The following is an 88575-nucleotide window of genomic DNA, read 5'->3' on the forward strand; positions in this document are numbered from 1 at the left end:
AATTGAAAAAGTCAAAATCCATTCCTCCATCCTTGTTTTGTTAATATCCTAAAAAATATAAGTGAAAAAAACAAATTCCTAGTAGCGCTATTCTCTCCCCTACAAAAGCTATTTTCACTGAAAAAGCTTTCGAAAGCATCTTTGAGAAAAAGAGCCTCCTATAATAAAACCCGCAGCCATTTGAAGGCTGCGGGCTTCTACCCACTGATTATCATTTAATCAGATTGTTAACTGTTATTATTATTGAGCTTCAATTAAGCCATAGCGACCATCTTTACGCTTGTACACAACGTTCGTATTGTTGGTATCAGCATTATGGAAAACATAGAAGCTATGTCCAAGAAGGTTCATTTGAAGAATCGCTTCCTCACTATCCATTGGTTTTAAATCAAAACGCTTTGTACGAACCAACTCTAAATCGTCTTCATCTACGTTTGATTCAATTTCATTGAAAATAGGAGCAACATCTTTAATGCTGTCTTGTCCACGGAATTTACGGTTTACTTTTGTTTTATGCTTTCGGATTTGTCGTTCCAATTTATCAGTAATCAGGTCAATCGCAGCGTACATATCCTCATGAAGTTCCTCTGCACGAAGGACGAGGTTTTTCATTGGAATAGTAATTTCCACTTTTGATTTTTTGTCCTGATACACTTTTAGGTTCACGCTTACGCTGGCATTTGGTGTCTCATTGAAATAACGCTCCAATTTGCTGACTTTCTTTTCAATATACTCTCTAATTGCTGGAGTTACCTCGATGTTTTCACCACGAATGTTATAGTTCATAAGCGATACTCCTCCTTTAAAATGACTATGTATCTATACTTCTATTTTACCCCAAAGAACTCCTGCATTAACAGGGAAAAGATTGACGAAATGATGACGTTTTCTTCGTCATCATAGTAAAAACAATGAAAAAAACGCAATAATTTCATTCGGAGTCTGTTGCAATTTCTCGATAACTGTCGGTTAGCTACCGGGCGAGAGTAAAGGAACTCACACTTTTAGCTCCATGCTCTAGTAACACTTTAGCAGCATGTCTTAAGGTTGATCCTGTTGTATAAATATCATCCACAAGCAGGATTGTCTTTTCTTCTAGAGAAAACGCGGACTCACCATCCACTTGAAAAACTTGTGGCAGATGAATACGGTCCGAGCGTGATTTCTTGGACTGCTTTTCTGTATGAATTCTGGTTAGCAGATGAGTCGGACGAAAACCCGCCTCGGTTATCAGTGCCTCTGCTTGGTTAAAGCCCCTCTCGTACAACCTTTCCTGACTTAATGGGATGGGGGTAAGTGCGTCAAAAGACAGGGAGGTTAGTTCTTCTTTTATCCTGCTAGTAAAAGCACGCACAAGAGTATAGTCACCACGATACTTATATTTGGCGATTACCTCTTTTAGAAAATCATTATACTCATACAAAGATTTGTTTTGAGTAAGAGTCCCACTCCATGTAGAGTCCTGTCCCCAACGGATACAATCATAACAAAGCTCTTCCTTTCTATAATCAACCTCTAAAACGCGGCTACAAATGCCGCACCTCTCTCCTGAAAGGGATTTGAACTTATTTTGACATTCTTCACAAACCAATTGTTCTTCAGTCCCTAGCAACAGACTAGTCCAAGAGATAACAGGGGTTCTAATTCCATGACATATTAGGCAATATTCATCTGAGAAAAGCTTCATTCATCCAGCAACCCCTTTTTATACCCTTCCTTGTTCATGCTCACAATTTGCTTTTGCGCTAGAACCATCGCCTCGGTCTTTCCATAATGAAAGAAGGTTACCTCCCCGTTAGGAAATTGAGCGCTTCTCCCTGCACGGCCTGCAATCTGTACAAGCGCACTCTCCGTAAAAATTGAGTCTTCCGCCCCTAACACAGCGACATCAATATTGGGGAACGTGACGCCTCTTTCTAGAATGGTTGTTGTTAGTAAAATCAGGATTTCTTTGTTTCGCATGGAGTTCACTTTTTCTTTCCGATGTGGGTCTTCTGCATGAACAGCTTCAATATTCGGATGGTAGTTGCGGAGTAGCGGTAGGATGAGCTCCATTGAGGCAATTTTAGGAGCAAAAATGAGTGCTTGCTTGTTCTTTTCTATTCTCTTCTTAACCCAATGAACAAAGTTATCCGGTAGGGCTTTGTTGGCTAATTTCTTTCCCCAATTGCCACACCAAACAAACTTCGGAACAGGTAGCGGTTTGCGATGGTATCGAGCTGGAATTGTGACAAATTCTCTTTTTCCCTGACGACATTCTCGCTGCCAGGTAGAACTTGGAGTTGCTGTTAAATAAATCATGGTAGAACCCGTTTTCCTTGCTTGCTGGACCGCAAACTGAAGGGTAGAATCAACGGAATAAGGAAAGGCATCCACCTCATCCACGATTACCGTATCAAACGCCTGGTAAAATCGCAGAAGCTGATGTGTGGTCGCAATGGTCAACCTGGAATATTTGTGACGATCTTCACTGCCGCCATATAACGAGGCAACTTCTATGTCTGGGAAAACAGCCTTTATGCGAGGTGTTAGCTCAAGAACAACATCGGTCCGAGGTGTCGCAATACAAACACGTCCGCCCTGATGAAGTGCTTGTTCAATTCCTTTGAACAATACTTCGGTTTTTCCAGCACCACAAACCGCCCAAACAAGGAGCTCTGTCTGCTGTCGGGTGGCATGGACAACTGCGTTTGATGCGTGCTGTTGGCCTGCTGACAAGGTCCCTGTCCATTGTAAAAGCTCCTGGTCCTTCACACTTCCCTCTATCTCTGGAAGCGGTCCTACCCAGCTAATAAGCGGCGTACAGCTACTTACACGGCCCATCATCAGACATTGACGGCAGTAGACACAGTTTTCTCCACAGCGTGCACAAGGAAAGGTTGAAAACCAGCGATGGTCCTTCGTCCCACAGCGAAGACACTCTTTTTGCCTACCATTTTGAATAAGTGCCTTACGATAAATGAGATAGCCATTTTGATAATGTTCTTGAATTTCTTTTAGAGGAAAAGGGAGCTCTTCAAGTAACAACTGTTTTCCGGAAAGATAGCGTTGAAGTTCATGGTTAAAAGAAAACGAAGGTTGAAGTGGAATGTGAGGCAGTGAATCAATTTGAGAGATGGTTTTTGTTTCTGGCCTGGTCTTAAGCAGCGGCGACGGAATTAATTGATAAGTATCTATAGCAAACCTCATAGAACATAAACATCCGATTGTACTAGAGTATCCATAATATCCTCCTCATTTTTATATAAAGAAAACGCCACTTCCAAGCTTTTTTATTATCAACCTAGAAATGACGTTTACTTAAGTATACTTTTGAGACAGAAGACACAATTACTTCTTGTACCAGCCCATCCCAAGCGCTCCTTCACCTAGATGTGTTCCAATGACAGGACCGAAATAACCAATAGAGAACTCTACATTGGGGTATTTTGCCTCAAGCTCAGCCTTCCACTCGTTCGCTTCTTCCTCACGATTGGCGTGGATGATTGAAGCTCGATAGTTTCCACCGTTAGCTGCATCTTCTCCTAAAAGGTCTGAAACACGGTTAAGGGCTCTTTTCTTCGTGCGCACTTTTTCGTACGGCTCAATTTTTTTATCGACAAAATGAAGAAGTGGTTTAACCTGCAACAAACTTCCAATAAACGCCTGAGCATTGGAGAGCCGTCCTCCACGCTGTAAATGGCTTAAGTCATCGACCATAAAATATGCGCGCATGGATTCCTTCATTTCATTTAAACGCGGAATAATTTCGTCAGCACTCAAGCCTTGTCCTGCTAGTTCAGCCGCCTCTAACGCATAAAAGCCTTGAATCATACAGGCTGTTTCCGAATCAAAAGGATACACTTGAATTCCTTCTACCATTGATCCAGCAGATACAGCTCCTTGAAAGGTTCCACTGATTCCACTAGAAAGATGAACGGAAATAACCGCATCATATTCCTTTGCTAGGGTTTCAAACAACTCCACAAACTGTCCAATTGGAGGTTGCGAAGTTGTTGGCAACTCACTGTCTTTTACTTTTTTATAAAATTCTCCTGCGGTTACATCTATTTCTTCACGAAGAGATTCATTCCCAAAAATAACACTTAAGGGAATCATATGGATATTTAACTTTTCACGTAATTCCTTCGGGATGTACGCGGTACTATCCGTGACAACAGCCGTTTTCATGTATAGAATTACCTACCTTTTTTATCGCTAATTAACGAGTAGTTTCTCCCTGGCGAGACTTCGCGTGACGAAATGGGTATGTAAAGGGAGCAACAACCCGAAATGCTATATTCGTTCCACTTCCCAATATGAGAGGATTTCTCTTTTAGAAAGAATCACTAATATCTAGCATTGTGTCTATTTTCCATTTTATATGAATTCAATTTAAAATGCATTATTTTATGATAAAAGATAAAGACATACTTACCAAACAGGTAAGTATGTCTTATAAGTGTTGGATACAATCCCCATTATCCATTTTCATGCGTTAAGTTTACTTAACCTCAACCCATCCGTTTTTTATTGCAACCACAACAGCTTGCGTACGGTCATTTACATTCATCTTTTGCAAAATATTGCTCACATGGTTTTTCACTGTTTTTTCACTAATATAAAGAGCATCGCCAATCGCACGGTTGCTTTTACCGTCAGCCAACAACTGAAGGACTTCACACTCACGTCTTGTTAGCAAATGAAGCGGTCGGCGGATTTCTACTCGAGAAATTGTTTGGACACTAGATTCGCCTTCTTGAATCGAAAGTCTTCTAAATTCCTTTACAAGATTATGAGTAACCTTTGGATGTAGGTAAGATCCACCATCTGCTACCACTTTAACTGCGTTAATCAAAGCGTCGGCATCCATTTCTTTTAAAAGATACCCTGTTGCTCCTGTTTTCAGCGCATGTGTCACATAATTTTCATCATCATGAATCGAAAGAATGATCACCTTCGCTTGCGGGTGCTTGGCAATAAGTTGCTGAGTCGCTTCAATACCATTAATATTTGGCATGTTAATGTCCATAATGATGACATCTGGCTGATGAAGTTCAAATAAGTTCACAACCTCACTGCCGTCGTCCCCTTCTGCCACGACCTCAAATGAATGTTCAAAATCGAGAATACGCTTAACACCTTCTCTAAATAGCTGATGATCATCAATAATAATAATTTTTGTTCCCATCTGTTTCGCCCTCCCTGTCTACTCATGCTTTCTGTCTTTTGTATCAATTGCAGGCGAAATTTCCTCATACCCGCTAGTACTTTCGCTTCTTTTCCTACCTAACACGGAAAGCCTTGTCCTCTTAAAAGAAAACTATTTTTTGGCCAACTTTAATTTTGACTCTCTAACGGCACGTGTATGACAACTTTGGTCCCACTGCCAATGGTTGAATCGATGTAGATTTCTCCATCTAGCAAATCGACTCGCTCTTTCATGCCAAGAATACCAAAAGACTGCATCTTCGTTTGGTTCAAATCAAAACCTTGACCATCGTCTTTTATCGTTGCCTTAGCCATTGCTTTTGTAATGGTAAGTTCTACCTTTATCATTGAGGCTTTTGCATGCTTTAAAGCATTCTGAACCGATTCCTGGATCAGTCTAAACAGCGCAACTTCATATTTCGCCGGCAGCCTGTTTAGCTCACAGCTATGACTAAATTGAATTTTTACAGTCTTATGATACTCTTCGGTTGTAACTAGATATTTTTTGAGGGTAGGCACTAACCCTAAATCGTCAAGAGCCATTGGACGCAAATCATAAATAATTCTTCTAACCTCGTACAAAGCTGAGCGGACAATCACTTTCAAATCACGAATTTCTGCCATCGCTTCCTCGCCGCTTCGCTCTTTGTAAATTTTTTCAATGAGGTCAGAGCGCATCATCACATTCGCAAGCATTTGCGCCGGACCATCATGAATTTCTCGGGATAGTCGCTTTCGTTCTTCTTCTTGCGCTTCTATAATTTTCAGTCCAAAGTCCTGCTTTTGTTTCGCTGTTTCTAACGCCTCTCCCATTTGACGGATGTCGCTCATCATATAATTCTTGACAACTGAAATTTGCGAGGAAAGATCTCCCGCCCGTTCAATCGTATTGGTAAGCCCTTCCAGTCGATGTTCGAGGTCGTTTCGTCTTTCTTTTAACTGCTTTTCAAGTTGTCGCTTCATTGTTAATTCCATTTGCAGACCATGGGCCACTTCGTAAGCCTCTTTGACTTCAGCTTCAGAAAAGTCTTTGAAATGCTTACTTACATCAGATAACTTTTTCCTTGCAGAACGAACCTGAAGCTCAAGCTTATCCCCTTCTTCGACAATCTTCGAAGAAAGCTGTTTAACTTCCTTTAATTCGTTTACGATCGATTCATAGTCTTGTCGGCATTGTTCGCCAATGCTGAATACTTCATTTTTACTATTTGTAACGGTGTCAATCATTGTATCAAGAATATGATCAAGGGTTTTTGTTTCAATTTTTTTTAATACCATCGCAATTCCTCCAGCGATTTCTTTATCTTAGGATAAACGAATTACACATTGCTTATTAGAAGACGATGGATTACAGCGGTTTCCTAAATTTGAAATCACCTTTAAAAGATATCACCCTATAATAATCCATCATACCGTGAATTGGTAAAAAACATCTACAAATAGATTCCGTCAAATAACGGGACCTTTTGATAATAAGTACTATTATACCATCCTATCATTTTACGAACATTAAAGTTTATTTACATTCTTGACTCAATTTGTCGCATTCGCTTTGTCGATTTATAATAGAGGGAAGAGATCAACAGTGAAAGGAGCAATATACCATGCTGCCCCGCTATAAAACAGTAAAAGGCTACGGTGAACACGAAATCAACATTCAAAGATCAAGATTTATTGCCTACGTCGAGCGTGCTGAAACAGAGGAACAGGCTCAAGAATTCATTCAATCCATAAAAAAGAAAAACTGGGACGCCACACATAATTGTTCCGCCTATCTAATCGGCGAGCAAGACCATATCCAAAAAGCCAATGATGACGGTGAACCTAGTGGAACTGCAGGAGTTCCCATATTAGAAGTGCTTAAAAAGAAAAACCTAAAAGATACCGTCGTCGTTGTCACCCGCTACTTTGGTGGAATTAAGCTCGGTGCCGGTGGTTTAATTCGTGCTTACGGAAAAGCAACCTCCGAGGGTCTAAATGCCACAGGAATCGTGGAAAGAAAGCTTATGCGGGTCATGCATACAACGATTGATTATACGCTTTTAGGGAAAGTCGAGAATGAATTAAGGTCTTCGGTTTATACACTTAAAAACATTCATTACTTAGAAAAGGTCGAGATTGAAACATTTGTCGAAGAAGGAGAGAAAGAGAACTTTTCTGCTTGGATGGTGGAGTTGACGAATGGGCAGGGAGAACTAGTTGAAGGGGAATTGATTTATTTAGAGGAAGCGTTAAACGGATAAACTTTAACAAAATTCGCTAAAAAATGGCTATCGGCAGACAAATCGTAAGCTTACTAAATTATGCGAAAATATTTATAGACTAAAGTCCTAAATTTATTCGTTTTTACCAAAATATACGATTTACGAAAAACCAAATAAATTGTAAAATGGAAGATAGGTTAAAAAGGATTACAAACTCTATCGTTCTTATACATTCATAATTATAATTATAAATAGAAAAGGAGATTTATATGTCAGGTACTAGACGCACTGATCTTCATTATAAACCCAAGAAAAAAAGAAAAAAAATAGTCCGCTGGATTATGTTGCCTCTTCTCCTTGTTCTTGTTAGCGTGGTTGCCTATGGTGCACACCTATATAGTAAAGCTGAAACCGTGATGAAGGACTCTTATCAACCGGTTGACCGCGATAGCAAGCGAGCAAGTGTCAACCCATTTGAAGAAAACATTTCTGTATTATTCATCGGAGTTGATGATAGTGAGAAACGTAAATTTGACTCCAACTCACGTACCGACGCTTTAATGCTTGCTACTTTTAACAAGGATGAGAAATCAGTGAAATTATTAAGTATTCCACGTGATTCTTATGTATACATTCCTGACGAGGGGTACTCTGATAAAATCAACCATGCTCATGCCTATGGCGGTGTCGAGTATACACTCGAAACAGTGGAATATCTTCTCGATATCCCTGTCGATTATTATGTAAAAATGAACTTTAATGCTTTCATTGATGTTATTGACGCCCTTGATGGCATTAAAGTCGATGTTCCTTATACCTTTACTGAACAAGATTCAAAGGATAGAGCTGGTGCAATTACCCTTGAAGAAGGATTGCAAACCTTAAATGGGGAAGAAGCCTTGGCACTGGCAAGAACCCGTAAGCTAGATAGTGACATTGAACGAGGAAAACGTCAGCAAGAAATTATAAAAGCTGTAATTAAAAAAGCAGCAAGTGTTAAATCTCTAAGTAATCATACAGACGTTATTGAAGCAATTGGCGATAATATGAAAACAGACTTAAGATTTGAAGAAATGACGTCCTTTATTAATTATGCCGTTGCAGGAACTAGCTTAAATGCAGAAACACTAAACTTAGCTGGTGGCGACTCTAGAATAAATGGTATTTACTACTACCAACTAGACGAAACAGCATTAGCTGAAACAAAGACGACCCTAAAAAGACATCTCGGCTTAATTCCAGAAACGGACTTAGTAAGTGATACAGAAGAAAGCACAGAAGAAACAGTAGAGATGAGTACGGACACAACGGCAGCCCCTTCTTACTAGAGGGGTTTTATTTTATTCTTTAAGTACCCTGTTTAGGAAAATGTTATTTCCCGTTTCACTAACGAAAAGACCCAGTCATTTGACTGGATCTCTTATCTGTTCTTTACATATTTACGTCCCTGTAACATGTTTAACAACGGACGATAATTTTTATCCACTAATCCAACGCTTTCAACGATCAATTCAATGGAAAGCAAGATGATGGTAATCAGCAATAAAGATCCCCACATTGTTGTTAACGAGAAGATAAACGCCGCTAAGCCAAACAGGGCACTAATGGCATAAATCAGAATAACCGTTTGTTTATGAGTAAAACCAAGGTTCAGAAAGCAATGATGCAAATGCGATTTGTCTGGTGCAGATAACGGTGTTTTTTTGACAAGTCGACGTACGATTGCAAAGATGGTATCCGTCATCGGAACACCTAAAATAATGATTGGAATGATAAAGGATATGAACGTGACACCCTTAAACCCGAGTAAGGAAAGCACGGAGATCATATACCCTAGAAATAACGCTCCAGTATCACCCATAAAAATCTTTGCGGGATAAAAGTTGTATTTAAGGAATCCCAATGTACTTACCAATAACAGAAAACCTACTGTTATAACGTAGACATCTCCCATAATGATGGCCATTCCGGAAATCGAAATTAAGGCAATGGATGAAACCCCTGCAGCCAAACCATCCAGACCGTCGATTAAGTTAATCGCATTCGTCACTCCAACAATCCAGAGAAGGGTAATCATGATACTAAATCCTCCGAATTCAAGCATTCCACCAAAAGGTAAATTGATGAAATTAACCTGAACGCCGCCCCAAACTACTACAATAAGCGCAGCAATGATTTGAGAAACTAACTTTACTCGTGCTGAAAGCTCGTAAATATCATCGAAGATTCCAGTAAGAACGATGACAAGACCACCTGCCATAATTCCAAGATGATGGGGACTATCAGGCCTCATAATAAAAAGACCTATCATAAAGCTAATATAAATGACTAAACCGCCCAAACGCGGCATAATTTTCTCATGAACTTTTCGATCATTCGGTCGATCCGTGGCTCCTAATCGAAACGCCAACTTCTTTACAATTGGTGTGATAAGGATGGAGCACATAAAGCATAATATTAAGGTCATGTAAAAAAACATGGTGACCCTCCTTGTGATTAGGATGCCCCTATAAATAAGAATAAAACAGGCATTTTTGATTTTCTTTATTGCCGATGATAATTATAGCACAATCCCAAAAGAAGTGAATCGTTTTTCATAGTTTAGTAATGTTTTAGTAATATATAGTAAGGTACCCAATTCGTCACGCATAGCACTTTATCGCAGTTGCATTATAATAAAAAAGGACTGTAATTAATATCCAATGAATAATAATTATTGCACTCTTATAATTGGACGAATAAATCCTTAAAAAGTTTCAGAGGAATAAGTTTTATTTCCCTTTAGGAGTAAACTTAACTTTAAACACTTCAAGAACAAACTCCGGGAGCGCCAGCATTCTTCTCCAACGAGAAGGTTGTTTAACTAACCTATACAGCCATTCCACCCTTAAGGTCTGCCAGATTTTAGGCGCACGTTTAACTGTACCAGCTAAGACATCAATACTGCCACCTACCCCCATGAAAATTCCATGCGAAAAAGAGTCTAGATGGCGTACAGTCCACAACTCCTGCCTAGGAACACCAAGTGCAACAAGGACAATATCAGGCTGAAGCCTTTTTATATCAGCGGGGATTGTCTCTTCCTCCAGGTCAAAAAAGCCATGGTGTCTACCGACAAGCCTCAGCATAGGATATCGTTTCTCAATATTCGTAGCCGCCGCACTATTTACCTCTTCTTTGCCACCTAAAAGATACACCTTCCACCTGTTTTGATTAGCCAGTTCCAGTAAACGAATAGTCAGATCGTAGCCAGTCACCCGCTCGGGAATAGGGGTGTTTAATATTCTAGAGGCAAGAATAATCCCATAACCATCTGGGACGATATAATTAGCATCTTTTAATGCCTCTTTATATTCTCCGTGTTTCTTAGCGTGCATGACAATTTCAGGATTGGCTGTGACAACAAAGGTCTTTTCCCTATTATTTATTCTTTTAATGAATAGATTCACCATTTCTTCAAAAGTATTGGTAATGAAGGGGGTATCTAATATTTTTACGTACTTGTTGATTGTCATATCTTATATGCTCATTTCTTTATTAGAGTATAAGTGTAAAGTCTAAATTAAAGGTAAAGGCCTATTTCCTCAGAAACAGACCCCCTAAATTCAAATCATTTTCCTTCTAAAACAACAGGTCCACTCTGCTTCTTTGTCACTTCTTCACGGAATTTTTTCTGTTCCTCTTTACTCATGGATTTGTACCACTTCAAGAACTTTTCATACTCTGGAATCACTTCTTTAACTGGACCATAGTCTTTAATTTCTCCATACTCTAGCCAAAGAGCCTGGTCACAAAATTCTTTAATTTGGCCCATTGAGTGGCTAACAAAAAAGATGGTTTTCCCTTGTTCTTTAAATTCAAACATTCTATTTTTGGATTTTTGAGCGAACGCTTGGTCACCGACTGACAAAGCCTCGTCAACGACGAGAATATCCGGATTAACCGTAACAGATATCGCAAAGCCAAGGCGAGACTTCATTCCACTCGAATATTTTTTTACAGGTTGATCAATGAATTTGCCTATATCTGCAAAGTCAATAATTTCTGGTTCCATTTCTTTAATTTGCTTTTTATTAAAGCCTAGCATCAAGCACTTCAATTCAATATTTTCACGGCCTGTCAGTTGATTTCTTAAGCCAGAAGAAATAGCAATTAAGGATGTCTGACCAATCGTTTCCACCGTACCAGATGTAGGCGGGATTACGCCAGCAATAATATTCGATAATGTTGATTTCCCTGAACCATTTACACCAACTAAACCGATAACATCTCCTTCTTTAGCAGTAAAAGAGACATTCTGCAAAGCATAGAAGTCTTCTCCATATCCTCCTGGCAAAATCACATCCAGTAATTTTTCAGAGGTTTTTTTATACATTTTAAACTTTTTATAGACATTTTTTACAATTACCGTTTCAGTCACTAGGGTACCTCCATCTTACATATAATCAACAAAATGATTTCTAAATTTCAAGTGTAGTGCTGAACCAATCATTAACATCACCAAGACAAGTCCCCAGAAATATAGCGTGTATTGCGGGTCTTCAAACGCATACCAGGAAACACCTAGCAGCGAGGCCCGATAACCTTCAACCAAATAGTATAGTGGGTTTAATTTTAACAGTCCCGCTAAATCTACTCCATTAATGACAAGCTCGTCCACCTTCCATAAAAGTGGTGTTAAGTAAAGTAGCATCTTCGTTACTGATTGAATCATTTGTTGTACATCCCGAACAATGGTAGCAAGTGTCGAAGTAATCAAAGCTAATGAAAACAAGAACATCAAAGTCGCAAACATAAAGTACGGCAATTGGATATAGTACAGAGATAGCTTATATTCTGTGAACTGAAGAATAACAGTTACTACACCTAATAACATTAAGTGCTGATAAAAATTGGCCATGATAACATAAGAAGGGATGGCACTCATCGGAAAACTCATCTTGGAAATCAATTGAATTCTTGAGTAAATCGATTTGGAGGAAGCTGTAATGGATGGATTAACAAAAAACCAAACAAGCATCCCGGTTAACAGCCACATGAAGAAAGGAACCTCAACTCCATGTCCCATATCTACACTGCTCCCCTTACGGATACCAATCCCGAATACAAACCAGTATATCCCAAGTTGAATCATTGGATTTATAATTTCCCACAAAGCCCCTAAATAATTATTTGCATTTTCACTTTTCATTTCAAATGCTGAAAGTCTTAAAATAAGATAAAAAGAATTAATTTGTTCCTTTATGACCGTAATCATTGACTTCATAAAATATGTCCTTCCTAAAACAAGTAATAATCCTGTCCATTATACCTTATTCTTTCCGTTTCATACATAATAAAAACATAAGCATTGAGTAAGAATAAACTCAATACTTATGTTTTTATTGGCCTAATTTCCTATTTACATCGCTTGATTGTCCATACATATAGTGAACTAAGTTAGAACTCGACTGACCAGTTGAGTATTTGTTCCACTTTTCGGCATAGCTATCGATTAAGCTATAGTCAACATAGTCCTTTTTTATCAATTCAATAATGGATTCAGTATCCATAACCATTGGTCCTGGAAGGTTTTCTTCAAAACCCTCCCATATACCACGCTTACTTTTATACTGTTCCAAATCGTAAGTGAAAAATATCATCGGTTTTCTAAGAAGGCAGTATTCATAGGAAATCGAAGAGTAATCCGTTATTAAGTAATCAGAAATCAACAGCAAATCATTGATATCGTATAGTTCTGATGAATAATCAAAGAGAAAATCAGGGTATTTCCTAGTGTAATCCTCAGTCACTTTTATTGCAGGATGTAGACGGAGAATTACAATATAACCCTCTCCAAGTTCATTCTTCATTTTTTCTAGATTTAGTTGCAAATTAAATTGAGTCAATTCATTATCCCTATAGGTTGGAGCGTATAAAATAACCTTTTTTTCTTGTAGTAACTTATTTTCATTCGTTAATGTTTGAACAGCTCTTTGTTTTTGGGGCTCATCATAAAAGAAATCCGTTCTGGGAATGCCTGTCCTAAGAATATTTTCATCCCCTAAGGAAAATGCCTCTTTAAATATTCTTGCCATTGTATCAGATCCCACCACGACTTTATCAAATCGATGATAAACCTTGAGAAATCTCTGCACAGCTTTTTCACTTCTATCTTTAATAGATAGATCCTGGAGGCCAAACTTCTTAATGGCACCTGTAGCATGCCATAATTGTATACATTCAACGTCTTCCTTAAAATTAGTAACCGCAAGAAAACCAAAGTAATTATCCACTAAAATATGTTTGGATGTTGCTAAATGATAAACAGATTTAAACCATCCTAAAATATCCGTTGATTCAAAAGCAATGAGTGTAACATCTTTATATCCTTTAAAATGGGTGATGCTTTTCCCTTTGCATAAAAAAACGACGTCGTCCTGGGCTTCCTGACGACGCATTTCTTCATATACATATTTGCTGTTATCCCCAAAAGAAACCACAAAGGTGGTTTTATCTTTAAGCGAGAAAAGATTAAATAAAGTAAAAAAACACTTAAAGATAAACAAATAAAGGGAAATCGCAATTTCCCTAACCATTTTTAACCTTGCTGTTTAAATCATCTTTAATCTTTGTTGTTGAAATACCAATTGTTCTTGGCAAATAAATCACTTCACAATATTCTTTTAGGAAGTCAAACTTACCTTCCCAATCATCGCCCATAACAAAGACATCAATGTTATTATCAACGACATCTTTAATTTTTTGATCCCAAGTTGTCTCAGGAATCACTTGATCAACAAAGCGAATGGATTCAAGGATAAACTTGCGGTTTTCATAGCTATGATAAGCCTTTTTATTTTTTCCTGCATTAAATTCATCAGTTGAAAGGCCCACTGTTAAATGGTCACCTAAATCTTTAGCGCGCTGTAGGATGTTTATATGTCCAATATGGAGTAAATCAAATGTGCCGTATGTTAGTACTTTTTTCAAATTTATTTCCTCCTTATTATTCAGGAATCATCATAATCAATATAATTTTTTTATAAATTTACCCATACCTCACATTATAAGACTATGAATATTAAAATTCAATCCACCGTACTGCATTTTCCATATTAAACACTAAATTGGGTAATAAATCTAATATTTATTTATCGTTAAGGAATATTTCACTCCTTTGAGTATTCAAAAGTTTAAGATTAACGAAAAAGAGTATTGTGTCTAGTGAATACGCAAAAAAAGGCACATTGAGTACAGATTAATAAATCTGCTCAATGTGCTTTTCTCCAACTTCACCTACTTGTAAACAGGGATATCAAGAACTAAGAAATAGTCATCTAGTAGACTATATATATTATACATGTTAGAAGTCTGCTTATATGCCCAACCAATGTCTGACGCATACTGGTGTGAAGCATAATTATTACTTGCAGCAAAATATGGGTTCCAACGCATTTTGTATAAGGTGTTTTGTCCTTTATTTACATAGCCATCACCAATGAACGCTGCTCCCCCTTTAATAGCTGCTTCTGGGGTAAACCAGTTGGCTTCATAAGCATATTTAGCCCCACACTCTAACGGACACGCATCTTTGGCATTAATTCCATACATATTGTAAACTGTTTTAATTTCTTTTAGGCTACTTCGATTATCATTAGAAACTAATACTAAACTACCCTGACTGTTTTTTCCTACTTGAATACCCGTTGCCAGTGGGGAGCCTTTCCCGTGTCCAGTCTCGAGTAAAGCATGAGAGATAAGGTAAATTTCATTTACTCCATGTAGTTTACCTGCATCCACAAATGCTTGTGCTTTACCTTCTAAGGTACCTTTGCCCCTTAAGACTTTTTCATTAACTTCATTTACATTAATGTTTGCACTTTCGGAAAGGATTAAGAACTGAAGTGAATCAGCAAGGTTCCCAGTGAAATTTGAGTAGTCTAAATAGTATTTTACATCTGTACTTTCAGCTGTTACCCAGCCTGATGTGTTCCTTACATGGTACCAAATGTAACCATCGCTGCCTTTTGTACTAGAATATAGGGTTAAAACCGTACCTTTATTTACTTGACCATCTGTCCTATAGTTTGTACCAGGTCCACGCCTTAAATTCCAATTATCACCAACAACAGTTCCTTTACCCTCGTTTACTTTTAGGGCATCTTCTCTTAACCAAAGATTGTATCTTTTGTCTGTCTGGGGATTAACTGCCAATTGAATCTCAAGCATTCTATTTAAACTTAAGTCATAATGAGTATTTAGACCGACGACATCCTTAGGCTTAATCAGATACGATTCATGTACCCATACTACTGTCTTTCCATCTAGAGTACCTCGATACCATAAACTATTACCTACTTTTTCTGTTAGGTGCACTTGAAATTTTTGGTGTTTATACGTAGATAGATCTGAGTAAGCAAAATCCTTTTTACCCCCCCAAGCCTTTGTATAAGCACTTCCGGTTCCTTTTATATAAAAAGTCATCGCTGTACTATTTACATATTTATGTGGTTGAATACTTAAATCAGATTCTTTTACCCAGCCAACAACCCCTCGTTCACTACTTGGCTGCGTGCTCAACAAATAGTAGGTGTGTCCATTTATCACTGTTTGTTTTTTAATGTAATATACTGCATTTGTATACGTAGATCCTGCTGCAAACGCAGTAGAATCATCCGCTATGTTCTCATAGATTAATGAACTACCATTTCGAAAATGACCTAACAGGCTAGTTATCGAATCTTCTCCAACGGATAAATGCTTTGGCTGAATCCATACTGTCTTTCCTTCTAAAGTTCCTCGATACCAAGTAACATTTCCTACTTTTTCAGTAAGGTGGACTTTAAATTCTTGATCTTGAAATCTAGATAAATCCTCAAGTACAAAGTCCTTTTTGCCACCCCATGCCTTGCTATAGGCACTGCCTGTTCCCCTGATATAAAAGGTTTTAGCATCCTTATCAATGGTCACATGGGGATGTGTGGATAAATCTTTTGCTTTTACCCAGCCTAAAACTCCTCGTTCACTACTTGGTTGAGTACTTAGTAAATAATAGATATGTCCATTCACTACTTTTTGTAATTTGATGTAATAAACAGCATTGGTATATGTTGCCCCTGCTGAAATAGCAGTAGATTCCTCTCCAACAGTCTTATAAATTAGTGCACTCCCATTTCTAAAATGGCCAAGTCGACTGGTTGTAGTCTCTTCACTAGTAGTTAAATGGTTGGGATGAATCCATACTGTCTTTCCATCCAAGGTTCCACGATACCAAATATCATTTCCTACTTTTTCTGTAAGGTGGACTAGAAATTGTTGATTTTGGAATTCAGTTAGGTCCTCTTGAACCCAATCCTTTTTCCCGCCCCAAGCTTTGCTATAAGAACTACCTGTTCCTTTAATATAGAACGTTTTGGCACCTTTATCGATAGCCAAATGTGCTTCGGTGGTCAAATCGGATGCCTTTACCCAACCTAAGACTCCTCTCTCACTACTTGGTTCAGTGCTTAAAAGGTAGTAATGTTGTCCACTTATTCTTGCTTGTTTTTTTATATAATAGACAGCATTCGTGTAAGTAGAACCCGCAGTAAATGAAGAGGATTCGTTTCCGATAATTCCATAGATTTTCACACTGCCATTGCGAAAATGACCTAATCTGCTGGTACTACTCGTTTCGCCTATTGGAACACGGTTTGTAACTAGGTCACTTGAATGAATCCATACCGTCTTATCACCCAGTTTTCCCCGGTACCAAATATCGTTACCTACTTTTTCAGTCAAATTTACTTGGAAATATTGGTTCACGTATTCAGAAAGGTTTTCAAATACGAAGTCTTTCTTTCCACCCCAAGCCTTGCTATAACCGCTTCCTGTACCTTTAACAATAAAAGTTTTCGCTTCTTTATCAATCTCCACATGCGGATGAGTTGTTAAGTCCGTTGCCTTCACCCAACCTAAGACTCCTCTTTCACTACTAGGTTGAGTGCTTAATAGGTAATATATTTCCCCCTCAACATCTGCCTGTTTTTTTATATAGTAAACAGCATTTGTGTATGTTGCACCTGCAGTGAATGATGTGGAATGGTTACCTATGTTTTTGTAAATTTTTACATTGCCATTGCGAAAATGACCTAACCTGCTTGTTGTTACTTCCTCATAGACAGGCAGGTCGGCGATTAGAGTCTGTACTTCTTCCTCTATCTCAGTGTTATTTTGTTTATCATCCACACTTAGAGTTGAGTTTATTTCTTTAGGAGTTAATTCGACTGCTGACCTTTTTCCTACAGTAGATGTATCCTGAGGATCACTATTCAAGTTGACCTCTGGTATAATGGTTGATTGCGGCTCATCAAGTGACTCTGGTACACGAACAGTATTATCATCGTTCTCACTTGTTTTTTGAATTACATTTTCTTTTTCTTGACTATTAGTTTGCTCAACTAATTGATCTTCTTCATTAAGATTATCATTTGTAGTAATTTCTTGATCACCACTTGAAACTATAGTGGTTTCTAATTCCTCTTGCTCACCCATAAAATCCACAATGGTATTATCTGTAAAATTTGCTGATGCATAATATGGTACTAGCAAGCTAAAAATCATAAAAAATATAAATAATTTAGAAATGCTCTTCATTATAACCTCCATTTGCGAATGCTTGTCATTTTTCAAAGCAATTACATGAGGCTATATTCTTTTTCAGTATTCCTAATCCCATAGATTTCTATAGTCGCTTTTTCCTTAATACTAAAAAATAACCTCACTTCATGTAATGTAGATACGCTATGAAAATAGCTTAACAGGAACATCAATTATCAACTAAGCGTCAATTAATCTATTAAAACATCCAAACACGTTTAGTCTTTTTTCGACAGTAACAAATTTTTGAAAGTGAACACTCCCCCACCTTTTCTAGCATTCTTAAAGTTACAAAGACTATTATCCTTCACAAATATGATTTTGTGAACAGCTTTTCGGCAACTTTTTCAATTTATCTAATGGTAAGTACTGTTACTCTTTATTACAAATTTTCACATCAAACGACATAAAGCAAGTTATCTACTATATTATCCTTTACATATGAAAACCACCAACATCATATGAGTTGGTGGTTTTTCATTTTTTTTAGTTACTTAAGATGACTTCATTAACAACTCTCTTAGTTGAGTGACCATCTTCCAAGTAACAAAATTTGTTATAAAAATTAAAATATCGATCGGTGGTATCCACTTTTTGCAACGCTTGTTTAATCTCAGTAATTACCTCCGTTGTTGTGCGAACTAACGGCCCTGGAGCGTCTTTCTCCAGGTCAAAATAAAAACCTCTTATATCATTTCGGTATTCATCAATGTCATAAACATAGAAAATCATCGGTCGATTTAAGTTAGCATAGTCAAAAAATACAGAGGAATAATCCGTTACTAAAACATCACTAATCAGATATAACTCTTGTATATCTTCATGCTTAGAAAAATCAAATGCGAATCCTTCATACGAATCAAGGTCAAAATTTTCCGCTACTAAATAATGCATACGAAGAATAACGATATATTCATTTCCTAATTCTTCTCTCAGTGTTGCTAAGTCCAAGTGTAAATCAAACTTGTAGCGTCCTACTTGATAGTATTGATTATCTCTCCAAGTAGGAGCATAGAGAATCACTTTTTTATCTTTTGGAATATTATGCTTTTTTTTAAATGCCATAGCATGGTTGGCAATATCATTTTTGTAAAAAACATCATTTCTTGGATAACCTGTTTCAATTATGGTCTTATCAAAACGGAATGCCCTTTTAAAGATTTCTGTTGAATATCGATTAGGAGAAACCAGGTAATCCCAATTCCTCGATTCTTTATAAAAGTTTTCCTTATACTTTTCAGTTGAAGTTCCTGGCATCAATACTTCTTCCATATCATGGGCAAGCTTCTTTAAGGGAGTTCCATGCCAGGTTTGTAAATAGATTGTTTTCTTTGGTTTCGGAATCCAAATTGGCATACGACTATTCGTCACCCAGAAAGCTGCCCTCCCCATTAGAAATAACCATTTTATTGAAAATCTCTTTATATATGGGAGGTTTTTTTCGATAAAAGCCTTTTCAAACTGGGGATCCACGCTCCAGTACATTTCATATTCAGGGTGATTTTCCTTAAGGTACTCATAGATTGCCCTAGGATTGCAGCTATATTGTTTTCCTAAAAAACTCTCGAACATAATAAGTTTCTTTTTCCGAGGAAGAATAGAAATAAGTTTAAACAGTATTTTATAAGCTAATTTTGTTATAGACAGTTTTTTTATATATGCAAACAACTCGTATGATCACCTCATGTTTAAAATAAATGTGTCTCTTTTAAGGGGGATGATTTTTATTAAATAAAATTACCCTTCAGCTTTCGCTCCTTCTCTAATACTTTGTCCTTTTCTTTCTTTATACTATAATACAATTGCTACCACTCGCAACAACTGGATCTACTTTCATCAAAATACATATAATAAGTTAACCTAGGGGGTCGAATCACATGAAAATTTCTATTATTATTCCTGTATTTAATGCAGGACCATATATAAGTAAAGCTGTCGATAGTATTATCACTCAATCTTTAGATTTTAGGAAGCACGTTGAGATTGTCTTGGTTGACGATGGGAGTACAGATCACTCAAAAAATATTTGCCTAAAATACGTTAGTCAGTGGCCGGAAAACATTAAATTTATTGAATGTAACAATTCGGGGCCAGCTCACGCGAGGAATATTGGATTAGACCATGTCTCTACTCGCACTGATTATATTGGATTTTTAGATGCGGATGATTATTTATCAGAGATTACTCTTGAAAAGGTAAATTCATTTTTCTTAAAGAACCAAGATATTGACTTGGCTGTTATTCCACTTTATCACTTTGAAAGAATCGATACCCCTCACCGTCTAAACTACCGGTTTGATGAAGGCGATCGCGTTATCGACATTACGAAGGAATACCAAGCGATTCACTTCCATATAGGTGGTTGCTTTTTTAAAGCTACTCATTTTACCAATGAGAACAAATTGCGGTTCAATACTGAATTGAACTTTTGGGAAGACGCTCTTTTAATCAATACCTTTTTATTAAAACATAACCAATACGGTGTTGTAGCTGATGCAAAGTATTATTATCGAAAACGAGCACAAGAAGATTCCTTGGTAAGTAATTCATGGTATAACAAATCTCGCTATACAGAAATGATAAAAAAATGCTACATAAGCGTAATTAATGAATCAAAACGTATATATGGTACAGTGCTTCCTTACGTTCAATTTTTGGTTATTTATCATATGAGGTTATATCTCTTCCCCAAAAATAACGAAATCATTTATAAAGTGCTTGACGAAGAAGAACTTAAGGAATTTTTCACAGCATTCGTTAGCCTCCTGCAAGAGTTCGAGGAAGAATATATAAAGAAACAAGATATGCCCTTTTATTATAAAAAATACATGTTAAATTTGAGAAAGAATGGCTGGCCTTATTTACCGGACCAAGGGAAATTAAAAAGGCAAAATGTAACTATAACTAGCTGTAATCTTAATGGGTTTACCTGGTCAGTTGAAGGCCATTTTATGAATAAAGAATATATGATGAAACCTGCAGATCGTTTGTTTATTCAAAGCAAAAATAAAATTACTTATTTAACAAGAAAACCGTTACCTAGCAAATTGAGAACAATTTGGGGGACAATTGTACGGAACTATGAACATACAGGTTTTAAAGCTTCCCTTCCTTTTTATCGAATTAAATTCCAGTTTGGTCTAGAAATGGAAAATGGAGAGAGAATTCTTCTAAATAAAGTGAATTTATGGAATGTAAAAAAATGATAACAAACAAAGAGCAGAATCTCTATTTTAATAGGAAATTTTAGGTAACATTTTCGAAAGGTTATCATCCCAACAGTTGTCGTAGGAACAAGGTTTATTATCTGTGTCTTTAGATTAATACGAATAGCAATAGACAAGCCTATTATGCACTACATAATGTAAAGAATTCTTATGGTCTAGAAATGAGGATTTATTAAACAACATTTCATTTAAGGAGACTGGGCTATGGAGGAAATTAAAAAAAGATATAGTAATTTTGAATTATTAAAAGTTATATCAATTATTATGGTTTTAATACTCCATTACTTTAATGGTAATATGGGTGGGGCTTTACGTCATGTACCAATATACTCTTATAACTATTACGTAATGCACTTCCTAGAAAGCATGAGTATTATAGCGGTCAACTGCTTCGTTTTGGTGTCAGGTTATTTCATGATTGGAAAAAATCAAGTAAAACTTATCAAAGCATTAAACTTAGCAACTATAGCTATTTTTTATGGGGGTGTATTTTATCTGTTCACCTCTTTACTTGGCATAAATGGCTTAACCTTTAGTATTAAAGAGTTCTTACTAGCTTTAGTTCCCTTCTATGGTGCAAAGTGGTTTGTTGCATCATATATTGTTTTATTTGCTTTATCTCCATTTTTAAACAAATTATTAACACAATTAACAAAACGGCAGTTTCAACAATTCTTAATAGTTTTGATTGTGACACTATCAATTATGCCGACACTGCTTAGAGATCTTTCCTATAACGACAATGGATACGGTGTATTAAGCTTTGTTCTTCTCTACTGCATAGCTGCATATTTTAAGCTACATTATAGTAATTCATTGAGTAAATGGTTCTATTTGGGACTGTACTTATTGTCAGTAACAGTAACTTTTGGATTAGCAATAACAGGATTCCAAAATTATGATTATAATTCTTTTTTTAATTTACTGAGTGCAGTTTCCATATTCTTATTTTTCTCAAAACTGAATATTGAATTTAAAGCAATTAATTATTTAGCTACATTTACATTTCCGATTTATTTGATTCACACTGAACCACCCTTAAGAGAAATAATTTTCCGAGACATATTAAGGACAAATCTCTTTTGGAATAGCAATTGGTTCTTTTTACACTTAGTAATATCCGTTACAATTATCTTCTTTGGATGTGTGCTAATTGAACTCAGTAGAAAGCTTTTTTTAAATTTATTTTGGAAGAGGGAAAAATTAAAGTATCTCAAGAAAGTTTCAATTGGTTAGAGCCATATTCTCATGAGAGGATATAAAAGAAATATTAAAACACTTTGTTTTCTAGTAAGTACGAATTAGAGTTAACTTAAACTCATTTCTCAGTATTATTTAGGACAATTAGGTTATTAGAGCTTACTTTTTAGAATGCTCAATAAAAGTCAATGTGTTTGCTATAAAATTTTCTTAGCAGCTTTGAACTATAATTGTACACCTTTATCCCGGTTAAGCAATTTATACAATAGCTTTATTAAATCTTCAGTAAGAAAAAACTGTATCCCAATTGTTTAACAGCAGTACAATTAGGGTACAGTTTTTTCTAATTTTCTTTACTTCATTTTTCTGAACTAATCATTTATAGTATCCCAAATACCTTAAAAATCATTTATTGTAAATTAAGGATTTCCTCATATACCCGTTTTCGATTATCAGTGTCAAATTTATAATAAAAGTTCGAAACTCGTTTTATATACTTGTCCTCCATAATACAACCTTTTTCGATTAGGTTAATGATACCATTGAGGGTTGATTCATAGTCATAATATACTGGTCCGAAACCATCTCTTTCATAGCTGAAGTAACCCTCTTGGTATAAGTGGCTTTGGTAGAATTCTTGTTCATCAAAATGGTTATAAATTATTGGCTTTTTTAAATATGCAAAGTCAAAAAAGACACTAGAATAATCAGTAACCATCATTGAATTCTTTTTAAACTCTTCTTGGTAATCTACTGGCTTCCTTTCAAGCTTAATCCACTCGTTATCTTGAAAGTCATCAATCTGAATGGATATAGCTGGATGCAAACAAAACTTTCCTTTATAGTTGTACTTTTCCATTACCTTCAATAACTTTGGATCATTAATGAGTGAATTATAAAACTTAAAGTATTCACTTTCCTTAAATTGACTGCTATAGGTCCTTTGTTTTTTCTCATCTAAAGGGCCAGCAAGATATTTTCGCCATGTCGGAATAATAAGGATTGTTTTATTCTGTCCAGAACTTTCACTTAATAAATTATCATATCTAGGGAATCCTGTAAGTTTGACAACATCCTCATTATAGAAAAAGTCATAATTCAATATTGATTTATATTCCTCTTTACCAGCAGTAACGAAAAGTTTTATATCTTTACTGTATTTATTTAACCAACCTGAAATATCCTCTTTAGTGATTCCATGCTGTAGGAAGACAAATTTATATTTATATAGGTCCTTAACATACTTCTTTTTATTGCCAAAAGCGTTTATCACAAACTCATCAGCATGTGAAGAAATTAATTTTGAACACAATAAAAAGTAGAGCTTATATTTAAATGAATCATAATCAATAACATCACCAAACTTTTTCATTCGTTTAAAATCAGGGCTATCTTTAGAAATAACAAAATACGCTTTAATATTGTTATTTTTTTGACTTGCAATATATTTAAACATGTGCTCTGCATTGTCATTAGCCACTGTAATTCTATCTGACAACAGCCAAATTTCTTTTTTATTACCAAATAGATTTTGGAAGTACTTGACTAACATATACATCAATCTATAGAACATAATATTATATTCTTTTTTTTCAAATAAGATTTTTTGAAATTTGAGTTCATTTTTCAAATGAGACTTCATCGTTCTCTTTTGTATAACTAAACGATTTTTGTGATGTTTAATTAATATATTCCCCTTTGTATAATAAGCATTTGCTAATTTACTTATCTTGGAGAACTTACCAAAATCCAACCTTATTGCTTTATCGTGTTGCCTATATTTAATCATTACTTTAACGTTTTTAACCTTTTTAAGTGGGATTTCAACCCTAAAGCCATTAATATTATAAAATGCTTCGTTAAATGCAATTGATGTTTTGTTTCTTTTAACTTTTTCGACATTAATTACATCGCCATTATTTGTTTCAAAGTAAATTTGATAATCATCCTCAGGAAGTAGGAAATTTGAATACCCTTCAATAAGTAACATATTCTTATTAACCTCAAGAATCTCAATGACCAATTTATTCTTATTCGTTATCTTATCAATTTCGATATTATTAAAGGAAAAAATCCCCTTTTTATATTGAAATTCTTTTCTAATATCTCTCCCATATTTTAAACACAGCGCCCAAACTTTATGTTCTCTCCACAGATGTCTTTGTTCCATTATGATATCATCATCAATGTATTTTAATAATTCAACGATAGTATTTTTATATTTCTTTACCTCTTCTTCTGTTAATTGGTTAGACACTTGCCCCTTAATTCGCCACTGCAAATCATACATAATATAAAATTGTACGTATGGGATAACTCGACCGAATTTCTCTATTGAATATTCCAAAGCATACTTCAAAGCGTACTCAGGAGTGTCGAAGTACCACCTCTTTGATTCCCCACTAATTTGTAAAGCTGATGAATTATCTTCCCGTTTTCGATAAAGGTACGTAACAGAACCCATCACCCCATATTTTTGTTTATCTAAAATAATTGGTGTGAGGAACTTAGAATCCTCTGCAAACTTTAATCGGGTATCGAATTCAGAATTTCTTAGTGCTTCTTCTTTAATAAAAGTTGTCGGACAGCTTAACTGAATAAAATCGTAGTCCTCAAATATGTCAACTACTCGATCCTTTTTAAATTTATAGTCAAGCATATGATAACCATTTTGGGCACCGAAAAGTTTTATTCTTGCCGCAATGACATCTACCTTATCATTCCACTTTTCAAATTTGTCATAGACTTTTGTAAATGTATCGACTGGCCATAAGTCATCAGGGTCAAGGAAGTTAACATACTTACCCTTAATGTATTTCATCCCAAAGTTACGTGCTGCACTTACCCCTGAATTCTTCTGTTTTAGATATGTAATATTCTCAGGGTATTTTTCTGAGTATTTTAAACAAATGTCTTCAGACGAATCAGCACTACCATCGTTTACCAGGATTAGTTGGATATCACTGAAGCCGATATCCTGATTTATGACTGATAATATTGATTCCTCTAAGTATTCATCAACATTATAAATTGGCATTATTACAGTGAACTTAAATTTATATTCCATTTTATGTCCTCACTTTGATTGAAGTCTTATTCTAATTGCCTCTATTTTTTATGTACAGAAAGCCGTATCAATATTATCTATTATAATTAACCTTTACACAGTATTAAATTTTTATACTTTTAATGAACCAGTGTATATTCACATGGAAAAGCCCTCACCTAGGAAAGTTTGGGCTTAATACTAAATGTGGTTACGCAGTGTTTATAAACAGGCTAATCATTCACTCATAAAAACTCGTTTTACAATTTTCTCCGTTGACTTACCATCATGCCAACTACAAAACTTCTCATAAAACTCCTCATATGTTTTTTCGTAGGTCTTCTCTATAAGCTCAATATTCTGGATTGTCTCGATAACCTCACCGCTTGTCTTCAACAAAGGTCCTGGAGCCTCATTCTCAAAGTCAATATAAAATCCACGTAATTGATCTCTATATTTCTCTAGGTCATAAGTATAAAACAATATCGGCCTTTTAAGATTTGCATAATCGAAAAATACAGAAGAATAATCAGTAATTAGGATATCAGAAATTAAGTAGAGCTCAGCTATATCATCATACTTTGAAAGATTATAGGCGAAACCTTCTAACCCTTCAATATTTAAGTTATCTGCAATGAAATAGTGCATCCTTAACGCCACCACATACTGCTCACCTAATTTATCTTTCATCTTCTTTAAATCCAGTTTTAGATCAAACTTGTATTTACCCGGTTCATAAAAGTCATCGTCTCTCCATGTTGGAGCATAAAGGACAACTTTCTTCTCTTCAGGAATACCTAGGGCCTTCTTTATTTGACTCGCTCGTACCATTCGGTCAGGTGCATATAAAAGGTCATTTCTCGGATACCCGTACTCCAACATCTCTTTTTCAAACTTAAATGCACTTCGAAAAATGTCAGAAGAATACCGATTTGGGGATAAAAGATAATCCCAAGCACGCGATTGCAAAAAAAAGTCTCGTTTATATCGAGGGTTCGCAGAATAAACATCCTTCATATCAAACACAAGCTTTTTTAGGGGGGTCCCATGCCAAGTCTCAAGGAAGATATTATCTTTACGCTTAACTAGGTGTAATGGTTGCCGCATATTATTTACCCAATACTTTGATACAGCTAAATAATAATAATAAGCAAGGCTAAACCTCTTTACTACTTTTGCATCACCAGGAATTTTTCTGTTTTTATCATTAAAAACCCACACACACTTGAATTTTAAATTATTTTCCGTAATATACTCATATATATTTCTAGGGCTGTCCGAATAATTTTTTCCCAAGAAACTTTCAAATACAATATAATTCTCCTTCATAGGCAATTTCAAAAACGCCTTCTTATAAATATAACGCTTGAGACTTTTATTCCCTACAATAACCCCTTTTAATTCTAGCGCTTCTATATGGAGTTTGAGGACCCTTTTGAATTTAGCTTTATTTCCTTTTTTAAGATGATTTAATTCACTCTTAATGTGCCTAGGTTGAAATTGGATCATTGATGAATCCATCATTTTTACAGCCTTACCGAAGACAGCAAATAGTTCATCGAATTTCTCTTCTACATTAAAGGTTCTCGTTACATTTCTTCGATAAAAATTAATTAGTTGCTGATCTAAATAGATTTTCACATTTTCTGAAGTCGGAAGCTCTTTCAGAGTAGTGTAGACAGTAATAAAATCCTTTGCAACCTCTTCTATAGGTCTTTGTGCAAGACTAGGGTTTGTTATTGGATCATTTCTGACCCGCTTATAATATGTAATTCTATTTACCTTAGGCAGCGTCCCTTTCGCATCTATAAAAGGAATTATCCCAGTAATATCCGTGGAGCCTTTCGTATCCTCTAAGAAGTGAATAGCTTTGTCTATTATGAAGTCCCGTTTAATTAATACGTTTAGGATACTTCCACCATTAAATAAACTGCTACTCTTTTCCAGGTTAACCAGTACCTCTGCCATATCGCTTGGCGAGTCTAAATCAGAAGGTCTAAGCAATTTTTTCGTAGTTCCAAAAATTGCTGGGTATTCATGAATATTTTTAATTAATAACTCAATGGTGTCATTGACTAATATGTCGTCGCTATCAAGGAAATAAATCATTTCCCCGGTTGCAAATTTCAATCCGCTATTTCTGGCAAAAGCGACACCTTTATTAGTTTCATTCTTTCTATAGATAATTCTATCGTCCACCAAAAGGGATTCTAGATATTCTGTTTCTTCGGTATTTGAACCATCATTAATAATAACCAATTCTAAGTTTCTATATGTTTGTGACAAAACTGAACTTAGACTATCTCTTACAAATTCACTTGTATTGTAGTAAGGCATGATGATGGATACCTTTTGTTCCTGATGAGTATTCATACTATTACTTTCACACTCCTAATATTGAGCAATACTCTTTTTAGATTCTATCAATTATTCTTCAACATGTATACTGTGGTCCCTTTTGATATTGGGAATATTGTGTCTCAATCTTAACCATAAACATTGGCTACGTGTTTAAATCTTAACACGCTACTTGATACTTCTTAATCAAATACTAATGAACTTAAAGTACCATTTTAATTAATCCATGTACTTATTATCATATCCCGAAGTAATATAGTTTACGATAAATTCAAAGTAAGCATAGAACCTATGAGTTTAACAACTGAAAAAGGTGACGTCCCAGATGGACAATCACCCTTTTACTGTAAAGTCACTAATCATTTTAATAAGAAATAGCTCGCTTACTTTGATTTTTCCAAATTTTATTGAATTCAGATTTACTCATTTTAACATCCTTTTCTCCGGTCCAAGGATCGTTAAAGTAGTAACTTTTTTGATTATATCCTGTTAATACTAATGCATGAACAGAGAAACCATGCATTGGAGAAACCCAAACCACTACTGGCTTATTATTTGACAGGTTCTTATCAATAAAGTCATTACTTTTACCTGTTAGATTCTCTGAACTTCCTGCATATTTCTTAACGAGTCCCATTAAAGCTGAAGGATAAACTGTCCATCCCCTTTTAGTGAATGGGTCCCCTACATATCCATAACTTGGATCCCATGGATGTTTTGGCATTTCCCTTGCTAGTTTTATCTTATCAACATTTGCCCCCTTATACTGGAGCATCATCGTCACTGCCGTAATTTCACAACCAGTTGGTAATTCAGGAAGTTGTGGCGTAAGAGGCACATTTAAAAGAATTCCACTAATTTTTGATCCATGACTTCCATACATGGTTTTTGGATAATATTCGTACCTCTTTACAATTTTCTGTGAATGTTGGTCCCTCTTAAAAGCATTTACTACATACCCTAAGCTATTAATGTCGAATACGTATTGGATTTGTTTCCCATGATTACCGTACTTTGCTTTCGGATAGTATTCATATCTGGTTACTACCCGTTGTGTTCCTCGTTCTTTCTTAAATGCTTTTGTTACATACCCTGAACTATTGATATCAAATACATACTGAATTTGATCACTATGTGAACCATAATTGACTTTGGGATAGTATTCATATCTAGTCTGTATTCGTTGTGTTACTGGTTCTCTCTTAAATGCTTTAGTTACATAGCCTAAAGAATTAATATCAAAGACATACTGTATTTTATTTCCGTGTTTACCATAAAAAGTATTCGGATAATATTCATATCTAGCTACTACCTGATGCGTTCTTTGGTCTCGCTTTAATGCTTTAGTTATGTGACCTAATCCATTAATGTCGAATACATATTGAACTTGACCCCCATGGGAACCATATACTGTGTTTGGGTAGTATTCATACCTAGTAACTACCCGCTGCGTTCCTTTCTCTCGTTTTAATGCTTTTGTTAGATGACCTGATGAATTAATATCGAATACATATTGGATATAACTCCCATGGGAACCATATGCCGTGTTTGGGTAGTATTCATATCTAGTAACTACCCTTTTCGTTACTTTGTCTCTTCTTAAAGCTTTTGTAAGATGACCCGATGTATTAATATCGAATACATATTGGATTTGGCTACCATGAGAACCATATGCCGTGTTTGGATAATACTCATATCTGGTTACTACCCGTTGCGTTCCTTTCTCTCGCTTTAATGCTTTAATTACATGACCAGATGCATTTATGTCAAAAACATATTGGATTTTTGACCCATGTGAACCGTATGGAGTCTTAAAGTAGTACTCATAATAGTTTGTTATTCTCTGAGTCCCCTTATCTAGCTTTGCTGCATTCACTATGAATCCGTCCTCATCAATCCGAAAAACATATTTTATTCTTCCTTCTGCATTTTCTTGATTACTTCCAGGATAATATTCCTGTATTTTTATAATCCTCCCATCTGAATGAATTTCAGAATAGGTAACTTCTCCTTCCTTGTTAAGGTGATAGGTTGTTTCACCTTTAACAACTATTTGATCATTATGCCTACTTAGTTCTTTTTTTGTTCCGTCTTTTTCTCTTATTGGCTGTTCTTCTAAATCTTTCTCTTCAACTTCTTGCTGAGTTTCACTTTTTCTATCATTCTTTAAATCTTCTAAAGTCTGATTCCCAATTGCCTCTTCTTCTACTTCATTATTAATGACTTGTTCTTCTACTATTTCAGAAGAATTAACAGAACCCTCCGCATTTGTGGATTTTCCTGCCTCCTTCATAGAAGCTTCATCAGAAACATTCGTATCTGTTGTCAACATTTCATCTTGAATCTCAATTTGTTCTTCAACTGCTTTTTTAGGTTCATTAGCTTTCACATAATTTCCAAGAGAGGGAAATGCAAGTGCAATACTAATTAAAGCAATACCTACTTTTTTACCCATTGTGTCTCCTTTCAAATTCCTCTAATTAATATTAGATAACCATAAATACTGATTGCACTACGCTATCTTGTTTTGAAAATTCCCTTGAATTATGATAATTAAATTCCTATATCATCCCAATATTATCATCCCTATAGGGCAAACTCATTATATAGTTTAATTATAGATGCGTGGTGATGAATGGTTAATAACACATAGCAATCATTATTATCGATATCAAATTCAATTGAATAATAATTATACTACAATTTCTCAAAGAATTTTTCATGGCACTTCCGATTTAATTTTTCTATACAAATGTTCCACCAATTCTCTCATAAAGTGGGGTGTTTTAAAGCAGTTCTTATACCATTTTAACTAAATTTCTGTTATTCTAAAGTTCGATTGCAAAATTTGTAAAAACTTGGAGGACGAATATGAGAGCTGATAAAAAAAAGAAAAAAAGAAAATGGCTCCGCATTACGGGTTTTATTTTATTATTATTATTAATTTCAGTTGGAGCTTACCTATTTACTGTATATAGATCACTTACGAATGCGGTTGACACAATGCATGAACCGATTGAAAGACCCCAGCGGGAAATAACATTTAAAAAGAGGGAACCGTTTACTGCCTTAATGCTTGGCGTAGATGAACGAGAAGGTGACAAAGGTCGTTCAGACACCATCATTGTCTTAACGGTTAATCCAGAAAAAAACTCGGTAAAGATGCTTAGTATTCCACGAGATACTTATACAGAAATTATTGGCCGAGGTACACAGGATAAAATTAACCACGCTTATGCTTTTGGTGGAGTAGAAATGGCTATGGATACTGTGGAGAACTTCCTCGATATACCGATTGACTATTACTTAAAGGTGAATATGGAAGGCTTTCAGGATATTGTGAATGCTGTTGGTGGGATAACGGTTAATAATGATATGGAGTTCACCGAAGGTAGCTTTCATTTTCCTCAAGGCTCGATTGATTTGGATGGGCGAGAGGCTTTAGCCTATGTTCGAATGAGAAAACAAGACCCACAGGGAGATTTCGGCCGACAAAAGCGACAGCGCCAAGTAATCCAGGGGGTCATCAGTAAAGGGGCAAGCTTGGGATCGTTAACCAAGTTTGACAATATATTTGATGCACTTGGGCACAATGTAAAAACTAATATTACATTTTCGGAAATGGTCGATATCCAGAGCAACTATCGAAAAGCTGCTTCAAACATCGAACAACTTAAGTTGGAAGCAACTGGATCATACATTGGCGGAGTTTCCTACCAGCTTGTTTCAGAAGAGGAACAGCAACGAGTACAAAAAGAAATGAAAGATCATTTGGGAATAACTAATTAATAAGATTTCAATTCATTTCATGCAGAAAAGGCCAGGAAACCTCTCCTGGCCTTTTCTTTCTTTGATCTTAAAAACGTAGTTTGCCTTGCATGCCGATGCTTGGTAGAACCATATGGTTTTACTATTACCCTAACAAGTTTTGTACTCAAAAAAATTGGCTTATTAATAATATCCTTACAAAACACATGAAGCATCAATACTCCGCAATGCAGATAGTTTCTATTAATAGGCACTTTAGTAACATAAAGAAGAAAAGGGGTAAACAAAGAATCCTTAGATTTCACCTCTAGAAAAAATGTTAAGTATTTTTAATAGTCGCATTATTTAATACAACATTGTAAAAACGTTCCATAGCCTGTTTATTATATTGGATATAATCAAACTTCGGATAATCTAATTTTCCCTGTTCTCCTTTTACCAAAGCAAATTCAAGAATATTCTTAGCTAAAGCACTTTCACTGTTTTCTACCAACTTTCCATATCCTCCTTCTAACACACTCCTAACCCCTGTGACATCGGTTGCAATTATTGGCTTTCCGATTATCATAGTTTCTAACAAAACCAGACCTTGGCCTTCGTAATTTGAAGAAAGGATAAAACAATCACATCTATTAATAAGTGCGAATGGATTCTCTACTTGTCCTACTAGAAAAACATTATCTTTTATATTGAGTTCAACAATTAACTCTTGAAGAAATTCCTTAAGTGGACCTTCCCCAGCAATGTATAGTTTCATATTCTTAATCTGTTTAATTGCGGCACTAAATGCCCTAATTAGCTTTTCGTGACCCTTTTCAGGAGATAACCTACCAATAGTTACAAAATTTACATCTTTAGGGTCCGGATTGATGGTTCCTTTAACTCTAATAAAATTAGATCTGTGACTTTGATCCAATATCAAGTACTTTGTATTATTATATTGAATCACTTCATAACTATCTTTTAGCACATTAACTTTTTTGTCATTAACCAAATTATTAACATAGGTCATTTTTTCAGTGGCATTAGGTACATATTTTTGCAGGTTTTCTTTATTAGTTTTATGGGTGGACTCGGCTACCGATACTACCTTATCATAGTATTTATATATTGAAAAAATAACCTTCAATGTTTTTTTGTGTTTATATTTTCCATTTATCTTTTTATTAAACTCTTCAGCCATATCGGCATGCAAATAAATTGCCTTGTTTTTCACTCCAGAAAAGGCAAAAATCAAGCCCCAAAAGTCACTATAGCCTCCAAAGTTAATTGCGTAATCAAAGTTTACATTTCCAATTATCCTTTTAAACTCATTATTATAGAGGTCCTTTGGAACAACAACCTCCATCATTTTGCCCGAAACACCCCTGTTTAATATCCACTGATGTCTATAGCTTTCAAATATAGTCTTGTTTAATTCACCTGGACGATAAATAAAATGCACATTACTATTTACCTTTTTAATATTATTCCATTTCTCATTATTCCCTTCTGGACTTTCAATTACGACAACTTCATATTTATTAAAATCGATATTATCTAAAAGTGTTAATACAGACGTCGTTATCCCATTGTTATAAAAAGCTCCACAATAGAATAACACTTTTTCTTTGTTTGAGCTTGTACTAATAAATTTATGATTTGTATCGTTTTTTAGGACCTTCTCAATAAACCTTAAAGTCGAATTTCCATCATCATTATAACAATATAAGGCCTTATACCTTTTATAATTCTCGTTATACTGTTTCCTTGTGTCCCCTTCATTCTTTATACATTCTGCAACTTCATTTATTTTATAGCAGAGGGGGCCTGGTAACGTATCTAAATTCAAATAGAAACCTCTCTCTTCACCGTACAGCTCTATATCCTCGCCATAGAAGATAACTGTCCTATCTGTGGGGAGGAACTCAAAGAAAATACTTGAATAATCGGTAATTAGAATGTCTACACCCGCTAAGAGTATATTTGTATCAAAATAATTAGGTATACAAATTTCCTCAAGGTTATTCTCTTTAAAATATTTATACGCAAAAAAATGAGCCTTTAAAACTACCACATACTCGCTCCCTAAGAATCCCTTAAGTTGTATAACATCATCTAACAACTTCTTGCTTGTATCGCTCTCATTTCCTAACGACCCTCTCCAAGTCGGTGCATACAATACTACCTTTTTGTGGTTTGGAATTCCTAATCTTTCTAACACCTTTGATCTCTCATTATTCAGTGTTAAGTCTACTCGTGGGTACCCAATATCGGCCACCTTTCCCGGGAATACCTCAAATATATCCTGAGATTTTAATAATTTTTTATAAGTAAACTCATTTGGACTAACTAGAATATCAGTTTGTAATAAATTCCTTTGAATGTTTTTATGATCAGTTATTCCAGCATTCTTGATATCTATTCCCAAAGTCTTAAGAGGTGTACCATGCCATGTATTTATATATATTTGCTCGTCTCTTTTTATAAAGTAATATGGAAACGAGGTATTATTTATTAAGTATTTAGCTTTTGCAAGATATTTCAAATATTTGTCATCATCTACAGTGACAACGACAACATTTTTTTCTAAAGAAAATCTCTCAATAAAAGGATTTAATTCATTACATACGATTACATGAGTGTACCCACTGTATTGTTCCATCTCACGCAGCTTTAAAAATATAGCAAGAACATTTCCTGTAAAGTTTTGACCATGATAGGATTCATAAAAAATAATATCACTTTTAACCTTATACTTATTAATATAACCGCTATATTTAGCACGTATCCTAAATCTTTTATTACGTTTATATTCATCTAAGGGCTTTTTTAAAAATGAAATTTTTCTTTTAATATATTTTTTAATATTCTTCACCTTAAGAATCCTTTCTGAATCTGGAAACAATCAGCTGTTTTCCTAAGTCTTCATGAACCAAGGGGCCTTTCCAAATCTAGGTTAAATGAAATGGGGGGTTAAAGACTTACTTTTAAACTTATTTCTCTTCTTGGCTTTTTACCTTCTACAAAAGTATAATAACTATCCTTAATACGATGAGTCCCAGGAATCTCTTTCTGGATAGAATTGATTAATGGATATTCTAGATTGGTTCCGTTTTGTTCAATTCCTACAGATAATTGGTACAACCCCTGGGGAAGCATTAGTTTAGTAAAATCAATCCATTTTGCAAACCAAGCATATTCATAATTCAACTTATTGTTACCGTGATTCGGATGACTAGATAGCCAATCTACGGACAAATTTTCTAGATGGACGTTTCTAATCAACTTATTATTTTCATCTCTAAAAATTAATCTTTTCTTTGCAGCAAGAGGTGTACTCTGATCAAAACCTGGAATATAAATATAACCACTTATGTATACAGATTCTTCATTCCATTTGAGCATATCGAGTCTACTTTTAGGTATAGGAATATAATAGTCACTGTAAGATACTAATTTTAAGGGATCTATTAACTGATCTATAATATATAGCCTTTGCTCAACCCTATTTGTCCTAGCAAACGCTTCAATATACTGCTGTAATTGACCATACCCAACAATAAAAAGATTTAATTTTATCTCCTCTGCCATTTTGAGAATAATCTTTTCTATTATCGTTTTTATTACTTCACCAAATAGATCAGCCCAAATAACAATATTTATATCATTATTTTTCGGATATTTTATTCCTATTAAATCTATCCCCTTATCTGTACCTCTTTGTTCTAATGCTAAATACCTTTCACCTGAAATTTCCAGAACACAGCTGGATTCTGGTTGACTCTTCGATATGGAAACTACATTTGAAAAAAGCCAACTGTCATTCTCTCTAATTAACTCATTAATAATGTGAATTTTATTCGTATTTATTTCTGTATTCATTAAGAGTTCAAGTTTATTTACAGGAACTAAACAATTAGAGTACGTCATTTCAACAATCATAAAAGTACCTCGCTTTAATACTAATCTTTTTAAGAAAACCACACAGCTTAAAACGACTAATGAAATTGTTAAAAAATTTATATTAAAGAAGGGAAAATAGCTTTTACTCTTTTCCAATATCTTAGTAACGGTAGGCCATTTAGCGTATCCTATCAAATAAGGTTAACCACATCTAGGATATCTAAATTTCTTCCAATTTATTCACATTCATCCAAAATAGTAGGGTTATACCATTCAACTGGTACCTATTCTCTCCATTTTCACCCCATTCTCTTACATTCTAAAACAAGGTCAAAAAATACAAAAAAAGGCTCAACATTAACCTAATAGGGAATCAGGGTGTTTTTTTGCCCAGGATTAGCTAGAGTGTGCACTCCCATCCATACCCCTACATAAAATAAACTAAAAACCTTTATTTGACCCAGGTTAACCATAAAATAAGGAGAGTTGAGTGGCATGATGGAAAAATCTGACGAGTCGAAGTTGCCGATTAAAGTAGAACCATTCGGAGATTGGTTTAAGTCCTTTAATCACTTTTTTCACGACCCACCCTTTAGGGGGTTTCTAGAGGGGATCGATGAATTTTTCAAACAGCCTTTATTCCCTCAAAAAATCTTTAATGTCAAAGTAAGTAGTCAAAAGGATAAACATCTTGTGACAGCAGAACTTCCTGGTATTCGAAAAGAACAAATTAGGATTAATATATTAGGCAATACAATAACAATCTCTGTTAAGCACCAGGACCTCTATACCTACGAAGATGATAAAAACCACATATATCGTCGCGGGGAATCATTTCAACACACTAGTAAAACCATTACAATTCCCTATCTGATTGATGAGAAAAGGGTGAAAGCATCCTACCGAGATGGATTACTCAAAATATCGATTCCAAAGGTAAAAGGGAAAACTATCGCTATTAGCGAATAAAACAAACAGGTTATAATTTGGCCTGTTTGTTTTTTTAGGTAGATATTTAAAAGTTGGTAGCAGGCTAGTCTTTCCTTAGTAATAACATGGATTTCCCACGAAAAAACTTACTCTCACCTATACTCATTTTTGTTCAGGTCTTCCTGTGTACAACGATTCAACACTCTTACCTACAACACCATTGTGACTCTCAATATTGATAAAATTAGCTCTTCGTGTTTGCTAATAATTTATTTAATGGTTTCATTTATTGTCGATATTATTGCCGTTCTAGCCTATCCCTAACATCCCTATGTTTGGATAATGTTTATATTTTATAAAAGTACATAAAATATTACGTAAACATACTAGCTATCGTTGAAAACAAAGGAGGAGTATAGAAATGAAAAAGGTAATAACATATGGAACATTCGACCTGATCCACTGGGGTCATATCAATATTTTAAAGAGGGCTAGGGAACTCGGTGATCATTTAACAGTTGCTCTTTCTACTGATGAGTTTAATGAAGTGAAAAATAAAAAGACTTATCATAATTTTGAAAACAGAAGAGTAATTCTTGAGGCAATTAGATATGTTGATGAGATCATCCCAGAAACAACTTGGGAACAGAAAGTTAATGATATTGTAAACAATCATATTGATATCTTTGTTATGGGTGATGATTGGAAAGGAGAGTTTGATTTCTTAAAATCATACTGTGAGGTTATTTATTTACCTCGTACAGTAGGAATCTCGACAACAAAAATTAAGACTGACCTCCATAAGAAAATAAATGGTTAGAGAAATAATGAATATAGTACATAATCGAGTATGAGGGGGTGACTAACCCCCGACCTCTCACACCACCGGTACCGTTCGGTATACGGCGGTTCCATTAAGATTGACGCAAAATTTCATAACGATTATATAGACTTCTTAACCCTCGTTGACTCCAGTAAGAGTTGTCGAGGGTTTTGTGTAACATTTGACTATATGCAATTCTCCAGTATTTCTTTATGGAGTTGCCCCATTCATATGCTTTGTTCCCTGAAAAACCTAAACAATTAGTTTCTTAATTTTGGTTTTCTTCCACTGTTTCCACGCGCACATTCTGAGCCTTGCACCATCCCGTAAGATAGCGGTTTAACATTCCATCTACGCAATGACTTCCTTTGTTCCGCTCTACCCGTTTCAGGGTAGTTAAGAGATTTTCCCGTGACAAGATTCGTTCCATTAACATGACGCTACTTCCTTTCCACGCAAAGAAAGGTTCTGTTTATGCCGGTTCCATAGAGTCCCCAGCGGATTCACCGCTTCCTCCTCTAGGTAAGTCCTTTCGAATTGTCTGTGTTCAACGCAATCACCGAATGTGCAGATTTCATTCTTTCTTAATAGTTCGGTCCTTCCCATTCTTTCTCGAGTTAGAAAATGATACTATGACCTCTGCTGACTTCTGATTGTTAAGCTATCCATCGCTGGATAGGTTACTAAGTGTACTTGGCTTACCAACCAGACCTCCCCGGGTAAGAGTGTAGTCTTTCCCTCCATCTATCTGCTTCATTTACTCTGTATCATCTTTGGCAGTAAGGACTTCGTTTTGTTATGCAAACTCATCCAATAATACCTAGCCATATATGAAGTTCGTGTTCCTCAGATCGGAGGTTTGCCGCTCGCTTCCTTCAGATTCCACTTCACCACGGACACCCTTGCGTTAGGCTAACCATTACTACTGCCTTCGTGGCTCGGGACTTCACCCTTTAGACTGCACCCATGCCGGGCGCACATAAAAAGCAGCTAGTGTATTACTAGCTGCTTCGTTACTTTGCTGCCTCAGCTTGTGAATCTGATTGTTCACTTGCTAAAGCTTGATAAAAAGTATCCATGGCAACTTGATTATAACTATTATAATCAAATTGGTTATTCTCAGGGATATTTTCCCTAGTAATAGTTGAAATCATTCCTTTTTCAAGACCATCTATACTATTATCAACCAATAATCCAAACTTACCATCCTCTAACACTGTTCGATTGGCTACTATATCAGTAGCTACAATTCTCATTCCTAATGTCATTGCTTCTAGCAGGACCATTGGTTGTCCCTCATAATGGGAAGAGAGTATAAAACAGTCACATTTCTGCATAAATACAAAAGGGTTTTCTATTTGCCCCATAAGATGCGCAGAATCATTCAATCCCAATTCCTCTATTAAAGCTTGAAGTTTCTCCTTTAAGGGGCCCTTTCCTAGAATGTAGAGCTGACTTTTAGGGTATTTCTTGTGAACCGTTGCGAACGCACGGATTAAATTCTCTTGGCCTTTTTCTGGTGACAATCTTCCCATATTTACAAATTGAATAGAACCTTGCTCTACTTTTGGAAGAATATCACCAGTAAGCTCCTCACTAAATTCCGTTTGAAGCCTAAATTGGTTCAATTTCGGGAATTCATTTTTTACTTTAAATACATTTGATTCTAACCAGCCAATTTCCTTATTGTCAATTGAAAACTGATAAAAGGTTCCTTCTTTTGTTTTATTGATCTTGGTGATTTTGGCAATTTTCCCTTTAAAATCTTTTGCATCAGAAACAAGCTTGGCTTTAAAGCTCTTATAAGGTTTTGTCCATACGGAATGACTCCCAGGTGTGGAAATTTCTGCGTATAATGGAGGATCTAACTGTAGTTCCTCTTGTGTACGGTGTTCTAGATGATCAATGAATAGCTTATTTTTCCTATGGCTGATTACGAGAACTGCTCTTCTTTTCACAGCTGTTTTCAACCTGGATAGACTCTTCATGTCATCATGAATTGTACAATATTCATAAAAAACTAGCGCTGTTTGATTGATCCAACCTATGACGGTCCCATTGATGTTAATCCTACAGTATGTTCCTTGAAACGTTTCGGCTTCCTTATCTACCTCAAATATAAGTCCCTCATAGTCCGAACTAGCAGAAATCGTATGACATCCTGGAACATTGTATGGCTTTGACCAAATACGGTTTCCACCAGGATTCACTAACCTAGCCAACTTTTTGGCCTTCTTTTCGTTTATTACTTCGTCTGGTAAGATTACAAGTGCCCTCTCTTCAATCCAACCAATGATTTGATGATTATGATTGAATTTATAATAGGTGGTGTTTTTATCTTCCATTCTCCTAAAAATAACCACTTCAGCACCCTCAAACTCTTCTTCTAACAGACGACGATTTGCGTTTACATGTCCAGGAGAAAAACTCCAGACAGGATAACTTTTAACTCCCTTTAATATTGCTTTAGCATTGAAAGGTTCAGTATGAAGAGGAATTTCTTGATCCATTTCTACCTCTTCCTCTGTTATGGTTGAATTCTGAAGAATTTTATCTGGGTTGATTGAATTCATCACATAGTCAAATTTATCGTAATCTGCATATTTCAATAAGTTTTTGCGATTTAATTCCATGGTTCCTTTGGACACACTGACGAGTTTATCAAATCGGTTATATACAGAGAAAAGTCCCCTTAAATTAATTCTATGTGGTTTTTTCCCATTTACGGTTCGCTCACTATCTGAAAGAAGGTCATTATGCATATAGCAGATTTTCTTTTTTGCATCTGCGGCTAGAAGAAGTTTGGCGCAATGAAAACTGTAACCACTAAAATCTATTACATAGTCAAATTTGCTTTTTCCAAATAGACGGGTATGCTCTCTAACATAGGCTTTTTCGGGATAAAGCTGCTTGCCTAATACCCCTCCTGCCCCTTTGAAGTGCACAAACCTATCCCTATAAAATTCTAAAGCCTGGTAAATAGGAATCCCTGGTGTGAAAATTAACCGAGCATTCTTATTTACCTTCTCAATATTTTTTAATGTTTCATCCTCTAGGGGTTTTTTCGTGAAACAACTGACATCATATTGGTCATAATCTATATTATTCATTAAATTAATAAAGGACGTTGTAATCCCGTTATCCCTCATCATTCCCGGATAAATCAGGATTTTTTTCTTTTGGTTTGATAAACCTGTGATGACGTGAACATTCCGTTCAGGTTTACCAAAGAGATAGTGTGTTAAGCGCTCGGTTACCCTTCCATCCTCATTGAGAGTAAATTGCTGTTGCATCTTTTTGTAGCGACCATCGTATCTTGATTTTACCTCATCAATATCCCTAATGCTTTCTACTAATTCACGAGAATTAAACACAATAGGACCGGGTAGAACGTCATTAGGTAAATATTGTCCTCTCTCATCTAAATAGGCATCAGCGTCCCAAGTATAAAATAGGATCGGCCTCCCCGTCACAAGGAAGTCAAAAAAGATACTTGAGTAATCCGTAATAAGCAAATCAATCGTAGCCAATAATTCATTGGAATCAATAAAGTCAGGTACTAACTGATTCTTGATTTCGGGGTGTGCTATGGCTTTCTTATAAAGAAAAGGATGAACTTTTATAAGAATATTATATTGATCCCCGACCTTTCTCTCTAGGTATTGAAGATCACCAATAATTTGGAGCATATCATTATTTGCCTTCCTAACATCTTTCCCTTTCCATGTAGGGGCATATAAAATAGTCTCTTTTTGAGCATTTATTTCCAATCCTAAATTTCTTAACTCTTCCTTAAATAGGTCTGGATTTGTCTGAAGCGTTAAATCAATCCTTGGATAGCCTTCTTCAATGATGGTACCAGCATAAATCCCGTTTAATTTATAACTATCTGTAAACATTTTCGTCGTATGTTGGTTGGGACTGATAAGGTAATCCGAACATAAAAAGTTACGTAATACGTTTTGCGATTGAGCAGGATTACCTGGAATGTCAAACCCCATCCTTTTTAAAGGAGTACCGTGCCAGGTATTAATATAAATTTGGTCCTTTTTAGGCGTAAAGTAGGGTTGGAAGGTAGAGTTATTAATCAGATATTTACATGATGCTAAATATCTTAAATACTCTTTCGAATTTCGTTTTACAAAATGCACATTCGGTCTATCCTTATATTTTGCTATCACATATGAAAGGGCTTTGAAGTCAGAAACAGACCAAATATGCTTGAAGTCCTGGAAATCTGGATGATCAACCATATATTTGAACACGGCGTACGGGCTGTCAGTCATACTATTCCCGTCTCTGCTTTCATACAAAATTGCCTTTTCATCCAACTTTAACCCTTCATAGAACCTTACATATTGTGACACAATTTTATACTGTTCCCTCAAAAAGTAATTAATGGCAGGCTTTACGACCAAACCTACTCCTTTTTTTATCACCCTAGTTATCACTTAATTAGCATCCTTTACCGTCAGATTATTCTGGGACGAGGGGCCTGTCCCTTTGTCCCTTCCATAGAATAATTAATTAACATGATGCCCTGTTTTTATACGTTTTTTGGTTATTACAGTCCTATTGTGAATGTTGGAGGTTTTGTCGAAATGTATTTTTTTATATCCACTATTTTCCTACTATTCAGCAACGTTTCGACAATATATAATCCTTTTGATAGGTGAATACTTTTTGGGAGGAATGGGAATGTGGCGTATTGGTAGGTTCGTTTTATGTATGGTTTTAATAATGAGTTTAGTGCCTTCGGTTGGTTTTGCTTTTAGCGACCAAGAATTAGCTAACTTCTTAAAAACAGAAAAAATAACTGAGGAACAACTAAACGAACATCTATTGCGGTTTTATGAAAGCTCTGTTGAGGAATTAGAGTCTATTGAAGAAATCGAATATATGCTTGGGGATAAAATTACCTCAGAGAACTTAGCAGAACTTTTGAATTATTATGAGTTGGATAGCGAAGAAGATTTGGTAGCTTTATTGGTTGAAAGCGGTGAAATGCAAGCAACTGATAACATCCGCGATATTTTTATCTATATCGATGCTTTAGATATGACAGTGGATTCAAATACTGGTACTCTTATTGCCCCTGAAAACCTCCAAGAATTACTAGATGAAAATGGTTTAACAATTGAGGACCTTAAGACCATTTTTACAGATAACGAAGATTCTATTGATAACTATAAGTTTATTGAAGACCTTGAGGACATGCTTTATGTATATGGGCGCCCCTTAAATGATCAAACGTTGCAACTATTACTTAGCGATTATGGACTTACGTTAGAGCAATTGAATGCGATACTAGCAGAGAATGATGATTCTCTTGAAAACTATGATTCTATTGATGATCTTGAGTATGCGTTACTAGACTATGGAACGCCGATTACCGGGAGCAACTTGCAGGAACTCTTAGAGACTTATGAGTTAACTAGAGAACAGTTAGATCAATTACTAGCTCAATATGATGATGCAATTGAAAACTACGAAACAATCGATGAGCTATATTTTAACCTTATTTTTTACATGATTTTAGAAGAAGATTCTGGGGAGTTATTAAATGATCTAGGCATCGGCCTTAATAAAGAGGAGCTTGTAAACTTGGTCAAGCACTTCCTTACGATTGATTTTATGGACCCTAATTTTATGGAACAAATAACCGAAATTGAAGCTCGCTTAGCTGCTTTTGGTGAGTTCGAGAGTGCGAATGATTTAACGCCAGAGCAAATGACTGGAATGATCAATCTTTATCACGAGATGATGAATCTATTTGGATTTGAAGCAAAGTACTATCTTGTTAAAGGGGATGACAAAATTGCCCTTACCGAACAAGAGGCGCTAACCCTTGAAAATACAAATGGCTACGATTTAATGATTGAGCTTTATAATCTACAGGGTGAATTCCTAGCAGACATCATTCTTACAGCAGACCTTTTCGGTTCTGAGTTGATTGATAAAATTGGCGAAAAGCTTGATGTTGTTAAAACCGTTCCTAAAGAGGCCGCGGTTAGCACCGAGGTCGTTAGAACAGTAAACGGCGGAAAGCTACCAAATACAGCTGGAAATTATGTCGAAGGCCTTCTTGCAGGACTAGCTTTAATACTCATTGGTGGACTCTTGTTCCGTAAACGAACTGTGAAGCAATCATGATAAAAAGATTGGGGCTGGTTGTTTCAATCGCTCTAATTGGAGTTGGCTTATGGGTCTTTATTGGGAATCTTACTCCCTTGTTTGCGGGAAGTGACTCTACTAAAGTTGAGAAAGCCGAGTCACCTGTTGAAGAGAAAACCGTTCCTGCACCCAAAAAGCGCGATTCCCAGGACCAAGTTCTCTATCCAATACGTCCGGAAATAGGGGATAAAATGGGTGAACTTTATATTCCTAAACTGGATGCTACCCTCCCTATTTTCCATGGGACTGATGAAGACGAGCTTGAAAAAGGCGTCGGGCATTTTGCTGGTAGCGTCCTACCGGGTGAAAACGACAATTCGGTTTTGTCTGGACACCGTGATACTGTATTCCGAAGACTTGGTGAAGTGGGAGAAGGAAATTTACTAGTAGTACGCACGACGGCTGGAGAGTTTGTTTATAAAGTACGGGAGGTTCGAATTGTTGATGCCGACGATCGGACAGTAATCGTACCGACGCCAAAGGCAACTTTGACTGTTACGACCTGCTACCCCTTCCAATTTATTGGAGATGCGCCTGAACGCTATATTCTGGTAGCGGACTTGATAAAGGATAATCAAAAAGACTAGAACATTTTTTATTAAATTGTGGGTCCATTTACCCGACATGTACTTAGGCGTGTCGGGTTTTTTATGGGTTAGTAGAACCTCGTTCGTAGATAAGTGGCTCTATGGAAAAAGGAAACAATAACCTACTTTACCTTTTCCCCTATGCCAACGATAATAAGTTAGCAGAGAGATACAATCCTAGTTGATTTTTTATAGATAACTAGAAAAGGGGTCGAGGAATGAAGAGTTTAAAAAGGGGCTTTTTGCTTGGCTTGGTGATGATGTTAATTTTGCCGGTTCTATCAACTTTACCGGTTCAGGCATCTGGGGAACCAGTTTTACGGGTATCGTTAAGAAATTATCTTGGGAACGTAAAGGAAATTACTTTATATCCCGAAGTAGACTACTCGACTAATTTAGGTGATACAAAGCTCTTAGCGAAACAATCGTACAAGCTTATCATTAAAAACGGAACCATTGTTGTTTTAAATGGCACGGAAGAGTTAGGCAAGACAACTTCGCTTGAGGTGAAGCCGCTTGAAGGTAATGGTCCAATTTCAATTAATAATCGTCCCTATTTAGGCACGTTTGAGTTTTCAATAGACAAATCTGGTTATCTTCGACCTACTAACACTATCGGACTAGAAGACTATTTAAAGGGTGTTGTGCCTGCGGAGATGCCAGCATCATGGAATATGGAGGCTTTAAAAGCTCAGTCGGTAACCGCGCGCACGTATGCAATGGGGTATCCAAACCGAGTAATCGATGATACTCAAGGCTATCAGGTTTACGGTGGTTATGCTTGGCATGAACGCTCAACAGAGGCTGTTCAAGCCACACAAGGTCAAGTGATTACCTATAGTGGCAAATCGATTGGTAGTGCCGCTTTATTTTCATCAAGCAATGGTGGGGAAACGGAGTCCAATGTGAATGCATGGGGAACAGCTCCACTCCCATACTTGGGCATTAAAGAAGACCCCTATGATTCAAAAACACCTTGGAGTTTTGCTGTAAAAAAACAACAGATTGATGTTACGAAGCTTGATCTTACCAATGCCGATAAATGGTGGAATACCACTAAAGAAGCAGAACAAACGGCTGTCATCAACAATATGAAACTATGGTTGAAAGCGAATGGCTTTGCAGGAAAAGACATCAAAATTGCGGCAGTCCCTTCTATTTCATTGCATGCACCAGGTTCTGGAGGAAGAGTCACTAAAGGCAGCATCACGATTGAGTTTTTAGTAAAAGACCAAGGAAAAGCAACCTTAAATCGCCTTGAGATTAAGGATAGCGATGCATCTAAGGTGCGTTCAATCGTTGGGACGACATTGATGAAAAGCTATCTCGTGAACAAAGTGGATACAGCTGGGGATACAATCCAAGCGACTGGCGCTGGATTTGGACATGGAATTGGCTTAAGTCAATATGGAGCAAAAAAAGCCGGTGAGTCAGGAAAAACGTATCAGGATATTATTGGCTTTTATTTTGATAAAACAAGTGTAAAAGCTCTTTACAACGTAGCTCCGGTAAAGGTTGATGTTAAGCCGGCCCCTGCTCCAGTTGCGCCTGCGCCCACTCCGGTTGAACCAGAACCAACTCCTGCTGATTTGGCACCGGTAAAAGTCACTCCAGTGGTGGATTCTGTGCAAGCACCAGAGAAAATAAAGGATACCCAAGCGCCGAAGATTGGAACTGTAAAAACTTCATTTGATTCGAAAACCAATAAGGTGAAGTTAAATTTCACGACGAACGAAGCTTCGAAAGTGACCGTCTATGTTAAAGATTCAAAAGGAACGATTTTGAGCTATCTGCTAAGGGATGCTCAAAAGACTGTTGGAGCTCAGACGGTAACATGGGATGCCTCCAAACTGAATAATGGAGGTTATAGTTTTGGTGTTATTGCTATTGATAGTAGCAATAATCGAGGTTCTGCGTTGGTTCCTTATACTTTAAACAAACCAAAGACTGTTGCCGTTTCTAAACCAGTAGCAAAGGATACTAAGGCTCCAACTATTAAAACTGTAAAATCCTCCTTTGACTCAAAAAAGAACCAAGTAAAACTGAGTTTTACTACAAACGAAAAAGCAAAGGTTACTGTTCTTGTAAAAGATGCTAAAGGAAAAGTAGTAGGGACTTTATTAAAAGATGCTCAAAAGGCTCCAGGATCTCAGTCTATGGTCTGGAACGTGAGCAAGGTGAATAACGGAAAGTATTCCTTTGTGGTAACAGCCATTGATAGTAGCAATAATAAAGGAACGGCTACAAGTGCGTATACACTGAACAAACCGAAGCCTGCTCCGAAAAAGATGACAGGCAAAGTGAAAGCTACCACTTTAAATATCCGTTCAACTGCATCTACCAAAGGGAAAATTGTTGGTACGGTTAAAAAGAATCAGACTGTTACGGTCCTACAAAAGACTGGTTCTTGGTATAAGATTCAATATGGAAAGAAGACTGGATATGTGTCGAGTCAGTATTTGACGAATGTTAAGTAAGAAATAGTGTGGATTTGGAACCGGCGTCTGGGGACGCCGGTTTTTTATTATCCATCCTAGGATGGCTCCTTTTCCAAGTAATATCTCTACCTTTTTATACATACATAAATAATACTGCTTGTTCATATATTTTCTAAACATACATCTCAGGTTAGGAGGAGCTAGAATGCGAAGACGGCGAGTCCCTCCCATTGTATTTCCCGCAATCGTTCTTTTAGTAATTGTTTTAATACTTTTCGGAATTGGTTCATGGTTGTTTTCGAGTAACCGGGGCGTCGAAGAAGTGGTTGAAGACTTTTATGCATACGAAGCCGATGGAGATTTCGCCAGTTCTTGGGAGTTGCTACACCCTTATATGCAAGAGCGATTCCCCAAAACCTCCTACATGCAGGACCGTACGCATGTCTTCATCGGCCATTTCGGAGCTGAGACCTTTACCTACACAATTGGTGAAGCTGAAGAAATGGAAGGGTGGAAAATGGAAGAAGGGCGCGAACCGTTCGAAACAACTTACAAATATCTCGTAACCCAACATTATCAAGGGAAGTATGGAAGGTTTAATTTCCAGCAAGAAGTATTCGTGGTCGAACACAAAGATGAGTGGAAAATTGTCTGGGATTACAATCAATAAGCAAAAAAGTGCCTGACCCCTAGCCTGTTATAGGAGGTCGGCACTTTTATTATGATTTTTATTAATAAAACGTTTGATTAATAAGGTTATTGATTCAGGTGAATTTTTACTGCACAGGCCTTTCTGAAGCAATGGGACTGGTACCTTTTTTCATGATAATCCGCTTGGATGCAGAGCTTAGAAGAACAAGAACGATTGAACAAAGGACTGCTGAACCTAGCATGGCTAACCCGTTCATGACTAAGGAATACTTAACCGGTGACATGCCTTCTGGAGCATAGTCACCCCAAAAAACTACACCGGCAATAAAATGCCAGAAATACCTTGCAAGACTTCCTACAAACACCGCTAGTACGACCCAAAGGGAGACAGATAATTTGCTCCCTTTTTGCAATGCCTTTTGTATTACAGGATGGAAAATTCCCGCAACCCCAATGAAAGCAAAGGCAATGAAATACTCAATTAGAAATTGAATAATGGATAAAAAGTAAAAATTCCCTGTAGTAAGCTGTAATAACCCCCAAAGAAAGCCAGAAATAAAACTAACTTTTAATCCCCAGCGGAAGGCCAAGATAAAGATTGGTACCATCGAAAACGAAACGGTAACCGCAGGCGCTATTGTAATCGATGGCAACAAATCCAATACCATCGCAATGGCCGCAAAAAAAGCTGCCTCAATCAACGCGACTAACTTAATTTTTTTCATAAAAAATACTCCCCCTGTTTTGTGATAAGCAAACCTCAAGGGGAGTACATTCTTCTCCTAATAATAACGAATGAACTCATAATAATTCCACATCCCTGCGCTAGCATTAACTAACAGGTTCAAAGGGTCTAAACAGTTTCTAAAACTGTTTACTCTCAGCCAAAAGCTCCCCTTGTGGTTTTGCTTGTATTCGATTTGAATTTCCATTTCATTGTATCTTAATAATTCCTAGTGAGCAACAGTGATTTTTGTTTTTTACGCTTTCTCAAAGCAGTTCTTGGCCATTTAAAATAATTTTACCCCATAGGCATCTAATATCGCTTTAGGTACAAAAAATCTTGCAGTCATTAATGGGTCGACGATTTGTGAGACCTGTACTTGTCCAGCTGCGCTAAAGAGCATAGTTAGCTCCGCTAGGGTTAAGTCAGTATGCGGAAGCAGGGTATCAACGAAAATTTCCACCGCTGCTTTTGCTGCTTCATCAAGCGTCTCTTTTGAAACAATGACTGCTATGCCTTCCTCGTTTTCTACGAATGGAAAACGAATGCTCTTCTCTTTGATCACTTCGAGTGTCACAGTAACTTTACCAGGAATTTCAATCCCAGAGACACCGATTTCTCCATCCCCCATTGCTGCATGTAAGTCGCCGAGTCCGAATAAAGCCCCCTCTTGGAACACTGGGAAGTATAGGGTAGCACCTGTTGTGATTAAGGTTGTATCCATGTTTCCGCCATGTGCTCCAGGAGTTCCGTTATTAACAGGAGCATCTTCTGGTGCCACTCCAATAACGCCAATCATTGGGTTTAGCGGCAAAGAAATACGATTGTTAAATACGGCTTTTCTATCTACGATTGGAATCACTTTTACCGTGAATTTATCGATCCGGTGCCCCATAATCCCCAATCCTGGACCTGTTGACAGCAACCCTTGATCCGCCAGTTCAATGTTATCAATCCTCACCTTTAAAATATCCCCTGGCTGTGCTCCTTCAATAAAAATCGGACCTGTGGCTGGATTAATCTGATTCCAATCCACGGTATTATAAGGTGTATCTGGTGATTGGATCTGGTTTTGAAAACAATCATACGTCTCAATGGTAACCGTTGATCCAGACGAAACTGTCATAGCAGGTTGATTATCTTTACTAAACGCATAGAAATACTTCTCGGTTGTTACTACATTCCCCATACAAAGCACCCACTTTTAAAAGAATATGAATTTTATAACAATAGTTTAACATATATCGCTAAGAATACTTATTTTGGAGTGCTTTCTGTTAGAATGGGAGAAGGTTTTTAAAAGGAGTTAAAACATGTTTTCATACATTGAATTTAAAGGAAAAAAGCTTGTAGTAGCAATCAGCCATTTTCTGTTTCTCCTCTATATTGCAATTGCCGCAGTACTATTGTTTTTCAGCTCTTACCGACAGGAAGTGAGGTTTGGCCGGAATGAGGCTTTTACAGAATATAACCTAGTTCCGTTCCAAACAATTATGAACTATATCAATGCCACAGGATACATTAACACGAGCATCGTCATTACAAACCTTGCTGGGAATATTCTAGCTTTTATGCCGCTCGGTTTCTTTCTCCCCCTTTTATTTAAAAGATACTTGAAATTTAGAAATACGATTTTCGTCGTGATCGCCTCGACCTTTTCGGTAGAGTGTTTACAGTATTATTTTCGAGTTGGAAGTTTTGATGTGGATGATCTTATTTTGAACACGGTTGGTGGGATACTTGGGTTTGGAGTTTTCAAGCTTGTTTCTCTGGTTCTGAAGCTGTTTATTCGTTAGTAAGTGACCTGTGATTTTTGGTAACTAGAGAACAGTATCTACCTATTTTACGGATTCGTTGTTATCCCACAATCTTTGGGTGGTGGCTGTTTTATCGTTACCTTTCTATCAATTTTCTCTTAAGTTTGGGTACATTGAGTGCTCCAACGTTACCTTTTTACCTTCTTCTCTTGGGGATTGGGCACGTTGGCTGATCCAACGTTCCCGTTTTACCATTTTCGCCTGGGGTTTGGGCACGTTGGCTAATCCAATATTACCGTTTTACCATTTTCTCTTGGGGATTGGGCACGTTGGCTGATCCAACGTTCCCGTTTTACCATTTTCTCCTGGGGTTTGGGCACGTTGGCTGATTCAACGTTACCGTTTTACCATTTTCGCCTGGGGTTTGGGCACGTTGGCTAATCCAACGTTACCGTTTTCTCGTTTTCTCTTGGTGTTTAGGCACGTTGAACCGCTTCAGCATGATATTTTATAAACTCGAAGATTCCTTTGCCGCTAAAAAAGGTTCGGAAGCACCTTCCGAATGCTTCCGAACCCCCTCGTAAAAATCGTCTATTCTCCTTTAATCTCAAGCAACTTTTGTCTTAGTTCGTTTTCCATATTGGCTAGTTCGTGTTCGGCTTGGCGGCGTTTGCTGCGACCTTCTTGTTGGATGCGCATGGTTTCCTCTAGTGTGGTAATTAGGTTTTCTTGTGTTTTCTTAAGGGTTTCAATGTCTACCAAACCGCGTTCATTTTCTTTCGCAGTCTCAATGGTATTACTTTTAAGCATTTCAGCATTTTTCAGCAGCAATTCATTGGTTGTTTTCGAAACCTGCTTTTGAGCTTCAACCGCATGCCGCTGTCGAATTAACGTTAATGCAATGGCAACCTGATTTTTCCATAATGGAATCGCAGTCATAATGGATGACTGAATTTTTTCTACTAGCGCTTGGTTGGTGTTTTGAATCAAGCGAATTTGCGGTGCACTTTGAATCGTAATCTCGCGGCTTAATTTCAAGTCATGAAGGCGTTTGTCCAAGCGATCGGCAAACTGAATCATATCATTCACTTCTTGGAACTTCATTTGGTCATTCGTTGACTGTGCTGCTCGCTTCAATTCTGGAATGGTTTTATTATTCAGTTCTTCTAGCTTTAATTCGCCTGCCGCAATATAAATATTCAACGCATTAAAATATTCTTTGTTGTTTTCATACAGTTTTTCAAGCATACCGATATCAGATAAAAGCACATTTTTGCTACGGTCTAGTTTTACGCTAATTCGGTCAATTTGAGCACTTGTTTTTTGGTATTTCGAAAGGACTTCTTGTACTGATTTCGAAATCTTTCCGAATACCCTTCCGAAGAAGGACGTTTTCTCCTGTCTAAGATCATCCGGAGTCACTTCTTGGAGACGCTTCATTAAATCATTGATAATGTCACCGACTTCCCCGACATCCTGCTTTTGCACATGCTCCAGCATCGTATGCGAGAACGTTAACAGCTTGCCTTGCGCTTGAGTACCGTAAGAAATCATTGCTTGATGGTTTTTCGGGTCAATTTGCTCCGCAAGTTGAATCGCTTTTGCTTTGTTTTCTTCAGGAATGACATCAATCAAGCGAACAGGTCTTGCGTCCTCTGATTGTTTCGTAGGCTGAGGTTGTAGCTGTAGCTCCGGACTATTATCCCCAAACGGATTCGCAAGCAAATCATCCATGACATGATCTGTATTTTTTAATAAATCGGGATTCTTTTCACTCATTCCTTGAACCTCCTGTCATTGTTTTCTCGGCTTACTGGAATCTTTATTTCTTCTTTTTTATCAACTTTTGTATTAATAAAATATCTCGGACCAGAGGATTCTGTTTGTTCAGAAGCTACTTCTGATTTTCCTTCTAGGTTTACATTGCGTTCCTCAGAAGACACCTTTTTTTCCGACTTTATCATATTGCCCGCAATTTCTTCCTTTGAACCTTTCCCAGTGTTAATCGAATACTTAGCCACATCAATTTCAAAGTTGAGATTGTCAATATCGTTTTCTAATACATGATAAAGATCCTTTTCAACTAGTTTGCTCATCTCTGACAACGTAGAACGAGTTTCTGCCAAAGACCATTCAATTTCACGGTTTCTTTTCGGTTGCGTAGAGAGAAATGCATATTTTTCTGTCAGTTCAAGCACTGAATCTAAATGAGAAAAATAAAACCGTTCTGCCTGGTAAAATCGTTTTGGTTCTCGCTTGGTCATATTATAGATTTTTCGAATGACCCGAAGCAGTTCGACTCTTTCTTTTAAAGAAGGAAGATGACGAATGGAAAACAGTGTTTTATGCAAACGTGAGATTTTTTGCTTTGCTTCCTCAAGATTTTTCTTTATATAGCGATATTCTTTCCGAGTGAGTCCATTTTTCTTAAGAAACTGAGACCCTGTATATAGAGAGGCTAGCCAAAATATAAGTGCCCCACCTGCCAAAGAAATTCCTGAAGAAACCCAAAATGTATTGTTTAAAGTAAAAAAGCTGACAATCCAAATCATGATCGCAGACGGGATGGTTACCGCCGATCGAATCAGAAAAGAAAGAAACGGATTCATGAGTATCGACTCCTTACATATGCTTCCTTTGTATTCATACGAATGAAAAGGGATGATTGTTTCGTTTACGGAGAATTTTTTTAAAGCTCTTACCCTTAAATTCAACAATACACGATAATTTCCCTCTTTTCCACAGGCTAAAATGGTACAACACTCTAGGTCTGTAGACGTAGATGCACTTTTTTACCCCTTAAACTCATCTGGTACTATTTTCCTGTTTTTGATTATTTTTTGAAAATTCATTGTTTTAACAGGAGCATCTACCTATTATTAAAATAAGGCACTTCAACGAGGGACACGCTCCTTGCCTGCCAAAAGCAAACTTGCACCCACAGTCTAAAGCAAGCCATCAATCAATTTACAAATAGCACCACCTCAATCTTTTAAGGAGGTGATTTACAGTGAAAATGGTTCAAAAAGAAAAAAACGTAAACACCACTAAGATTGTCATCAATACAATGATTCTTGTATCTACTATCATGTTCGTGACAAGAGGATACAAAATATGGGATATAACCCTATAGTCTTTGGAAATTGGAGAAGTTTGAACATAACTTCTCCTTATTAATCATATAGCGAGTGATTATTATGCCTTTGAAAAACATCTATTTACGTCTATACATTTTTTCTATTTCGATACTCGGAACAGTAGCCTTTCTATGTTCATTTTCCCCGGTAAGTTTCTCACACCCCATATGGCTAATGATATTCGCTTTAACCACTGCAGTAATCCTGCTTAACCATTTCCACATACAACTCCCTCCGAAAGGGAACACGCTCTCGATGGATTCTGCTATCTTTTTAGCAAGCCTTTTTTTATTTGGACTTAACATTACCTTGCTGGTCTTATTATTTAATTCCATTATTATCGCCTTTTCACAAAAAAATAGTGTTTGGTGGAAACATGTTCTTAATTTCGCTAATTACACCCTCATGATTGTGTTAGCTTATTATAGTTTTGTCTCTACAGGTGGAGAAGTCGGGAGTGCCTCCCTAACAACCCTTTTCCCCTACATTATTTCTTTGACTATTTATTTACTAACCAATATCCTATTGGTCGCGGTTTTTTTCTTGCTATCAGCAACTGATCGCATTGTGCCAATTTTAAAAGATATGTTTAAGGATACGATTACAACCTATACATGCACTCTATTTTTATCTATGATTCTGGTTATTCTAATCAATGCACAGAGCTTTTTCGGTTTATTTCTTTTTAGTTGTATCTCTCTCCTGTTAGCACAGACGTTTAGACAAAACTTTAAATTATACAAGGCTGTTTCTCATAAAGCGAATATCGATGAACTTACTGGTTTGAATAATCACGGATATTTTAAAGAGCAGTTAGAATTAGAGCTATTCGTTGCCATGAAAACTGAAGCGACTTTATGCATCGCCATCCTTGATATTGATGATTTTAAAAAATATAATGATTTGCACGGCCATCTTCAAGGGGATGAATTACTGAATGAGTTTGGAACCTTGTTGAAAAATGAGTGTGGGAAGAAAAAGTATAGCGTAGCTAGGTATGGAGGAGAAGAGTTTTCCATCATCATGCCAAATACCCTTTTAGTGGAGGCATTCAGTTTTATCGATAATCTTCGTAAATTAACCAATGCTACGCCGCTTGACGGAGTAGAAATATTGCCACACGGATGTTTATCCTTTTCAGCTGGGATCGCCCAATGGGATAAAGGGTATAACAGTGCAGAGTTATTAAATAAAGCGGATCAAGCCTTATATAAAGCAAAAAACCAGGGAAAGAACCATGTCCAATTTTACAATCAGCAGTCGGAATACCTAACCCAGCAGTCTACAGCCAACTAATAGCAGGTTCTATTGCCATTCAATCTCTTATTACTTAGTTATTTCATTGAAATGGTTAAAATGAATGATAGTATTAGAGGGAGCTTTAAAAATTGGCTAACTGATAAGGCTAGTTAGCACAAATTTGTAGGGAGTGTACATAAGTTGACACGGTCAGAAAATAAATATACTACACAAAGAATCAATACCTATGAAGTCGTTGTAGACAATGTGTCTCTAGCAAACGGGGAAGAAAAGACTTTCTCTTATCTCCAAGTTACAAACGGCGTCTGTATTCTTCCTATTACGGACGAACATCAGATCTTATGCTTGAAGCAATATCGCCATCCTTTTAAAGGCATGCAATGGGAGCTTCCTGTAGGGATTATTAATCAAAATGATGCTTCCCCACTCGATGCTGCAAAGCGTGAACTTGAAGAAAGAACTGGCTACACTGCCGAACATTGGTTAGACTTAGGCAGCTTCTATCCTTCCCCAGGATCCACAAGTGAGGAGGTTTTCCTATTTGCGGCTGCTGGATTACGTGCTACCAATCAACAAACGGAAACGAGCGAGTCAGTGGAGTTTGAAAAAATCAGCATGGAAAAGCTAAAAACTTTAATCACAGATGGAGAGTTTAACCACGGTGCTGGACTTGCCACGGTGTTGAGGTATAAGTTTAAAACGGATTGATTGAAAAGCGGAAGCGCCTGGAGAGGGACTAAGCACCTCAGCTGGACAACTCTCAGTTTTTTACTTAATAACTAAAGAGCCTCCAAAAAGTCTTTACCGACTTTTTGGAGGCTCTCTTTTTTAGATATCAACCGACTTCGAATACTGCTCAATCTTGGTTTGCATAAATTGTAACAGTTCATCGCGTAAGTCTGGTCTTTGCAAGGCAAACTCAATCGTAGTTTCAATAAAGCCTTGCTTCTCCCCTACGTCATAACGATTACCTTCGAACTCATAGCCAAAAACGCGTTGAATTTTATTCAGCTTTTGGATGGCATCTGTTAGTTGGATTTCATTTCCTGCCCCTAGTTCCTGCTTCTCCAAAAACATAAAAATCTCAGGATTCAATATGTATCTTCCAATAATGGCTAAGTTCGAAGGTGCTGTACCTGGTGCAGGCTTTTCAATAAAGTTGTTTACTTGGAAGGTACGGCCTTCTGATTCAAGTGGATCAATAATTCCGTATCGATGCGTTTCTGATTCTGGTACCCTCTTAACCCCGATGACGGAAGAAAAACGATTATTATATTCATCCATCAGTTGACCAAGACATGGCTTTTCAGCTTGGACTATATCATCCCCTAATAAAACGGCGAATGGCTCTTCTCCAATGAATTTACGTGCACACAGGATGGCATGACCTAACCCCTTCGGCTCCTTTTGACGAATATAATGAATGTCAATCATATTAGAGATGCTTCGAACAGTTTCTAGCAACTCAAATTTTTCTTTTTCAACCAAATTGTTTTCAAGCTCAGTTGCATGATCGAAATGGTCCTCAATCGAACGCTTCCCTTTCCCAGTGACAATAATAATATCTTCAATCCCTGAAGCAACAGCTTCTTCAACAATATATTGAATCGTAGGCTTATCAACAATTGGTAGCATTTCTTTCGGCATAGCCTTTGTTGCCGGCAGGAACCTCGTCCCTAGTCCTGCAGCAGGAATAATCGCTTTTCTAACCTTATTCATTTTCAATTCTCCTTTTCAGAAAGTCTATACTGGTAGTATGTACCTCGCTGATTATTGTAGCAAAGGTTATATAGAAAAAGATAGCTTCCCTGTATAGAATTAATTTTAAAGTTTTCCCTTAAATTATAAAAAATAGATTTTCAAGAAACCTTCTAGTATTTAATATATGTGTCAGGAAAATTAACCTATAGGGGTTATGTAATGACAAAGCTAAGATCCCGTACCTCTAAAAAAGGGCTCATTTTGCTTTTTAGCTAATTTTTATCTTAATGTGCCTGTATTATTACCACTACGAGACTGAGGATTAGTTTGTCCTTAACCTCTCTAACTTGCTCTTTCAGTTTAACTTTTTCAATGTTTGAACAATAAAACAAGAGCAAGCTTCACCAAAAACAACCCCAATTCCATCAAACCAGACATCAAAGAGTCTTCCACCTCTAGAGATTTGACGAACTCTGTTAAAAACCAAAAAGGATGCAGAGGAAAATTGCATACCATACGGAATGAGGCTAAAACGAACAGGACTGCGAGAAGAAAGTAAACAAAATTATGTTCTACCTTTAGAATGATAAACTCCTCAGTTAAGGTTGGAATTGGGCAAGAACCCCCCTCAAATTTGGTTCGTGATTCAATTTAAGATAACCTTCATAATGGGTTACTTCCCCACTTAGATCTGACGTCAAGGTCATCGAAAATAGCTTCTACCCACATTAAAAGCAGTAATTTCCTTCTCATGGACTTTTTACCCTGCTTTATTCACCATTATGAATGATATGCTAGAAGGTTATCCCTACTAGTCCTTTTGTCGCTTTTTGTAGAACGATATACCCCTATATCCCCTATCAATATGGTAGAATGTAGGAAATCTATACTAGGAGGAGACTAACATGCCTCTCATTCATATGAAGGAAATTTACACTCCACTAAAATTCATCGGAATCAAACTCTTTCTTTCAAAGGAAGGTCAGGTCTTTATTAAACTTGGAAAAAAGCCTCGAAAACGAATTTTTGGTAGAGACCAGAATTTAATAGGCTGATCGGTTAGACCTACAACGACGGTAATTATAAAACTATATACATTATGTATCGGAAGGATCCTACGTGGTTTCTTTTTGTTCGTTGGCATTTTTAGATGTAAAATACATAGTTATTTTTTTCACATTACTATTCTTAGGTCTTTAGACTCCTGAAAACCAACTAATCTAAAAGCCCCGGATTGTACACCCTGATAAACAGGATAATCCTATCCTTTGGCGAATAAAATCTACTAGTGTTTCAAAAATAAGGAGGTATACCTATGCCCAGCCAAGAAAGCATTATGATTCGGCAAATGTTAAAAGCAAGTATGGCTGCTCAAAAACCAGATGCATCCATCGCAGAAGTAAGAAAAGGATTAGAAATGCTAGCTGCATTTAACCCTTTAGCTCAAGATGTAAAAGTAGAACAACTTAAAGTAGAAGGAATGCCTGCCGAGTGGGTCAGTGCTCCGAATGCAACAGAGGACAAAGTTTTTCTATACTTACATGGTGGAGCATACATAATGGGTAGCTGTAACACCCACCGAGATCTAGCTTCAAAAATTTCCCGAGCATCTGGATGCCGTGTGTTGGTGGTTGAATATCGACTTGCGCCAGAAAACCAATATCCAGCTGCCGTTGAAGATGCACTAACTGCCTATCGTTGGTTACTCTCTTCAGGTGTTTCTCCAGAACAATTAGTGGTTGGTGGAGATTCAGCAGGTGGCGGGCTCACCCTCGCTTTGCTATTGTCATTAAAAGAAGCTAACGAAGCCCTGCCATCAGCAGCTGTCCTGCTTTCTCCATGGACAGATATGGAAGGAACTGGAGCTTCAATGGAAACTCGTGCTGAGGTTGATCCATGGTTAAATCCTGAACAATCCCGACAGGCGCCGCTTTTATACATCGGGGCCTTAGATCGCCGCCATCCACTTGTTTCACCTATTTTTGGAGATTTAGAGGGTCTTCCACCTTTGCTTGTTCACGTTGGCAATGATGAGATTTTACTAGACGATTCAGTTCGCTTAGTGGACCGAGCACGTGAGGCTGGCGTTGATGTCACCTTTAAAATTTGGGATGACATGTGGCATGTATTCCAGCAATTTAATATGCCAGAAGCATCTCAAGCTATTGAGGAAATCGGTCAATTCGTTAAGCTGAAGCTTGAACAGTCTAGCCCTACTATCGTTGAGTAAAATACAAGAGTCTGCTCATGGAGCGCGCAGGTTCGAAATGAGTGGGCTCTTGTATTAATTGGAAAAAGAGTTCATTTCGGCGGGTCTCTTTTTAGGGGAGGCACCCTACGTGGAATGCTACTCAAGAACAAAACACGCTGATGCTGACTTTGAGGACACTTGTCATGAAGATAATTCTTCTGCTTGATACAAAAATTTCTTAAGAACCAGTTTCATGGACATAACCCTCCTGCTTGATACTCATAATGTCCTTGAGGATCACTGTCATGGACAAGATCTCCTGCTTGATGGAAAAAATGTCCTTGAGAACCACTGTCATGGACAAAATCTCCTGCTTGATGAAAAAAATGTCCTTGAGAACCACTGTCATAGACAAAAAACTCCTGCTTGATGAAAAATGTCCTTGAGAACCACTGTCATGGACAAAATCCCTCCTGCTTGATGAAAAATGTCCTTGAGAACCACTGTCATAGACAAAATCCTTCTGCTTGATGAAAAAATGTCCTTGAGAACCACTGTCATGGACAAAATCCCTTCTGCTTGATGAAAAAATGTCCTTGAGAACCACTGTCATGGACAAAATCCCTCCTGCTTGATGAAAAAATGTCCTTGAGAACCACTGTCATAGACAAAATCCTTCTGCTTGATGAAAAAATGTCCTTGAGAACCACTGTCATGGTCAAAATCCCTCCTGCTTGATGAAAAAATGTCCTTGAGAACCACTGTCATAGACAAAATCCTCCTGATTGATGAAAAAAATGTCTTTGAGAACCACTGTCATAGACAAAAATCTCCTACTTCATAAGAAAATGTCCTTAAGTCCTACTATTAAGGCATCCCCCTCCAGCATGATCGCCAAATGTCCTTTTCCCCTCACTCCAGTAAACTTTGAATAGATCCCCCTCTTTTCGTCGAAGCTAGCAATTAGTTTTAATCTTTTACTATAGATGGATTTGGGAGCGTAATTCATGTTAAATGTATCAAAGCTTATTCATTCAATACGATCTCAATCGAAACAAAACACCCCTAAATACCCTTATAACAGTGAAGGTTACTATGTCGTGGATCATAAGTTCGATAAGAACCGATCCAAGCCGAAGGTTACGGTTATTACCCCTGTTTATAATGCGGAGAAATTTCTAAGAAAAACCATTGATTCTGTCGTCAATCAAACAATGGGGGTAGATAAGATCGAATATATCTTAATTGATGACGGTTCAACGGACTCAACGAGGGATATTTTGATTGAATACTCTTCAAAATTTGAGAACATCATTGCTATATTTATGAAAAACAATTCGGGTACACCTGGTCGTCCCCGCAACATCGGGATTCAACACGCGACTTCAAGTTATATTACCTTTTTAGATGCTGATGACTGGTTTGTACCCAATGGCCTCGAGATCCTGCACAGAATACTAGAAGAGACCGGGGATGATTATGTCGTGGGGAAAACGATAAAAGTAGAGAAGAAAAAAACAAGTACAATTGGTGAACATGAATCTTGTAAAGAACGAAGAGGCGTCTCTCCCTTTTCAATTCCGCATATCTGTAATCACCTAGGACCAAGAGCTAGAATGATTCGTACAGGTTTGATTCGAGAGCATTACATCCAGTTTCCCGAAATGAAGTTTGCCGAGGATAAACAATTCTTCATCGATATCCTCATTCACAGCAAAAGCATTTCGACAACAACTGCACCTATTTATTACCTTAACCGTCTAAACAATGCTCAAACCAGGCTAACCAACCAGACGAATATCTTGCAAAAAACAGAGTACAATTTAAAAGTCATCAACTATATTCTAGGTAAAGATCTTGAGCTTAGTAAAAAGAAACTTATTTTAAATAGACTTTATGAGTTCGATTCCATTAATCGTTTTTTTATGACCCCTCATTATGAAAAAACAAAACTAAAACGCCTGTATTATTCGAAATTCAATAAAGTAATCAAATCAACTCAAAACCTTGAGTACGAAATTGCAGATGAATTCACGATTCCTACAAACAAGGTAAAATATGATCTTCTTCGTACTAAAAAATACCGTGATTTAGAAAAGCTCGTTATTTGGGAAAAAAATGAAAAGGTCAAGCAGGTTCACATCTCGAATCAACTTCCCTATACTGTTAGCCCAATTATGAATGAAAACAAATATATTCGACTTCCGATGTACGCCACACTGTTACACGATTCTTTTAAAAAGGATGTCTATTCGATGGCATTCAAAGTTTATGGTGATCATCTAAACAACATTACAGATATGCTATTCCAGAAATGGAACGATGCACATGTGGAGTTTACCTTACCAGTCCATGTAGATTCAGAAGGAAATGGCCTGTTAGAGGTGAGCCTTGAGCAATTGTCTCAGTTCCCAGCTTCTAGCTACTCCATCTTTCTGAGATATAATGACTATATGAAAACAAACATTAGAAAACATGAGCAAGCATCTTTAATTCATCCTTACAATGATATCGAATTTAGTTTCTTTCAAACTTCCTATTCAAATATTGCTTTGAAGATTTCACCTAAAAAAGGCACCTAACTTTCAAGCGTTTTTACACGCTGAGACGTAGGTGTTTTTTCTTTTTACTCAAATGATTCTGAACTAGCATTCTTTGCGGTTGGTCAACTAAAATTTGATTGAATTCTAAAAAGAGTTGTCGAAGTATGTCATAATTTCGAATGTTATCGGGAAATAGTATTGAAAAAATCTAGAAAATGGTAGTATCTTCATAGGTAATTTTGTTTTATGTAAACACTTTAATCCAACTCTATCCGGGAAATGAGGTGCTTGGTTGGTTATATTACAGCGGTATATAATCAAAGGAAATATGAGGTATATGGTCGGTCTTTCGAGAGGAACTAGATGCTATACTTTGGTTTCCGAAGGAAAAAGGGAGTTTCTTGTACAACAAACTCCTGAAAAAATCATTGAGGAAACATGCAGCTATTTTGGTTTTGACTTCCAAGGTGCTTTAAAAGCAGCAGGAAAAATTCTTGAAAACGATAAACTAGGAGCTTTCCTCGTAGATCCTAACGACACAATCTGTTTGTTTTCTTCTAAATCACCCCTGAGGTCGGACAGCTATTTTATTAACGTCCAGCATGTTCACTTCCTCGAAGAGACCGGATGCGAGACTAAAGTGGTTTTTAACACAGGGCAGATGGTAACTATCCCCACTAGAAAAGTCCATCTTCTTGCTAGAAACAATGCTGCGAAAAAGCTCAGAAGAGTTCTTTTAGAAAGAAACAGCAGCAATGAAAGTTTTTTCAATAGATCCTACAGTGAATATCATTTCTGTAGAGAAACAGGGAAATATATGTTAAAAGAAGATGAGTTTGATAACAACTAAAAATAGCCAAGGACAGACGTGATGAAAAACAGACGGCTGTCCTATTTTTATGTTCATTTCCATTCTTAAAATAAAGATCTTCACAATAGGCCATTAGGTGTGATTACCAGAAAATTTACATACATACCAAATAGGTCTTCTTTCTCTTTAAAAAAAAGACAGCAGGACTATTGATTCAATAATTGTAAAAATATTATTAATTAATAGAAAACAGGTAGAAGAATGGTGAATTTTGTCCTAAAATGAGTGAGGCTTCAACCGATTTTGTTGTGATAGAATGGATGAATTTTTAGGAGCACGATTTCTACTTTTCATGTCAATCATTCTAGTATTCAACTAAATCAAATCTATTAAAAGGAGATATGGGAAAATGAACATTCTTAAAAAGAAGTGGTTTATTTTTACGGCTGTTTTCGCCCTGCTAGTTGGGTATATTACGCCCTTCGCTCAAGTGGCTCATGCTGAAGACGGCTACATCACTGTTGAAGAGGCGATTGCCAATAATAGTGGAGTGGCAGTCGTAAAGGGATATATTGTTGGCACAACTAAAGGTAATGGCGGCAATTATCAACATGAAGGTACTTTTTCACCAGCAACAAATATTGCCATTGCCGATGATGTAAACGAAAGAGACCCAGCTAAGATTCTTCCCGTACAACTTCCAGCCGGAGCTGTCCGGTCAGCATTAAACTTAGTAGATAACCCTGAACTATTAGGGAAAGAGGTTTACTTAACAGGCACATTAGAAGCCTATTTTAGTACTCCTGGCTTAAAAAACATATCTGAATACAGCTTTGACGGGGTTCCTGAAAAGCCACCGATTGAAGGAATCGAAGGTCTGAAAATTAACGAAATTCAAGGCGCAGATCATAACTCTCCTTATAAAGGCCAAAACGTAATAGGTGTTGAAGGGATCGTTACGTTTGTAGACGATGCAAGTAATTTTTATCTACAAGATCCGAATCCAGATGATAATAGCAAAACATCTGAAGGTATTCTTATCTATAAAAAGAACCACGGCGTTAGTGTCGGCGATCACGTCAGTGTAGATGGTCTAGTAAAAGAATGGGTTCTTGAAGGCTATAGTGACATGTTAGAAACCGATTTAGCTACGACTGAAATCGATGCAAATAATGGATCTGTTACGGTTGTCGCAAGCAATCAAGATGTTCCTGCACCACTTGTTATCGGGAAAGACATCTTCCCTCCTACTGACATCATTGATAATGACCAATTCGCAGAATTCGATCCAGAGCAAGATGGTATTGATTTTTATGAAAGCATTGAAGGCATGCTTGTAGCCGTTGAGAATCCAGTTGCTGTTGGACCTCAAAAATATGGCGAAGTTCCTGTCATTGCAGAAAAAGTTGAAGGAAAAACCTATACTACACCAGGTGGACTTCCCCTTCAAGCAGATAATTCAAACCCAGAAAGACTCCACCTCTTATTTGATGACAATGATTATGTTGCAAAAATTGGTGACCGCTTCGATGGGACAGTGGAAGGTGTCGTTACTTACACATTCCAAAACTTTAAAATTTTAACAGATGCTGACGCTCTTCCAGAATTAGTTGAAAGTGACTACAAACAAGAAGTCGCACAAATCGCTAAGAAAGACGATAAGTTGACCATTGCTACTTATAATATGGAAAACTATCATGCTGGAGAAACAGCAAAGACAGAAAAGATCTCTAAATCCATTGTGACGAACCTAAACTCTCCTGACATTCTTGGATTAGTTGAAGTTCAAGATAATGACGGACCTACAGATAGCGGCACCGTCGAAGCTTCTAAAAGCTATGAAACTCTTATTGCTGCAATAGAAGCAAACGGTGGTCCAGCCTATAAATGGACAGACATTGCTCCAGAGGATAAGGTTGATGGCGGACAACCAGGTGGGAATATCCGTGTAGGATTTCTATACAATCCAGAGCGCGTTTCCCTTGCTGAAGCTGAAAAAGGCAGTGCAACACAAGCTGTTGGATATGAAAATGGTTCTTTAACCTTGAACCCTGGAAGAATTGATCCAACAAACGCTGCATTTGAAAGCAGTCGTAAGCCTCTAGCAGCACAATTCGAGTTCAATGGCGAAGATGTCATTGTGATTAACAATCACTTTAACTCTAAAGGTGGCGACCAGCCTATCTTTGGTAAAAATCAACCACCTGTCCTAGGCAGCGAAGCTCAACGTGTAGAAATTGCTAGTATCGTGAACGGCTTTATTAAAGATGTTCAAAGTGAAAATCCCAATGCAAATGTTGTCGTTATGGGGGACCTAAATGACTTTGAATTCTCTAACCCTATTCAAACACTAAAAGGCAGTGAGTTAACCAACCTAATCGAGATGGTTCCTGCTGCTGAACGATTTACGTATAACTATCAAGGGAATTCACAGGTACTTGATCATATTCTTGTAACAAACAATCTTGCTGCTGGTGCTGAAGTGGACATCGTTCACATCAACTCTCCTTTTATGGAAGAACACGGCCGGGCAAGTGACCATGACCCTGTGTTAACTCAACTTGATTTAACGACCGATGATGAGGAAGCACCATTCTCACTTTCGATCATGCACGTCAATGACAGTCACGCGCATGTAGAGCAGTATCCTATGCTAACAACAGCTGTTAAAGAAGTTCGTGCTGAAAATCCAGAAGCCTTGCTTTTAGATGCTGGGGATGTATTCTCGGGAACACTTTACTTTAACCAGTATGCTGGTTTAGCTGATTTACATTTCATGAACGAGCTTGGCTATGATGCCATGACATTCGGGAACCATGAATTTGATAAAGACTCTAAGGTCCTTGCTGACTTTGTTAAAGAAATGAAGTTCCCACTGGTAAGTGCAAACGTCAATGTTTCGGCTGACGTAGAGCTTGGTTCATTATTTAAAAATGAAATTAGTTCGACTCCTGAAGCAGGAACCATTTATCCTGCCATCATTAAAGAAGTAGACGGTGAGCAAGTAGGAATCTTCGGTTTAACAACGGAAGAAACCCCAACCCTTGCTAGTCCATCAAAAGAGATTATTTTTGAAGACTCTGTTGAAAAAGCTACGAAAACAGTTGAAGCGCTTGAAGGAGCGGGAGTAAATAAAATTATTGCTCTATCACACTTAGGCTATGGTCCAGACAAGAATTTAGCCTCTGAAGTAGACGGAATTGACGTCATCGTTGGCGGACATTCTCATACAACTTTAACTTCTCCAGAAGTGATTCAAAAGGACGAACCTACTGTGATTGTCCAAGCAAATGAATACCTGAATTACCTTGGCTTACTAGATGTCACTTTTGATGAAAATGGTGTTGTAACTGGTAATGAAGGTGAGCTAATTGACCTTGGTGAATTCGAGGCTGATGAAGCTGCTCAAGCAAAAGTAGAAGAATTTGCTGCCCCACTTGAAGAACTTAAGCAAACGGTGATTGGGTATACAGAAGTGGCATTAGACGGTGAACGGGCCAATGTTCGTACACAAGAAACCAATCTAGGGAACTTAATCACTGATGCTATGCTAGCAAAAGCAAAAACGATGGACCCTGATACTACGATTGCTCTACAAAATGGCGGTGGGATCCGTGCTTCCATTGACCAAGGCGAAGTAACATTAGGTGAAGTATTAACCGTACAACCATTTGGCAACTTACTTGTGACTCTTGACCTAACTGGTGAGGAAATTGTCCAAGCCCTTGAGCACAGTGTAAATGCAGCTCCAGAACAATCTGGTGGCTTCTTACAAGTCTCTGGTTTACAGTTCAAGTACGATCCAACTAAACCAGCTTATGACCGCGTTTGGTCTGTGGAAGTTCAAACCGAAAATGGCTTGGAAGCACTTGACCTTACAAAAACCTATACGGTTGCAACAAATGCCTTCACTGCCGATGGTGGAGACGGTTATGGAATGTTCAAAACCGCTAAGGATGAGGGGCGTATCAACGAATTGTTGATTGTCGATTATGAAATCCTTTCCGAATACTTTGAAATGAACAGTCCAATTTCTCCTGTAGTACAAGGTAGGATTGTTGCGAGTGAAGAGCAACAAGTTGAACCACCGAAAAGTATCGAAGAGGTTTTGGTTGATTTGGATGAAAGTATGGATGAGTATGCCGCATCTGGAGAACTAACAGGTCCCCTGCTTTCTCAATTAACAAATACTCATAAACAAGCAGAAAATCATTGGAATAAAGGTTCAGTCAAAAATAGCCTTAAGTTTATGAACAAATATCTAGACCAACTCAATCATAAAACAAAGCAGAAAAATGTCTCTGCGGAAGCTAAAAAAGCTTTAACAGAACAGGCAGAATTATTGATTGAGATGTTGGAAGCTAAGTAAAAGGTTACTAGACTGAAATGATCAAGCACCCCTCTCGCTTTTGAGTAGGGGTGCTTGTTTTATATGGAGGCCAGGTAGATTATATTGGCACCCAACGTATGCTTCAAAGTACTAACGGTTTTTACCTTTTTGTCCTAACTCTTAAGCACCTGGAGGACGATCATTAAATTCGTAATCCACTGGACCAGGAGCTACTCTAGCATGCTTTAGTGCTGGCGTATCAGGTCTTGCGATTTGATAAACGGAAGCACCAACAATTTCAGCTGCTTCCTGCAACTTGTTTTTATCGATTTTATCAAGGGTATCCTCTGGCGAATGATACCAAGGTTCTAGCGGTGAGTGAATGAATAATGCAGCTGGAATTCCCAGCTCATGGAATGGCTGGTGATCACTGCGGCCAAGCTGACCATAAGGGATTGGATAATCTGCCGCCGTTCTAGCACCGGCTGCTGAAGCCAGATCAGTTACTAAGTTTTTCTTGCCATCAATCGTATACATGATTAGCCCGCCCGCTGGGTGATCTCCACCTGCGTCTCTCGCTCCAATCATATCCATCTGGAAATGGGCAACAATCCGGTCTGCTTCTGCTTCACTCAAAGATCCAGCATAATGATAGGATCCTAGAAGTCCTTTCTCCTCGGCACCGAATGTGACGAAACGAAGCTCGGTGTCAGTTGGCATTTTTGCTATCACTCTAGCAAGCTCTAAAACTGCAGAAACACCGGAAGCATCATCATTCGCACCTGGGCCACCTGGTACGGAATCATGGTGGGCTCCAACCAATACCACTTGACCAGTATCTTTGTTCTTGTGCGGTTTCATTTTGGCAATGACGTTGTATGAGGTCTTTTCTGTGTAGCCAGATCCAGTCACTTTAACTGTTGCTTGTACTGGACCACCTTCTAATTGTTCTACTAATGCTTGACCTTGTGCTCTTGTTAGGGTTACCGCTGGGATGTTTTGGCCAGGGTCAGCAACACCGACGTTATTCGATGTTCCTGAGTTATTGTATAAAATCACCCCTACTGCCCCTTTGTCGATAACATTTTGTACCTTTTCAACAAAAGGATTGTCTCCCCTTTGAATGAGGGCAATTTTGCCTTTTACAGAATCAGGAACCTGACCTGCTAGAGCTAATCCAACGTCAACTACCTCTGCAGTTACCTCACCACTGTAGGAGCCACTAAAAACATATGCATTTATTTGTTGGCCACCAATAGTTACGGACCCCGTGGCATTATTTCTGATTACTTCATAAAACGGAAACGACTGCAACTCTGTTTCATACCCATACTGCTCAAACTGGCTCTTTATGTACTTTGCACCAATTAACTCGCCTGGGGTTCCAGCTGCACGTGGCTGTGCTGATAGTTTTGCGATGGTGTTGTACATATTATCTGAACTAATTTTTTTGATAATCTTGTTGTCAAATGCAGAAGCAGATTGTGCGTTTGGCGCTTTTTGGGGCTGCTGGGCTGAAGCGGTTCCTACTGATATAATTAGACCCGCTGCCAACATTGCGGACATCGTTTTCTTATACATTTGATTCCTCCTCAAAGAATGATTTGCATTGCTATTAAATTATCAACCTAATGGAATATTATGTAAATGCTCTGATTTCTACATTTCCCGGGAAAATTCATCAAAAGTAAAGACGATCATCCTATAACAACTTCATAAAATATGTAGTTTTTTGATAACTACTGCTAGAAATTAGGGGAAAATAAGGGATAAATAACTAGATGTCATTCTCATAGGCTAGCTTTCCTTTTATCTAAAACGAATCTTTAAATAGGATTGCAAGACTATATTCCTATAAAAACATTTCTTTTTTTAAGAAATGGTCATTGATATAAACTTTGTATTTACGTTGTGTCGGCTTTTAAAGAATTTTGCAATATTAATCTTGTTGAGTATATTTTCCGAATATTGCATTATTTTATCTATGAAAAGAAAGGAGAGGATTTTATTGAAGAAAACAGTTCTAGCACTTACTATAGGGGCCTCATTAATTTTTACTGGCACCATTGCTATGGCAAGCCCACCTGAAGGAGGAAAAGGTAACGCTCAAAAGACACAAAATCAAGCAACAATTCCCTATTATGTTGATGAGTCTAAGTTGCCTTTTGATGCATTACCAGGAATAGAAACAGATCGATATTGGGGAGTACATAAAGGAGCAGGATACCGGATTGAGGTACCGAAGAACTGGAATGGCGAGCTAGTTTTATATGCACACGGGTATCGTGGGACAGGACTTGAGTTGACGGTTAGTAATCCTAGAATAAGAGAAACCCTATTGGAGCAAGGTTATGCATGGGCCGCCTCAAGTTATAGCACAAACGGATACGATGTAGCCCAAGGGGTAAAAGACACACATGCCCTAGGTTCTCGATTTAATGGAATTGTCGGCAAACCATCCCGGACTTATATTACTGGACATTCAATGGGTGGACATATTACCGCCGTAATGGCTGAACAGTACAGCAATTCTTATGATGGGGCTTTGCCAATGTGTGGAGTAACTGGAGATACAGAGCTGTTTGATTTCTTTACGGATTATAATGTGGTGGCGCAGTCGCTTGCTGGGATTGAGAAAGAAAGCCAAAAGTTAATTTCGGATGAAGACTATACATCGAATACCGTTCCACAAATCATTACTAAATTGGGGATTAACGAAGAAGGGAAACCCTCAACTTTAACTCCTGAAGGCAAAAAGTTAAAAGTTGTCACAATGAACCTTACTGGTGGTGAACGCCCATTATTTGATACAGCTTTTTCCTCTTATAAAAACTTTCTATTAGGTCAATTACCTACTAGAGGTGATTATGGTGTTGCAGCCGGAAATGTCGTCAATACAACAGACTCCGTTTACCAGTTTGATGAAGACATGAATAGTATATCTCCTGAGGAACAAGCCCTTAATGATTCTGTCCTTCGTGCAGTTAGTGATCCGCAGACAAAACAGCAAGGGTTAACTGGGGTTCCAAAGGTGAATGGCACACATAAAATTCCAATGGTCTCACTCCATACGGTTGGTGATTTGTTTGTTCCGTTCCATATGCAGCAACTGCATGTTGAAAGAGCTCAGGCTAATGGCAATGAAGATTTACTTGTTACACGGGTCATCCGAGACGTAGGACATTGTGGATTTAATATTCTAGAAGAAAGCGAAGCATTTGAAGACCTCGTGGATTGGGTTGAGGAAGGAACTCAACCTGAAGGAGATAACATTTTAGATTCAGAGACAGTTGCCAATGAACAATTCGGAACAAAGTATACCCGTGGTTACCGAGACTATGACCCTTTACATTCCCATAACTAAAATCTACTTTCAGTGCCTGCCCCCAGTGCCATATAGCAACAAGGGGCAGGCACCTTTTTATTAAAATCACTTCGAATGAAAATTCATCATTGCATCATGAATCAAATGTGCAGCAAGCGTGACTGTTTTATTGTTTTCATCGCAAAGCGGATTCACTTCCGAAAGGTCAAAGGATAAGAGTTTTTTACTTGATACAATATATCGAATAAGGGAACGGACTGTTTTCGGTTCAAGTCCAAACGGTGATGGTGCACTTACCCCAGGGGCATAGGCGGAAGAAATTGAGTCAGTACATAATGTGAGCATGATGTAATCTTGCCGGGCCGCGAATGCACAGATTTGGCCCTGAATAAGCTCCATATCACCCAGGGTTAATTCCTCCTCTAAAAGATAGGGAACGCGATGCTTTTTAGCTGTATCAAATAACGATAAGGTGTTTCCAGCTGGTTGGATCCCCGCAACAAAATAATTAGTATTTGGGTCACTATCTAGGATTTGTTTGAACATGGTCCCTGAAGAAGATTGTTCATCATAGGGTCTCATATCAAAGTGTGCATCAATATTGATTATCCCTAACTTTGCTTCTGGACCAATTGACTCTCTAACACCAAGGTAATGACCGTATGCCGTTTCATGGCCACCCCCTAAAATAATGGGAATCACTTTCTTTTCAAAAAGCTTTGCCACAGCCTTGCCAAGCTCTTGTTGGGCTTCTTCCATCCTGCCTTCCTCGCACTTAATATTCCCCACATCGTAGAGGTTAGCCTCTGCAGATAAATGCCAGGGCAACTTTGCTAAAGCCATTTTTATTTTATCTGGAGCGTCTTCTGCCCCACTCCTGCCATTGTTTCGCTTAACTCCTTCATCACATCGAAACCCGAGGATACCAAAGGATTGGGTTGCACTTTTATCTATTGCCAAGTTGGTTAGTTCAGCTAAACGAACATTTTGATGATACCGAAAGCTTAAAGGATCTGCTACCGAGTCAATTCTACCCCGCCAATTCTTTTCTGATGGATGAATATACATGGCTCCTCCTTATTAATTCGGACTTTTGATAAAAGTATAATGCCGTGAAAGAGAATGACCAATACCCACATTACCCAATATTAAATTTAATCAAACGTTTGATTAAATAATTATTTTCATATCCGCTCGCTCTCAAATGTCACCAAAAATGGCTTCCTGTATAAACTGGAATAAAGGTGTTAAAGGAGTGGGAAGGATGCTACTTGAGTTAACCCTTTACCTCATTATCGGATTCTCTTGTTTAGTATTTACAAAGCCATCCTCGGCGAAAGTGATGTTAAAAGACATTCTATTTGTATTGTTTTGGCCATATTTTATTCTATTGAAATATGTGGAGTATATTGACGAGGCAAAACAAAATAGTCGTAAAAAATGATCAGATTGAAATTCATTCTATTCCCAAACCAAAAAAGAAGAACACAATCTATTTGAGAAGATCGTGTTCTTTTTGTTGTGGTTTTCTATTGAATTTGTTTTTATTAAGTTCTAGACTGTAGCATTTGAAGTTTTAGGACCTTTAACTGCCTTCACTTCATATAAGCCACCTTCAGAGCTAATGATATATTCTGGTTTTGGTTTACCAAGTTTCGCCTTATGTCCTGCAATATGGGCATCACTTTTTTCCCATTGTTTCCAATGTTCCTCTGATTCCCAGCGTGTTTGAATCACAACCTCTTCATCCCCACGGCGAACCTTTTTTACCATTACGGTTGTATCAATGAAACCTTCTTGCTTTTCAACTAACCCTTCCCCACCAAATCGCTGTACAACTTTATCAGAGTTTCCCTCTGTAACAATCATTTTTCTCATTTGAACAAACATTTTTTGATCTCCCCTCTGAATGTCATTCTTCTAATGTTATTTTAACTGAAAATGATTATCATTACTAACTATTTTTTCTTGGTCAGTGAGTTTATCAGGTTGTGGCTCACATGTAACACTATATATTAGGTATAAATCTCTATCTCGATATGGTTCGGGGAGTAAGACATTTTCTCATTTCCCATTCTCCTTGGTTTCTTCTAAGTATGGGCATTGAGGCGCTCCCTCATTTCCCATTCTCCTCGGGTTCTCCTGAGTTTGGGCATTGAGATGCTCCCTCATTTCCCATTCTCCTCGGGTTCTCCTGAGTTTGGGCATTGAGGCGCTCCCTCACTTCCCATTCTCCTTGGTTTCTTCTAAGTATGGGCATTGGGGCGCTCCCTCACTTCCCATTCTCCTCGGGTTCTCCTGAGTTTGGGCATTGAGACACTCCCTCACTTCCCATTCTCCTCAGCTTCCCCAGAGTATGGACATTGAAACGCTCCTTCACTTCCCATCCAAATAAAAAAAGCCGAAATTAGCGGGGGAACTAATTTCGGCTTTTATCAATTTTACAAATCCTTGGCGATACCAAGTTTTTGGAAGTTAGGCAGCTTTACCTACAGTTGTATGTGCTTTTTTGTTGATTGTTTTACGTAAGAATGGAACCACCCAGCGGTCTAAACCATAGCGACCTGCGTTGTAGCCAGCGAATAATAAGATGAATCCAAAGAAGATGTCTGTTGGGTTATGAGATACAGTTCCAGCTAAGAAGAAACTGAAGTTCATCACAAGTCCGAAGAACATTGCGGCTGTTGTTAAGCATCCTAGAATTAATCCAAGACCTACTAGAAACTCACCTAATGGAACGATGAAGTTGAACAACTCAATGTTTGGCAGTGCAAAGCTTTCTAGGAAATTGACATACCAGCTATAAACGGGTGCTCCATCTGGTCCCATGACAGGATTTGCAATCGCTCCTTTTAGGAATCCAGAAGCATCAAAACCTCCAGTTAATTTTCCCCAACCTGCTGTCATCCAGTTGTAGCCAAGCCAGATTCGGATGACTGCTAAGATACCTGCTGCAATTTTATTTTCTCTTAAAATATTTGCGAACATGAAGATCGCTTCCTTTCAATTTAACATTTTTATTTAAGTTATTTAGTACACTTTGAATATATCAGATTCCACCATAAAATAAGTGTTTATGTGATAAAGTTCATATTTTAGTAAAAACATTATGGCGAATTTGTGAATATGTTAACTGTTTGTTTCATTTTCACCCTGTGTTAGTTATTTACAGAGACATTCGCTTTTTTATTGAACGTTTTGCTTAGGAACGGAACCACCCAGCGGTCTAAACCGTAGCGACCTGCGTTGTAGCCAGCGAACAATAAGATGAATCCAAAGAAGATGTCTGTTGGGTTATGAGATACAGTTCCTGCTAAGAAGAAGCTGAAGTTCATCACGAGACCGAAGAACATTGCGGCTGTTGTTAAGCAACCTAGCAGTAAGCCAAGCCCTACTAGAAATTCACCCAATGGAACAATAAAGTTGAACAGCTCAATGTTTGGCAATGCAAAGCTTTCTAAAAACTGAACATACCAGCTGTAAACGGGTGCTCCATCTGGCCCCATGACTGGATTTGCAATGGCTCCTTTTAGGAATCCTGAAGCATCAAATCCATCTGCTAATTTATGATAACCTGCTGTCATCCAGTTGTAGCCAAGCCAGATTCTAATGACTGTTAAGATACCTGCTGCAATTTTGTTTTCTCTTAAAATATTTGCGAACATAAGGAACGCTTCCCTTCGAAAAAATGAATGATTTGATTACACTCCTAATATATCAGAATCCACCATAAAAAAGTTGCATATGTGAATATGTTCACAATTTGGTAATAACATTTTGTCGAAAATGTGGCAATGACAAAAGTCACTGTCAATAGATGATTCCCAATTTTTCATAGAATGGTTTAATTCTCTTAAAATTCAAAGTATAGTGGAAGTATACATAATAAATAATAGGAGTGATTAGATGAAAGCATTGTTTCATGAAGGCAAAGCAGGGATGGAAGGTTTGACCTATGGGGACATAGCAGAAGTGAATCCTGGACCTGGTGAAGTAAGAGTGAAGTTGAAGACAGCTGGTATGAACCATCGCGATTTATTTGTTCTCCACCGCCACAACCCAACGGACCCAGCTCTCATTGTTGGCTCTGATGGCGCAGGTGTGATTGATGCGGTTGGTGAAGATGTTTCTGGGGTTGAAGTTGGCACTGAGGTCATCATTAATCCTGGACTAGGCTGGCAGAACGTTAGCGATGCACCGCCTGAAGGCTTTGAAATCGTTGGGCTCCCTTTTCACGGAACTTTTGCAGAACAGATTATCATTCCCGCTGAAAATGCAGTAGCAAAACCAGAGCATTTAACATGGGAAGAAGCCGGTGTCTTGTCCCTCGCTGCCTTAACTGCCTATCGGGCCTTAGTGACGAGAGGTCAAGTTAAGCCAGGTATGAACGTGTTTATTCCCGGTATTGGTGGCGGGGTGGCCACGTTTTTATTACAGTTTGCCATTGCAGCGGGTGCACATGTTTATGTAACATCTCGCTCTGAAGAAAAACGAGCTAAAGCACTACAACTCGGCGCTAAAGCAGCAATTGATAGCAATGAAGACTGGACTCAGGCTCTCGAGGGAGTGAAAATGGATCTTGTGATTGAGAGCGTTGGAGCTGCAACAATGAATCAATCAATGAAACAACTTCGACGCGGTGGGACGATTGTGACTTTTGGCTCCTCTACCGGAGATCTTGTAGAGTTGAATCTACGTGAATTTTTCTATGGGCAATACAATCTCCTCGGCTCAACCATGGGAAGTGCTGAGGAATATAAGGCAATGCTTGACTTTATTTCTCAACATAAAATCAAGCCTGTTATGGACAAAATGTACCCACTTGACCAATTTGCTGATGCCTTCAAGAGATTGGAAGAAGCCAAGCAGTTAGGCAAAATCGGCTTTTATGTAGAATAATTTCGCTCTAACTAGACAGACACCATCCTACCTGATGGTGTCTTTTTTAAAGTCTCTTTCATAGATTTCAACAAACTTTTATTCCCATTCATCCCTACTCTATTTCCCTCTAATAAGCTGCATTCGTTGGGTAAAAAGCGTTGGATACGATAGATACCCGAGCATAATACTGGTGACGGCGGCGGTGGTTAGGAGCAGAAAAAGAATGAGCAACTGAAATTGCACGGCTTGAACTGGGTCGGCTCCGGCAATAATTTGCCCGCTCATCATCCCAGGCAGTTGGACAAGTCCAACGGTTTTTTGGCTTTCAATCGTCGGAATCATGCTTGCTTTGATTGCCTGAGTAAGCTGGCTATGAATGGCTTGCTTCGGGGTTCCTCCAAGTGACAGAATAAGTTCCGTCTCATCCTGTCTTGCCTCCAACTCAGCTGTGAACCGATTTAAAAACAGAATGGCCAGCACCATGGAGTTCCCAATGACCATCCCACTGATGGAGATAATATATTGTGCCTCAGGCGGAGTAATCCGGAATCCGAGCAGGATGCTTTGAGTAAGGATTTCCACAAACACAAGCGTAGCAGCTACCTTCCAAGTAATCCCGCGAATGGAAGCTCCTTTTTTTCGCGCATTTAAGGTGGCCGTTACAATCATGAGCGTGACCATCAGAAAAATAAAAAGGTAATTTTCTGTATCAAATACAAATTGAAGCACATACCCAATGGACAACAACTGAATAATTGACCGAACCGTAGCAATGATTGTGTCTTTTTCTAACCCAAGTTTCAATGTTTTCGACAGAACTAATGGAATTAGAACAAAAATTAACGTGATGGATAAGGTAAGGTAACTCATTCTTCTCCTTCTCCCTTCACAAAGCGCTGAACTTTTTCATTATCAGGAGCCTTTAACAGTTCACTTTCTCCTGTTTCGACCACTTCCCCCTCCATCATGACCCATGTATAATCGCCAACTTGGATTGCCTGCTGCAAATTATGGGTAATCCAAATGATGGTTACTCCGTATTTTTGGTTGATTTTCACAATAAGCTCTTCAATTTCTTGAGTTGATGTTCGATCGAGAGAAGAGGTGATTTCATCTAATAATAAAATCCGCGGCCGGTTGACAAGTGTTCGCGCAATTGAAACCTTTTGCCGCTGTCCTCCCGATAAATCTTTAATACTACGATGTAAAAAGTCAGACTCTAACCCCACATCATCCAAGAGTTCAGCCGCTTCCTCCTCAGACAAGGTCTCCCCTTGAAGCACCTTCGGCAAAGCCATATTATTCATGACGGTCCCTCTAACCATTGGGGCACTTTGGAGCGCGATCCCAACAAGTCTCCTTAACTGAACAGGTTCATATCTGTTTATATGTTTATTTTTAATAAAAATCTCCCCTGAATCTGGTGACAACAAGCCATTGCATAACTTGAGCAAGGTGGACTTCCCTGCCCCTGAGGGTCCAACCAAGGTGGTAATTCTTCCTTCAGGAAAAGAACCGGTAATATCCTTTAAAATATGTATATCTTCAACAGAATAATGAACTTGTTGAAAATGGATTGCCGGGACATATCTCTCATCCATTGCTTTCACATCCTTTTTTGTCACTTTTGCTAGCTTTCCTACTGTTATTCTACTCTAATTTTTACTTCGACTGGATGCAAATGAACTTGGTTATCCTTGGTCCATTAAAAATGCCCACAAAAAAAGCCGAAAGTAGTAGGGGGATACTACTTTCGGCTTTAATATATCCTGTTAGGGGAACACCTATCAATTGATGTGAAGTTAAACCGCTTTGTTCGCTGTTGTACCTTCTGCTTTTTTGTTAAAAGTTTTACGTAAGAATGGTACCACCCAGCGGTCTAACCCGTAGCGTCCTGCATTGTAGCCAGCGAATAGGAGGATGAATCCAAAGAAGATGTCAGTTGGGTTATGAGATACAGTTCCTGCTAAGAAGAAGCTAAAGTTCATCACTAGACCAAAGAACATTGCCGCTGTTGTTAAACATCCAAGGATTAAGCCTAGACCTACTAGGAATTCACCTAGCGGCACGATAAAGTTAAATAATTCAATGTTTGGCAATGCAAAGCTTTCTAAGAAGTTTGTATACCAACCATAGACAGGTGTTCCATCTGGTCCCATTACCGGATTTGCTACTGCATTATTTAAGTAACCTGATGCGTCAAATCCATCTGCTAGTTTATGATATCCCGCTGTCATCCAGGCATATCCAAGCCAGATACGGATAACTGCTAAGATACCAGCTGCAATTTTGTTTTCTCTTAAGAAATTTGCGAACATGAAGATCGCTTCCCTTCAATTAATAATTTTTTATAAGTATTTAGTACACTTTGAATATATCAGATACCACAGTAAAATAAGTACCGATATGATAAAGTTCACAGTTTAGTAAAAATATTATGACAAACATGTGAAACTGAAAAATGCTTGTAACACTTGGCATGAATGTTAGTTTTTTACAGAGAGGTGACGGCTAAGATACCACCGCAATTTTATTTTCTCTAAAGAAATTTGCAATCATAAAGAACGCTTCCCTTCATTGATCATTTACACTTTGTAATATACCAGAATTGATTGATAAAAATAGGTATATGTGACTTTGTTCACAATTTGTTTAAAGCATTATGGTAAACATGTGAATAGGGATATACATCCTTTAGCGGATAAATAAAACGCAAAGGCTCCCGGACTCTCCTAAGACACCAAAATGGCACCAGCATAAAAAAAGGCATGCAGAGTCCTTATACTCTACATGCCTGTATTACTCTTTACCTTGGCCAATGAGATCAGAAGTATGAATAGTCCCTGCATAAAAACAAAAAAAACGGATGCGCCCATCCGTTTTTTTACAATTATACTAATTTAGCTGTTACTTTTTTCTCTTTTTGTTGCTCCTCCATTGGATCCTCTGCAGGTGTTGCGCGTCGGATAAAGAACGCTAGGATAAGAGCAATTGCTGCAATAAAGGTTGCAATGAAAAAGGCATCATTTATTCCTTCCAACATAGCTTTCATAGTAATTTGTTGCTGCATTTCTGCAAGTGCCGCTTCGGAAGGTTGGGTGGTGGCTGTTGCATTTTTCATCGCGTCAGCCGCCATTTCAGTAGCATGTGTTTCGGTACGCGTTGACATCACTGTTACCAATAATGCTGTACCGATTGCACCTGATACTTGATTTAATGTATTGTTCATTGCTGTACCGTGTGGATAGAAGCGCCTTGGTAACTGATTTAATCCATTTGTTGAGACAGGCATCATTACCATCGACATCCCGAACATCCGCACTGCATTTAAAATCATTAAATACGTATAAGTCGTTTCAAGAGTTAATTGACTGAAGAAATAGGTGGTAACGACCGTAATGGCTAATCCTGAAACCGCTAGGACACGCCCACCAAACTTATCAAATAATCTTCCTGTAATTGGAGACATAATGGCCATTAATAATGCACCAGGTAACATTAAAAGACCTGCATCCATTGGAGAAATTCCACGAATGGTTTGCACATAAATAGGAATAAGCAACATCCCCGAAAACATAGCCATATTCAAAACCATGGTAATTGAAGATGACAAAGCAAACATTGGATAATTAAAAACACCGAAGTTTAACATCGGTCGATCTAATTTTGACTGACGTAAAATAAATGTCACCAACGCGATAACCCCAATGAGAATGGTCGCATAGACATGCGGGCTATCCCAGCCTTTATTCCCTGCAGAACTAAATCCATATAGCAACCCACCGAAACCTATGCTTGATAACACAAGTGAAAAGTAATCCAGGTGAATATTTACCTTTTCTTTCTTATCTTTTAATAAGACAAAGCCTAAGATGAAGATTATTACTGCAATTGGCGTAACAAAATGGAAGAGCATTCTCCAATCATAATGTTCGACAATCCAGCCAGATAACGTTGGTCCGATCGCAGGTGCAGCCATTAAAATCAAGCCAAATAGCCCCATCGCTGCTCCTCGTTTTTCAACAGGAAAGCTCACCAACATTACATTCATTAATAATGGCATCATGATTGCGGTACCGGAGGCTTGAATCATGCGGCCTGCTAATAATATTGGAAACACATGCGCAACCCCAGCTAATACCGTTCCTGCTGTAAACAAGCCCATTGCAACCAAAAATAACCGGCGTACAGAGTATTTTTCAATTAAAAACGCGGTCGCTGGAATCATGACCCCACTTACCAACATGAAACCAGTCGTCATCCATTGAACCGTCGCCGCATCAATATTCAAATCGTTCATTATGGATGGTAGAGCGATATTTAATAAGGTATTATTTAAAAACGATATAAAAGCCCCGATCATCAATACAGCTAAAATGCCGTATGGTGGACGAGGAGACTTATTTATATTTTGTTCCATTGTCTTTCCCCCTTAGACGTTAGGTTCAAATTATTGAACCTCCATTTCACATAGACAATATCTTATACCATGAGTTCAAATTTTGCAATTCTAAATTATACCTATTTTATGAAGGCGTTTGTATATACCTATAAAATCATGTACTATAAGTTTAGAACAGGAGTACAACGAATGATAGGTGATGAAATGAACGACAGGAAACAGCATGTTCTTAAGATGGCCCACCAATTATTTATTGAAAAAGGATTTCAAAATACATCAATCCAAGATATTTTGGAATACAGCGGGATATCAAAAGGGACATTTTATAACTATTTTTCATCTAAAAATGAATTATTAATCGCCCTTTTTAAAAATCTCTACAAAACACTTGAGACTGAACGAAATGAATTGTTGATTGGGCAAGACCCTTCAGACATTCATATTTTTACACAACAAATTGAATTGCAGATGAGAGCGACTCGAAAAAATAACTTGCTGGCGTTATTTGAAGAGGTATACGTTTCAAACGATGCCGACCTAAAGGATTTTTTAAAACAGAGTCATTTGAATCTAATCCGTTGGTTCTATTTACGTTTTATTGATATTTTTGGCGAAGATAAGCAACCCTACTTATTGGATTGTGCCATCATGTTCTCCGCCATGTTAAATCAAAATCTTAAATTTCATGCTTCCGCTTATAAATCAAATACAAGCATTCATAAAGTTGTTTCTTACACGGTTTCCAGGATTGTAAAAATGGTCGATGAATTATCTGAATCAGAAGAACAATTAATCTCTCCTGACCTATTAAATAGCTGGATTTCAGATGGAAGCAACACGAGAGCCTTTCGTGAGCAGCTTAAAGATACCGTTATAGCCGTGAAAAAGAAGATAAAAAAGCTAGAGGAAGAGGAACGATACCTTGAGTTGTTGATGTTTATTGAAAATGAGCTGATTCACTCACATCATCCACGAAAATTTTTGATAGGAAGTGCACTTGCTTCATTAAAAAATGAATCAAGCTTAGCCGGTGATACTAGCCTGACAAACCTAGAACAACTGATTAACGATTTTTATAAACAATAAGGTGCAAGGCGAAACATCCTGTCGATGATTCTGCCTTGCACCTTTTTTAGGCTCTTTTGTGCTTAAATAAGCTAACTACATTTTAATGTTGGAGTTGCTTCCCAAAATGCTAAAATTTAGGAATTTATTTTCTACCCCCATTATTCAACGATCTAAAATTGATTTGGCCGTTGCGCTGCTTTCCCGTAAAAATGCAAGATAGCTTGAACAATTCGTTGCGATGCCTTGCCGTCTCCATATGGGTTGGAAGCCTTTGACATTTTCTCATACTCACTTGGGTTTGTTAACAATTCCTTCGCCACTGTGTAAATTATTTCCTCATTCGTGCCTACGAGCTTTAGGGTACCTGCTTCGATTCCTTCCGGTCGTTCTGTTGTATCACGAAGAACCAGAACAGGCACACCTAATGAAGGTGCTTCTTCTTGGACTCCACCTGAATCAGTTAAGATGACATGCGCCCTGGCAGCAAAGTTGTGAAAGTCTACAACCCCAAGAGGTTCAATTAAATGAATTCTCGCATGATCTCCCAGTATTTCATCCGCCACTTCCCTAACCGCAGGATTTAAATGAACAGGATATACGACTTGGATATCTTCGTGTTCGGTGACCAGTCTTTTAATTGCTTTAAACATATTTCTCATTGGTTTCCCTAAGTTTTCACGTCGATGGGCTGTTAGAAGAATCATTTTATCTTGACCCACTTTTTCTAAAATGGGGTGACTATATGTATCTGATACAGTAGTCGAAAGCGCATCGATGGCTGTATTTCCTGTAACAAAAATAGATTCAGCTTTCTTATTTTCATGTAATAGGTTTTCTTGTGACTTAACAGTGGGTGAGAAATGCAAATCAGCAATCACACCGGTCAACTGCCTGTTCATTTCCTCAGGGAAAGGGGAATATTTATTCCATGTCCTCAGACCCGCTTCCACATGCCCGACAGAAATTTGATTATAATAGGCAGCTAAGCTTGCGACAAAAGTGGTTGACGTATCCCCATGAACCAGTACTAAGTCAGGTTTAACTTCCTTCATCACTTTGTCTAGCCCTTCTAATGCTCGGGTCGTTACATCAATTAGCGTTTGCCGATCTTTCATAATATTCAAATCATAATCCGGACGGACATGGAAAACTTCTAGTACCTGATCAAGCATTTGGCGGTGCTGAGCTGTCACAGTCACAATTGATTCAATCGTTTCAGGATGTTTTTCTAATTCTAAAACTAATGGGGCCATCTTGATTGCTTCCGGTCTGGTCCCAAATATGGTCATGACTTTAATTTTGTCCATGTTAGATTCCTCTTTCTAATCGCTCTACTCTATGTACGTCGTACTTTTACTAAAACCCTAGTTATTCCTTTGATTACCTAGAACCATTTTAACAGAAGTGAAGGAGAACTCAATGTATGCAATTCTTGCCTATTCTATCTTATTTTTTTTGGATGAGTGGCTGGATTCGGACTCGGGTTGGTTTTTTTCTTCTACTTCTGTCCGAATGCGTCTAGGATTCGGACTCGAGCTGGCTTTTTCTTCTACTCCTGTCCGAATGGGACCGGGGTTCGGACTTCACCTGGCTTTTTCCTTCGTCTCCTGTCCGAATAGGACCTGGATTCGGACTTCACCTGGCTTTTTTCTTCTTCTCCTGTCCGAATAGGAACCGGGGTTCGGACTTCACCTGGCTTTTTCCTTCGTCTCCTGTCCGAATAGGACCGGGGTTCGGACTTCACCTGGCTTTTTCCTCCTAATCCTGTCCGAATAGGACCTGGATTCGGACTCGGCCTGGCTTTTTCCTTCGTCTCCTGTCCGGATGGGACCTGGGTTCGGACTTCACCTGGCTTTTTCCTTCGTCTCCTGTCCGAATAGGACCTGGATTCGGACTTCACCTGGCTTTTTCCTTCGTCTCCTGTCCGAATGGGACCTGGATTCGGACTTCACCTGGCTTTTTTCTTCTACTCCTGTCCGAATGGGACCGAGGTTCGGACTTCACCTGGCTTTTTCCTTCGTCTCCTGTCCGAATAGGTTGTAGCATTAATGGCGAGAAAGTCATAAAAAACAAAAAGCACTAAACATGGCATAATGTGGATGACACCCCAAGTTGGTTTCTGGGCATGTTATGAATAACGCATTTACGATTTGGAGGGAACTGTTATGAAGCACTTTTGGGCATTATTGATTAAATTCGCTGTGATTGGAACGGTGCTGTTCTCTTTTTTGAGTATTTTTAATACCGCTTCCTTACCGGTTATTCTTTTCATATCGGTTATAACGACGGCCATTTCTTATTTTGTTGGGGATTTATATATCCTCCCTAAGTTTGGAAACTTTATCGCTACAATAGCTGATTTTGGATTAAGTTTTGTTCTGATTTGGTTACTTAGCGCACTTATGATTAATTCTACTGGAAACATGCTTACGACAACGTTTATCATTGCGCTTACTATTGCTGCCGTTGAAGCACTCTTCCACTTATATGTTAACACTCATGTGAATTCAAACTCGGCCGAAAGTGTCATTCCAGGTGTCTACAAAGGGGACCTGATGATGACCGAGTTCTCGGAGGAGTTTGACAGCGAACAGGCGAAGAAAAATGCAAATCAGGATCAACCGAAGAAAAATTAACTGCAGGTAGGAGGCTCGAACATGCCGAGAGGAAAAGAATTAGAACAATTGCCGATGAGTAACACTCTTCCTGGAATGGGGGAAGATAAGAGTAAATACAATCGCGAAGTGCTGGGAACCATTGTCACGGAGGAACAACCACAACCTGCAAAGGTGAAAAAATCCAAACCATAATGAACAGAACAACCTGGCAGTATTCCTAACGAGTGCTGCCTTTTTATTGTTCTATATTCTTTGATAGAGAATGATTTTTATCTTCCGCGTTAAAAGTAGTGTTCTTTCCATCGGACAGGTAAAATAGGAGAATCAGAACACGTCTTGAATGGAGGGAACATGATGGAAAAGGCTACTAAATCAGCATTGATTGTTGGGGCAACAGGTTTGGTCGGGAAGGAGTTAGTGGATATCGTACTCAATGAACCAAACTATCATTCAGTAACCATACTTACAAGGAAACTGCTCCCCCTGACTCATCCTAAACTAGAACAAATTATCACTGACTTTGATCAGCTGGATCAGTATCAACAGCATCTTCAAGTTGATGATGTTTATTGTTGCTTAGGCACGACAATTAAAACAGCGGGTTCTCAGGATGCATTTAGGAAAGTCGATTTAACCTATCCTCTTGAATTGGCTGTGCTTACTAAGTCTTTAGGGGCTCAAAAGTTCCTAATCATCACCGCAATGGGCGCTGACCCTGATTCTAAGGTCTTTTATAGCCGGGTGAAAGGTGAGATTGAAGTGGAATTGAAGGACCTAGGATTTTCTGCACTTCACATCTTCCGCCCTTCCCTCTTGCTGGGAGAACGACAAGAATTCCGATTAGGGGAAAGAATCGGTGTTATCTTAAGCCCTGTTCTTTCTTTTCTCATGGTGGGTTCCCTGAAAAAATATAAGCCAATTCATGCTAAGGTCGTTGCCATGGCGATGTATCAAGCAAGCCTACTACCTAAAAGCGGCAGTTTCACATATGAATCGGATGAAATCTATCGATTGAGCACCGAATCAAATAGTTAATTCTAATGAAAAACATCCGGATTTAGTACATCTGGATGTTTATTTCATTGGAATATAGGACGTTGTCCGTTTTTGGAATTTGACCATCCCTTTAGCACCTGCTACGACAATGGAAACAGCTGTCAGTACTGTTAAAGTTTGTTTCATTCTTTTCTTTAACATTAGTAATCCCTCCATTTAAGGTTTCGGTCAGATTATCCTTACTATAAGGGAGAATCATCTTATTTTCCTTTAACTTGTGAGAAAGATTGACGTCCTTTTTTCAAGTAGCATAAAGATTCGCCCCGGTACCCCCCTTATAATTTACCTTTTTTCACTTCTAATCTTGAAAAAAGAGTAATAAAAGATGCGAAGATCAGGCACGTATGGTGACTGAGTGGATGACCCATAGGAAAAATGAGGTTATCTTGCATTTGGTTAGAACTTAAAAAGGAACCTACGGAGGCTCCTTTTTAAAAATCCTTCTTCTTAATGGTTATGGTCATGGTCATGAATTGGCGCTAAATAGTCCAAATTTTGGATTGAACCGGAAATTAGTCCGAAAGCAGCTCCTACCTCTTCCCCGTTTTCCGATAAAAATACAACCTGATACACGATCATCCCAGGAGCAAGTTCTCTAACCTCAATTGCTCCAGCGCCTTGCCATACATAACCATCTTTCTTTAGTTCAAGCCTTTCTTCCTTAAACACGTTACTCTTTAATAAATTCGCAACGAGTTTATTTCTTTCGGACCCAGTAAAAACCGTACCTGGGCAATCACATTCATCCTGTTCCTCTGCCTGTACAGCATTTCCTGGTGACAAGAACAATAAAATTAAAACTAAACTTCCACACACTAACGAAATAAAACGTTTCATCTTTTTTGCCTCCTTCTCTATATCAAATCCCTTCATTTTTCGCTATTAATAGACAAATTCCTTCAAAACCAGTGAAATAATTTTATTTTTGTACAATTTCTTTATAGATTTTGAGAGTAAGGAGTAATTATTTTATGGAGGTTGTTGGTTAACTTTGAATAATTGATTACAGATTTTAATGTGATGATAGTGGGGGGAATAGCGGGTTATCTCTTTTTACCACTCACTCTAATAAAAGAGTAATAGAAGATAAAAGCAAACGAAGCCAGAACGCTGAACAAATAAAGACCATTAAACAAAATATACGTTTATCTCACCTCCATGTGAAATTGTCATTCAAAGTCGGTGGTCACTTACTCACTCTTGATTCTATCTTACAAATACTAAGGAAGAATGAACTAGAGGTAAAGGGTTTGTAAACACTATTTAAATTGCTTTGTTCTGTTGCTTTTAGGGAAAGGTTACTTGAGCAGCAGCTAGCTTTTCGTTGGAAGTCTATTCCTAATTATATGTGTATTTTTTACAGATTATGGGTTCATTTTTAGCTGGTAAAAAATTTACACTCACTTATAACGAATGTAAGGAGTTCCTCAATGAAAAATTGGCGGAACTCCTCGTTTTAAATGCCCTTTTAGAGTTAGAGTGAAATCTCCTTTGGAATTCACCGCAGCATAAAAAACATTGGATTGATCGTTAACATGGTTAGCGGCTAATTCTTTGTCTAGCCACTCCTTTGTTTTATCCATCTTTTGCAGGGCTTCATTCTGGACTTTTCCATCTAAAATAAGAGGGATATCATACTCTACTTCTTTAGTTGTAATGTTCATATCAGCAAGTGTAACAGTCTTATTTTCTGGGGTTAGACGAACAGACAGCCTTCCATTTGCCTCGACAATTGCCATCTCAACATCCTTCAGCTGAAAAACATCTTTTTCACGAAGCATTTGTAGGACATTATCGATTGTGTAATTGATTCTTTTTAAATTGGTTGTTAAAAACTCTCCTTTATAAATAACAACTGTAGGCTCAAAGGTTACGAGATGCCCAAATTTTCGGTAACGTAGTTTCAAATAAATAATGATCTTTTGTAATAGAGCAATGGCTATCATTGCCACAACTGTATGGATATGATCAATTTTAGGATCCGCAATGTCTGCTCCAACGACAGAGCCCAGCACTAGGACAACTAAAAAATCAAAAACTGGAATCTCCCCAATTGAACGCTTTCCCATGTACAACCCGATAAACAATAAGAGTGGCAAAATGGTAAAGATTCGCCCTAGCACTTTCAAACTATCCATGAGTACATCCATTGCGTATCCTCCGTTCTCTTCCACACAGTCTAATTGCTTTTTCCTCTCAGTCTAGACTTCATATACCGTTAATATGTGTAGAAACATCACTAACTTATAATTTGTACCCCATTAATTCGGCAATCATGTTTGGTATGTCGGTATTATCGAGCACACCTTCAAATTTTTCCGCACCCGCTCCATAGGCAAATACGGGAACAAGATTTCCAGTATGTCCTCCGGTACTACTTAAAGCGCGTGTTGGGCTATTCAACGTGCCACCATGATAATGGTCGGCAATCATACTTCCAATTTCCCAACCAACTTTTCGAGAACTGTATACTTTCCCTCTGTCACCTTTTAGCTTTTGACTAAATTGGTTGATTTCTTCATCAGTCAACTCAATGTTGGCATATGTTTTAAACACTTTTTTGATGCTCTCAGCACTATACTCCCCTGAACGCTCTACCTTTTCTAGCTGATTCGCCATAAATTCATGCGAAACACTGATTTTTTTTAGAGCTTCAATATCCATCGCCTCTGTTGCAGATACCCCCATCGTTTCGTGATCTGCCACAACGACCACTAATGTATTTCCATGTTCCTTCGCCCAGTTGGTCGCATATTTGACGGATTCGTCGAAATCGATTGTTTCCTTCCATATACTGGTCAAGTCCGCAGCATGAGCGGCATGATCAATCCGCGCACCTTCTACCATCATAAAAAAACCATTGTCCTCTTTTGATAAAATTTCTATGCCCTTCTCAGTCATTTCCTTAAGAGAAGGCTCTTCGCTTTTAAGCTCGTCCCGATCAAGAGTAAAGTTTAAGTGGTCCTCGTTAAATAAACCTAAAAGCTTATCTCCCTTTGCATTTTTCAATTCACTTCGGTCTGCCGCATAGCTATAGCCTTTTTCCTTAAACTTTTCGATTAAGTTAAAACCATTATGGCTTTCCGGCTCAAAGTAACTTCTTCCGCCACCAAGAATGAGATCTAGCTCTCCATTGAATTGTTGGCGGGCAATTTCTGACTGATCAGCCCAGCGGTTTGCTACATTGGCAGTAAAGGCGGCCGGTGTGGCATCCGTGACTTTATGCGTGGTGACAATCCCCACCTTGTTTCCAGCTTGCTTAAATCTTTTTAGAATGCTCGTCATGTCTTTTTTATCAGGAGAAACAGCAATCATTTCGTTATTCGTTTTCTTTCCCGTGGACAGTGCCGTCCCGCCAGCCGCTGAATCTGTTACAAGATTATTCGCTGAGTAGGTATGTGCGAGCGCTACATTCGGTAGGGTCTCGATAAACAAGCGGCCATCTTTCCCATGTTCGAACATTCGGGCGATTTCCATCTGGCCAATCCCCATGCCATCGCCAATCATGAAAATGACATTTTTCGGCGTGGTACCTTCAGGGTGTTTTTCATTAGAATTTCCATCCTTCTGAAATGGTGGATCAGGGTTTGGAAAGAGAGTTAGTAGATTAGATGACGTGTCCACTTTAGTTCCAATCGCTGTATATCCAGGGAATAAAAGAATGAGTGCAGCAAGGATAAACAGAATCCTTCGTTTTTGCATGATTATATCCTCCTTAAATAGGTTCCATTTCCTATTATTTGAAAAAAATCACTCAAAACTCAGGAAGTTTTTACCACTTCATTTAGGCATCTTTGTTTACATCTACATCATCAAACAAATTGCCCTATTCTTTACACATCCTTAATAAAAGTCAAAAATTCATAAAAGGAAAATAAGCCTACTCTCCTATTTTTCTAATCCTCACAGTATTCCCATCAAAAAGACTCATCTAAATGACAGATGGTTTTTACATTAATTACCTTTTACTATGTAAAAAGACCAGGCTAATATCCCGTCTGAGTAGCTTTACAAAGCATTACACTATCTTAACACTAGATTAAGAATAGTCTGATAAATTATTTAATGGAGAAGGCAATCCGAGACAAGCATCCCAATAATGAAGCTGGAGGTAAGAGAAATGAATTCTAGCAATAGTGGCATGAACAGACGTGATTTTTTAAAAGTAGGTGGTGCGAGTACGTTAGCAGTAGCCCTTGGAGCATCAGGAGTTTATTCCTTAGGAGGAATCACGACGGCATCCGCAGCTAAACCACCAAATCCAACTAGCGGTTTTGGCGGATATGGTCCGCTCGTTAAGGATCCAAATGGAATCCTGGACCTTCCAAAGGGCTTTCATTATAGAATCATTTCAAAAACTGGCGATAAAATGTCCAACGGAGATCTTGTTCCGGCAATGTTAGATGGCATGGCTGCGTATAAAGGAGAAAAAAATACAACCATCCTTGTGCGGAACCATGAAAACAGCACGAATTCCCAATATCCTGTAAACGGAAAGAACCCTTGGAGCAAAGGAGCTGCAGGAGGAACGACGGCATTGGTAGTGGGACCAAATCGTAAAGTCATTAAGGAATACGTGACAAGTTCAGGTACCATCCGTAACTGTGCTGGCGGTGCTTCAACTTGGGGCACCTGGTTGACTTGTGAGGAAACACGCGATTTGGGACATGGCTTTGTATTTGAAGTCAATCCACTTGACCCTGAAAACGAAATGTCAAGAACTCCGATACGTGACATGGGTTACTTTTCACATGAAGCCTGTGCGGTGGATCCAGCGACAGGAATTTGGTACCTAACCGAAGATGCTAGTCCTAGCTTCCTTTATCGTTTCACTCCACATGACCGCAGCCAAACACTTGGTTCGCTTCAAAAGGGAGGCATTTTGGAAGCAGCAGCAATTGATGAACTTCCAACTACCTCTGCAAGCACGTTTCATACCGGGAAGAAGTTCGGAATTGTGTGGAAGAAAGTAAATCCAGAGCGCGCTCAGCAAGATGCCATGGATAAGGGCTGCATCCGTTTTAGTCGCTTAGAGGGGGCGTTTTTCACCGCGGGTGTTTTCTGGTTTGACGATACAAGTGCGGGCAGTGGAAGCCTTGGCCGCGTCTATCGCTATTTCCCTTCGACAAATACATTAGAACTATTCTATGAGTCTACTGATAAGAATAGCTTGGAGATGCCAGATAATATCGTAATGGCTCCTTGGGGGGACCTTTGGATCGCAGAAGATGGCGGTGGCAATGACCGGATTATTGGGATGACTCCAGAAGGAAATGTTTATACCTTCGCTGAAAACACCTTAAATGGTTCTGAGTTTGCCGGACCAACGTTTTCACCTGATGGCAATACTTTCTTCGTAAACATTCAAACCCCAGGAATCACCTTAGCGATTTGGGGACCATTTGCACGCAGAAACTCAGCGCGCCAACGAGCCATGGGTCATGCTGCCCCACCAGAAAACTTAGGTCCAGTCGTATCGGACAAACTCGCAGCACTCGCCGAAGAGCAAGGCATGAGCCTATTAGAAGTCGCGGCACTAGAACGACATGGCATGCCAATTATCTAACAGGTGATGTCTAGTGAACTTTGACTGGTGACTCTGACTGGTGACAGGCACCTTCCAGAAGTTTAACAGGTGACCACTAGCCTTGCATGAATGTATTTGATTTG

The 88575-nt window shown here is 37.9% G+C and carries 68 protein-coding genes, 3 pseudogenes and 1 riboswitch (1 of these 72 only partly in view); of the genes and pseudogenes, 27 read left to right on the forward strand and 44 right to left on the reverse strand.

The features are described from left to right. The 7 genes from H0185_RS09765 to H0185_RS09795 all read right to left on the reverse strand — a co-directional run. Positions 1–15: the 5' portion of a DUF1028 domain-containing protein gene (locus H0185_RS09765; protein ID WP_246629112.1), read on the reverse strand. 825 nt of this gene lie to the left of the window's left edge; only the first 15 of its 840 coding nucleotides appear in the window; its start codon is at positions 13–15; the stop codon falls past the left edge of the window. A 225-nt stretch (positions 16–240) separates the two neighbouring features. Next, the gene (gene hpf / locus H0185_RS09770) at positions 241–786 is read right to left on the reverse strand and encodes a ribosome hibernation-promoting factor, HPF/YfiA family (RefSeq protein ID WP_221873304.1); all 546 of its coding nucleotides are present in this window, start codon (positions 784–786) and stop codon (positions 241–243) included. A gap of 187 nt (positions 787–973) precedes the next feature. Next, positions 974–1687: a ComF family protein gene (locus H0185_RS09775; protein WP_221873305.1), complete on the reverse strand. Its 714-nt coding sequence runs from the start codon at positions 1685–1687 to the stop codon at positions 974–976. Beyond that, positions 1684–3189 carry an ATP-dependent helicase ComFA gene (locus H0185_RS09780; RefSeq protein WP_221873306.1) on the reverse strand — a complete coding sequence of 502 codons (1506 nt, stop codon included), beginning with the start codon at positions 3187–3189 and terminating at the stop codon, positions 1684–1686. Before H0185_RS09780 ends, H0185_RS09775 begins: the two co-directional genes overlap by 4 nt. A gap of 141 nt (positions 3190–3330) precedes the next feature. Continuing rightward, entirely contained in the window at positions 3331–4170 is an 840-nt protein-coding gene (locus H0185_RS09785; protein WP_221873307.1) for a DegV family protein, read from the reverse strand. 313 nt (positions 4171–4483) lie between these two features. Beyond that, positions 4484–5170 carry a response regulator transcription factor gene (locus tag H0185_RS09790; protein ID WP_221873308.1) on the reverse strand — a complete coding sequence of 229 codons (687 nt, stop codon included), beginning with the start codon at positions 5168–5170 and terminating at the stop codon, positions 4484–4486. A gap of 149 nt (positions 5171–5319) precedes the next feature. Continuing rightward, positions 5320–6468: a sensor histidine kinase gene (locus H0185_RS09795; protein ID WP_221873309.1), complete on the reverse strand. Its 1149-nt coding sequence runs from the start codon at positions 6466–6468 to the stop codon at positions 5320–5322. 326 nt (positions 6469–6794) lie between these two features. Here H0185_RS09795 and H0185_RS09800 point away from each other — a divergent pair, with 326 nt between their 5' ends. Both H0185_RS09800 and H0185_RS09805 read left to right on the forward strand, forming a co-directional pair. Continuing rightward, entirely contained in the window at positions 6795–7433 is a 639-nt protein-coding gene (locus H0185_RS09800; RefSeq protein ID WP_221873310.1) for a YigZ family protein, read from the forward strand. 230 nt (positions 7434–7663) lie between these two features. Then, complete coding sequence (locus tag H0185_RS09805) at positions 7664–8722, forward strand: LCP family protein (protein WP_221873311.1); 1059 nt, start codon at positions 7664–7666, stop codon at positions 8720–8722. A gap of 92 nt (positions 8723–8814) precedes the next feature. Here H0185_RS09805 and H0185_RS09810 read toward each other — a convergent pair whose 3' ends face one another. The 8 genes and pseudogenes from H0185_RS09810 to H0185_RS09845 all read right to left on the reverse strand — a co-directional run. After that, a complete protein-coding gene (locus H0185_RS09810) occupies positions 8815–9873 on the reverse strand; it encodes a glycosyltransferase family 4 protein (RefSeq protein WP_221873312.1) in 1059 nt (352 codons plus the stop codon). A gap of 292 nt (positions 9874–10165) precedes the next feature. Then, positions 10166–10909, reverse strand: a complete 744-nt coding sequence (locus H0185_RS09815) for a WecB/TagA/CpsF family glycosyltransferase (RefSeq protein ID WP_221873313.1) — start codon at positions 10907–10909, stop codon at positions 10166–10168. A 104-nt stretch (positions 10910–11013) separates the two neighbouring features. Beyond that, positions 11014–11814, reverse strand: a pseudogene (gene tagH, locus H0185_RS09820) (teichoic acids export ABC transporter ATP-binding subunit TagH); the annotation flags it as partial. Positions 11815–11829: 15 nt separating this feature from the next. Next, positions 11830–12660 (reverse strand): ABC transporter permease, encoded by an 831-nt coding sequence (locus H0185_RS09825; RefSeq protein ID WP_221873315.1) that lies wholly within the window; start codon positions 12658–12660, stop codon positions 11830–11832. Between the two features lie 115 nt (positions 12661–12775). Continuing rightward, the gene (locus H0185_RS09830; RefSeq protein WP_221873316.1) at positions 12776–13972 is read right to left on the reverse strand and encodes a CDP-glycerol glycerophosphotransferase family protein; all 1197 of its coding nucleotides are present in this window, start codon (positions 13970–13972) and stop codon (positions 12776–12778) included. Continuing rightward, the gene (tagD, locus tag H0185_RS09835; protein WP_221873317.1) at positions 13965–14366 is read right to left on the reverse strand and encodes a glycerol-3-phosphate cytidylyltransferase; all 402 of its coding nucleotides are present in this window, start codon (positions 14364–14366) and stop codon (positions 13965–13967) included. The genes H0185_RS09830 and tagD (H0185_RS09835) overlap by 8 nt, the downstream gene beginning before the upstream one ends. Positions 14367–14672: 306 nt before the next feature. Further along, positions 14673–18011, reverse strand: coding sequence for an N-acetylglucosaminidase (locus H0185_RS09840; RefSeq protein ID WP_221873318.1), 3339 nt, complete (start codon positions 18009–18011; stop codon positions 14673–14675). 489 nt (positions 18012–18500) lie between these two features. Continuing rightward, positions 18501–19682, reverse strand: a pseudogene (locus H0185_RS09845) (CDP-glycerol glycerophosphotransferase family protein); the annotation flags it as partial. A gap of 209 nt (positions 19683–19891) precedes the next feature. On the opposite strand from H0185_RS09845, the gene H0185_RS09850 reads away from it, so the two are divergent. Both H0185_RS09850 and H0185_RS09855 read left to right on the forward strand, forming a co-directional pair. Further along, complete coding sequence (locus H0185_RS09850) at positions 19892–21220, forward strand: glycosyltransferase family A protein (RefSeq protein ID WP_221873320.1); 1329 nt, start codon at positions 19892–19894, stop codon at positions 21218–21220. Between the two features lie 225 nt (positions 21221–21445). Beyond that, on the forward strand, positions 21446–22477 hold the full coding sequence (locus tag H0185_RS09855; RefSeq protein ID WP_221873321.1) for an acyltransferase: 1032 nt from the start codon (positions 21446–21448) through the stop codon (positions 22475–22477). A 373-nt stretch (positions 22478–22850) separates the two neighbouring features. On the opposite strand, the gene H0185_RS09860 is transcribed toward H0185_RS09855, so the two are convergent. The 3 genes from H0185_RS09860 to H0185_RS23975 all read right to left on the reverse strand — a co-directional run bounded on the left by H0185_RS09860 (position 22851) and on the right by H0185_RS23975 (position 30300). Beyond that, the gene (locus H0185_RS09860) at positions 22851–25508 is read right to left on the reverse strand and encodes a bifunctional glycosyltransferase/CDP-glycerol:glycerophosphate glycerophosphotransferase (RefSeq protein WP_221873322.1); all 2658 of its coding nucleotides are present in this window, start codon (positions 25506–25508) and stop codon (positions 22851–22853) included. Positions 25509–25724: 216 nt separating this feature from the next. Beyond that, entirely contained in the window at positions 25725–27860 is a 2136-nt protein-coding gene (locus H0185_RS09865; RefSeq protein WP_221873323.1) for a bifunctional glycosyltransferase/CDP-glycerol:glycerophosphate glycerophosphotransferase, read from the reverse strand. A gap of 349 nt (positions 27861–28209) precedes the next feature. Further along, the gene (locus H0185_RS23975; protein WP_246629113.1) at positions 28210–30300 is read right to left on the reverse strand and encodes a C39 family peptidase; all 2091 of its coding nucleotides are present in this window, start codon (positions 30298–30300) and stop codon (positions 28210–28212) included. A gap of 416 nt (positions 30301–30716) precedes the next feature. Between H0185_RS23975 and H0185_RS09875 the strand changes: the two genes are divergently transcribed. Beyond that, a complete protein-coding gene (locus H0185_RS09875) occupies positions 30717–31634 on the forward strand; it encodes an LCP family glycopolymer transferase (protein ID WP_221873324.1) in 918 nt (305 codons plus the stop codon). A gap of 298 nt (positions 31635–31932) precedes the next feature. On the opposite strand, the gene H0185_RS09880 is transcribed toward H0185_RS09875, so the two are convergent. Continuing rightward, the gene (locus H0185_RS09880; protein ID WP_221873325.1) at positions 31933–34470 is read right to left on the reverse strand and encodes a CDP-glycerol glycerophosphotransferase family protein; all 2538 of its coding nucleotides are present in this window, start codon (positions 34468–34470) and stop codon (positions 31933–31935) included. Positions 34471–34568: 98 nt separating this feature from the next. Continuing rightward, positions 34569–35537 (reverse strand): hypothetical protein, encoded by a 969-nt coding sequence (locus H0185_RS09885; RefSeq protein WP_221873326.1) that lies wholly within the window; start codon positions 35535–35537, stop codon positions 34569–34571. Between the two features lie 456 nt (positions 35538–35993). Here H0185_RS09885 and H0185_RS09890 point away from each other — a divergent pair, with 456 nt between their 5' ends. After that, the gene (locus H0185_RS09890; protein ID WP_221873327.1) at positions 35994–36467 is read left to right on the forward strand and encodes an Hsp20/alpha crystallin family protein; all 474 of its coding nucleotides are present in this window, start codon (positions 35994–35996) and stop codon (positions 36465–36467) included. Between the two features lie 382 nt (positions 36468–36849). Continuing rightward, complete coding sequence (gene tagD / locus H0185_RS09895; protein ID WP_221873328.1) at positions 36850–37248, forward strand: glycerol-3-phosphate cytidylyltransferase; 399 nt, start codon at positions 36850–36852, stop codon at positions 37246–37248. A gap of 94 nt (positions 37249–37342) precedes the next feature. Here the strand turns inward: tagD (H0185_RS09895) and H0185_RS23980 are convergent. The 3 genes and pseudogenes from H0185_RS23980 to H0185_RS09905 form a co-directional block, all read right to left on the reverse strand. Beyond that, positions 37343–37566: pseudogene (locus tag H0185_RS23980) on the reverse strand (group II intron reverse transcriptase/maturase); the annotation flags it as partial. Then, positions 37520–37687 (reverse strand): hypothetical protein, encoded by a 168-nt coding sequence (locus H0185_RS09900; RefSeq protein ID WP_221873329.1) that lies wholly within the window; start codon positions 37685–37687, stop codon positions 37520–37522. The gene H0185_RS09900 and the pseudogene H0185_RS23980, both read right to left, overlap by 47 nt. Positions 37688–38264: 577 nt before the next feature. After that, positions 38265–41702 carry a CDP-glycerol glycerophosphotransferase family protein gene (locus H0185_RS09905; RefSeq protein ID WP_221873330.1) on the reverse strand — a complete coding sequence of 1146 codons (3438 nt, stop codon included), beginning with the start codon at positions 41700–41702 and terminating at the stop codon, positions 38265–38267. Positions 41703–41949: 247 nt separating this feature from the next. On the opposite strand from H0185_RS09905, the gene H0185_RS09910 reads away from it, so the two are divergent. The 4 genes from H0185_RS09910 to H0185_RS09925 all read left to right on the forward strand — a co-directional run bounded on the left by H0185_RS09910 (position 41950) and on the right by H0185_RS09925 (position 47120). Continuing rightward, positions 41950–43404 carry a processed acidic surface protein gene (locus H0185_RS09910; protein WP_221873331.1) on the forward strand — a complete coding sequence of 485 codons (1455 nt, stop codon included), beginning with the start codon at positions 41950–41952 and terminating at the stop codon, positions 43402–43404. Next, positions 43401–44012, forward strand: coding sequence for a class D sortase (locus tag H0185_RS09915; protein ID WP_221873332.1), 612 nt, complete (start codon positions 43401–43403; stop codon positions 44010–44012). Before H0185_RS09910 ends, H0185_RS09915 begins: the two co-directional genes overlap by 4 nt. A gap of 218 nt (positions 44013–44230) precedes the next feature. After that, entirely contained in the window at positions 44231–46489 is a 2259-nt protein-coding gene (locus H0185_RS09920) for a SpoIID/LytB domain-containing protein (protein WP_221873333.1), read from the forward strand. A 166-nt stretch (positions 46490–46655) separates the two neighbouring features. Then, complete coding sequence (locus tag H0185_RS09925) at positions 46656–47120, forward strand: hypothetical protein (RefSeq protein ID WP_221873334.1); 465 nt, start codon at positions 46656–46658, stop codon at positions 47118–47120. A 106-nt stretch (positions 47121–47226) separates the two neighbouring features. On the opposite strand, the gene thiT is transcribed toward H0185_RS09925, so the two are convergent. Next, positions 47227–47826 (reverse strand): energy-coupled thiamine transporter ThiT, encoded by a 600-nt coding sequence (gene thiT, locus H0185_RS09930; protein ID WP_221873335.1) that lies wholly within the window; start codon positions 47824–47826, stop codon positions 47227–47229. Positions 47827–47901: 75 nt separating this feature from the next. Next, a riboswitch (TPP riboswitch) is annotated at positions 47902–48009 on the reverse strand. A gap of 102 nt (positions 48010–48111) precedes the next feature. After that, a complete protein-coding gene (locus H0185_RS09935) occupies positions 48112–49014 on the reverse strand; it encodes an acetamidase/formamidase family protein (RefSeq protein WP_221873336.1) in 903 nt (300 codons plus the stop codon). Between the two features lie 124 nt (positions 49015–49138). Here H0185_RS09935 and H0185_RS09940 point away from each other — a divergent pair, with 124 nt between their 5' ends. Beyond that, positions 49139–49621 (forward strand): VanZ family protein, encoded by a 483-nt coding sequence (locus H0185_RS09940; protein ID WP_221873337.1) that lies wholly within the window; start codon positions 49139–49141, stop codon positions 49619–49621. A gap of 552 nt (positions 49622–50173) precedes the next feature. Here H0185_RS09940 and H0185_RS09945 read toward each other — a convergent pair. Both H0185_RS09945 and H0185_RS09950 read right to left on the reverse strand, forming a co-directional pair. After that, positions 50174–51361 carry a toxic anion resistance protein gene (locus H0185_RS09945; RefSeq protein WP_221873338.1) on the reverse strand — a complete coding sequence of 396 codons (1188 nt, stop codon included), beginning with the start codon at positions 51359–51361 and terminating at the stop codon, positions 50174–50176. After that, positions 51358–52191, reverse strand: a complete 834-nt coding sequence (locus tag H0185_RS09950) for a 5-bromo-4-chloroindolyl phosphate hydrolysis family protein (protein WP_221873339.1) — start codon at positions 52189–52191, stop codon at positions 51358–51360. The genes H0185_RS09945 and H0185_RS09950 overlap by 4 nt, the downstream gene beginning before the upstream one ends. Positions 52192–52592: 401 nt before the next feature. Here H0185_RS09950 and H0185_RS24260 point away from each other — a divergent pair, with 401 nt between their 5' ends. After that, positions 52593–52715 (forward strand): hypothetical protein, encoded by a 123-nt coding sequence (locus H0185_RS24260; RefSeq protein ID WP_281427598.1) that lies wholly within the window; start codon positions 52593–52595, stop codon positions 52713–52715. A gap of 81 nt (positions 52716–52796) precedes the next feature. On the opposite strand, the gene H0185_RS09955 is transcribed toward H0185_RS24260, so the two are convergent. Then, on the reverse strand, positions 52797–52943 hold the full coding sequence (locus H0185_RS09955; protein WP_221873340.1) for a hypothetical protein: 147 nt from the start codon (positions 52941–52943) through the stop codon (positions 52797–52799). Between the two features lie 31 nt (positions 52944–52974). Here H0185_RS09955 and H0185_RS09960 point away from each other — a divergent pair, with 31 nt between their 5' ends. Both H0185_RS09960 and H0185_RS09965 read left to right on the forward strand, forming a co-directional pair. Further along, the gene (locus tag H0185_RS09960) at positions 52975–54015 is read left to right on the forward strand and encodes a GGDEF domain-containing protein (RefSeq protein WP_221873341.1); all 1041 of its coding nucleotides are present in this window, start codon (positions 52975–52977) and stop codon (positions 54013–54015) included. Positions 54016–54159: 144 nt separating this feature from the next. Beyond that, positions 54160–54687, forward strand: coding sequence for an NUDIX hydrolase (locus H0185_RS09965; RefSeq protein ID WP_221873342.1), 528 nt, complete (start codon positions 54160–54162; stop codon positions 54685–54687). 120 nt (positions 54688–54807) lie between these two features. Here the strand turns inward: H0185_RS09965 and galU are convergent, their stop codons facing one another. Then, on the reverse strand, positions 54808–55698 hold the full coding sequence (gene galU / locus H0185_RS09970) for a UTP--glucose-1-phosphate uridylyltransferase GalU (RefSeq protein ID WP_221873343.1): 891 nt from the start codon (positions 55696–55698) through the stop codon (positions 54808–54810). 1297 nt (positions 55699–56995) lie between these two features. Here galU and H0185_RS09975 point away from each other — a divergent pair. Next, positions 56996–57910 carry an alpha/beta hydrolase gene (locus H0185_RS09975; RefSeq protein ID WP_221873344.1) on the forward strand — a complete coding sequence of 305 codons (915 nt, stop codon included), beginning with the start codon at positions 56996–56998 and terminating at the stop codon, positions 57908–57910. Positions 57911–58109: 199 nt separating this feature from the next. On the opposite strand, the gene H0185_RS09980 is transcribed toward H0185_RS09975, so the two are convergent. Then, a complete protein-coding gene (locus H0185_RS09980) occupies positions 58110–58484 on the reverse strand; it encodes a hypothetical protein (protein WP_221873345.1) in 375 nt (124 codons plus the stop codon). 394 nt (positions 58485–58878) lie between these two features. Between H0185_RS09980 and H0185_RS09985 the strand changes: the two genes are divergently transcribed. The 3 genes from H0185_RS09985 (at position 58879) to H0185_RS09995 (ending at position 65594) form a co-directional block, all read left to right on the forward strand. Next, complete coding sequence (locus H0185_RS09985; protein ID WP_221873346.1) at positions 58879–60453, forward strand: glycosyltransferase family 2 protein; 1575 nt, start codon at positions 58879–58881, stop codon at positions 60451–60453. A gap of 253 nt (positions 60454–60706) precedes the next feature. Further along, positions 60707–61264 (forward strand): competence protein ComK, encoded by a 558-nt coding sequence (locus H0185_RS09990; protein ID WP_221873347.1) that lies wholly within the window; start codon positions 60707–60709, stop codon positions 61262–61264. Between the two features lie 370 nt (positions 61265–61634). Beyond that, a complete protein-coding gene (locus H0185_RS09995) occupies positions 61635–65594 on the forward strand; it encodes a 5'-nucleotidase C-terminal domain-containing protein (protein WP_221873348.1) in 3960 nt (1319 codons plus the stop codon). A gap of 141 nt (positions 65595–65735) precedes the next feature. On the opposite strand, the gene H0185_RS24265 is transcribed toward H0185_RS09995, so the two are convergent. Then, complete coding sequence (locus tag H0185_RS24265) at positions 65736–67136, reverse strand: M28 family peptidase (RefSeq protein ID WP_221873349.1); 1401 nt, start codon at positions 67134–67136, stop codon at positions 65736–65738. Positions 67137–67563: 427 nt separating this feature from the next. Between H0185_RS24265 and H0185_RS10005 the strand changes: the two genes are divergently transcribed. Beyond that, positions 67564–68919 (forward strand): hypothetical protein, encoded by a 1356-nt coding sequence (locus H0185_RS10005; protein WP_221873350.1) that lies wholly within the window; start codon positions 67564–67566, stop codon positions 68917–68919. Between the two features lie 66 nt (positions 68920–68985). On the opposite strand, the gene hutG is transcribed toward H0185_RS10005, so the two are convergent. After that, positions 68986–69948 carry a formimidoylglutamase gene (gene hutG, locus H0185_RS10010; protein WP_221873351.1) on the reverse strand — a complete coding sequence of 321 codons (963 nt, stop codon included), beginning with the start codon at positions 69946–69948 and terminating at the stop codon, positions 68986–68988. Between the two features lie 196 nt (positions 69949–70144). On the opposite strand from hutG, the gene H0185_RS10015 reads away from it, so the two are divergent. Then, a complete protein-coding gene (locus H0185_RS10015) occupies positions 70145–70324 on the forward strand; it encodes a hypothetical protein (RefSeq protein ID WP_221873352.1) in 180 nt (59 codons plus the stop codon). Positions 70325–70434: 110 nt separating this feature from the next. On the opposite strand, the gene H0185_RS10020 is transcribed toward H0185_RS10015, so the two are convergent. From H0185_RS10020 to H0185_RS10030, 3 genes are all read right to left on the reverse strand, one after another. Next, complete coding sequence (locus H0185_RS10020) at positions 70435–70770, reverse strand: antibiotic biosynthesis monooxygenase (RefSeq protein ID WP_221873353.1); 336 nt, start codon at positions 70768–70770, stop codon at positions 70435–70437. Positions 70771–71355: 585 nt separating this feature from the next. Further along, positions 71356–71868 carry a DoxX family protein gene (locus tag H0185_RS10025; RefSeq protein WP_221873354.1) on the reverse strand — a complete coding sequence of 171 codons (513 nt, stop codon included), beginning with the start codon at positions 71866–71868 and terminating at the stop codon, positions 71356–71358. Positions 71869–72038: 170 nt separating this feature from the next. Then, positions 72039–72545 carry a DoxX family membrane protein gene (locus H0185_RS10030; protein ID WP_221873355.1) on the reverse strand — a complete coding sequence of 169 codons (507 nt, stop codon included), beginning with the start codon at positions 72543–72545 and terminating at the stop codon, positions 72039–72041. A 241-nt stretch (positions 72546–72786) separates the two neighbouring features. Between H0185_RS10030 and H0185_RS10035 the strand changes: the two genes are divergently transcribed. Continuing rightward, positions 72787–73779 (forward strand): zinc-binding dehydrogenase, encoded by a 993-nt coding sequence (locus H0185_RS10035; RefSeq protein WP_221873356.1) that lies wholly within the window; start codon positions 72787–72789, stop codon positions 73777–73779. Between the two features lie 99 nt (positions 73780–73878). Here the strand turns inward: H0185_RS10035 and H0185_RS10040 are convergent, their stop codons facing one another. The 4 genes from H0185_RS10040 to H0185_RS10055 all read right to left on the reverse strand — a co-directional run bounded on the left by H0185_RS10040 (position 73879) and on the right by H0185_RS10055 (position 78181). Then, entirely contained in the window at positions 73879–74631 is a 753-nt protein-coding gene (locus H0185_RS10040; RefSeq protein ID WP_221873357.1) for an ABC transporter permease, read from the reverse strand. Then, entirely contained in the window at positions 74628–75362 is a 735-nt protein-coding gene (locus tag H0185_RS10045) for an ABC transporter ATP-binding protein (RefSeq protein WP_221873358.1), read from the reverse strand. The genes H0185_RS10040 and H0185_RS10045 overlap by 4 nt, the downstream gene beginning before the upstream one ends. 201 nt (positions 75363–75563) lie before the next feature. Next, the gene (locus H0185_RS10050) at positions 75564–76079 is read right to left on the reverse strand and encodes a DoxX family protein (RefSeq protein WP_221873359.1); all 516 of its coding nucleotides are present in this window, start codon (positions 76077–76079) and stop codon (positions 75564–75566) included. Between the two features lie 572 nt (positions 76080–76651). Next, positions 76652–78181: a DHA2 family efflux MFS transporter permease subunit gene (locus tag H0185_RS10055; RefSeq protein ID WP_221873360.1), complete on the reverse strand. Its 1530-nt coding sequence runs from the start codon at positions 78179–78181 to the stop codon at positions 76652–76654. Between the two features lie 171 nt (positions 78182–78352). Here H0185_RS10055 and H0185_RS10060 point away from each other — a divergent pair, with 171 nt between their 5' ends. After that, positions 78353–79249, forward strand: coding sequence for a TetR/AcrR family transcriptional regulator (locus tag H0185_RS10060; protein WP_246629115.1), 897 nt, complete (start codon positions 78353–78355; stop codon positions 79247–79249). A gap of 152 nt (positions 79250–79401) precedes the next feature. On the opposite strand, the gene wecB is transcribed toward H0185_RS10060, so the two are convergent. After that, positions 79402–80538, reverse strand: coding sequence for a non-hydrolyzing UDP-N-acetylglucosamine 2-epimerase (gene wecB / locus H0185_RS10065; protein ID WP_221873361.1), 1137 nt, complete (start codon positions 80536–80538; stop codon positions 79402–79404). 858 nt (positions 80539–81396) lie between these two features. Between wecB and H0185_RS10070 the strand changes: the two genes are divergently transcribed. From H0185_RS10070 to H0185_RS10080, 3 genes are all read left to right on the forward strand, one after another. Next, positions 81397–81867: a YndM family protein gene (locus H0185_RS10070; protein WP_221873362.1), complete on the forward strand. Its 471-nt coding sequence runs from the start codon at positions 81397–81399 to the stop codon at positions 81865–81867. 21 nt (positions 81868–81888) lie between these two features. After that, positions 81889–82041, forward strand: a complete 153-nt coding sequence (locus H0185_RS10075; protein ID WP_221873363.1) for a hypothetical protein — start codon at positions 81889–81891, stop codon at positions 82039–82041. A gap of 159 nt (positions 82042–82200) precedes the next feature. Continuing rightward, positions 82201–82884 carry an oxidoreductase gene (locus H0185_RS10080; protein WP_246629116.1) on the forward strand — a complete coding sequence of 228 codons (684 nt, stop codon included), beginning with the start codon at positions 82201–82203 and terminating at the stop codon, positions 82882–82884. Between the two features lie 39 nt (positions 82885–82923). Here the strand turns inward: H0185_RS10080 and H0185_RS24270 are convergent, their stop codons facing one another. The 4 genes from H0185_RS24270 to H0185_RS10095 form a co-directional block, all read right to left on the reverse strand. After that, positions 82924–83046, reverse strand: coding sequence for a hypothetical protein (locus tag H0185_RS24270; RefSeq protein ID WP_281427599.1), 123 nt, complete (start codon positions 83044–83046; stop codon positions 82924–82926). Between the two features lie 306 nt (positions 83047–83352). Then, positions 83353–83742: a hypothetical protein gene (locus H0185_RS10085; protein WP_221873364.1), complete on the reverse strand. Its 390-nt coding sequence runs from the start codon at positions 83740–83742 to the stop codon at positions 83353–83355. Positions 83743–84332: 590 nt separating this feature from the next. Beyond that, complete coding sequence (locus H0185_RS10090; RefSeq protein WP_246629117.1) at positions 84333–85055, reverse strand: DUF421 domain-containing protein; 723 nt, start codon at positions 85053–85055, stop codon at positions 84333–84335. 94 nt (positions 85056–85149) lie between these two features. Continuing rightward, positions 85150–86607, reverse strand: a complete 1458-nt coding sequence (locus H0185_RS10095) for an alkaline phosphatase (protein ID WP_246629118.1) — start codon at positions 86605–86607, stop codon at positions 85150–85152. 418 nt (positions 86608–87025) lie between these two features. Here H0185_RS10095 and H0185_RS10100 point away from each other — a divergent pair, with 418 nt between their 5' ends. After that, entirely contained in the window at positions 87026–88471 is a 1446-nt protein-coding gene (locus H0185_RS10100; protein WP_221873365.1) for an alkaline phosphatase PhoX, read from the forward strand. Positions 88472–88575: the final 104 nt, after the last annotated feature.

Source organism: Mesobacillus maritimus (assembly GCF_019749255.1).
In the GTDB taxonomy this organism is placed as follows: Bacteria; Bacillota; Bacilli; order Bacillales; family Cytobacillaceae; genus Mesobacillus_B; species Mesobacillus_B maritimus_A.

Excerpts from the sequence above, each read along its gene's own strand:
- H0185_RS09830 (WP_221873316.1), bottom strand. The coding sequence starts at position 13,972 with ATGGTTAGGGAAATTGCGATTTCCCTTTATTTGTTTATCTTTAAGTGT.
- H0185_RS10080 (WP_246629116.1), top strand. The coding sequence starts at position 82,201 with ATGATGGAAAAGGCTACTAAATCAGCATTGATTGTTGGGGCAACAGGT.
- H0185_RS09960 (WP_221873341.1), top strand. The coding sequence starts at position 52,975 with ATGGATTCTGCTATCTTTTTAGCAAGCCTTTTTTTATTTGGACTTAAC.
- H0185_RS23975 (WP_246629113.1), bottom strand. The coding sequence starts at position 30,300 with ATGGGTAAAAAAGTAGGTATTGCTTTAATTAGTATTGCACTTGCATTT.
- H0185_RS09900 (WP_221873329.1), bottom strand. The coding sequence starts at position 37,687 with ATGTTAATGGAACGAATCTTGTCACGGGAAAATCTCTTAACTACCCTG.
- H0185_RS09855 (WP_221873321.1), top strand. The coding sequence starts at position 21,446 with ATGGAGGAAATTAAAAAAAGATATAGTAATTTTGAATTATTAAAAGTT.
- H0185_RS09955 (WP_221873340.1), bottom strand. The coding sequence starts at position 52,943 with ATGTGGAAATGGTTAAGCAGGATTACTGCAGTGGTTAAAGCGAATATC.
- H0185_RS10045 (WP_221873358.1), bottom strand. The coding sequence starts at position 75,362 with ATGGATGAGAGATATGTCCCGGCAATCCATTTTCAACAAGTTCATTAT.
- wecB (WP_221873361.1), bottom strand. The coding sequence starts at position 80,538 with ATGGACAAAATTAAAGTCATGACCATATTTGGGACCAGACCGGAAGCA.
- H0185_RS10050 (WP_221873359.1), bottom strand. The coding sequence starts at position 76,079 with ATGTTCGCAAATTTCTTAAGAGAAAACAAAATTGCAGCTGGTATCTTA.
- H0185_RS10025 (WP_221873354.1), bottom strand. The coding sequence starts at position 71,868 with ATGTTCGCAAATATTTTAAGAGAAAATAAAATTGCAGCAGGTATCTTA.
- hutG (WP_221873351.1), bottom strand. The coding sequence starts at position 69,948 with ATGTATATTCATCCATCAGAAAAGAATTGGCGGGGTAGAATTGACTCG.
- H0185_RS09860 (WP_221873322.1), bottom strand. The coding sequence starts at position 25,508 with ATGGAATATAAATTTAAGTTCACTGTAATAATGCCAATTTATAATGTT.
- H0185_RS09775 (WP_221873305.1), bottom strand. The coding sequence starts at position 1,687 with ATGAAGCTTTTCTCAGATGAATATTGCCTAATATGTCATGGAATTAGA.
- H0185_RS09980 (WP_221873345.1), bottom strand. The coding sequence starts at position 58,484 with ATGACAGTGGTTCTCAAGGACATTTTTTCATCAAGCAGAAGGGATTTT.
- H0185_RS24265 (WP_221873349.1), bottom strand. The coding sequence starts at position 67,136 with ATGTATAAGAAAACGATGTCCGCAATGTTGGCAGCGGGTCTAATTATA.
- H0185_RS09920 (WP_221873333.1), top strand. The coding sequence starts at position 44,231 with ATGAAGAGTTTAAAAAGGGGCTTTTTGCTTGGCTTGGTGATGATGTTA.
- thiT (WP_221873335.1), bottom strand. The coding sequence starts at position 47,826 with ATGAAAAAAATTAAGTTAGTCGCGTTGATTGAGGCAGCTTTTTTTGCG.
- H0185_RS10035 (WP_221873356.1), top strand. The coding sequence starts at position 72,787 with ATGAAAGCATTGTTTCATGAAGGCAAAGCAGGGATGGAAGGTTTGACC.
- H0185_RS10100 (WP_221873365.1), top strand. The coding sequence starts at position 87,026 with ATGAATTCTAGCAATAGTGGCATGAACAGACGTGATTTTTTAAAAGTA.
- H0185_RS09995 (WP_221873348.1), top strand. The coding sequence starts at position 61,635 with ATGAACATTCTTAAAAAGAAGTGGTTTATTTTTACGGCTGTTTTCGCC.
- H0185_RS09815 (WP_221873313.1), bottom strand. The coding sequence starts at position 10,909 with ATGACAATCAACAAGTACGTAAAAATATTAGATACCCCCTTCATTACC.
- H0185_RS10085 (WP_221873364.1), bottom strand. The coding sequence starts at position 83,742 with ATGAAACGTTTTATTTCGTTAGTGTGTGGAAGTTTAGTTTTAATTTTA.
- H0185_RS09790 (WP_221873308.1), bottom strand. The coding sequence starts at position 5,170 with ATGGGAACAAAAATTATTATTATTGATGATCATCAGCTATTTAGAGAA.
- H0185_RS10070 (WP_221873362.1), top strand. The coding sequence starts at position 81,397 with ATGAAGCACTTTTGGGCATTATTGATTAAATTCGCTGTGATTGGAACG.
- H0185_RS09865 (WP_221873323.1), bottom strand. The coding sequence starts at position 27,860 with ATGAATACTCATCAGGAACAAAAGGTATCCATCATCATGCCTTACTAC.
- H0185_RS10020 (WP_221873353.1), bottom strand. The coding sequence starts at position 70,770 with ATGTTTGTTCAAATGAGAAAAATGATTGTTACAGAGGGAAACTCTGAT.
- H0185_RS09935 (WP_221873336.1), bottom strand. The coding sequence starts at position 49,014 with ATGGGGAATGTAGTAACAACCGAGAAGTATTTCTATGCGTTTAGTAAA.
- H0185_RS09885 (WP_221873326.1), bottom strand. The coding sequence starts at position 35,537 with ATGATTGTTGAAATGACGTACTCTAATTGTTTAGTTCCTGTAAATAAA.
- H0185_RS09825 (WP_221873315.1), bottom strand. The coding sequence starts at position 12,660 with ATGAAGTCAATGATTACGGTCATAAAGGAACAAATTAATTCTTTTTAT.
- H0185_RS10090 (WP_246629117.1), bottom strand. The coding sequence starts at position 85,055 with ATGGATGTACTCATGGATAGTTTGAAAGTGCTAGGGCGAATCTTTACC.
- galU (WP_221873343.1), bottom strand. The coding sequence starts at position 55,698 with ATGAATAAGGTTAGAAAAGCGATTATTCCTGCTGCAGGACTAGGGACG.
- H0185_RS10055 (WP_221873360.1), bottom strand. The coding sequence starts at position 78,181 with ATGGAACAAAATATAAATAAGTCTCCTCGTCCACCATACGGCATTTTA.
- H0185_RS09925 (WP_221873334.1), top strand. The coding sequence starts at position 46,656 with ATGCGAAGACGGCGAGTCCCTCCCATTGTATTTCCCGCAATCGTTCTT.
- H0185_RS09840 (WP_221873318.1), bottom strand. The coding sequence starts at position 18,011 with ATGAAGAGCATTTCTAAATTATTTATATTTTTTATGATTTTTAGCTTG.
- H0185_RS09985 (WP_221873346.1), top strand. The coding sequence starts at position 58,879 with ATGTTAAATGTATCAAAGCTTATTCATTCAATACGATCTCAATCGAAA.
- H0185_RS09910 (WP_221873331.1), top strand. The coding sequence starts at position 41,950 with ATGTGGCGTATTGGTAGGTTCGTTTTATGTATGGTTTTAATAATGAGT.
- H0185_RS09780 (WP_221873306.1), bottom strand. The coding sequence starts at position 3,189 with ATGAGGTTTGCTATAGATACTTATCAATTAATTCCGTCGCCGCTGCTT.
- H0185_RS10030 (WP_221873355.1), bottom strand. The coding sequence starts at position 72,545 with ATGTTCGCAAATATTTTAAGAGAAAACAAAATTGCAGCAGGTATCTTA.
- H0185_RS10075 (WP_221873363.1), top strand. The coding sequence starts at position 81,889 with ATGCCGAGAGGAAAAGAATTAGAACAATTGCCGATGAGTAACACTCTT.
- H0185_RS10095 (WP_246629118.1), bottom strand. The coding sequence starts at position 86,607 with ATGCAAAAACGAAGGATTCTGTTTATCCTTGCTGCACTCATTCTTTTA.
- H0185_RS09940 (WP_221873337.1), top strand. The coding sequence starts at position 49,139 with ATGTTTTCATACATTGAATTTAAAGGAAAAAAGCTTGTAGTAGCAATC.
- H0185_RS09795 (WP_221873309.1), bottom strand. The coding sequence starts at position 6,468 with ATGGTATTAAAAAAAATTGAAACAAAAACCCTTGATCATATTCTTGAT.
- H0185_RS24270 (WP_281427599.1), bottom strand. The coding sequence starts at position 83,046 with ATGTTAAAGAAAAGAATGAAACAAACTTTAACAGTACTGACAGCTGTT.
- H0185_RS09945 (WP_221873338.1), bottom strand. The coding sequence starts at position 51,361 with ATGAGTGAAAAGAATCCCGATTTATTAAAAAATACAGATCATGTCATG.
- H0185_RS10060 (WP_246629115.1), top strand. The coding sequence starts at position 78,353 with ATGATAGGTGATGAAATGAACGACAGGAAACAGCATGTTCTTAAGATG.
- H0185_RS10015 (WP_221873352.1), top strand. The coding sequence starts at position 70,145 with ATGCTACTTGAGTTAACCCTTTACCTCATTATCGGATTCTCTTGTTTA.
- H0185_RS09785 (WP_221873307.1), bottom strand. The coding sequence starts at position 4,170 with ATGAAAACGGCTGTTGTCACGGATAGTACCGCGTACATCCCGAAGGAA.
- H0185_RS09875 (WP_221873324.1), top strand. The coding sequence starts at position 30,717 with ATGAGAGCTGATAAAAAAAAGAAAAAAAGAAAATGGCTCCGCATTACG.
- H0185_RS09890 (WP_221873327.1), top strand. The coding sequence starts at position 35,994 with ATGATGGAAAAATCTGACGAGTCGAAGTTGCCGATTAAAGTAGAACCA.
- H0185_RS09975 (WP_221873344.1), top strand. The coding sequence starts at position 56,996 with ATGCCCAGCCAAGAAAGCATTATGATTCGGCAAATGTTAAAAGCAAGT.
- H0185_RS09800 (WP_221873310.1), top strand. The coding sequence starts at position 6,795 with ATGCTGCCCCGCTATAAAACAGTAAAAGGCTACGGTGAACACGAAATC.
- H0185_RS09810 (WP_221873312.1), bottom strand. The coding sequence starts at position 9,873 with ATGTTTTTTTACATGACCTTAATATTATGCTTTATGTGCTCCATCCTT.
- tagD (WP_221873328.1), top strand. The coding sequence starts at position 36,850 with ATGAAAAAGGTAATAACATATGGAACATTCGACCTGATCCACTGGGGT.
- H0185_RS09950 (WP_221873339.1), bottom strand. The coding sequence starts at position 52,191 with ATGAATCCGTTTCTTTCTTTTCTGATTCGATCGGCGGTAACCATCCCG.
- H0185_RS10040 (WP_221873357.1), bottom strand. The coding sequence starts at position 74,631 with ATGAGTTACCTTACCTTATCCATCACGTTAATTTTTGTTCTAATTCCA.
- H0185_RS09915 (WP_221873332.1), top strand. The coding sequence starts at position 43,401 with ATGATAAAAAGATTGGGGCTGGTTGTTTCAATCGCTCTAATTGGAGTT.
- H0185_RS09805 (WP_221873311.1), top strand. The coding sequence starts at position 7,664 with ATGTCAGGTACTAGACGCACTGATCTTCATTATAAACCCAAGAAAAAA.
- H0185_RS09850 (WP_221873320.1), top strand. The coding sequence starts at position 19,892 with ATGAAAATTTCTATTATTATTCCTGTATTTAATGCAGGACCATATATA.
- hpf (WP_221873304.1), bottom strand. The coding sequence starts at position 786 with ATGAACTATAACATTCGTGGTGAAAACATCGAGGTAACTCCAGCAATT.